This window comes from Jeongeupia naejangsanensis (assembly GCF_016865585.1).
Taxonomy (GTDB): domain Bacteria; phylum Pseudomonadota; class Gammaproteobacteria; order Burkholderiales; family Chitinibacteraceae; genus Jeongeupia; species Jeongeupia naejangsanensis.
Genome location: NZ_JAESND010000003.1, coordinates 53,387 through 164,383 on the forward strand (window position 1 = coordinate 53,387; position 110,997 = coordinate 164,383).

Genomic DNA, 110,997 nt, shown 5'->3' on the forward strand with positions numbered 1-110,997 from the left:
CCGAGTTCGAGAGCATCCAGCTGCGCAAGGAAAAAGTGCTTGGCCCCGGCGTGACGTCCTTTGTCGTCGTCAATGCCACCAGCCCGGGCGAATACGTGTACTTCGACGACTTCCACCCGCAGGCGCGCGGCACCGTCGTCGTCAAATAAGGTTTTCCGTCGTGGCCTCCGGCCGCGACCGTGACGCCGCCGCATTCGCGACGGCCAAGGATTCAGCATGGATCAGGTACTGTTCATCGTCTGGCGCGAAAGTGTCGAGGCGCTTCTCGTCGTCGGCATCCTTTACGCCTGGCTCAAGGCCAGCCCGGCTGCTGGCCAGCGCGGCCTGCGCTTCCTCTGGGGCGGCGTTGCAGCCGGCCTGGCGCTTTCGGGCCTGCTGGCACTCGGCATTCTCGGCATTTCGCAGTTCCTGTCCGACGATGGCCAGGAATACTTTCAGGCCGGCATGGCGCTGGTGGCTGCGGCGCTGATCGTGCAGATGGTCTACTGGATGAAGAAGCACGGCCGCACGCTCAAGCGCGAGCTGGAAAGCGGCATGAGCGAGCGGGTGCAGCAGCAGAACTGGTGGGGTTTGCTGGTGCTGGTGATGATTGCCGTCGGCCGCGAAGGCAGTGAAACGGTTGTTTTTCTCTACGGTACCGTGGCCGGTGCCGACGGCAGCCAGATGCTCGGCTATGCCGCAGCCGGTCTGGCCGGCTTGCTGCTGGCGTTCGCGACGTTCTGGCTGCTGCAGCTCGGCGGCAGGATCTTCACCTGGCGGCGTTTCTTCCAGTTCACCGAAATCCTGCTGCTGCTGCTTGCCGGCGCGCTGCTGGTCAGCGGGCTCGAGCGCCTCGTGTCGATCGGCGCGCTGCCAGGGCTGGTCGATCCGCTCTGGGACAGCTCGCACCTGCTCGACGACTCGGCCGGCGTCGGCAAGCTGTTCGCCGACTTTGCCGGTTACCGCTCGCACCCGGCGCTGCTGGTGCTGGGAGTGTGGCTGGCGTACTGGATTGCCGCAGTCGGCTTCCTGCGCCGCGTCGGCCGCAAGGCGTAAACCATGAGTGCGATGCCGCTCCGCGTCGCCCGTTTCGGCGACTTCCTGCGTGACCACAAGGCGGCGCTGCGAATGCTGCAGTGGGGCGTCGTCGCCGTCTACGTGTTCCTGATCGTCGTGCCGGTGTTCCTGCCGCTGCCCGACGAAACCGCGCACGTGTTCAACAACCTGACCGTGGCCGCCCAGTTTGCCTTCTGGGGCATCTGGTGGCCCTTCGTGCTGGTGTCGATGCCGCTGATGGGGCGCGCGTGGTGCGGCTGGTTCTGTCCCGAGGGCATGCTGGCCGAGTGGATGAGCGAACGCGGCCGCAACCGGCCGATTCCGAAATGGATACGCTGGGGCGGCTGGCCCTTCGTGGCCTTCGCCTGTACCACCATCTACGGCCAGCTCGTCAGCGTCTACCAGTACCCGCTGGCGGTGCTGCTGGTGCTCGGCGGTTCGACCGTCGCGGCGATCGGCATCGGCTTCTGGTACGGCCGCAGCAAGCGGATCTGGTGCCGCTACCTGTGCCCGGTCAACGGCGTGTTCCAGCTGCTGTCCAAACTCGCGCCGTGGCGTTACAAGGTCGACGAGCAGAAGTGGCGCGATTTCGCCGGTTCGGGCAAAAAGGTCATTCCGATCAACTGTGCGCCGCTGGTGCCGCTGCGCCACATGCAGGGCGCGGCCGAATGCCACATGTGCGGGCGCTGTGCCGGCCACCGCGACGCGATCGCGCTCACCGCGCGCTCTCCCGAGGAAGAGATCGTCGATGTCGCCCACGGCGACGGCTGGCAGACCGCGCTGCTGGTGTTCGGCATGATGGGCATCGCGCTCGGTGCCTTCCTGTGGAGCGCCAGCCCGTGGCTGGTTGCCGCCAAGCAGTGGGTCGCCGAATGGCTGATCGACCGCGACATCCTCTGGCCGCTGAACGATACGGCGCCGTGGTGGCTGCTGACGCACTACCCGGAAGTGAACGACAGTTTCAGCTGGCTCGACGGTGCGGCCATCCTCGGCTTCATCGCCGCGACGGCCGCGGTCGTCGGCGGCCTGCTGTATCTGGCGTTGCAGATCGCCGACGGTTTGTTGCCGCAGCGCAACAAGGACAGTGTGCACCGATTGGCGCAGGCGCTGATCCCGACTGCCGGCTGTGGCGTTTTCCTCGGCCTGTCTGCGACGACGGTCACGCTGCTCAAGCACGAAGGCATGGGCACCGGTTGGGTCAACGACGCGCGCTTCACCCTGCTGGCGCTCGGTCTGGCGTGGACCCTGAGGCTGGCGTGGCGCGTTGCCGGCCGGCGGGGCGCCGGCGTGCTGGCACGGCTGCCGGCGATGGCGGTGTATGCGGCCGGCCTCGCACCATTCGTGTATGCATGGTGGCTGTTCTTCATCGGCTGGTGAGGCCGTAAGAAAACCGCTGCATCCCGACGGGGTGTTGCCCCGAGCGCGCCGTACATCCGTATAATCCGCAGGTTTGAAGCTCAAGTACTCTCGGGATACAGCCATGCAGGACGCCGTCAACAAAACCTGGTCCGGCCGATTCAACGAACCGGTCTCGGAACTCGTGAAGCGCTACACCGCCTCGGTGACCTTCGATAACCGCATGGCCGAGGTCGACATCCAGGGCTCGCTGGCGCACGCGACGATGCTGAACAAGGTCGGCGTACTCTCCGGCGACGACCTCGCGGCAATCCAGCGCGGCATGGCCGAGATCCTCGACGAAATCCGCAACGGCACGTTCGAATGGTCGGTCGACCTCGAAGACGTGCACATGAACATCGAGCGCCGCTTGACCGACAAGATCGGCGACGCCGGCAAGCGCCTGCACACCGGCCGTTCGCGCAACGACCAGGTCGCCACCGACATCCGCCTCTACCTGCGCGGCGCGATCGACGCCATCGTCGGTCTGGTACGCGAACTGCAGCGCTCGCTCGTCGATCTGGCCGATGCACATGCGTCGACGGTGCTGCCGGGCTTCACCCACCTGCAGGTGGCGCAGCCGGTGACCTTCGGCCACCACATGCTCGCCTACGTCGAGATGCTCGGCCGCGATGCCGACCGTTTCACCGATGCCCGCAAGCGCGTCAACCTGCTGCCGCTCGGCTCGGCCGCGCTCGCCGGCACTACCTACCCGATCGACCGCGTCTACACTGCCGAGCTGCTCGGTTTCGACGGCGTGACGCAGAACTCGCTCGACTCGGTGTCCGACCGCGACTTCGCGATCGAATTCACGTCCGCGGCCGCGCTGACGATGACCCATCTGTCGCGCCTGTCGGAAGAACTGATCCTGTGGATGAGCCCGCGCTTCGGCTTCATCGACATCGCCGACCGCTTCTGTACCGGCAGCTCGATCATGCCGCAGAAGAAGAATCCGGACGTGCCCGAGCTGGTCCGCGGCAAGACCGGCCGCGTCAACGGCAGCCTGATCGGCCTGCTGACGCTGATGAAGTCGCAGCCGCTGGCGTACAACAAGGACAATCAGGAAGACAAGGAACCGCTGTTCGACACCGTCGACACGCTGAGCGACACGCTGCGGATCTACGCCGATATGATGCGCGGCATCACCGTGAAGCCCGAGGCGATGAAGGACGCGGTCAAGCAGGGCTTCGCAACCGCGACCGATCTGGCCGACTATCTGGTGAAGAAGGGCCTGCCGTTCCGCGATGCGCACGAAGCCGTTGCGCTGGCGGTGCGTTACGCAGAGGAAAAGAAACGCGACCTGTCCGAGCTGGCCATCGTCGAACTCAAGACCTTCTCGCCGCTGATCGGCGACGACGTTGCCGAAGTGCTGACCGCCGAGGGCAGCCTCGCTGCGCGCAACCACGTTGGCGGTACTGCGCCGGTGCAGGTGAGGGCGCAGGTCGCCCGCTGGCGCGCGCTGCTGGCCTGAGCGGTCCATTCGGCGGCGGTGCCTGCGCAGCTTGCACCCGTCCGGTGCTCGGCATCCTCATGGACCACATGTCCATTCCGGTGCCTGTGCTTCGGGCGAGCACAATCTGCTTTGGCTTGTCTGCCGACTGCACCACCCAGCAGTATCAATCACGGGCCGCTTTGCGGCCCGTTTGCATTTGGATCCCACTATGACGATCAACTGGCGCTGGTACCGTTTTGACGAGTTCGATGCCGCAACGCTGTACGCCTATCTGAAGCTGCGCGTCGACGTGTTCGTCGTCGAGCAGACCTGCCCGTATCCGGAACTCGACGACCACGATCAGGCTGCACAGCACCTGCTCGGCACCGACGAAAGCGGGTCCATCGTCGCCTGCCTGCGGCTGCTGCCGCCCGGCGCCAAGTACGCGGAACCGTCGATCGGTCGTGTCATCGTCACCCCGGCCGCGCGCGGTACCGGAGCAGGGCATCAGCTGGTCGCCGAGGCGCTGGCGCACTCGACCGCGCTGTACCCGGGGGCCGGCAACCGGATCGGGGCGCAGGAAAGGCTGCAGCGCTTCTATGCCATGCACGGCTTCGAACCGGTCGGCGAGCCCTATCTCGAAGACGACATCCTGCACATCGACATGATCCGGGCCTGATCGCGCTCAGGCCTTGTCGCGCCGGTCCTGCTGGCGCCGTTCGTGATCGAGGTCGGCATCGTCCTCGCGCCAGCGGCGCAGCCGGCGCTCGGCCAGCCGTTCGAGGCTGCCGCCGAAGTTGATCACCACCAGCGCGAGCAGCATGACCCCGAGCGCCAGTCCCCCCATGCCCGCACCGCAGGCCATGCCCAGGATCGCCGTGACCCAGATCGACGCGGCGGTCGTCAGTCCCTGAACACGGTACTTCTGCGGATGGTGCAGGATCACGCCGGCGCCGAGGAAGCCGATGCCGGTGATCAGCCCCTGCGCGACGCGCGAATACGCCTGCGCATCGGCGCCGGGCAGCCGGAACACCAGCAGTACCGCCAGTGCCGAGCCGAGCGAGACCAGCGCATGCGTGCGCACACCGGCCGGTTTGCGGTGCAGGTAGCGGTTGATGCCGATCAGCCCGCCGATCAGCACCGCAGTGCACAGCCGGACAAACAGTTCGGTTTCCAGCGTCCAGTTCATGGGATGGCTACCCTGACGAAGGTGGGTGCCGGCCTCGGGTCGGCACCTTAGCGGCTTCCCCTGATGGGCGGCGGCGGCGGAATCGCCGACATTGAAGGTCTGAATACATGCTACGCCGAAACGGCGTGCTGGCGAGGGTCTGGAATGAAGGTGATAGTGGTCGGGGCGGGCGTGATCGGTGTGAGCAGCGCGCATTACCTGAATGGGGCCGGCTGTACGGTGACGCTGCTCGACGCGCTGCCGGGGCCGGCACTCGGCACCAGCTTTGCCAATGCCGGTCAGGTCTCGCCGGGGTACGCCGCGCCGTGGGCGGCACCGGGCATTCCGTTCAAGGCGCTGCGCTGGCTGTTCGATCGCGATGCGCCGCTGAAGATCCGTCCCGACGGCTCGTGGTTCCAGCTGGTCTGGATGGCGCGGATGCTCGCCAACTGCAGCCACGCCGCTTACGATCGCAACAAGGCGCGCATGGTGCCGCTGGCCGAGTACAGTCGCGACTGCCTGCGCAGCCTGCGCGCCGAACTCGGCCTGCATTACGACGAGCGGAGCCTCGGCACGCTGCAGCTGCTGCGCGATCCGGCCCAGCTGGTCGCGGCGCGGCGCGATGCCGCCATTCTCGAGCGCATCGGCGTACCGCACCAGTTGCTCGACGTCGCCGGCGTGCTCGAACACGAACCGGCGCTGGCGCGCGTGGCCCACCGTGTTGCCGGCGGCCTGCGGCTGCCGAACGACGAAACCGGCGATTGCCGCCGCTTTACCGAACGGCTGGCCGAGCACGCGGCCCGTGCAGGCGTGCAGACGCGCTACGGCAGCGACATTGCCGCGCTGCTGTACCGCAACGGCCGGGTCGCCGGTGTCCGGCTCGCCAATGGCGAGGAGCTGGTCGCCGATGCCGTGGTGCTGGCCGCCGGTTGCGCAAGCCGTGCGCTGGCGCAACCGCTGAAGCTGGCGCTGCCGGTCTACCCGGTCAAGGGTTACTCGATCACGCTGCCGCTGACCGATCCGGACGCGGCACCGCGTTCGACCGTGCTCGACGAAACCAACAAGGTGGCGCTGACGCGCTTCGACACCCGCTTGCGTGTCGGCGGCATGGCCGAAGTGGCCGGTTTCGACCTGCGCATCCGGCCCGAACGTGTCGCCGTGCTCAAGCGCGTGACGACCGAGCTGTTCCCGGATGCCGGCGATCTGGCCGAGGTCGAAGCCTGGACCGGCCTGCGGCCGATGACGCCGGACGGTACGCCGCTGGTCGGGGCCTCGGGCGTGCCGGGTCTGTGGCTCAATACCGGTCACGGCACGCTGGGCTGGACCATGGCCTGCGGCTCGGCGCAGCTGCTGGCCGACCTGATGCTCGACCGGCCGGCGGCCCTGCCGGCGCGCGACTACACGCCGGCCCGGTACAGCCGGGCGGAGAAATCGTAGACCGTTGTATCCGGAGCTTCGCGGCGGGCTCGGGTAAAATCGGCGTATCGAAGACATTCCGCTCCCGAGGCTGACATGACCGCTTTCCGCGCCTTTCCCGCCACCCGCATGCGCCGGATGCGCCGCGACGATTTCTCGCGCCGGCTGATGCGTGAAACAACGCTGAGCAGCGCCGACCTGATCCTGCCGGTGTTCGTGCTCGACGGCGAGGGGCGCGAAGAGATCGTCGCGTCGATGCCGGGGGTCAAGCGCCAGAGCATCGATCTGCTGCTGCAGACCGCGGCCGAAGCGGTGGCACTCGGCATTCCGGCGCTGGCGCTGTTTCCGGTCATCGACGCCAGCCTCAAGACGCTCGACGCGGCCGAAGCGTGGAACCCGCACGGACTGGTGCCGCGCACCGTACGAGCGCTGAAGGAAGCGTTCCCCGAACTCGGCGTCATCACCGACGTGGCGCTTGATCCGTACACGATCCACGGTCAGGACGGCATCCTCGGCACCGAAGGAGATGACGAGGGCTATGTGCTCAACGACGTGACCGTGGCCGCGCTGGTCAGGCAGGCGCAGTGTCACGCCGCCGCCGGGGCCGACATGGTCGCGCCGAGCGACATGATGGACGGTCGTGTCGGCGCGATCCGGCATGCGCTCGATGTCGACGGTCACATCCATACGCGCATCCTCGCGTATTCGGCCAAGTACGCCAGCGCCTTCTACGGCCCGTTCCGCGATGCGGTCGGTTCGAGCGGCAACCTCGGCAAGGCCGACAAGTCGACCTACCAGATGGACCCGGCCAACAGTGACGAAGCGCTGCACGAGATCGCGCTCGATCTGGCCGAAGGCGCCGACATGGTGATGGTCAAGCCGGGCATGCCCTACCTCGACATCGTCCGGCGCGTGAAGGACGAGTTCAAGGTGCCGACCTTCGTCTACCAGGTCTCGGGCGAATACGCGATGCTGCAGGCGGCGATCCAGAACGGCTGGCTGGCCGGCGACAAGGTGATTCTCGAATCGCTGCTTGCGTTCAAGCGCGCCGGCGCCGACGCGATCCTGACCTATTACGCGCTCGACGCCGCGCGTTTGCTGCGCGGCTGAACGGCATTCGCACAACGAAAAAGGGAGGCCCGAGCCTCCCTTTTCATTTCCGGACGGTTACTGGATGACCACCGACAGCGTCGTGTGGGCCGGGACGATATAGGTCTCGTTGAGCATCACCGGCAGGTTGGGACGTACGAACGGAAAGTGGCCGTAACCGTACAGCGTGCTCGGCAGCGACGTCGGCAGGCGGCGTTTGCCGATGTAGTCGAGCCCGCTGATCGGTACCAGCGTGAAGCCGGCCTCGTTGCGTGCCGGATAGCCGAAGCCGGCCGGTGACGCTTCCGCAGGCAGCAGCGCGATATTGGTGCCCCAGCGCTGGAACGCGACATTCATGCCGGCGCCGCCGCTGCGGCGGATCGCGTCGTCGAGCTGCACGATCGAATCGGTCGAAACCTGGTCGCGCAGCAGCGTTTTGTAGAAACCGATGCCGTACTGCCGCAGCAGGAAACCGCCGAAACTGCCGGACGTGTCGTAACCGAAGCAGCTGGGCGTCGTCTGCCAGACCGTCAGCGGGCAGTTGTACTCGGCATTGGCCAGCCAGCCCGGGAAGCGTTCGTCACGCACCGTGTTGTAGCCCGGCGTGACCTGGGTCGAGACGACGTCCTCCATCATGATCGCGGTCATTTCCTCCAGCCAGGTTGCGAAGGCGTAGTTGCTGCCGATCTGTACCGCGCGCTGGTAGAAATTGGTCATGTGCGTCAGCTCGTGCGCGAGCGTGCTCTTCGAGAACGTCAGGCCGGCACTGCCGTCGAGATAGAGCGTTTCCGAATCGGCGAAAATCGCCAGCGCCTCGTTGCTGCTGGGCGTGGCGCTGCTGCGGAAGAAGTTGTTGCCGCTGTAGAAATAGGCGACCACGCCGTAGGGCTGACCGTTGTTGTCCTGATTGACGATGACAAGGTCGATCGCCTGATCGGGGCCGATCAGCGAGCCGGCCGATGCCGCCGGGACGCTGCCCCAGGGCTCGCCGGCGACGCCGGTCACCAGCGGATAGATGGCCGAGCTGCCGCTGGCGAAGGTGGTGATCAGCGTGTCGAGGATGGCATCGGTGACCTTGCCGGTGGCGTACTCGCTGTTCTCGACCCAGACGTTGACCTGCCGGCCGCTGGTGGTGCTTTGCTGGCGACGCAGCGTCGTCGTCCGCTGGCTGACGCCGCCGTTGTCGTCCTGGTTGTACCAGACGCGGGTGGTGCCCACGCCGAATTCGTTGGTCCGGCTGGCGAGGATGCCGGCCGTTTTAAGCTGGCGCCCCAGCAGCCCGGCGAAGCCGCCGGCGTTGAACGCATCGACCTGCGGCGGGGTGTGACGGTCGCGTGCAGGCGCCTCGGCCTTGCGGCTGCCGTTCTGTACGGTGGCGTTCCCCAGCGTCACCGCCGGCAGCGCGATATCACTGGTCGATTCGTTGCTGTAGACCAGCGTCGCCGTCTTGCCGTTGACGTTGTCGATGCGGACCTGGACGCTGACCGGGCCGGTACCGACATTGCGGAAGCGCCAGAGGCCGACGCCACTGCCACTGTAGCGGTTGACGTTGTCGGCGCCGCAGAAGCTCCCGGCGCAATCGACCGAAAAAGGCTCTTGCGGCAATGGCGTCGGGGTAGGCGTGGTGCCTCCGCCGCCGTCGATGATGACGCTTCCGCCGCTACCTCCTCCACCGCCGCCACAGGCGGCGAGCAGGGCGGACGCGATGACGGCGGGGACAAGGGCGCGCAGGAGTCGATTCATGATCGTGGCGGCAAGGGCGGGGATTTCAATTTAGAGCGACGCGCGACATCCTGCTGGCGGTATTGTGCTCACCCGTATTGCACCGGTCCCGGTGGAGCAATGAACCGCACCAAAGAAGATGGCATGGCCGGGTACGGCTGCGATGCGTTCAGCCCGGCACTTCCGGTTCGCTCAGCGGCGCCGCGACCGCGCATCCGCGCCCTGCAGCCTTGGCGGCGTACAACGCGCGATCGGCGCGCGGGTAGGCGACCTGCAGTTTTTCGTACGGCATCAGCGGGGTGTAGCCGATGCTGACCGAAACCGGTGTGCCATCCGGCTTGCGGACCTGGCTCGCGACCGATTCGGTCAGCCGGCGGCTGATGGCGCCGCCGGCCTCGGGCGAGCAGTCGTGCAGCAGCAGCACGAATTCGTCGCCACCGAACCGGGCGTACAGGTCGCCGTTGCGGCCGATCTGGCGCAAGGTGTCGGCCAGCGCAACCAGCACGTTGTCGCCTGCCTGATGTCCGAACCGGTCGTTGATCGCCTTGAAGTGGTCGATGTCGATCAGCAGCAGGGTCTGCGGCAGGTGCTGGCGCCGTGCCTGCGCCTGCATCACAGGCAGCGTGTCCTCGAAATGGCGCCGGCTGCCGAGGCCGGTGAGCACGTCCTCGTTGGCACGGCGCTGCAGCTCGGCCTGCGCGTCGCGCAGCTCGGACTCGATGCGCGCATGGGTAAAGCACAGGAAGCCCATGTCGCGGGCGATCATCAGCAGCGCGGCGACCAGCAGGCTGGCGTTCAGCCACGGATCGTGGCTGAGGTACTGGATGCTTTCGAGTGATAGCAGTCGTGCACCGCGCGCCAGATGCAGCGCGGCGAACAGCAGATAGATCGTCGCGACGATCTGCAGCGGCAGCGAGCTGCGTCCGTGACGCAGCAACAGGACCACGACGCGAAGGTTGAGGGCAATCATGCAGCCGGCAATGATCACGCTGCGATATTGCAAGGGCAGGCCGGCGACGAATGCCACCAGCCAGACCAGGAAGCAGCCGGCCCAGCTGGCCAGCATCGCCCGGCGTGCTTCGGGGGTATCGCAGTCGAGCGCCTTGCGCAGCGCCCATTCGCTCAGCGGCGGCATCGCCAGCAGCAGGGCGCTGCCGACGGCGGCCGTGGGGAAGGGGGGCAGCCACTCGCGGGCCAGCAGGACCAGCAGCGCGGCGCCGAGGATCAGGTCGGAGCCGGCCCACAGCCCGAAGCCGGCCTGGACGCGGCGGGTGCGCCAGATCAGCAGCAGGAAAGCGCCGAGCGTCAGGTAGATGGCGACGGACAGTAGCAGCAGGCTGCGGCTGTCGCTGATCAGGCTGGTGAACATGACGCGGCTCGCGCGGCGGAATGCTACAGCCTAGCCGACGCTTACGTTGTCTGCTGCCTGTCAGCGAATCACTTACGGCTTCAGTGCAGCTTCAGTGTCGGCCGCGCGGCCTTCTTCAGCTTGTCGCCGGCCCACAGCAGCATCGCCATCGGCCAGCCGTGGATCGCCGCCTGATGCATCCGGTACAGCGAGACGTACATCATCTTCGCGCTGCGGCCTTCGACGTGATAGTCGCGCTTCGGGCCGACGATGGCGGCGAGGCTGCCGACGGCGCGGTACTTACCCAGCGAGACCAGCATGCCTTGCGGCTTGAACACGAAGGGCTCCGGCGTGCGGCCGTTGACGGTATCGGTCAGCGCGTCGGCAAGCCATTCGGCTTCCTGCCGCGCCGCCTGCGCGGTCGCCGACAGCGTCTTGCCGCTGTCGCCGTCGGGTGCGGCGGCGCAGTCGCCGATCACGCGGATTGCCGGATCGTCGACACAGCGCAGATCCTTGTCGACGACGATCTGGTTGGCGCGGTTGGTCGTCAGCCCCAGCGTTGCCAGCCAGTTCGGCGCCTTGACCCCGGCGGCCCAGATGCGCAGTGCGGCGTCGATGCGGCGGCCGTCGGACAGCGCGAAGCCGCGGGCGTCGGCCGACGCGACCCGTACGCCGGTGACGACATCGATATGGCGCTTGCCGAGCTCTTCGGTCGCGTACTGGCTCATCGCTTCCGGCGCACCGGCGAGGATGCGCGGCGCACCTTCGATGATGTAGATCTGCAGCTGCTCGGGGCGGAATTGCGCGCCATAGGCGTGCAGCTCGGTGACCGTGTGGTGGATTTCGGCCGCCAGCTCGACCCCGGTGGCGCCGCCGCCGACGATGCCGATGCGCAGCTCCCCGGCCGGATCGTCGCCGCTGGTGACCGAGAAGGCTTCGGAGAGGATGCGCTTGCGCAGCCGTTCGGCGTCGTCCTGGGTATTGAGGAACAGGCAGTGTTCGGCGACGCCGGGCGTGCCGAAATCGTTCGGCACCGCCCCGACGGCGAGCACCAGCGTGTCGTAGGCGAGTTCGCGCGCGGCGGCGATCTGGTGGCCGTATTCGTCGGTGACCGGCGAAATCCGGATCACCTTGCGCTCGCGATCGAGGCCGTCCATCCAGCCGTATTCGAATTCGTAGCCGTGGTGGTGGGCGTGGGCGAAGTAGTTGACCTCGTCCTCGCCGGTGTTCAGCGCACCGGTGGCGACTTCGTGCAGCAGCGGTTTCCAGATGTGCGTCGGCGAGCCGTCGACGAGGATGATGCGGGCGCGCTTGCTGCGGCCGAGCCGCTTGCCCAGCCGGGTGGCAAGCTCCAGTCCGCCGGCGCCCCCGCCGACAATGACGATGCGCTGCTTAATCGTGTCGCTCATATGCACGCTCTCCGGAAGGACGGGCCGCCATCGCTGGCTGCCGCGAATGGGAATGGCTTCATCGTAACGGCGCAGGCGTTTGTAGGCCATGCGCCGTTCACTTCATGCCCGGTGAATAGTGCCGGACCGGTGACGGCTCAATCGGAGCGGGCTGCGTAGCGCCGGGCAATGATCGAGCAGACGAAGAGCTGGATCTGGTGATAGAACATGATCGGCAGCACGATCAGCCCCAGCGCCGGGTGGGCGCCGAAGATCAGCTTGGCCATCGGGATGCCGGCGGCGAGGCTTTTCTTCGAGCCGCAGAACACCGCGGTGATCTCGTCTTCGGTATTGAAGCCGAAGCGGCGCGCGGCAAAGCGCGTCGCCTGCAGCGCGACGAACAGCACCACGCTGACAAGTGCCGCCACTGCCAGCAGCATGCCGGCGCTGTAGTTCGACCAGACGTGCGCCATCGCCGAATCGCAGAACGAGTTGTAGACGATGAGCACGATCACGCCGCGGTCGACATAGTTGACCAGTTGGCGGTGCTTGAGCAGCGCGTCCTTGAGCCAAGGACGTGCCAGCTGGCCGACGACGAAGGGCAGGAACAGCTGGATCGCGATCGAGCGCAGCTGATCGAGCAAGGAGAGCCCCTCGCCGCTGTGACTGAACAGCAGGCCGACGAGCAGCGGCGTGATCAGCATCCCCAGGAGGCTGGACAGCGTGGCGTTGAACACCGCGCCGGCGACGTTGCCGCGCGCCATCGACGTCATCGCCACCGACGACGACACCGTCGACGGCAGTGCGCACAGGTAGAACACGCCGAGCAACAGCGCCGCCGGCAGCCAGTGGCCGAGGCCGAAATACAGCGCGGTACCGATCAGCGGGAAGATCACGAAGGTGCTGGTCGTCACCAAGAGGTGCAGCCGCCAGTTGGCGGCGCCGGCCTTGAGCCGCTCGGGGGCGAGCGAGGCGCCGTTGAGGAAGAACACCACGCTGATGCCGACCGCGGTGACCCAGTCCATGTGCAGCACGCCGCCACTGGCGCCGAGCGACGGCGCGAGGTTGGCGAGCACGATGGCGATCAGCAGTGACAGCAGGAAGCCGTCGACGAATTTGCGCAGGCGGTTCATCGGAGATCCTCGGGTGAGCCGCCCATTGTGGCCGAGCATGACAAACTTGTCACAGGCGAAACTATTGTCGTCTCAAGCAGCGTGCGCCGGCTTGCGCTGCGTCATTGACCGCCTTGTGCTCCGCGCCGGACAATCGAAGCCTGACTCGGGGCGCCGCCTGCATGTGCAGCCGGCTGAGATGTACCCGTACCACCTGATCCGGATCATGCCGGCGTAGGGAAGTCGTCTGGCTTCCCCGTTCGGCCGGGAGCCTCCATGCCTAGCAAATCCCCAAGCAAGTCGCCGCGCAAGTCGTCCGCCAGGACCACCCCGCCATCCGCCGGCACGGTCACGCCGGTGCCGCTGTCGCTGGTCGGCAGCGAACTCGCCCGGCTGCGCGCCACCGCGCCGCTGACGCACTGCCTGACCAACGAAGTGGTGCAGGGCATCACCGCCAACGTGCTGCTCGCGCTCGGCGCCAGCCCGGCGATGATCGTCGCCGAGGAAGAAGTCACCGCCTTTGCCGGCATCGCCGGCGCGGTGCTGGTCAACGTCGGCACGCTGTATCCGGAGCGCTTTGCGGCGATGCGCCGTGCCGCACAGGCCGCGCAACAGGCCGGCACGCCGTGGGTGCTCGACCCGGTTGCCGTCGGCGTGCTCGACTACCGTACCGGCGCTGCGCGCGAGCTGATGGCGTTTGCGCCGGCGGCGATCCGCGGCAATGCGTCGGAGATCCTTGCGCTGGCCGGCTTCACAGGCGGCGGCAAGGGCGTCGACAGCACCGCCAGCGCCGATGCCGCGCGCGAGGCCGCCGAACAGCTGGCGCGCGATACCGGCGCCATCGTCGCGGTCACCGGCGAAACCGACTACATCACCGACGGCGAGAGAACCTGGGCCGTGCCCTGGGGCAACCCGCTGATGACCCGCGTCGTCGGCACCGGTTGCGCGCTGTCGGCCGTCGTCGCGGCGTTCTGCGCCGGCGCGACGAACCGGCTCGACGCCGTCGCGGCCGCGTGTGCGGTGATGGCGATCTGCGGCGAGGTCGCCACCGGCGAATCGCACGGCCCGGGTTCGTTCACACCGGCCTTCCTCGACGCGCTGTACCTGATCCAGCCCGAACAGCTGGCGGGGACCGTGAACGCATGAACGCGATCGACCTCTCGCTTTATCTGGTGCTCGACCCCGGGCTGTGCGGCGGCCTCGACGGCATGGTCGCGACGACGCGAACGGCGGTTGCCAACGGCGTGACCGTGGTGCAGCTGCGCGCGCCGCAATGGAAGAAACGCCAGTGGTTCGACGCCGCCGTTGCGCTGAAGGCCGCGCTGGCCGGCAGCGGCGTACCGCTGATCATCAACGACCATGTCGACATCGCGCTGGCGGTCGATGCCGACGGCGTCCATGTCGGACAAGGGGACCTGCCGGTGGCCGAGGTTCGCCGCCTGGTCGGTCCGGACAAAATCGTCGGGCTGTCGACCAGCAACGCCGCGCAGCTGGCGGCGGTGCCGCTGGCGCTGATCGATGGCGGGGTCGACTACATCGGCGTCGGTCCGGCCTACCCGACCGGCACCAAGAAGGACGCTTCGCCGGTGATTGCGCCAGCCGACTTCGCCGCAATGATGCTGGCGAAGCGTTGCCCGGCAGTCGCGATCGGCGGCATCTCGCTTGGCAAGGCTGCATCGCTGATCCGCGCCGGTGCCGACGGCGTTGCCGTGGTATCGGCGATCTGCGGCCAGCCCGACGTCGCGGCGGCGACGCAAGCATTGTTCAACGAAATCACGGAGGCCCGCGCATGAGCCGCGTCCACGCACTGACGATCGCCGGTTCGGATTCGGGCGGCGGCGCCGGCATCCAGGCCGATCTGAAAACCTTTTCGGCGCTTGGCGCCTACGGCATGAGCGTGCTGACCGCACTGACCGCACAAAGCACGCAGGGCGTGTTTGCCGTCCACCCGGTGCCGCCGGACTTTGTCGCTGCGCAGCTCGACACCGTGCTCGCCGACATTCGCGTCGACGCCGCCAAGCTCGGCATGCTCGCCAACGCCGAGATCGTCCACGCCGTCGCCGACGGCCTGCGCCGGCACGCCATCGAACACGTCGTGCTCGACACGGTGATGATCGCCAAGGGCGGCCATCCGCTGCTGGCTTTGGATGCGGTTGAAGCAATCCGCACGCAGCTGCTGCCGCTGGCGTCCTTGATCACGCCGAACCTGCCCGAAGCCGCCGCGCTGCTCGATTGCGACGTGGCGACGGACGAAGCCGAGATGCGCCGGCAGGGCCGGGCACTGTGCGAGGCCGGTGCGCGCGCAGTGCTGATGAAGGGCGGGCATCTGGACGGCGATATCTGCCCGGACTGGCTGATCACTGCCGACGGCGAGCACCGCTTTGCCGATGCGCGGATTCAGACGAAAAACACCCACGGCACCGGCTGCACCCTGTCGGCCGCGCTGGCGGCGCTGCGCCCCCGCCATGCGGACTGGACCAGGACCGTCGATGCCGCCCGTGCCTATCTGCGCGCGGCGATCAGCGAGGCCGATGCACTGCAGATCGGCAAGGGCATCGGCCCGGTCCACCATTTCCATGCGTGGTGGCCGGCCGGGATTTAAGGGTACTTGCGGCCCAGCACCATGAAGACCCGGTGCGGCACGATCAGCGGGTTGGCCGGGAAGTGCCCGGCAAGCAGCGCGGCGTGTTCGGCATCGAACGCGGCGACGGCCTCGGGCGGGAGGCTGGCGGCGATGCCGGCGCTGGCGCGAATCCGGCCGCGCCATGCGTTGTGGCTGTAAACGACCGGATGGTCGAAAGCGAACGATTCGATGCCGACGAAGCCGGCGGTGGCGAGATCGGTGAACGCTTGCGGATGGATGCCGTTGCCGCCGGCGCCGCGCCAGTCCGGATTGTGTTTCAGGATCAGTGCCTCGGTTGCCGCGACGACGTTGCCCGCCAGCGGCAGCCAGTCGAAATGCGCGATCGCCAGCATGCCGCCCCGGCGCAGCAGGCGCCATGCCTCGCGCGCCGCCTTGTCGCGGTCGAACCAGTGCCAGCACTGGCCGGCGGTGACGACGTCGAATTCACCGTCGGGCAGACCGGTGCCTTCGGCTTTGGCGACACGGTAGTCGACACGCACACCGGCTTCGCCGTCGAGCTGCCGTGCCTGCGCCAGCATCGTTTCGGCCGGATCGATCCCCGCCACACGCGCGCCGCGCAGCGCAAAGCCGCGTGCCAGCGTGCCCGTCCCGGTACCGACATCGACGATGGCCTGACCGGGCACACCGACGCCAAGGCCGGCGGCACGGACGAAAAAGGCCTCGGGAAAACCGGCGCGGTGGGTGCGGTAATCGCTGGCGGTCTTGCCGAAATCGACGGGTTTCATGCGCGTGCTCCGTGAAGGCGGATTGGCACGATGCCAATCCTGATCCCTGATTCAAACGGATTGGCAATCAATTCGTCAATTTTTTGTAAGTATTTGGCGACAACACGCAGCCCGGATGGACGCAGTGCCGGTCACACCGGCGCGTCGCCGCAGGGCGGACAGGCATCGGCAACGCTGATTTCGATCCGCTCCTTGCCACGGCCGAGGTTCCTGCGCCGGAGCGAAATCGCGCCGATCTCGCCGGTGCGCTTCACGTGCGTGCCGCCGCAAGGCACGCGGGCGAAACCGTCGATCTGCCAGTAGCGGCGCTCGGCCGCTTCGTCCGAAAAGCCGGTCCCGATCGCGAGGTCGGCGGCGACGATGGCGTTGGCCTGTGCGGCAAGCGCGGCCAGCAACGGCGTGACCGGCTCGGGCCATTCGAAGTCGATCCGCGCCTTGTCCGCAGCGATGTGGGCGCCGATCTTGGCGACGCCGGGCAGTCGCGCGCAAACGAGTTCGAGGACGATCTCGGCGGCGAAATGCAGCCGCATCAGGGCGTGGCGGCGCGGCCAGTCGATTTCCACCCGGACCGGCTCACCGGGCCGCAGGCCGTGGCCGGGCGTCAGCGTGTAGACGATGTCGAGGCCGCGCTTTTCGGCACTCAGTACCGGCCTGCCGCCGATGCTGCCGGTATCGCTTTCCTGCCCGCCCGAAAACGCGAAGAAGATCGTCGAGGCGAGCGTGAGCGTATCGCCGTCGACACCAGTGACGGTGGTGTCGAGTCCGGTCTGGTAGGGGTCGACCCAGAACTGCTTGAGGCTCATGTCGTGCGGTCGCCTGGATGAAAAAACCGGTGCACGGGCACCGGTTTTCGAGTGTACAAGCTTGTACGGATTCAGAGTACGAAGCGCGCCAGATCCTCGTTGCCGGCGACTTCGCCGAGCTTGGCTTCGACCGCGGCGGCGTCCATCACGACCTTGCCGGTCTTGGCCTCGAAGGAGATTTCCTCCAGCAGTTTTTCCATCACCGTGTACAGCCGGCGCGCGCCGATGTTCTCGGTCGCTTCGTTCACTTGGTACGCGATTTCGGACAGGCGCCGCACGCCGTCCTCGGTGAATTCGACGTCGACGCCTTCGGTGGCCAGCAGGGCCTGATACTGACGGGTCAGGCAGGCGTCGGTTTCGGTGAGGATGCGGCTGAAGTCGTCGACGGTCAGCGAGGTCAGTTCGACCCGGATCGGGAAGCGGCCCTGCAGCTCGGGAATCAGGTCGCTCGGCTTGGTTAGCGCGAACGCGCCCGAAGCGACGAAGAGGATGTGGTCGGTGTTGACCATGCCGTACTTGGTGCTGACCGTCGTGCCCTCGACCAGCGGCAGCAGGTCGCGCTGTACGCCCTGACGGCTGACTTCGCCGCCGCTGGTGTCGGCGCGGCTGGTGACCTTGTCGATTTCGTCGATGAAGACGATGCCGTTCTGTTCGACGGCCTTCAGTGCATCGGCCTTGATGTCGTCGTCGTTGACGAGTTTGGCGGCTTCCTCGTCGGTGATCAGCTTGATCGCATCGATGACCTTGAGCTTCTGCGGTTTTTTCTTGTCGCTGAAGGCGCCCTTGAACATCTGCGAGAGCTGGCCAGACAGATCGTCCATGCCGGGCATGCCCGGTGCGAAGACGTTCATTTCGGGGATGGCCTGCGCGACTTCGATCTCGACTTCCTTGTCGTCGAATTTGCCCTCGCGCAGCATCTTGCGGAATTTCTGCCGGGTTTCCTTGCCCTGTTCGTTGTCGTTGGCGCTGGCGTAGGCCTTGTTCGGCGGCGGTAGCAGCACGTCGAGGATGCGTTCCTCGGCGGCGTCTTCGGCGCGGACGCGGTTTTTCCTGATCGCGGTGTCGCGCACCTGCTTGAAGGCGATTTCCATCAGGTCGCGGATGATGCTGTCGACGTCCTTGCCGACGTAACCGACCTCGGTGAACTTGGTCGCTTCGACCTTGATGAACGGCGCGTCGGCCAGCTTGGCGAGACGGCGGGCGATTTCGGTCTTGCCGACCCCGGTCGGGCCGATCATCAGGATGTTTTTCGGCGTGATCTCGTGCCGCAGCGGCTCGGCCACCTGCTGGCGGCGCCAGCGGTTGCGCATCGCGATCGCCACGGCCTTCTTGGCGGCGGCCTGACCGACGATGTGCTTGTCGAGTTCGTGGACGATTTCCTGCGGGGTCATCTGGCTCATGGGGCAATCCTTGCGGCGTCAATCGACGAGATCAATATCCGGTTAAGTGGGGCTGTGACGGCATATTTAAAGCGTTGCTGTGACGTGTGGATTACCGACGGCCCCGGTAATCTGTTGAAAATGAAATCATTCGACAGCCGCCTGATCGTTTCCCTGCTCCTGATGTACATCGTCTGGGGCTCGACCTACCTCGGCATCCGCTACGCGGTCGAGGACCTGCCGCCGCTGATGATGGCGGCGATGCGTTTCGTCACTGCCGGGCTGGTGATGCTCGGCTGGCTGAAATGGCGCGGCACACCGTGGCCGAGCTGGCAGCAGGCGCGTTCGGCGATGCTGATCGGCACGATGATGCTGGCCTTCGGCAACGGCATGGTTTGCGTCGTCGAGACGGAGGTGCCGTCCGGGCTGGCGGCGCTGCTGCTGGCGGTATCGCCGCTGTTCGCGGTGCTGTTCGACTGGGCCTTCGGCAACCGGCCGCACCGGCTCGAGTGGCTGGGTGTCGCGCTCGGCCTTGGCGGCGTGGTGCTGCTGCAGCAGGACACCCATTTCGACGGCAGCAGCTGGGGCTTCCTGGCCTTGCTGGCGGTGGCGCTGGTGTGGTCGTTCGCCGCGGTCTGGCAACGCCGCTTGCCGCTGCCGCCCGGGCCGATGTCCGCCGGCATCCAGATGCTGACCGCCGGTTGCGTGCTCGCTGTGGTGTCGCAGCTGAGGGGCGAGGCGATCCCGACCCACGTCGGCTGGCAAAGCTGGGCGGCGCTGGCCTACCTCACCGTGTTCGGCTCGCTGGTCGCATTCAATGCCTTCGTCTACGTGCTGACGCACGCCAAGCCGGTGCTGGCGTCGAGCTATGCCTACGTGAATCCGCCGGTCGCGGTGCTGCTGGGCTGGCTCATCGCCGGCGAGCGTGTGTCGGGCGTGATGCTGACCGGCATGGGGGTGGTGCTGGCCGGTGTGGTACTGCTGATGCTGGCCAGCCGCAAGCACTGACACCTCGTGCACAACGATGTTGCAGTGCGATTGGCGCTGGCCTGATCCGCCCATCCCCGCTACAGTAGTTTCCCGTATTCAACGTCGCCCGATAAGAAGTGAATCCGCCATGACCCAGCCGCAGAATCATTACCTTGAACGCATCCTCACCGCCCGCGTCTACGACGCGGCGATTGAAACCCCGCTGGAACTCGCGCCCAACCTGAGCCGCCGTATCGGCAACCAGGTATTGCTGAAGCGCGAAGACATGCAGCCGGTGTTCTCGTTCAAGATTCGCGGCGCGTACAACAAGATGGTCAAGCTGTCGCGCAGCGAGCTCGACCGTGGCGTGATCGCCGCGTCGGCCGGCAACCACGCGCAGGGCGTGGCGCTGTCGGCGCAGAAGCTCGGCTGTCGCGCGACCATCGTCATGCCGGCGACGACGCCGCGCATCAAGGTCGACGCGGTCACCCGCCGTGGCGCCGAGGCGGTGCTGGTCGGCGATTCGTATTCCGACTGCTACCTGCACGCGATGAAGCTGGTCGAGGAAAGCGGCGCGACCTTCATCCACCCGTTCGATGATCCGGACGTGATCGCCGGCCAGGGTACGTGCGGGATGGAAATCATGATGCAGCACCCGGATCCGCTCGACGCGGTGTTCATCCCGGTCGGCGGTGGCGGCCTGATCGCCGGGGTCGCAGCCTACATCAAGCGGCTGCGCCCGGAAGTGAAGATCATCGGTGTCGAACCGACCGATGCCAATGCGATGTACCTGTCGCTGAAACTGGGCGAGCGCGTCAACCTGCCGCAGGTCGGCATCTTTGCCGACGGCGTTGCGGTCAAGCAGGTCGGCGAGGAAACCTTCCGGCTGTGCCAGGAACTCGTCGACGATGTGATCCTCGTCGATACCGATGCGATGTGTGCGGCGATCAAGGACGTGTTCGAAGACACCCGCTCGATTCTCGAACCGGCCGGTGCGCTGGCCGTTGCCGGCGCCAAGGCCTGGGCGGCACGCGAGAAGGTCGAGGGCCAGACGCTGGTCGCGATCACCTCGGGCGCGAACATGAATTTCGACCGCTTGCGCTATGTGGCCGAACAGGCCGAGCTGGGCGAAGGCCGCGAAGCCGTACTGGCCGTGACCGTGCCGGAAAAACCGGGCGCATTCCGCCAGTTCTGCGGTCTGGTCGGCGCGCGCAACGTCACCGAGTTCAACTATCGCTACAGCGCCGACGACAAGGCCCATGTCTTTGTCGGCCTGTCGATCCAGAACCGCTCGGAAGTCACCGAGCTGATCGAGAAACTGGCCGCCAACGGCCTGCCTGCAACCGACCTGACCGACAACGAACTCGCCAAGCTGCACGTGCGCCATCTGGTCGGCGGCCACGCACCGCAAGTGACCAACGAGCGGCTGCTGCGCTTCGAGTTCCCGGAGCGTCCGGGCGCGCTGCTCAACTTCCTCGAAAACATGAGCGTCGGCTGGAACATCAGCCTGTTCCACTACCGCAACCACGGCGCCGACTACGGTCGCATCCTCGTCGGCATCCAGGTGCCGCCGCAGGACGATGCCGAATTCGCCGCCTTCCTCGACAAGCTGGGTTACCCGTACTGGATCGAGACCGACAACGAAGCGTACAAGCTGTTCCTCGGTTCGTGAGCTGGGGACACACCCAAAAAAAACCGGCCTGTGGGCCGGTTTTTTTACAGCTTGCTGTTCATGCAACCCGAGCTGCGGCACTCGCGGATGCGATCGGTGAGGAAGGTGTTGCGGTCGATCGTGGTACGCGCGGCACAGTCGAGGTTGACGTAGAAGCCCTTGGCGTCCTTGTAGCTGCAATCGGTGTTGCGCTGGGCAATCCAGGCGAGCTGGCCACGCTTCAAGGCGCTTTTGCCGGCAGCATCCAGCTGCTTGCTGAGCGTACCGTAACTGGCGTTGAGGTCCTGATCGGCTTGTTGATAGACCTTGTTCAGGCAGTACAGGTCGTCAAAGTCGTTCTTGGGCTTGTCGCAGCTTGAATTGGCCCAGACAGGTACCGAAACGAAGGCGGCAACGGCGGCCAGAAGGCGGATGTTCATGAGCTTGGCTCCAGAAAATGGTGCGCTAATCTAATTTTTCTTACTTTGTTAGTCAATGTATGTGAGGAATAGAAAAAGCCGGCTAAGCCGGCTTTTGTCGTTTACGGACATGCAGTCCGTTCAGGACACGATGTTGATCCCGCCGTCGACGTAGAACACCGAGCCGGTGATGCGCTTGGCGCCGTCTTCGCACAGGAAGGCCGTGGCTTCGCCGACGTCGTCGATGTCGATCAGCTCGCGCAGTGGCGCGTGCTGGATGGAGTTCTCGATCAGCAGGCCGAACTCGCGGATGCCGCTGGCGGCGCGCGTCTGCACCGGGCCCGGCGACACCGCGTGGACACGGATCTTCTTCGGTCCCAGTTCGTTGGCGAGATAACGCGTGGTGCTCTCGAGCGCGGCCTTCACCGGGCCCATCACGCCGTAGTTCGGCACGACCTTTTCGGCACCGTAGTAGCTCATCGTGATCAGCGTGCCGCCGTCCTTCATCAGCGGTTCGGCGCGGTGGGCGATGCGCACGAAGGAATGGCACGAGATGTCCATCGCCTGCATGAAGCCTTCGCGGCTGGTGTCGACGACACGACCGTGCAGATCGTCCTTCTGCGCGAACGCGATCGAGTGCAGCGCGATGTCGAGCTTGCCGAACTTGTCGGTAATCGCCGCGAAGGTGGCGTCGAGCGACGCGTCGTCGGCGACGTCGCACTTGAGCAGCAGCGCCGGGTCCAGATCCGGCAGCAGCGGCTTGATGAAGTCGAGCGTGCGGTCGTTGACGTAGGTGACGACCAGTTGGGCGCCGCGTGCTTTCAGCGATCGCGCGACGCCATAGGCGATCGAGTTTTCGTTGGCGATACCCGTGATCAGGGCAATGCGGCCTTCAAGCGTTTTCATTCCTTGTCCTCTTTGGTGGCCGTCTTGCCGGCGCTCGGCTTGCGGCGCGCCGGTTTGGCCGTGGTCGTGGCTGTACTGGTCGGCGTGGCTGCCGGTTTGGACGCAGCGGGCTTGCGCCGGGTGACGGTACGGGCCGGTTTTTCATCGGCCGGTGGCGCGGCCGTCGGGGTTTTTGCTGCCGGCCACTCGGTCACGGTTCGTGTCGGCAAGACTTCGGCACGCAGTTCGGCCAGATTGTGCAGTGCCTCGGTCGAGTCGGGAATCACATGGACCAGCGCGTCGAAATGCTCGAATGCGCTGGCCAGCGCATCGCGGCTGTCGAACAGCTGCGGTAGCGTCTTGCGGGCTTCGGCCGGGAAACGCCAGGCCAGCAGGGCTTGCTCGCGGATCTTGGCATGACGCGTTTCCGGCGCCAGCGCCGCCAGCGCGGGTTCCTGCAGCAGCCATTCATACGCCGCGCTGCGGCGTTCGACCTTGATCGACGACAGGCCTTGGGTAATCAGGATGGCCAGACGGATCAGCCCGTCGGCGTTGTCGCCCTTGGGCAAGCGTGCCAGGAGGGCGGCGTCGTCGAACTGGGGCTCGGCCTGGCCCTGCTTCTTCAGATAGTCCGGGATGTTCTCGACACCGATGCCGGCGAGGCCGAGCAGGCCGTAGGTGTGGAAGAACTGCAGTTCGCTGGTTGCGTCGCGCAGATCGCGATACAGATCGAGCGACGTGGCCAGCTGCTGCGTGGCCCAGCGTTCGAGCGAACGCAGCTCGGGTTCGCGCGGCTGGCGGTGTTCGCGCACGACTTCGGCAACGCCGGCGTTGAGTTTGGCCAGCGGGTTGTAGCTGGACCAGCCCCAGTGCTGCACGCGCAGCGGATGCAGCTGGCGGCCGATCTCGGCGGCGTCTTCGGTCACCAGCGGTGCAAGCCACGGCCGGACCAGCGTCGAATAGATCGACGTACCGAGGGTCGAAATCGCTTCGACCGCGGCAAACGGCGCTTCGTCGTGACGTTCGAATTTTTGCAGGCCGCGCAGTTCCTCGACTTCGCGCTCGATCAGTTCGGCCTCGTACCGCGGCTGGCCGTCGTCACCGGTGACGGTGTCGATCTTCAGCTGGTACAGGCCCGGTTCGAGTGTTTCGATCACTTGCAGCAGTTCGACGATCTTGGCGTGTTCCTTCTGGGCGATCTTGGCCGAGACGAAAATGCCGAGGTGGCCGGTGGTCTTGTGTTCGAGACCGACAATGACCTGACCCGAATGCTTCAGTGCAGCGGTGTTCGGATAAAGATCGAGGATCCAGTTGAATGCCTGTTGCGGTGGCGTAATGTTGTCGCCCATCGACGCGAACACGACGACCGGCGCGCGCAGCTGGCGCAGATCGAAGGCGCCGGCCTGGCTCACGGCCTTGCCCTCGGTCAGGTTGTTGCCGATGAACAGGTTCTCGACGATCCAGCGGATTTCTTCCTCGTTCATCAGGAAGTAGCCGCCCCACCAGCGCTCGAACTCGAGGAAGCGCGGTGGTTCGGTGTCGATCTGGTCGTACAGGTGGTAGTTTTTTTTCACCAGCGTGTTGGCCGGATCGAGTCCTTCGAAGTTGTCGACCAGATAGGCGCCGTCGAACTTGCCCTTGCCGAGATCCGAGGCCAGCAGCGCGGTCCACGCGCCGCCGAGGTTGCCGCCGGCGTAGCGCATCGGGTTGCCGCCGTCGTTGCCGGCCCAGTACGACACCGGTGCGCCGTTCATGACCAGTGCACCGACGAGTTCGGGGTTCTGTGCGGCAACCAGCATCGCGGCCCAGCCACCCTGGCAGTTGCCGACCAGCGCCGGCTTGGGCGAATCGGGGTGACGGCGGATCACTTCGCGCAGGAAGTCGGCCTCGGCCGCAGTCACGTCGGCTAGCGTCTGGCCGGCTTCGGGCTCGGGGAAGAACAGGCAGAAGTACACCGGGCTGCCGGCGCGCAGCGCCATGCCGACTTCCGAGTCGTCCTTGAAGCCGCCGATACCGGGCCCGTGGCCGGCGCGCGGGTCGATGATCACATAGGGGCGGGCTTCCGGATCGATCACGACGCCTTCGGGCGGGGTGATTGCCGCCAGTGCGTAGTTGACCGGGCGCTTGAACTGCCGGCCGTCGACGATGATGTCGTAGCTGAAATGCAGCAGCGGCGGCTTGCCGGCCTTGGCGTGCTCGAGATAGTTGTCGCCGCGCTGGCGGAAGGTGTCCCAGAACAAGGTCTGGCGCTCGAACGAATCGGCGAGATAGTCGAATGCGGCGAAGAACGGGTTGGCCGTGAACGGTACTTGCGGCAGTGTCTGCGCGTGGGCAAAGCGGGTCAGTGCATCGCGGATGCGTCGCTGCCACAGCAGTCCGAGGCGGACCGGGAGTGTGGACGCGGTGGCGAGGCGCTCGGAAGAACTCAACATGCTGGTGTGTCTCCTTGGTCGCAAATACCGTTATGGCAAGGCCTTTCTCAGGCTGCAAGGGACGATTGTTGCACTGCAATGTGACATCGGGATAGATGCACGTGCGGAATGGCTTTGGAGCGATGTGGTAAAATTGCCGGTTTTCGTCGTCGAATCAACCGGATAAGCCATGAGCATCGTCGCCACTCGTACCCAGATCCTGCAATCTCTGTTGCGGGAACGCATCCTGATGCTCGATGGCGGCATGGGCACGATGATCCAGCAGTACAAGCTGACCGAGGCGCAATACCGCGGCGAGCGCTTTGCCGACTGGCCGTCCGACCTCAAGGGCAACAACGACCTGCTGGTGCTGACGCAGCCGCAGATCATCGCGGAAATCCACCAGCAGTACCTCGATGCCGGCGCCGACATCATCGAGACGAACAGCTTCAATGCCACGTCGATGGCGATGGCTGATTACGAGATGCAAAGCCTAGTGTGGGAGCTGAACCACGCCGCCGCCAAACTCGTCAAAGACCTGTGCGTCGCCGAAACGGCGAAGAACCCGGCCAAGCCGCGCTTCTGTGCCGGCATTCTCGGCCCGACCAGCCGTACCGCGTCGATTTCGCCGGACGTCAACGACCCGGGCTTCCGCAATGTGACCTTTGACGAACTGGTCGAGGCCTACCTTGAATCGATCGACGGCCTCGTCACCGGCGGCGCCGACATCCTGATGGTCGAAACCATTTTCGATACGCTGAACGCCAAGGCCGCGGTGTTCGCGATCAAGAAATACTTTGCCGACCGGCCGGACATCGAAGAACTGCCGGTGATGATTTCCGGCACGATCACCGACCAGTCCGGCCGTACGCTCACCGGTCAGACGACCGAGGCGTTCTACAACTCGCTGCACCATGCCGACGCGATCTCGTTCGGCCTGAACTGCGCGCTCGGCCCGGACCTGCTGCGCCCCTACGTCGAAGAAATGAGCCGGATTTCGGACACCTTCGTTTCGGTGCACGCCAACGCCGGCCTGCCGAACCCGCTGGCGCCGACCGGCTACGACCTCTTGCCCGAGGACATGGCGCCGCAGGTGCGCGAGTGGGCCGAATCGGGCCTCGTCAACATCATCGGCGGCTGCTGCGGCACCACACCGGCGCACATCAAGGCGATCTACGACGCGGTGAAGGACCTGCCGCCGCGCAAGCTGCCCGAGATCGAGCCCAAGTGCCGGCTTTCGGGCCTCGAGCCGTTCAACATCGGCGACAGCGACCTGTTCGTGAACGTCGGCGAGCGGACCAACGTCACCGGCTCGAAGGCGTTCGCGCGGCTGATCCTCAACGGCGACTACCCGGCCGCGCTCGAAGTGGCGCGCCAGCAGGTCGAGAACGGCGCGCAGGTGATCGACATCAACATGGACGAGGGCATGCTCGATGCCCACAAGGCCATGGTCACCTTCCTGAACCTGATCGCTGCCGAGCCGGACATCAGCCGCGTGCCGATCATGATCGACTCGTCGAAGTGGGACGTGATCGAGGCCGGCCTGAAGTGCGTGCAGGGCAAGTGCATCGTCAATTCGATCTCGATGAAGGAAGGTGTCGAGAAGTTCATCGAGCAGGCGAAGCTGCTGAAGATGTACGGCGCGGCCGTGATCGTGATGGCGTTCGACGAGGTCGGCCAGGCCGACACCTATGCGCGCAAGGTCGAGATCTGCGGGAAGAGCTACCGCATCCTCGTCGACGAGGTCGGTTTCGATCCGGCCGACATCATCTTCGACCCGAACATCTTCGCCGTTGCGACCGGCATCGAGGAGCACGCGCGCTACGGCCTCGACTTCATCGAAGCCACCGGCTGGATCAGGCAGAACCTGCCGTACGCCAAGATTTCCGGCGGTGTGTCGAACGTGTCGTTCTCGTTCCGCGGCAACAACAAGGTGCGCGAGGCGATCCACGCGGTCTTTCTCTACCACGCGATCAAGCAGGGCATGACGATGGGCATCGTCAACGCCGGCGCGCTGGAAAACTACGACGAAGTGCCGGCCGCGCTGCGCGATGCGATCGAGGACGTGGTGCTCGATCGTGGCGAGGACAGCCTGGCGACGACCGAGGCGCTGATCGCGCTGGCCGAAGCCTTCAAGGGCGATGCGACGCAGAAGAACATCGAGGATCTGGCGTGGCGCGAATGGCCGCTGCAGGAGCGCATCACCCATTCGCTGGTCAAGGGCATCACCACCTACATCGTCGAGGATGCCGAAGCCGCGCGCCTCTCCGTCGAGCGGCCGATCCACGTGATCGAAGGCCATTTGATGAACGGCATGAACGTCGTCGGCGACCTGTTCGGCGCCGGCAAGATGTTCCTGCCGCAGGTGGTCAAATCCGCCCGCGTGATGAAGGCCGCCGTCGCCCACCTCGAGCCGTTCATCGAGGAAGAAAAAATCCGCATGGGCCTTGCCGACGCACCGGCCAAGGGCAAGATCGTCATGGCGACGGTGAAGGGTGACGTCCACGACATCGGCAAGAACATCGTCGGCGTGGTACTGCGCTGCAACAACTATCAGGTGACCGACCTCGGCGTGATGGTGCCGGCACAGAAGATCCTCGATACCGCCAAGGAAGTCGGCGCCGACATCATCGGCCTCTCCGGCCTGATCACGCCATCGCTCGAGGAAATGGCGCACGTCGCCAAGGAAATGCAGCGCCAGGGCTTCGATCTGCCGCTGCTGATCGGTGGTGCGACCACGTCCAAGGTGCATACGGCAGTGAAGATCGAGCCGGGCTACGCCAACGGCCAGGTCATCTATGTGCCCGACGCGTCGCGTGCCGTCGGCGTGTGCTCCAGCCTGCTGAGCGACGAGCTGAAGCCCGACTTCGTCGCCAAGGTGAAGGACGAGTACCAGAACATCCGCACCATCCACGCCAACAAGGACCGCACCAAGTTCCTCAAGATCGAGGATGCGCGCGCCAACGGTTTCGCCCCGGCGACCGGCTTCGACTGGGCCGGCTACACGCCGCCGAAGCCGAAGCAGCTGGGCGTACTGAAGTTCGAGAACGTGCCACTGGAAGAGATCGAGCCCTACATCGACTGGAGCCCGTTCTTCAACGCGTGGGAGCTGTTCGGCAAGTACCCGAAGATCCTGCAGGACGAGGTCGTCGGCGAATCGGCACGTGCGCTGTTTGCCGATGCGCAGGCCATGCTCAAGGATCTGGTCGCGCAGAAGTGGATTTCCGCCAATGGCGTCGTCGGCCTGTTCCCGGCGAGCTCGATTGATGAAGACATCGAAATCTATTCGCCCGAGACCGGTGAAACACTGATGACCTGGCACAACCTGCGCCAGCAGAACATCAAGGCCGCCGGCAAGCCGAACTGGTGTCTGGCCGACTTCATCGCGCCGAAGGGCTCGGGCGTGCAGGACTACATCGGCGCGTTCGCCGTCACCGGCGGCATCGGCATCGACCCGCACGTGAAGGCATTCGAAGACGCCAACGACGACTACAGCGCCATCATGGTCAAGGCCCTGGCCGACCGCTTCGCCGAAGGCTTTGCCGAATACATGCACGAAAAGGTGCGCAAGGAGCTGTGGGGCTACGCCGCCGACGAAGCGCTGAGTGTCGACGACCTGACCGACGAGAAATACACCGGCATCCGCCCGGCCCCCGGCTACCCGGCCTGCCCGGACCACACCGCCAAGACCGGGCTGTTCGAACTGCTCAACGCCCCCGGCATCGGCATGACGTTGACCGAAGGCTACGCCATGCTGCCGACCGCAGCGGTGAGTGGCTTCTACTTCAGCCACCCGCAGTCGCAATACTTCGCCGTCGGCAAGATTAACAAGGATCAGGTCGAGGAGTATGCGACGCGGCGCGGGGTGAGTGTCGAGCAGGCGGAGCGGGATTTGGCGCCGAATTTGGGATATGCGGCTTAAAGTAACTTCAAAAAAGGAGCATAGAGATATGCTCCTTTTTTGTTGTTTTGAGTGTGACTACAGTACTCGTCGGCGAGTAATGTCGAAATCCGTATCCACCATGAATTGGCCAGAGGTGAATTTTTTGGAAAAATGGCCTCGCAATTTATTTGTGATGTTGATTTATTTGGATTTATTGTGTTGGCTATTATTCGCGTTTATCTTTTTTAATAAAGTAATAAGTGTTTTGGCAATTTAAGTGAAAGTGATGTTTGGGACGTAAATCAACCTGGAGGCGATGAGTGAAATTTTGCGTGCCATGAAACATTTCATATTGTTTTTTCTGTTGCTGACGACATCCAAGATGTGCTGGGCCGATATGGCGGGCCTAGGCGTGTTTGTGATCCACGTGCTGATGGTTGTGTTGGCAATATGGATAATTGTTGGCGTTTCCATTTATTTTGTTTTGCACAAATTGCCTTTTCGTAAGCGGTTAGGGTTTTCGGGGCTATTTTTGGTGGGTCCACTGATTCTCTTTGGTGGAAACATGGCGCTTGAGGCTGCAGTTGGTTATCCCGGTAAGCCGTCAATTGAATTGTCGACGCCTCGCCCTGTTCAATTTTTTGGGGCCGTTTTTCCTGCGGGAAGTCGCCTTGACTATGAACAGGATGGCCGCTTTTTCTGGATGAAGAAATTAGTAAAGGCGGAAGGTTCCTCCCCGGTGATGCTAGGGAATCTGCAAATCAAAACGCTTTCAGTAAAGGCCGGTTTACCTGAAATTACGCTAAGTAACTCTCAGCGGGTTGGTGGCTGGTTTTGCAGTGGCGATGGATGGGCTGACACGACCGTCGAGATAAAAGCCTCTGAAGTCATTTTGGTCTCCTGCCGAACGGCTATTAAATACCAATTGGGCGGTGTTGAGTGGCCCGCCAATACAGAAGTAACAAGGGATGATAAAGGAGGGTGGTCCTTGTTCTGGCAAGGGCAGGGGAGCGTTGACAATCTGGGGGTTAGAGTTGATTCGATGAATGCCAATTATGACCGTGGATTGAAATTAACAAAATGGAGTGGGTCTGTTTTTGGCGAAAATATCGAGGTTGGAGGCTATGTTTTCGACGGAAAAAACTCACCGGTTTCGTTCGAATTATTGATTGATGGGCGCATTAAAATACAGGGGGCAGGTAGGGGCTCTAAGACCAGTGAAGCAATTTCGTGTTTAAATTGGTTAAGGAAAACAGGGGCGATTGAATCGTGTACGGGATGATGGAGCATTAGTTAATGCGATCCAGTTGTGCAGACTTGGTGAGTATACGGATGTTTTTTTTGTCAGGCCGGGTGTGAGTGTTTGCTCATTTTGACTTGCTTCAACGACATTCTTGAATACGAATAACGGATTGAAATAGTAGCTGCTGTCGGTTTTTATATTTGGTTTTTCCGAATCAATCAGACCCTGCCGTAGTCCTAAAGAACAGGTGGTTTACTACCGTGATTTTTCCTCCACTCGGGGCACTAACGTTATTTTTGATGGCTTTTTACCTTCCATTGTTGACGGTGCCAATATCGATTGGCATGGCGCTGGGGTATAGGCGGAAATGGGCGATCAGTTTGAAGTTGCAAAAAAAGCGCTGGCTTTATCGGATACTGATTGGCGTGCAGATGCTGATCTATCTGTTTCCAATCGTGCTAATTGCGGCAACCCCTTTTCTGGACGCGCAGGTTAGACGCGAAGATGCCGAGCGTGAAGCCCGAGACCACAAGGTACTCAGCGAGCCGATGATGATTTACGGCATTGAGGCACCTGCAGGTAGCCGGGTTTCGCTTAGTTACTGGTCGGATGACTGGCATTACCCGCTGCGGGTGCGTTACAGCCGACCTGTTGTCTGGCAAGGGCTGCACCTTACAGAGTTCCATTGGAATGACCGTGAGCTGGAAGGTTTTTTTGGGCTCGATGCCATTGCCTTGGCAAAAGATGGTGAAATTGATGGGTGGTTGTGCCGGCACGACACGCCTGTCGGTCTGGTCAGGCAGGCCCGGCCCGATGATGTGGTCGTTACTGTCGAAGAAGCATGGATTCCGTATTTCGATGCCAGTCTGCAGCCGGAATTGGACAATTGCATCTTGGCGATTGCCTACGATATTGGCGGAGAGTCGCTACCGGCCGGAACAAGGATTCGTCGATCCCCGATCTCCGCATGCCGTGAGTCGAACTGTGGTGATTCGAAGCCGCAGCCGAGCTGGCTCGCTGAGCTTCCTGTATCGGATGCTGGCGTAATCTGGCAGGGCGAACGGTGGGCGCAGCTCACGCTCCAGATCGGAGCCGATCGTCATTCATATTTTCTTTATCGCGGACAACGCTAGGCGTGTGACGTTGCTTTTATGGTCTCGGGGTTTCGCGTTAACCTATTACTTGACCGGCGCATGCAATGTAGCGAAAGCCCCTGAAAAGGGGCTTTTTCCTTTTTCGCTGTGTTTGGGCCGCTAGCTAGAACAACGTCGCCAGCTGCCGCTGCACACTCGCCGTACTCAACCCCGCATGCGGCACGCTGACCACGCGGTAGCTGTCGCCGCGATGGCGTCGGTCGATCTCGATGACCAGATGGGTAGCGTGGCTGTCATAGAGGAAGGAGATTTCGACTTCGGCGATGCCGCCGTAGCCCTGCGGGCGGAATTCGAGTTCCTGATAGCAGCCGCTCTGGCTGTTGGCGACGTGGGTGCGCAGGTAGCCGGCTTCGACGTCGGCGCGGATCAGCGCGTAGCCCATTGCGCCCATCGCGGCGATCACGCATTGCATCGCCTCGGTCGGCTCGACCTGCAGCGGGTCGCGGTCGGAGGCGTCGATGGCGCTGGCGATGGCCAGCCGGGTTTCGATCCACACCCTGGTGCGGTTGTCGCGGCACGGCAGCGCGGTCACCGGGGTTTCATCGGGCAGCTTGCTGTTGAGCGGAATCGTCATGGATTCGCCGGCGCGCAGCACGAAGCGCTCGTTCAGTGGCCAGTGCGCCAGGACTTGGGCCCTGGTGTATTCGCCGTTGTCGCTCTCGACTTCGGCCTCGGTACACAGCACCAGCTGCAGGCCTTCGATGGTCTGGTCGACCGCGCCGCCCTTGAGCACGACTTCGCCGATCAGCATGCCGCCTGGGACGAGCCGGGAGCGAACGATGCGGGTATCGACCTGGGCGCCGCCAATGCCGGCGGCGGCTAACAGACTGCGAAACATGGACTACTCCTGCGTGAATGGGTGAGGGCCGGCGGTCCGGCCGCATCGGGGCGAGGGGGCCGGTGAGGTGATGCCATCGCCGGCTCGCCCGCATCAGAGTGCGGCGGTGTCCGACAGTTCCGGGAGGACTTGAAGTCGGTGCCGGTAACGCCAATTCCGGCCAAACGTCGTCGGTGAACGAGGACCTGCCGGGCCGTGGGGCGAAGGGCAAGCGGCGACGGAGTCTGTGCTTGCGCAGGCCGCGCGCGGACGAGGCCAGCCGGCCGCTGTCGAACGGGGGCGCGCAAAAAAACCCGCCAGAGCGGGTTTTTTTTCATCACGGTCCGGCCTGCGATCAGGCCAGTGCATCGCTTGGCTGATGCTCGGTTGCGCGTAGCGCTTCGTTTGGCTGGGTGGCGAAGCTGCGGGCCAGTTGCTGCAGCTGCAGGTACATCGTCCAGCTTTCACGATTGCGTTTGGTGATGAAGTAGCCATCGCCACCGATCTGGGTAAATGCCCATTTGCCGTCGCGCTGGCGCAGGTGGAAGAACTGGTTGTCCAGATCACCGTCGGTGTTGCTGCCGTAGCTGTTGTCACGTTGCCAGTCGGCCGACATGACCAGCATGTCGTTGGCGCAGGCCTGAACGCTGTTGATGCCGCGAATCGCCATGCCGCCGTCTTCGCGCGGCGTGCCGAAGGCCAGCGAGCCGGGCAGCGGCAGGTCGGTCCATTGTGCGGATTGCGCCCGGTTCAGCAGGTCGGCATGGCGGATGTAATGGAGTGCGGACAGCTTTTTCTTTGCATCCGGCTGGGTGATCACCAGCCGTTGCTGGAAATGCACGAAGCAAAAGTCGTCACTGACGGCGATGCCGACATAGGCCTTGTCGTTGTTGTGCAGATTGTGCGAGCCGTCCCATTGCCCTTGGGTAAGCGTCTGGAAGGCATGCAGCGTCGTCGGCGTTGCTGCCGCGTTCGCGCTGGCCAGCAGAGCCGCCACGCTCAGATACTGCAGTTCAACCGTTGCGCTTGCATCCTCGTGCCAGTCCGTCGCCGCGTTGACGCGCACGATGTAAATCAGGTCCTGATAAGTCAGACCAACGGGCGCACGGAAGAAACGCGCCGAAACGATCCGGCCCTGCCCGGCAATCTGCGCGTGGAGGGTCGGCGCCACCAGCTTTTGTTGTGCTTCGTTCCATTGGTCGAGGTAGACACCGCCATCCGGCGAGACGCTCAGCACCAGATCGTTGCCGTTCTTGACGGGGGCGGGCAGCAGCGAGACATCGATGCGGCCCGTATCGCTCGGCAGTTGCTGCATTTGGCCGCTGAAGCCGCAGTGCAGCCCTTGGCTGTTGACGGCCCAGACCCGCCGGGTTTGCGCATTGATGGCCAGCGGATAGCCTTCCACGCCCGGTACAAACGAGCCGAGATCGGCATCCTGCCAGTTTTCGGTCAGCGCCTGCGGTGCCTGACCGTTTTTCAGCGGATGGAGATCCTGCAGCTGCTGCAGCGAATAGCCGTAGAAACGCACGCCGGTGATCGTGTCGTGCCTGCTGGTTGCGTAGTAATCGCCGTACTTGGCCAGATGCTCGGCCATCGCATCGAGCTTTTCGGCCAGCTGCGCCGCGCGTTCGGCCAGGGCGGCCTGATAAACCGCCTTGGGAATGGGCAGCGAAGGGTCCTCTTTCTCGTGCCGGGCCGATGCCCGATCCACCATGAGCAGCATCAGGTAGAAGTCCTTCAGCACGACATAGGCCCAGCCGACGAACAGGTTTTCCCAATGCTCGTTGCTGAAGCTGCCGGGCAAGGCCAGCCACTGGCCCGCCTTGTCGAGCGCATACTGCGCGACGGTGTTGTTGCCATCACTCAGATCGGTGATCTGGCCGGTGCTCAGCGAACCGGACTTGACCGATTCGGCGGTCAGTTTGCTCAGAATCACGTCGATGGTGTTGCAGACGGCCCTGATGTCCGATTTCACTTCGTCGGCCTTCAGGTCCTGCAAAAGCTTGGTCAGCTGCGCCATCAGGTCGGGCGAAGGCGTCGGATTGAACAGGCCGAGAATCTTGGTCAGCAGACCGACCACCATCACGACGCCTTCGGCCAGCGGGCCGCCGCCGAACGCGACCGCAACGCTGGCCATATTGCCGATGCAGTTGAGCGCATTGCCGGCGAGCTTGGCCGGATCGGTTTCGCCGCTTTCGAACAGCTTGATCAGCTGGTACGCCTCGTTCGCTGATTTCAGCATCAGCGCGCGGGTTGCGTCGTCCTTGAGCTTGGCTTGCTCCAGAAAACTGTCCAGTTCGAGTCGCAATGCGTTCATGTCGGCCACGGTCACTTCCTCATTCATCAGGGAGTGGGCAATTTACCTTATGCAATTTGCATGTATGTAATTTTTGGATTGGCGGTGCGTAAGTGATGCGTGATGCCGTACCGGGCGATCGTCGGGATGCGCGCAGTGCATCGCCCTGACCGGCTCGAATCGCTGCGGCCGGTATCGGCGGCATCGATGGCCGGCCGGATTTCGGCCCGCATCCCGGTGCGGTGGTCGCGTCACGGCGGTCACTGGGGGGACTGGTATCGAGCCCGGCCGGATGGTGCAATCCGCGCGGGTTTCCTGCCGCTGATCGCCGCCAAATGGCGACTGAATGGCCGGATTTGACCGAGGTTGTCGATCATTGACCGGAATTTGCTCCGGCTTGCCCTGTCTCGCGCAGTTTGCAGTCCCTCAATAAATAATGGCTATGTCATTTTTGTTTTGCATTTGCGAAATAAATGGCGTGTGGGCGGACATCGTCCGCCTCCATCACCCCCGGAGGAGTCAAAAACAATGCAGATTCGCAAACTGGTGCTCGGCTGGCTGATCGGCGCCACCGCTGTCCTTCCCGCGCTGGCAGGCGCACACGATCGCGACGACGAGGACGAGCGAGACCGTGACCGGTCGCGGCTGGAAGTCGCCGCCTACATCCGCACCTGGCCGATGCCGGACGGCCGCCACTGGCGTGCCGACGACATCGACGGCAAGGCGATCACCCAGCTCAACATCGCCTTCGGCGCGCTGCGCAACGGTGGCGAAGTCTACGTGCCCGCCACCGAACCGGGCACAGGCCCCGACGGCAAGCCGGCGCCGGTGTTCAGAAACCTGTGGCAGGAGGTTGCCAAGCTGCAGCGTCGCCACCCGCGGCTGAAGGTCAACCTGTCGATCGGCGGCTACGGCGCGGACGGTTTCTCGCAGATGGCGATGACGGCCGAGGGGCGCAAGCGCTTTGTCGACAGTGCCGTGGCGCTGGTCGAGCGGCACAAGCTGTCCGGTCTCGGCATCGAATGGCAGTATCCGGTCGGCCCGGACTGGGGGCAGGCGATCGGCAGCGACCCGAAGGACCGCGACAACTACCCGCTGCTGATCGAGGAAACCCGTGCCGCGCTGGATGCGCTGGCGGCGAAAACGCACCGGCGCTACCAGCTGACCAGCGCGGTACCGGCCGGCCCGTGGTTCGCGCAGAAGAACGATCTGCCTCGCGTCGCCCGCAGCGTCGACTACTTCACCGTGACCGCCTATGGTGCGTACGGCAGCTGGAGCGCGACCACCGGCCACTTCTCCAACCTGTTCCAGCGCCCCGACGATCCGGCCTACGGCGGCTGGAGTTCGGATCAGGCAATGCGCACCTACACGGCTGCCGGCATTGCGCCGTCCAAACTGCTGATGGGCGTGCCGTTCTACGGCCCGCTCTGGACCGGTGTCGGCAGCGCCGAGAACGGCCTGTTCCAGAAGTTCAAGGCCGCCGGTGCCGACGTGTCGTGGAGCGAGATCAAGGCGAACTACCTGAACCAGCCCGGCTATGTGCGCCACTGGGACAATGTCGCCCGCTCACCGTGGCTGTACAACGGCGACACTGTCATCAGCTACGAAGATCCGCAAAGCCTGCGCGAGAAGGTGCGTTACCTGAAGGCACAACGGCTGGCCGGGCTGACGGTGTGGGAGTACGCGCATGATCCGCAGCGCGAGCTGTTCGGGGCGATCAACGACGAGATTCGAGACTGAGCGGCAAGGCTCAGGCCGGGAGTGGCGGGGCCAGTGCTTTCAGCTGGTTCCGCCCGGCGCCCTTGGCCGCGTACAGCGCCATGTCCGCCCGCTGGTAAGCGCTGGTGAAACGCTCGCCCGGTTGCAGCAGCGTCAGCCCGCCGCTCAGGCCGACGGCCTTGCCGGGGGTAGGCAGCAGCTTGACCTGTTCGCGCAGCCGGTCGGCAACGGCTTCGGCGGCGGACAGGTCGCAGTTGTAGAACAGCACGGCAAATTCGTCGCCACCCAGCCGGCCTACCAGATCGCCGTCACGCACCGCGTCGCGGGTCAACTGGCCGATACGCTGCAGCAGCAAGTCACCGGCCTGATGGCCGTGGCTGTCGTTGATGCTTTTGAAGTGGTCGATGTCGAACAGCAGCAGCGTGACCGGGCAGCCGGCCCGTGCGGCGTTGGCCTGCAGCAGCGCGACGCTGGTCTCGAAATGGTCCCGGCTGGCCACGCCGGTCAGCCAGTCGGTGTTGGCGCGTTCCTCCAGCCTTGCCTGCGTACGGCGCAGCTCGGCTTCGATCCGCGTGTGCACCAGCATCAGCGCCGCGCAGGTACGGCAGAAGCCCGAGAAGATCGAGCTGATGTTCAGTAGCGCCAGTGCGGTGTCGTGCTGGATGTTGTACGTGCCGCCCAGTTGCGGCGCGAGGACGAACAGCCGCGCGAGCAGGGCGCCCGCCACCATCAGCACGCTGGTCAGCATCAGGTTGATCGGCAACCGCATTGCACCGCTGCGCGGGATGCGCAGCACGTAGTTCACCGCGAAGCCGGCCTGAAGCAGCAGGCCGCCGGAGAACCACATTGCGCGGGTGGCGGTTTCCCAGCCTGCAAGCAGCCCGAGCAGCCAGCCCAGATACACGATGCCGGCCAGCCCCCAGATGCGCAGCATGGCAACGCGCGTCTGCTGACCCAGAAAGGTGCGCAGCCCGGTTTCGACCATCGGCACACTGAAGATCAGGCAGGTGTTGGCGATGAGCACCATGGCGATGCCGGGCGACCAGGCGCGACCCAGTGCAAGGAGCTGGCCGGTGGCGACCAGTGCTTCGCACGCCACCCACCAGCCGAAGCCGACCCCGGTACGGCGATTCCGCCAGAACAGCAACAGCACGCCGGCCATCATTGCGTGGCAGAAGCCCGCGAACAGCAGCGTGGTGGCGACGTCGATGGTGGCGTTGAACAAGATATAAAAGACAGCAGTGTGTAATTTAAATGCAAAAGATACGCGCAGTTTGTTCCTGTGTCTTTACGTCAACAGTTTGATTCTCTGCAAAGAACGGGCGGGGCAAGCCGCTTGAATCGATTATCTATTTTGCATGTTTCCGGCCGATGATTGGCCGGGTCAAGGCAGGCCGCCATCCATCCGGAATGCCTTGTCCGGAAGGACGCGGAGTAAGACCGGTGATGACAGGGGGCTGGCGCAACGAACGACATTGCCGGGTGCGGGTTTTTACTTAGCCTCGGCGTTGCGCTGCTGACACGCGTGCTTCGGGGGGCGTGACGCTTGCCGGCATTGCGGTATGCATCCGGGGCCGCGCGGTCGGCCGGGTGATGGCTGCTGCGCGAAGGCCCAAAATGAAAAACCCCGCAGTTGCGGGGTTCGGTTCGCGGTGCCCGGGTCACGCCCTGTTGTGCTTGATCGAGGCGACGGCCGAGAAGGTGTTGATCACGTCGACGACCTGCCGGCTGCTTTCGCGGATCTTGTTGATCGCCACGCCGGCATGGTTGGCGTGCTCGACGCCTTGTTCGGCCTGTTTCAGCATCTGGTTGACGCCGGTAATCGCGGAGGTGGTGCCGTTGCGGATGATCTCGATCATTGCCGAAATCTCGCTCGTCGACGCCGACGTGCGCTCGGCGAGCTTGCGCACCTCATCGGCGACGACCGCAAAGCCGCGGCCCTGTTCGCCGGCGCGCGCGGCTTCGATGGCAGCGTTCAGCGCCAGCAGATTGGTCTGGTCGGCGATTTCCTTGATCGTGTTGACGATGGACGAGATGCTGGCCGACTGTGCGCCCAGGTCCTCGATCAATTGGGCCGAGTTGCGTGCGCTGTCGGCAATGTGGCGCATTTCGACCGCCGCCGTTTCGATCACGCCGGCACCTTGCTGGGAGACGACGTCGGTCTGCTCCGACAGCCGGTAGGCTTCCTTGACGTGTTCGACGTCGCTGCGGATGCCCTGTTCGCGTGCGGTCGAATCGGTAGCGAACTTGATGACCTTGTAGAGTTTGCCGTCGTCGTCGAACATCGGGTTGTACGAGGCTTCGAGCCAGAGCACCTTGCCCTGCGCGCCGCGACGTTCGAACTGGCCGGCGATGTACTCGCCCTGATTGAGCCGGCGCCAGAACTGCGCGTATTCGCCGCTGTTGGCGTAGTTTTCCTCGCACAGCACGCGATGGTGCTTGCCTTTGAGCCAGTCGAGCGAGTAGCCGACGGTCCGGACGAAATTCTCGTTGGCGGTGAGGATGAGGCCGTCGGGCGAAAACTCGATCACCGCCATCGACCGGTTGATCGCGTTGATCTCGTTTTCCCGTTCCTGTGACTGGCCTACCCGCTGGCTGATGTCCTGGGCGAACTTGACGACCTTGAGCAGCCGGCCGTCGGTGCCGAACACCGGGTTGTACGACGCTTCGAGCCACACCGGCTGGCCGTTGTTGCGTAGGCGTTTGAACTGGCCGGACACGAACTCGCCGCGCTGCAATTTCTGCCAGAACGCCGCGTACTCCGGGCTGCCGGCGTGCTGCGCGGTGCAGAAAATCCGGTGGTGCTTGCCGACGATGTCTTCAAGCCGGTAGCCGACGGTGGCCAGGAAGTTGGCGTTGGCATCGATGATCATGCCATCGGGGTTGAATTCGATCGTTGCCATCGCCTTGCCGATGGCGTCGAGGACCGCACGCTGGGTCGCTGCGGTACGTTGCTGTTCGGCCAGTTGCCGTTTGATCGATTGATTGAACATCGTGCACCTCTCCACTGCGCCATTGTGTGATTTGAAGCCGGGCATGCCTGGGCGGCGGGAAGCGCGTAAGGTGTTGGCGCATCGATCTACGCATCCCTTAATCAAGGTAGATCAGAGACTTGCAAGCGCCAAAGCGACATTCATTTCATTGTCGGTAAGTTCCCTTTGTGCCGACGAGCGGCTGGCTTTGGGATGCGAACGCAAGGGTTCGGGGGCTTTCGAAGCACCGTGCCTCGCCGCTGACCGGATCGGTGAAGGCGATCGAGCGAGCCAGCAATTGCAGCGGCCGGCTGAAATCGTCGCCCTTGTCGGCCAGGGCCAGCGGATACCACGGGTCGTCGCGAATCGGGATGCCGAGCGCGTTCAGGTGCGCGCGCAGCTGGTGTTTCTTGCCGGTATGAGGCTCCAGCCGGTAACGGCCCCAGCCGTCCTGGTGTTCGAGCAGGGCAATCCGCGTTTCGCTGTTCGGCTCGCCGTCGACTTCGTGCATGGTGAAGTTGTCCGGCCGCTCGGCCAGCCGGCTTCGGTGCAATCGTGGCAGCACCAGATCGGTGCGGTATGGCGCGATGGCTTCATAAACCTTACAGATCCGGCGCTCGGCAAACAGCTTCTGGTAGACCCCGCGGTGCGTCGGCGTGGCGCAGAACAGCATGACGCCGGCTGTTTCGCGGTCAAGCCGGTGCACAGGTGCGAGGTCGGGCAGGTTCAGGCTGGCGCGCAGCCGGGTCAGCAGCGTTTCCTTCAGGTGCCGGCCGGCCGGAATGCAGGCGAGGAAGTGCGGCTTGTCGGCCACGACGAGGTGCTCGTCGCGATACAGCACCGGCGCGTCGAACGGCACCTGCGTCTCGGCCGACACCTCGCGGTAGTACCAGACGCGGGTATACGGCCGGTACGGGCTGGTCAGCGTATAGGCCTGGCCGTCCGGGGCGACCAGCGCACCGCGATCGAGCCGTTCGACCCATTGCGCCTCGGCAACGTGCGGAAACCGTGCGATCAGGTAGGACAGCAGGTCGGGCCAATCGCCCAGCGGCAGTTCGAGAAAGCTTGGGGCGATGCCGTCGCGGATCGGCAAGGGAGAGGCGGGGCGGGGCATGACGGCTGGGCTGGGACGGGAGCGCCAGTTTAGCCGGCCTCAGCGCAGCGTGCAGCGTGGTGTTTGCACTGCCTGAACGATTTGCGCCTTGCGCGGATCCTGCACGAAAGCGACGACCTGCAACTGCGCACGGGCGTCGTCGGGCAGCGGCAGCATCGTCGTGACCGTACCGCCGCCGGCCGGCAGGGACAGCGGCGGCGAGAGCACGCGCAGTACGTGGTCGTGCACGAGCGTGGCGCCACGGTTTTCGCCGGCACCGACACGCGAGCGCAGGCCGTCCTCGGTCACGCCGACGAGCAGCTGCAGTCCGGCCTGCCCAGGCGCGGTGCTGTCGATGCGGGCATGCACGTTCCCCCTGCCGTCGGCCATTGCCTGTACCTGAAGCCGCAGCGGTGCGGCCGGCCGGTTCTGCAATTGCCCGGCCAGCTGGTCGCGCCAGCCGAACAGGGCCTGGCCGTCGACAAAGAAGTGCGGTGTGTACACGGTCTGTCCGCCGCCCTGCGCCACCAGCCAGCGCTGGCGTTCGCCGAACTCGCGCCGGGCAAAGCGGTCGCGCCAGCCCAGACCGTCCCAGTAATCGACATGCAGCGCCAGCGGCACGACGCCGGGCGCGTCGAGTGCATTCAGCCGGGCATCGGCCGGCGGGCAGCTTGAACAGCCTTCGGAGGTGTACAGCTCGACCAGATGCACTTTTTGCGGGCCGCTGTCGCCCTTGCACGATGGTGTTGCTGTGCGGGTGCCCAGCGTCAGGGTGCTGAGCGCCAAAGCCCCGAGCGACAGGCCGATCGCGCCCACGATCCTCAATTGCATCCGTTTCTCCCTTGTGGATACCGCTTGGTCGTACCGGGCGCGCCGGCATGACACCGTCCGTCGGCGGGCGGCTGATCCGGTGTGGCTTGATTCGCTGCATTCCGGCCGCACCTTGGACGGATCGAATGCCGCCCGAGGACCCTGCGATGACCACCACCCTGAAGATCGACTTCGTTTCCGACATCTCGTGCCCCTGGTGCGCGATCGGACTGCAATCGCTGCTGCGTGCCGCCGAGTCGGTCAAGGACGAGGTGACGCTGGACCTGCAGTTCCATCCGTACGAGCTGAACCCGCAGCTCGGCCCGGAAGGCCACGATGTGGCGACTTATCTGATGGACAAGTACGGCATGGATGCGGCGCAGCTGGCGCAGAACCAGGCGGCGATCCGCGATCGCGGCGCCGGGGTGGGCATCCGTTTCAACATGGCGGGCCGACGCGCCTACAACACCTTCGACGCGCACCGGCTGCTGGCATGGGCCGGCGAGCAGGGCCCCGCGCTGCAGCTGGCGCTGAAACAGGCGCTGTTCGTCGCCTATTTCACCGACGGTGACAATCTGGCCGACCCCGATACGCTGGTCCGGCTGGCCGGCGCGGTCGGACTCGATGGCGACGCGGCGCGCGAGATCCTCGCCGGCGACCGCTACGCCGATACCGTGCGCAACGAGGAGGCCTTCTATCAGCAGCAAGGCATCACCGCAGTGCCGGCGGTGATCGTCAACGAGCAGTACCTGATTTCCGGCGGGCAGCCCGCCGAGGTCTTCGCCAACGCCCTGCAGCAGATTGCCCGCGGCGAGGCAGGCTGAGCTGCGGCCGCGCGGCGGTACAATCGGGGTTTGCCGATCTGCTGCCGTTCGCCATGACCGATCTACCCTCGCCACCCGGCCTGCCTTCACCGTGCGTCGGGCGCTGCGCGCTCGATGCCAGCGGCCAGACCTGCAGCGGCTGTCGTCGCACCATTGCCGAAATCACCGCCTGGTCGACGCTCGACGACGCCGGCAAGGCGGCGGTGTGGGCGCGGTTGCGTGGTCTGCAGGCGCCGGCCGCGCGCGCCAAGACCTGTTCGCGCTGCGGCAGCGGTTTCGGCTGCGGCACCGGCGGCAAGGACGGCGGCTGCTGGTGTGCCGATCTGCCGCCGGCCATGCCGTGGCCGCCGGCGGACGACTGCCTGTGCCCGGACTGCCTGCGTGCGGCCATCGTCGATCGCGCCGCGCAGCTGGGCCGGACCGGCGATCTGCCCTGAACCACTGGGGCTGTGGCCGGATTGCCGATACGGGCGGGCCGCAATGTCATCGGGATGGCGTCCTCGGGTAGAATGCGCGCCTTACTCAAAACGCAAGCGCGCTTGCCGATCGATGGATGACCCGATGAAGAAACTGCTGGTACTCGGCCTGCTGGCCGCTGCGACAAACGCGCCCGCCGCCAACAAAGCCGTGCTGCTCGAAGTGCCGGTCACCTATCACGCCGACGCCGGCGTCGTGGCCAAGGTGAAGGAGGAGTGCAAGCCCGAGGAGCAACTGGCGACGCGGGTCGGTGAAGTGATGAAGAAGCTGAGCCGGGAAGGCACCGGCACCGTGGCGTCGGCCGCTGAAGCCGCCGAGGCTGGCGATGCGGCCGTGTTGCGGCTGCAGATCACTCATGTGCTCGGTGTCGGCGGTGGTGCCTTCAGCGGGCCGAAGGCGATTACCGTGAACGCCGAGCTGCTCGAAGGCGGCAAGGTGGTGCGCCAGACCAAGATCAACCGCTGGTCGATCGGTGGCGTGTTCGGCGCCTTCAAGGGAACGTGCTCGATTCTCGACCGCAGCGCCGCGGCGATCGGCAAGGATCTGGGGCGCTGGGTGCGCGATCCGTCGTACCAGATCAAGGAAGAAGCGGCGCCGAAGGATGCGGAGCCGGAGAAGCAGGCCGCCGCGCAGTAAGGCGTCTGCCCGCAAAAGAAAAACGGCGCGTCCTGGAACGCGCCGTTCTTGCGTCTGCGGTGGCGTTACTGGACCACCGCCTCGCCGTCCTCGGCTTCCTCGCCGAGGAATCCGCCGCTCTGGTGCGCCCACAGCCGCGCGTACAGGCCGCGCTGCGCCAGCAGTTCGGCGTGCGTGCCTTCCTCGACCACGCGGCCCTTGTCGAGCACGATCAAGCGGTCCATTGCCGCGATCGTCGACAGCCGGTGGGCGATGGCGACGACGGTCTTGCCTTCCATCAGCCGGTACAGGCTGGACTGGATCGCGGCTTCGACTTCCGAGTCGAGCGCGCTCGTCGCCTCGTCGAGCAGCAGGATCGGCGCGTCCTTGAGCATGACCCGCGCGATCGCGACGCGCTGGCGCTGGCCGCCCGAGAGCTTGACGCCGCGCTCGCCGACGTGGGCATCGTAGCCCTGCCGGCCCTTGGGGTCGGACAGCGTCTGGATGAACTCGTGCGCTTCGGCGCGGCGCGCGGCGGCGATCATCGCCGCATCGTCGGCGTCGGGGCGGCCGTAGAGCAGGTTGTCGCGCACCGAGCGGTGCAGGAGCGAGGTGTCCTGCGTCACCATGCCGATCCGCGCGCGCAGGCTGTCCTGCGTCACCGTACGGATGTCCTGGCCGTCGATCAGGATGCGGCCGTGCTCGAGGTCGTAGAAGCGCAGCAGCAGGTTGACCAGCGTGCTCTTGCCGGCGCCCGAGCGGCCGACAAGGCCGACCTTTTCGCCGGGCCGGATCGTCAGGTTCAGCTGGTCGACGACCTTGTTCTTGCCGCCGTAGGCAAAGCTGACGTCGTCGAAGCGCACTTCGCCGTGCGGCACGCTCAGCGGTTTGGCATCGCTGGCGTCGGTGATCGCAATCGGCCGGGAGAGCGTGGTGATGCCGTCCTGCACGGTGCCGATCTGTTCGAACAGATTGGCCATTTCCCACATGATCCAGTGCGAGATGCCGTTGAGCCGCAGCGCCATCGCCGTGGCCGCGGCCACCGCGCCGATGCCGACCTGGCCCTTGGTCCACAGCCACAGCGTCATGCCGGCGGTGGCGGCAATCAGCGCCATGTTCAGCGTGTGATTGACGATCTCGAAGCCGCTGACGAGGCGCATCTGCCGGTAGGCGGTCTGCATGAATTCCTGCATCGCGCTTTTGACAAAGCCGGCCTCGCGCTGCGCGTGGCTGAACAGCTTGACCGTGGCGATGTTGGCGTAGGCGTCGGTGACGCGGCCGGTCATCAGGCTGCGCGCGTCGGCCTGCGCCTTGGCGGCCTTGCCCAGACGCGGCACGAAGTAATACACGGCACAGAGATACAGCCCCAGCCAGCCGAGGAAGGGCAGCACCAGCAGCCAGTCGAAGGTGCCGACGACGGCGAGCATGGTGACGAAGTAGATCACCACGAAAACGAGGATGTCGGTGACGATCATCACCGTCTCGCGCACGGCCAGCGCCGTCTGCATCACCTTGGCTGCGACGCGGCCGGCAAACTCGTCCTGATAGAAGCTCATGCTCTGGTCGAGCAGGTGGCGGTGGAAGTTCCAGCGCAGGCGCATCGGGAAATTGCCGGCCAGTGCCTGGTATTTGCACAGTGCCTGCAGCGCGATCAGCAGCGGGCTGGCGAGCAGGATGCCGGCGAGCAGCCACAGCTTGCCGCCATGCTGCGACCACAGTTCGGCGGGCGGCACCTTGCCGAGCCAGTCGACGATGGTGCCCATCATCGAGAACAGCAGTGCTTCGAACGCGCCGATCGCCGCGGTCAGGAGGATGACCAGCGCAATCAGCCCGCGCATGCCGGCGGTGCCCGCCCAGACGAAGGCGAAAAAGCCCTGCGGTGGCTGGACCGGGGGCGCGTCGGGATAGGGCTGGACCCGTTTTTCGAACCAGTTGAACAAGATGACTCCTTCGATCTTGGCGGCGGGACGACCGGCTTGTGGCCGGCCGTCCCGGTGACTCGCCCCGCGCGCGCCGGGGATGGCGGTGGCGTGCCGGGCGACCGTACAAAATACAACAAACAGATTACGGCAAGCCAGAGGCCAGCTTGCATTTGCCTGGGTATTTGAGCAATTAACCGTCGTAATGTTCAGCAATCGGGCAAGCCGGGCACAGCCGGGTGTCGCCGCAACCGCGCAAATAGTGAGTTTCCTCAGTGAAACCGGCGACGACAGCAACGTACACTTGATGGTTCCATACACCTTTTCATGTTAAGTGGGATACCAATCTTGGCTGACGCAACCCAACACGACGGTCTGAAGCGCGGGCTGAAGAACCGTCACATCCAGCTGATTGCGCTCGGCGGCGCCATCGGCACCGGGCTCTTCCTCGGCTCGGCCAGCGTGCTCAAGGCCGCCGGCCCGTCGATGATCCTCGGCTATGCCATCGGCGGCATCATCGCCTTCATGATCATGCGCCAGCTCGGCGAGATGGTCGCGCAGGAGCCGGTTGCCGGCTCGTTCAGCCACTTCGCCTACAAGTACTGGGGCGACTTCCCGGGCTTCTTCTCGGGCTGGAACTACTGGGTGCTGTACGTGCTGGTGAGCATGGCCGAGCTGACCGCGGTCGGTGTCTACGTGCAGTACTGGTGGCCCGGGGTGCCGACCTGGGTGTCGGCGATGGTGTTCTTCGTCGTGGTCAACGCGATCAACCTTGCCAACGTGAAGTTCTACGGCGAAACCGAGTTCTGGTTCGCGATCATCAAGGTCGCCGCCATCATCGGCATGATCGCTTTCGGTGGCTGGCTGCTCGCGTCTGGCAACGGCGGCCCGCAGGCGTCGATCACCAATCTGTGGAACGACGGCGGCTTCTTCCCGCACGGCTTCTCGGGCCTGTTCTGGATGCTCGCGATCATCATGTTCTCGTTCGGCGGGCTGGAGCTGATCGGCATCACCGCAGCCGAGGCCGACGATCCGCAGAAGAGCATTCCGAAGGCGGTGAACCAGGTCATCTACCGGATCCTGATTTTCTACATCGGCGCGCTGACCATCCTGCTGTCGCTGTTCCCGTGGAACCAGGTCGCCCAGGGCGGCAGCCCCTTCGTGATGATCTTCGAGCAGATCGGCTCGGGCTGGGTCGCCACCGCGCTGAACATCGTCGTGCTGACCGCTGCGCTGTCGGTCTACAACAGCGGCGTCTATGCCAACAGCCGCATGCTTTACGGTCTGGCCGAACAGGGCAACGCACCAAAGGCATTGCTGAAGGTCGACCGTCGTGGCGTGCCGGTCGCGGCAATCGGGCTGTCGGCGCTGGCGACCTTCGCCTGTGTGATCATCAACTACGTGATTCCGGCCGAAGCCCTCGGCGTGCTGATGGCGCTGGTCGTCGCTGCGCTGGTGCTCAACTGGGGGCTGATCAGCCTGACGCACCTGAAATTCCGCAAGGCGATGGACGCCAAGGGCGAAAAGCTGGTGTTCAAGTCGTTCTGGTTCCCGCTCAGCAACTGGGTCTGTCTGGCCTTCATGGCGATGATCATCGTCATTCTGGCGCTGACGCCGGGGATGAATGTCTCGGTCTGGCTGATGCCGGTGTGGCTGCTCGCGATGTGGGGTGGTTACGTGATCAAGCAGCGCCGGGTTGCCGCGCGGCAGCACTGATAGTCCGGTAGGCATGCAAAAAAGGGGAAGCCTCGCTTCCCCTTTTTTTTGTGCCCACCAAACGGGTGAGTGCGGGAACGCCCTTGGCGTCCGGCAGCGGACGCGCCGCAATAATGGCGTTTTCGAGCATCACACCGGGCCCGCCATGCTGCAGCTGATCGACCATCCCGATGCCATCCGCGAAATCCGGCTGGCGCGCGCGCCGGTCAATGCGCTCGATCCGGCACTGATCCGGGCGATCCGCCTTGCGGTCGAGACCGCGCCGGCCGAGGGCGTGGCCGGGCTGGTGCTGTCGGGTGCGCCGGGGATGTTCAGTGCCGGCCTCGACGTGCCGGCCTTGCTGGCGCTCGACCGCGATGCGCTGATGCCGGTCTGGGCCGATTTCTTCGGCATCTTCGCCGCGATCGCCTGCTCGCCGATTCCGGTGGTTGCGGCGATCACCGGCCACAGCCCGGCCGGTGGTGCGGTGATGGCGATCCATTGCGATTACCGGGTGATGGCGGCCGGCGATTTCCGCATCGGCCTGAACGAGGTTCAGGTCGGCCTGGTCGTGCCCGAATGCCTGCAGCTGGCGCTGCGGCGGCTGACCGGCCCGCGTCATGCCGAACAGCTGGTGGTGGCCGGGGCGATGATTCCGGCTACGCGGGCGTTCGAGGTCGGCATGGTCGACGAACTGGCCGACACCGACGCGGTGGTGCCGCAGGCGCTTGCGTGGCTGCGGCAGCGGCTGGCCCTGCCGCGGCAGGCAATGCTGGCGACGCGGGCCATTACCCGGGCCGACCTGCATGCCGCCTACGCCGATCCGGCGGCGATGCCGCTGGCCGACGTGCAGGCGCGCTGGTGGTCCGACGAGACGCAGGCGACGATGCGGGCGCTGGTTGCCCGGCTGAAACAGCGCTGACCACCCGCAACACCTCAAAAGAAACCGGCACCCCCTTTGCCGGGTGCCGGTCCTCCAGGGTGCGCTAGCCGCCGCGCAGGCGCAGCACCAGATGCAATGTCGCTTCTTTCTGGATGTTGTAGTCCGAGATCGTTCGGCCGTCCTCGAGCTGCTTGCCCACGTAGATCAGCCGCTGCTGGTCGGGTGGGATTCCTTCCTTGTCCTGGATCTTGGCCTTGACGTTCTCGATGCTGTCGCTCGGCTCTACCTCGAGCGGGATGGTCTCGCCGCCGGTCAGCGTTTTGACGCTGATCGGAAAGGCATGGGCCTGTGCGCCGATGACTATCGCTGCCACGGCCAGCAGTGCACTCATGCGGAAATGGCCTTTTTGCAGAAGCGTGTTCATGTGCTTACTCCTTGTCGCATTCGGGGGTCGAAGCCGGGTCACGGAACGATGGTCAGGCCGGCCGGCAGGTTGCCGAGGGCGCCCGAGGCCGTGTTGCCGAAATCGCTGAGTAGCGTGCGCAGGCCGGAAACCGGGTCCACCGAATACAGCGCGCCGAGATTGCTGGTGCCGGCGTTGCCGTCCTGCACCAGCACCCGGTCGTTGCCCGGGCTGCCCCAGCTCAGCGAACCCGGCTGCAGGCCGTTGCTTGCCGGGCCGTAGGCGGTGTTGCCGAAGTCGGAAACCACCGTGCGCTGGCCGCTGATCGGGTTGACCCTGACCAGCAGTCCCTTCTTTTGCGTGCCTGCCTGGGCAACGACGACATAGATCGCCCCTGACTGTGCCGACCACGCCGGCGAGACGGCCACACCGACCGGGCCGCTCAATGGATTCGCGTCGACAGTGCCCTGGCTGGCGTTGCCGAAATCGCTCAGCAGGGTACGGGTGCCGGTGACGGCGCTGACGATGAAGACCGCGCCGCGCGTGCCGGTGCCAGCCGAGGCATCGGCGACGACGAGTTCGTGGCCGAGCAGGTCGTCGAGCAGTGCCGGACGCAGCGCGATGCTGTCGGGGTAGACGCCCAGCGGTCCCTGCGCCGGATCACCGAAATCGGACAGCAGCGTGCGCTGGCCGTTGTCGCTGCGGACCTTGAACAGCCCGCCGGCGGCATCGGTGCCGGCGAACGGGTCGACGACGTAGATGGTGGCCCACAGGTCCAGCAGGCCGCCTACGGCGAGTACGCCGCTTGGAAACAGCCCGAGCGGACCGGAGGCCGGGTTGCCGAAGTCGCTGAGCAGGGTCCGTGTACCGGTGTTCGGGTTCACCTTGAGCACGGCGCCGCGCTGGCCGGAGCCGCCGTTGCCGTCGCTCAGCAGGATGGCACCGGGCGCGAGCAGCGTTTGCGGCAGCCAGCTGATGGCATTCGGATCCCGGCCAAGCACGCCCAGGCCGGACTGGCCGAGGTCGGACAGCACGGTACGTGTGCCGGTTTGCCTGTCGACGGCGAACAGCTTGCCGTTCGATCCGGCGCCGGCCATCTGGTCGATGCTCAGGATCGTGCCCGAGCTGGGCTGGGCGAAGGCCGGCGCGGCCGTGACGGCAGCCACGACGACACCGGCGAGCGCCAGCCGGCGCAACAGACCAATAAGGGTTTTCTGCACAGCAACCTCCATGAAGAGTGGACGTGTCCTCGGCGTACTGGCGCCGTCTTCAAGGATTGAAGCCGAAATCTAAATTATCAAGTAAATATCAAGTAATTTACTGTTTTGATGTTTGCGCTATTTTTGATGATTTTTGTAAGCTATTGCGTCATCAAACAGCGCCAGCCGCCGGTGTTTACAGTCCGAGTGCCGCGCGCAGCTCGGCGCGGGCGGGGCCGTAACCGGCCTGGAAGTCGGCGTCGAGGAACAGACGCTGCGCGATCAGCGCGCCGGCGGTACGGCCCATCACCGTGTCGGAGCGATAGTGGATGCCGCCGACGATGCGGTTTTCGGCATAGGCCGCCGCGCGGGCGAACAGTGCGTCGCGCTGCTCGGGCACCATGCTCGCCAGTACCGTGGCCATCAGGTAGCCGACGGTCGAATGCCCGGACGGCCAAGCGCCCGAGGTCGAGAGCTTCACCACCGGCTTGATGTCCTTGTTCAGCATGTGCGGGCGCGGCCGCTTCCAGTAGTCCTTGGCCGGATCGACGACGGCGCCTTCGGTTTCGACCACGCGGGCGAAAAAGTCCGAGAACGCCGGCAGTGCGGCTTCGTTGAACCTGGGGCCCAGTACGTCGGCAAAACGCCAGACGTTCTCGACCACATCGGCCTTGGCCGCGGCTTCCATCGCCGGCGTGCGCGAGGACTGTATCGTCAGCAGCTCGGCGATTTCCGCCTTGGTCTGCGCCGAATCGTTCGCCGGCGGCGCCGGCAGGAAACGGGTCAGGTCGACGTCTTTGGCGGTGATGAAGGGCTGGGCGTCGGCGGCATGGACCGGGGTGAAGCCCAGCGAGGCGAGCAGGGCGAGGGCGGCGAAGGTGAGGCGCATGCGGGGTTTCCGGCAGGACGAAAACCCCGCAGCCTAGGCCTGCGAGATTGCAGACCGATGACCGCGTCAGGCGGCCTTGGGCTTGAACGCGCCGGCGATCTTGCCGAAGACCGACACGGCGGCCAGCACGACGGCACCGGCGACGATGCCGAACAGGCCGTTCAGCACGGTCGGAACGATGAAACCGGCCGGGCCGCTGGCGGCGGCTGCGGCTTCGATCGCGTGGTGCACTACCGGCAGGCCGTGGGCGAGGATGCCGCCGCCGACGAGGAACATTGCCGCTGTGCCGACCACGGTCAGCGCCTTCATCAGCCACGGAGCGAAGCCGAGCAGGCCGCGGCCGAAGGCGCGCAGCGCGGCGCTCTTGCTGGTGCGGTCCAGATGCAGGCCGATGTCGTCGAGTTTGACGATGGCGGCGACGAAACCGTAAACGCCGACGGTCATGATCGCGGCAATGCCGGCAAGCACGGCGAACTGGGTGCCGAGGCTTTTCTCGGCCACGGTGCCGAGTGCGATGACGATGATTTCGGCCGACAGCACGAAGTCGGTGCGGATCGCGCCCTTGATCTTGTCTTTCTCGTAGGCGACGAGGTCGACGGCCGGATCGGCCAGCGCTTCGATCAGCTCGGCATGTGCCGCTTCGTCCTTGCCGTGGAACAGCTTGTGCGCCAGTTTCTCGACGCCTTCGAAGCACAGGTAGGCACCGCCGACCATCAGCAGCGGGATCACCGCCCACGGCGCGAAGGCGCTGATGGCCAGCGCCGCCGGTACCAGAATCAGCTTGTTGCGCACCGAACCCATCGCCACCGCCCAGATCACCGGCAGCTCGCGCTCGGCGCGCACGCCGGAGACCTGCTCGGCGTTCAGCGCCAGATCGTCGCCCAGTACGCCGGCGGTTTTCTTGGCGGCGACCTTGGTCATCACGGCGACGTCATCGAGGACGGTGGCGATATCGTCGATCAAGGCCAGTAGGCTGGTTCCTGCCATTGCGGTGTTCCTGTCGGTAAGGGAAAGCGTTCGGGATGCGTATTATGCGCGATCGGCCTGTGGCTGGCAGTGCCATGCTGCGGCGGCAGTCGGGCGGACGATGGCCGGGTGCTAGAATCGGGGTTTACGAATCTGCCGCCGGACCCGCCATGCAAACGCTTGAAGTCGAAATCTACGACGAATACATCGCGCTGAACGATCTCCTGAAACTGTGCGGTGTCGTCGACAGCGGTGCGGCCGGCAAGGCGCTGGTTGCCAGCGGCGTGGTGATGGTCAACGGCGTTCAGGAACTCAGGAAGACCAACAAGATCCGCCCGGGCATGCAGGTGCAGGTCGAAGACGCGGTGCTGATCAAGGTGGTCGCGGGCACCGACGCTGTCGCCGACGAATGAACGCAGGACGCAAACAAAACGGCGTGCCCGAGGGCACGCCGTTTTTACATGCAGCAACCGGTGCTCAGTTCTTCGGCATCAGGTTGTTGTCGACGTAGCGCACGCCCTTGACCTTCTCGGCGATCATGCCGGCTTGCGCCATGTCCTGGCCGGTGGCGACGCTGCCGTCGAGCTTCACGTCTTCGCCCTTGCCGGTGACGGCGATGTCAAAGCCCTTCAGCGTCGGGTCGGCGTCGAGCGCGGTCTTCACTGCAGCGGCGAGTGCGGCGTCCTTCAGCGCGGCCGGTTTTTCGGCGACGGCCGGCGCAGCGGTTTTTTCCGGCGCAGTGCTGCAGGCGGCAAGCGACAGGCCGAGGACAGCGGCAAGGCCGAGGGTAAGAGCGGTCTTCATGGGCACATCTCCTGAGGGTCATTGTTTTCAGGCGCGGAGCGCCCGGTGCCCGCGATTGTGTTGCCGTTGTGTTTCACGCAGATGAAAAGTCGCCTCGACTTGCCGGCTGTTGCTAGCGCAGCAGCATTGGTGTTGAAAAATCAGCATCCTGCTGGGAAATCAACAGACCGAAAGGCCGGATGGCGCGGTTTGTGCGGGTTTTCGTCTGGCATGGCGTTTGCTGATTTGAACGTCCGACCTCACAGGACTGCATTCATGGGCCACCCCAGCGTTTACCCGACCGGCGTCACCGTTTACAACCCCGACAAGGCGTGGCCGGGCTATACGGTGCTGCATGCGCCCGATGTCGGCGTCGTGCTGCTCGACCTGAACGGCCGCGAAGTGCAGGTGTGGAAAGACCTGCAGGGTTTTCCGCCCAAGCTGCTCCCCGGCGGCTTCCTGCTGGCGAGCACAGCCAACCGTGATCCGAAGCACGCGTTCCAGGACCAGGTCGATCTGGTCCTGGTCGACTGGGATGGCCAGATTGCCTGGCGCTTCAGCCAGCTCGAACAGGTGAGCGATCCGGGCAGCGAAACCCGCTGGGTCGCGCGCCAGCACCACGACTACCAGCGCGCCGGCAACCCGGTCGGCTACTACGCGCCGGGGCAGACGCCGCAAGTCGACGGCGGCAACACCCTGCTGCTGGTGCACGAGGAAGTGCACAACCCGGCGATCTCGGAGCATCTGCTGCTCGACGACCGCATCGTTGAAGTCGACTGGGACGGCAAGCTGTTGTGGTCATGGCGCGCCAGCGATCACATCGACGAGCTGGGTTTTTCCGACGCGGCCCGCACGGCGCTGTTCCAGAACCCCAATCTGCGCCAGCTGGCCGACCGGCAGGTCGGCGACTGGCTGCACATCAATTCGCTCTCGGCACTCGGCCCGAACCGCCATTACGACGCCGGTGACGTCCGCTTCCACCCGGACAACCTGATCTGGGATGCGCGCGAGGCCAACATCATCGCCATCGTCGACAAGCAGAGCGGCGCCATCGCATGGCGGCTTGGCCCCGATTACGACGGCAACGACGCCGAGAAAAAGCTCGGCTGGATCATCGGCCAGCACCACGCGCACCTGATCCCGCGCGGCCTGCCCGGCGAGGGCAACCTGCTGGTGTTCGACAACGGCGGCTGGGCCGGCTACGGCGCGCCGCACCCGGCGTCGCCGGACGGACTGCAGCACGTGCGCCGTGACTACTCGCGCGTGCTCGAAATCGATCCGGTGACACTGGACATCGTCTGGCAATACACGCCGGCCGAAGCGGGCTTCGTGATTCCGCTCGACGCCCAGCGCTTCTACAGCCCCTTCGTCAGCAGCGCCCAGCGCCTGCCCAACGGCAACACGCTGGTTACCGAGGGCAGCAACGGCCGGATTTTCGAAGTCACCGCCGACCACGAGCTGGTGTGGGAATACCTCAGCCCCTATCAGGGCAAGACTTACCCGCTGCATCTGGTCTACCGCGCCTACCGTGCACCGTACGACTGGGTGCCGCAGCTGGCCAAACCGGTGGAAACGGCCGTCGAACGGCTGGTCCCGGCCTCGTTCCGCGTCCCCGGCGCCGCAAACGAGCGGCGGCGCGAAGTGACGGTACAGGGCGTGCAGGCCGGCGTGCCGGATTCGGCGTTTTGCGTTGCCACGCGCGAGGAGGCGGGCGGGCGCTGAGGGTTAAGGCAGAGATCATCGGCATGCATGGCGGGCGCCCGACTTAGGCCGGGCGCCTTTTGCTTCGTGGCATATATTTGTTGAACATCCAGTTCGCACGAGATGCCGATGATTCGAATGATCGGTTTGGCCGTTTTCGGGCTTACCTTTGCCAATGCTGGCGCTATAGGTGAAGCCGATGTCGGGACTTATGAGTCGCTGGGGCACGGGCGGGCCCCCGGTGAGATTTACTTTTTGGCTCAGGCGCAAGGCGGTTGGTCTATTGAGCAAAAAAGCGCCGATGGCTCGTGGCGAAAGTTGTGCGGGGGCGATTGTATTTTTCGTCAAGCAGACTCAAAAGAATTAGAGCCGCTTTTTGCAAAAAATTGCGCTCGCGGGGTCGCTCCGGTGCATTAGCAATGAGGTGCTGGCGTTCTGCGCTTACCGGTTTGAGCAAATGCCCAATTACGAAGGCCGTGCTTTGCTTGATCTGCGTGAGTCCACGCGCGCACCGGTTACCTTGAAAAAAGGCTGGACCTATCTCGCTTCGCCGATGCCGGCGGGCTATGCAGCCATGGGTAAGCCGCCGGCCTACGGGCCCAAGTTAGGGGCTTGGGATTTCGTGGTCACCATTGAAAGGGCTGGTTCGGCCAGTTCGCCGCTTACAAGGCGCAGCTATTGTATGCCGATGGAAGTTGCGCAATCGCGTTACTGGTTGAACCCATCGCTGGCGGATGACGGTGGGTTATCGAGTCGACCTCCGTCGGTTTGCACCGTATCTGACATCAAGCAGGCGATCATCGATACGAGTGCGAGCGCCTCTTGGCGTCAAAAGTGTCAGGCCGATGGGATCAATATGGAGGTCTCGACAGAGAACACGGTTGCGTCTGAGCGAATCGTATCGGTACAACGCATGGTCATGATGAAGGGGGGCCGGGTTAGCGAGCGCACAACAACGACCAGTGTCGCCGAGTATGTTGGTCCCTGTACTGACAAGACCCCCTCTTGGCAATAGCTCGTTCGGGCTCGAACGCTTGTCGCGTAGTTATCCCACCGCCTCCCGCCACGTCAGCCAAACCCGCAAATCGAATTCCAGCTGGTGATAATCCGGCTCCATATGGCAGCAGAGCTGGTAGAAGGCCTTGTTGTGGTCCTTCTCCTTCAGATGCGCCAGTTCGTGCGAGACGATCATCGACAGGAATTCGCCCGGCGCGTCGCGAAACAGCGTGGCGACGCGGATTTCGTTCTTGCGCTTGAGCTTGCCGCCCTGCACCCGGCTGGCAAAGGTGTTGGTGCCCAGCGTGCCGGCCAGTAGCCCCAGCGCGTTGTCGTACTGGATCTTGGCCAGAGGCGGGGCGTTCTTCAGGTAGCGCTGTTTGCGCTCGGTCACGTAGTCGTACAGCGCGCGGTCGGTCTGCACCGGGTTGCGTTGCGGGTATTTGCGTTCGAGCTTGAGGCCGAGCTCGCCCGAGTCGAGCAGGGCGCCGACCTGGTCGACGAGCTGGGCCGGGTAGCCGGCGAGGTAGGGGAAGTCCATGCGCCGATTAAACCACGACCGGGTGGCGTCCGGCCGTGGTGAACATGTAGCCGCGTTCAGCGGGCGAGCTGCAGCAGCAGACCGGTGACGGCGCACGCGGCGATCACGTGGATGACGTTGCGCTTGAAGCGGAACAGCGCGATCGCCGCTGCAAGTGCAATCAGCGCCGAGATCCAGTCGAAACGGCCTTCGAACCCGGCCGGCCACAGCACGTGATAACCGAAGAACAGCGCCAGATTGACGATGACGCCGACGACGGCGGCAGTGATCGCCGTCAGCGGTGCGGTGAACTTCAGGTCGTCGTGCGTCGATTCGATCAGCGGCCCGCCGGCAAGGATGAACACGAAGGACGGCAGGAAGGTGAACCAGGTGACCAGCGTCGCGGCAAACGCGCCGGCGACAAAGGCCAGATCGGCGCCGAAGTGCGCCTGTACATAGCCGCCGACAAAACCGACAAAGGCGACGACCATGATCAGCGGCCCCGGCGTGGTTTCGCCGAGCGCCAGGCCGTCGATCATCTGTGCCGGCGTCAGCCAGCCGTAGTGGCTCACCGCGCCCTGGTACACATACGGCAGCACCGCGTAGGCGCCGCCGAAGGTCAGCAGCGCGGCTTTGGTGAAGAACCAGCCCATCTGCGTGTACGCGTGCGCCCAGCCGAAGCCGGCGGTCAGCAGCGCCATCGGCAGTGCCCACAGCAGGCCGCCGACGAGGGCGACGCGGATCAGCCCGGCCCAGCGGAAGCGGGCATGCGCGGGTGTCGGGGTGTCGTCGTCGATCAGCGCCGGGCCGTAGGACTTGCTGCCCGGGCCATGGCCGCCACCGGCACGGAAGGTGGAAGGCGAAATCCGCCCGCCGACGTAGCCGATCAGCGCCGCCGCGGCGACGATCGCAGGAAACGGCAGCTTGAGCGCGAAGATCGCCACAAAGGCCAGTGCGGCGATGATCCACAGCGTCCGGTTCTTCAGCGCCCGGCCGCCGATCCGGTGCGCGGCGTGCAGCACGATGGCGGTCACCGCCGGCTTGATGCCGTAGAACAGCCCGGCGACCAGCGGCACCTTGCCGAAGGCGATGTAGACCCAGGACAGCGCGATCAGGATCAGCAATGATGGCAGCACGAACAGCGCGCCGGCGACGATGCCGCCACGCGTCCTGTGCATCAGCCAGCCGATGTAGGTCGCCAGCTGCTGGGCTTCGGGGCCCGGCAGCACCATGCAGTAGTTCAGCGCGTGCAGGAAGCGCCGCTCGGAAATCCACCGCCGGCACTCGACCAGTTCCTGATGCATGATCGCGATTTGCCCGGCCGGGCCGCCGAAGCTGATGAAACCGAGCTTGAGCCAGAACAGCAGCGCCTGCCAGAAGCTGACGTCGGCGGGACGGTCGGTGACCGGCGGGGCGGCGGGGGGATCGGTGATCGTCGGATCGGCGCGGTGCATCGGTTTCTCGGCTGGTCGGCGGGCGCCGAAGTATAGATGGCAAGCTGTTGCATCGCACAACGGCTTCATCCGCCCGGACGTGAATCGTTGCGCGGATGTCGCCGGGCGGCGCTGCCAGCCCCTGCGGGGCATCCGGTACAATGACCGGTTTTACGCCGTCCCTGCGCCCTGCCATGTTGCGACTCACCGAAATCAAGCTGCCCCTGAACCATGCCGAGGATGAACTGCGCGCTGCCGTGCTCGCCAAGCTCGGCATCAAGCCGGCCGAGCTGATCGATTTCAGCGTGTTCCAGCGGGCGTACGACGCGCGCAAGAAGGCCAACATCCTGCAGGTCTACTCGCTCGATTGCGAAGTGCGCAACGAGGCCGCGCTGCTCAAGCGCTTTGCCAATGATCGCAATGTTCAGCCGACGCCGGACATGGCCTACCGCTTCGTCGCGCAGGCACCGGCCAATATCCCGAAGCGGCCGCTTGTGGTCGGCTTCGGCCCTTGCGGCCTGTTCGCGGCGCTGGTGCTGGCGCAGATGGGCTTCAGGCCCATCGTGCTCGAACGCGGCAAGGCGGTGCGCGAGCGCACCAAGGACACCTGGGGACTGTGGCGCAAGCGCGAGCTGAACCCGGATTCGAACGTGCAGTTCGGCGAAGGCGGTGCCGGTACGTTCTCGGACGGCAAGCTCTACAGCCAGATTCGCGATCCGCGCTTCCTCGGCCGCAAGGTGATCAAGGAGTTCGTCGAGGCCGGTGCGCCGGAGGAGATCGCCTACGTCAGCAAGCCGCACATCGGCACGTTCCGGCTGGTGAGCATGATCGAACAGATGCGCGAGAAGATCATCGCGCTCGGCGGCGAGATCCGCTTCAACAGCCGGGTTCAGGACCTGATCCTCGAACCGGCAGGGGACGATCCGCGGCAGATCCGCGGCGTCGTACTTGCCGACGGTTCGACCATCGAGTCGGACCACGTGGTGCTGGCGCTCGGCCACAGCGCGCGCGATACCTTCGAGATGCTGCACGGTCACGGCGTGTTCATGGAGGCCAAGCCGTTCTCGGTCGGCTTCCGGATCGAACACCCGCAATCGGTGATCGACGCCGCGCGCTTCGGTCCGTCCGCCGGCCACCCGATACTCGGCGCCGCCGACTACAAGCTGGTGCATCACGCCAGCAACGGCCGCACCGTCTACAGCTTCTGCATGTGCCCGGGCGGTACCGTCGTCGCGGCGACCAGCGAGGAAGGCCGTGTCGTCACCAACGGCATGAGCCAGTACTCCCGCAATGAGCGCAATGCCAACTCGGGCTTTGTCGTCGGCATCGATCCGAAGGACTACCCGGGCGGCGTGCTGGCCGGGATCGAATTCCAGCGCCAGCTCGAAGCCAGAGCCTTCGTTGTCGGCGGCAGCAACTACAACGCGCCGGCGCAGCTGGTGGGGGACTTCCTTGAAGGCCGCGCATCGACCGACGCCGGTTCGGTTACGCCGTCGTATACCCCGGGTGTGACGTGGACCGATCTGGCGCAAACGCTGCCGGCGTACGCGATCGAGGCGATGCGCGAGGCGATTCCGGCGTTCGACCGGCAGATCAAGGGTTACTCGATGGCCGATGCGGTGCTGACCGGTGTCGAGACGCGCACCAGCGCGCCGCTGCGCATCACCCGCGGCAAAGAAAACTACCAGAGCCTGAACGTGCGCGGTCTGTTCCCGGCCGGCGAAGGCGCCGGTTACGCCGGCGGCATCCTGTCGGCCGGCGTCGACGGCATCGAGGTTGCCGAAGCGGTGGCGCTGGCGATGACCGGAGCACAGGCATGAGCGCGCCGGTCGAAGTGCCACTGAAGGATGCCTACAAGCTGCTCACCCACGGCCCGACCGTGCTGGTCAGCAGCGCCCACGGCGACGCCCGCAACGTGATGACCGCGGCGTGGAACACCGTGCTCGATTTCGATCCACCCAAGCTCGTCGTTGTCATCGACAAGCACACGTATACGCGCGGGCTGATCGAAGCCAGCGGCGAACTGGTGGTGCAGGTCCCGACGCGCGATCAGGCGGCGCTGGCCTACGCGCTTGGCAACGAATCGGGCCGTGACGGCGACAAGTTCGCCCGCCACGGCATCAAGACCTTTGCCGGCAGCAAGGTTGGCGCGCCGCTGCTCGAAGGCTGCCATGCGTGGCTCGAGTGCCGGGTGATCCCGGAGCCGCACAACCAGCAGACCTACGACCTGTTCATCGTCGAAGTCGTTGCCGCGTGGGCCAATCCGGCGGTGTACCGCGACGGCCGCTGGCTGGATGCGCCCGAGCAACCGGGCAGCATCCACCACGTGGCCGGCGGCGCGTTCTTCGAGGCCGGCGGCATGTTCAGCGTCGCCGGCGAAACGCTGGGCTGACCGTTCCGGCTGTCATTGCGCACAGTCGCGCTGCGGATCGGTTCTACCGGCCCGGCGCGCGGCTGCCTATCGTTGGCACACACCAACGACAAGGAGACGACGATGACATCATGCACACTGTGGATCGCCCTGATGCTGGCGCTCGGCGCTGGCGGCCCGGTGCTGGCCAGGGCACCCAAGCAGAAAGCGCCGGCACAGGCCGAGGCGCCCAAACCGGCATTCACCGCCGTGTCGTTCACCACCGATGACGGCATCAAGCTCGACGGCCGGCGCTATGGCAAGGGCGGGTCGTGGATTATCCTCTCGCACCAGTCCAACCGTGATCAGGCCGCCTGGGAGGATTTCGCCGCCGCGCTCGCCAAGGACGGTTATACGGTGCTGAGCTACGATTTCCGCGGTTATGGCGCGTCGCAGGGCAAGCAGGGGCCGGCAGGCAATGTCAGCGACCTGAACGCGGCCATCGCCTATGCGCGTACGCAAGGCGCACAGCGCTTCGGTCTGGTCGGTGCCAGCATGGGTGCAATGGCAACGGTGCCGGTGGCGGTCGCGGCCTCGCCGCAGGCGGTGGTGCTGCTGTCGATCGCACCGTCCTACGGCAGTCTGGTGGTCAGGGACGATGACCTGAAGGCGCTGGCGGCGCCGAGGCTGTTCGTCAGCGCGAAGTACGACGGCTCGCATGCCGATACCGAACGCATGGCCGCAACGGCCGGTGTTGCAGACACGCTGATCGTGTCGAAAGGCGGTGGCCACGGTGTCGACATTTTCGGCAGCGCCGATGGCGCAGCAATCCAGCAGAAAGTGGTCGCTTTCCTCGAAACCAACGTGCCGCCGGCGAAGTAGTCTGGTCGAAACCACAGAAAAAAAGCCGCCCCTGTGGGCGGCTTTTTCTATCGAAGCGGCTGGGAAAGCCCAGCGCAGCGTTGCTGACAAGGCAAGCGTGTACGTAGCCAGTAGGGCTTTGCCAGTCGCGCCTCAGACGCGCAGCAGCGCGATCTTCAGCGGCGGCTTGCCGTCCGGGCTCGGGAAGTCGGCCTCCGGGGCAATCCACTCGACATCGCGAATGACCCGGTCGACCTTCTTGGCGCTGCGCTGCATCTGGTCGAGCCAGGCGTCGCGGTCGACCGAGGCGACGTTGTTGCAGCAGACCAGCGTCCCGCCCTCGGCCGTCGACAGCAGCGCCGGCTTGAACAGCGCCGAGTAATCGTTGACGAGATCGACGACGCCGAAAATGCCCTTCGAGTAGCGCGGCGGGTCGAGGAAGACCAGATCGAACGCGGTCTTTTCCAGCTTCGGAAACGGCGGCAGGCGCTTGCCCCGCACCACGCGCGGCTGGCCCAAGCCCGAGTACTGGCGCAGCGCGGCAAAGGCGTCGCACTGCACGTAGCGCAAGGTATGGCCGAGGCCGTTGAGGCGCGAGTTTTCCTTGCCGACCAGCAGGCTCGATTCGGCGAAATCGACGTTGGTGACCAGCGAGGCGCCGGCCTTGGCCGCGGCGATGCCGATGCCGCAGGTGTAGGCGAACAGGTTGAGCACGTTCTTGCCCTTGGCTTCCTGCAGCACGCGGCGGCGGCCGGCGCGCAGGTCGAGGAACAGCCACGGGTCCTGCCCGGCATGACGCGCCTGGAAGCGGTAGTTGACGCCGATTTCCTGCACGATGCGCGGCTCGGTGGCGATCTCCAGCTGCTCGGTCGACAGCTTGTTGGCGACGCGCGAGTTGGGTTGGCTGCGGTCGTTCCAGATCAGCGGCAGGCCCGGGTAACGGCGGTCGTAGAAGGTCTCGATCGCCTTGAGTTCGTCGGCTTCGAGCGGCTCGTGGAAGCTTTGCGCGAGGATCAGGTCGCCGTAGCGGTCGACGGTCAGCCCCGGCTCGCCTTCGACGCTGCCGTGGAACAGCCGGTAGGCGTCGGTTTTCTCGCTGTGGAGCTTGGAAATCAGATCGCCGCGGGCGTCGAGCGCGGCGGCGAGCAGGTCGGTCAGGGCTGAGGACATGGGGTGATCCGGAAAGAGTGGGGCGGACGGGGCTTGCGCCGCCGATTCACGCGTCAAACCCGGATGTTAGCAGGCTTGGCGTCCGATACCGCCACGCAGATTCACGACTGCGCTAGCATGGCCGGTTCCGTTCTGAGCAGATGCCATGAACCACCGCCGTACGCCGCGCGGCTTCGACCTTGTCGATGCCCTTGTTTTGCTGCTGCTGTGCGCGCTGGCGCCGCTGCTGTGGCGGCACGTCGTGGTGGCTGCCGTGATGCTTGCCGCCAGTACCGTGGCCTTCGTCTGCTACGGCTACGACAAGTGGCGCGCGCGTGCCGGCGGCTGGCGGGTGAGCGAAGCGATGCTGCAGATGCTTGCACTGGCCGGCGGCTGGCCCGGCGCATGGCTGGGCCAGCGGGCGTTTCGCCACAAGACGGGCAAGCCCGGCTTCCGCCGCATCTTTCTGCTGGCGGCGCTGCTCAACCTGCTGGTGCTCTGGGGGCTGGCCAGCGTCGCTCAGGCCTTGCGATAGCGCTGTGCAAACCGGAGCGTTTGCGGGTACGGGAAGAAGTCCTCGAGGATGCCGGCCTGGATGCGCGCCTTGGTCTGTTGCCAGAACGCCGGCTGCAGCAGGTCGGCGTGGTGCTTCATGAACGCCTCGCGCACCGGTTTCTGGTTCAAGAGGAAGGTGCCGAACTCCTCCGGGTAGACCTCGCCCTTGTGGCCGGTGTACCAGGCCTCGCCGCTCATCTCGAATTCGGGCGTCGGCGGCGGCGGAATCCGGCGGAAGTCGCAGTCGGTCATGTATTCGATTTCGTCGTAGTCGTAGAACACGACCCGGCCCATCCGGGTAACGCCGAAATTCTTGAACAGCATGTCGCCCGGGAAGATGTTGGCAATCGCCAGCTCGCGCAGCGCGTTGCCGTAGTCGCGGACCTTGGCTTCGAGCTCGGCCCCGCCGTGAGTGTCGAGCCAGACGTTCAGCGGGGTCATCCGGCATTCGATGTAGAGATGGCGGATGACGATGGTGTCGCCGTCCTCCTCGATCATCGACGGCGCCAGCGTGCGCAATTCGTCGATCAGCGCCGGATCGAAGCGGTCGCGCGGTAACGCGACGTCCGAGAATTCGAGCGAGTCGGCCATCCGCCCGACCCGGTCATGGCGTTTCACCATCAGGTATTTGGCGCGGACGATCTCTCGGTTCACCTCCTTCGGCGGCGGAATCACGTCCTTGATCAGCTTGAACACGAAGGGGAAGGACGGCAGCGTGAACACGATCATCACCATGCCGCGGATGCCCGGCGCGATCTCGAAGCGGTCGCTGGTGTGGCGCAGGTGGTGGAACAGCTCGCGGTAGAACATCGTCTTGCCCTGCTTGCCGAGGCCGACCATCGTGTACAGCTCGGCGCGGCTCTTGTCGGGGATCAGCTCGTGCAGGAAGCCGACGTAGGCCGACGGGACTTCCATGTCGACAAGGAAATAGGCGCGCGACAGCGAGAACAGCGAGCGGATCTGGTCGTGGGCGAACAGCGCCGCGTCGACGAACAGCCGGCCGTCGCGGTTGCGACAGAGCGGCAGCGCGAACGGCGTTTCGGTATCGCCGTGGACGAAGCGGCCGATGATGTAGGCGGCCTTGTTGCGGAAGAACGGCGAGCCGAGCACCTGGATCTGTGCGTTGTAGCCGAGTTCGGGCCAATGGCCGAGGTGGCGGTACAGCGCGCGGGCGATGCGGCGGATGTCGCGGTCGAGATCGACGAAGGGCAACTGCCAGCCGAAATCGCTCAGGATGGTCGCCAGCGTGGCGAACAGGTCGGCGCGCTTCGGGTAGTAGGTCCGGTAGGTCGGCGTATCGGTGGTTTCGATGTATTCGGTCGATACCGCCGGCCGGTAGAAGATGAAATCGTTGTGGAAGTAGGTCCGGTGCAGGATGCGGCAGCTGACCGAGTTGAAGAAGGTTTCGGCCAGTTCGGGCTGCTTGTGGTTGACCAGCAGGCCGATGAAGTAGGCCTTGACGCTGGCCCAGACGTCGTCGGGAAGGTGCTCCGCGTCGAACTCGCGTTTCAGCTGCTCGGACGTTTCGAACACGCGGCTGTCGTAAAAGGCGATCCGGTCGCGCACCGCATCGCGCAATGCCCGGACGTCGCCCGCCTCGAACTGTGCCCGTGCGGCGCGGCTGGCAGTGCGGAAGCGCTGATAGTGGGCGTTGAAGCCGGCCAGGATGGCGCGGGCCAGCTCGGCGATCTGACGGAATTCCGGAACCGGATCGCCGTCGTCGGGCTGCGTTGACGGCGGTTCGACGGCTTGCAGGTGGGCGGCATTGCTGGCGGACATGGTGGCACACTCGTCAGGGGCACACTTCACTTTACCGCCAGCGACGCTGCGCTGCGGCACTTTGTGGCAGTGCAGCAGCCACACAGTGACATTAGCCGTGTCGGCGCGTGCCGGTGATCGGGGCCATCCCTGCCGGGGGCATTTCCATCAGGCGTGAAAAAGGCCGGATTGTTGTCCGGCCCTGGCGCGAAGCAGCAGGGGCTGCTGCCTGCGTGCCTTATTCGACGATCGACACGAGGCTGCTCAGGCTTTCCTCGGTCTTCACGCCCTTCGGCCAGCACACGCTGGCGCGATCGCCGCTGATCTTCAGCACGCGACCGTCGATGCGTTCGACACCGCCCAGATCGGCCATCCGGTTGACGCGACCGTTGACGACGATATCGCTGTTCTTGCCGGCAAAGAATGCAAACAGGCTGGATACGATCATGATGGCTGCTCCTTGTTTATGTAGTGTTACTACGTAATTTACGCTCGAATTTAGGAAATTTCAAATCAGAAACGAGTGTGAATATGTGCATGACATGCCCGGATGCGGCGGTGCGGGTCGCTTGACGCGGCAGGTAGAATGGAAGGATTAGATGGAATGATCGAAGCAAGGGAGGGCGCGATGGCGTCTGCAGCGAACGTTGCCGTGATCGGCGGCGGCCCGGCCGGGCTGATGGCCGCCGAACAACTGGCAGCAAACGGCCACCGCGTTGCCGTCTACGACGCGATGCCGTCGTTCGGCCGCAAATTCCTGCTGGCCGGGATCGGCGGGATGAACATCACCCATTCGGAACCGCTGCCGGCACTGCTCGATCGCTACGCCGAACGCCGCGATACGCTGGCGCCGCTGATCGAGGCATTCGGCCCCGATGCGCTGCGCGCGTGGATTGCCGGGCTGGGGATCGATACCTTCGTCGGTTCGAGCGGCAAGGTGTTTCCGACCGAAATGAAGGCCGCACCGCTGCTGCGCGCTTGGCTGGCGCGGCTGCGCGCGGCCGGCGTGGTCTTCCATACCCGCCACCGCTGGACCGGCTGGAACGACGCCGGCGCACTGGCTTTCGATACGCCGCATGGCGCGATCACGGTCGATGCCGACGCGACGGTGCTGGCGCTCGGCGGCGGCAGCTGGGCACGGCTCGGCTCGGACGGCGCATGGGCGCCGTGGCTGCAAGAGATCGGCGCCGAGATTGCGCCGCTGGCGCCAGCCAACTGCGGCTTCGATGCCGGCTGGAGCACCGTGCTGGCGGAGAAGTTCGCCGGCACGCCGATCAAGAGCGTTGCACTGACCTTCACCGACGCAGCCGGAAAAACCGAAACCCGTCGTGGCGAGTTCGTGCTGACGCAGACCGGGATCGAGGGCAACCTCGTCTATGCCTTTTCGGCGCGTATCCGCGACGCGATCGCCGCACACGGCGAGGCGACCATCCATCTTGATCTGCTACCCGATTTCACGCAGGCCAAGGTCGAGGGTGAGGTCGCGCACCCGCGCGGATCACGCTCGATGGCCAGCCATCTGCAAAGCCGGCTGAACCTGAAGGGCGCCAAGGCATCCTTGCTGCGCGAATGCACCAGCAAGGACGATTTCGCCGATCCGGCCCGGCTGGCGGCCAAGATCAAGGCGCTGCCGGTCACGCTGCTGGCGGCAAGGCCGCTGGACGAGGCGATCAGCAGCGCCGGCGGCGTGCGCTTCGAATCGCTCGACGGCCGGCTGATGCTCAAGGCCAAACCCGGCGTGTTCTGCGCCGGCGAAATGCTCGACTGGGAAGCGCCGACCGGCGGTTACCTGCTGACCGCGTGCTTTGCCACTGGCCGCACCGCCGGGCTCGGTGCTGCCGACTGGCTGGCCGCGCAGGGGAAAAAAGCATGAACCGGCTGGCACTGATCACCGGCGGCTCGTACGGCCTTGGCGCCGCACTGGTGGCGCATTACCTGGCCGAAGGCTGGACCGTGCACGAGTTCTCCCGGTCCGGCCAGGGTTATGCGCACGTGTACGCGGACTTTGCCGATCCGGACGCCACGCTGGCGACGCTCGACACCTGCTTCGCCGAACTTGCCGGTCAGCCGTGGGGCGAGATCGTGCTGATCAACAACGCCGCGATGCTGACACCGTTGCTGCCGCTGGCGCAGCAGACCGACGCCCAGATCGCAGCCAACCTCAACGTCAACGTGATGACGGCGGCGCGGGTCATTGCAGCGTTTCTGCGGCACTTCCAGCAGGTAGCGGCGGTGAAGACCGTGGTGCAGATCTCGTCGGGCGCCGCGCTGCGTGGCTACGGCAGCTGGTCGCTGTACTGTGCCGGTAAGGCGGCGATCGATCATCTGCTCCGCGCCGTTGCGGTCGAACAGGTCAGCACCGAACACCCGGTCACCTGCATCAGTATCGACCCGGACGTGATGGATACGCAGATGCAGGCCGACATCCGCGACACGAGCGAAGCCGATTTCGCCGACGTGGCGCGCTTCATCGCCCGCAAGGAAGACGGCAAGCTGCGCACGCCGGTGTCGGTGGCGGCCTATGTCGCCGGTGTGATTGCCGGCGGGCCGGAAGGCGGGGCGCGCTATGACATTGAAGTCATCAGCTGAGAATGTTTGCGTTGCTTATGGCAACGCTTGAACATGTTGTCGCATTGCGCGATCTAGCCTGATCATGGCATCGACCATACATTTGTGAATGTCCGGCCATTGGCTTTGCGGCGAGCGATAGCCCCCCTCTGTTTTCAAGCAAATACGGCAGCTCTCACGTTCAGGTAATTCTTGCCAATCGAGCGGTTCGCCAAAAACACGTTCGATGGTCGCCTGATTTTCCTTGAGCGCATGGAACGCAGCTTTGTTCTTTGCTGCCAGACCCGCGCCATAGGCAATATCCAGCTCCACTCGGCCCTGATGTTGTGTCACCGAGTAGGTCAATGCAAAGCCCGTTCTACCGATGCCACTGTTGATCCAGTTATCCGTGCTCGGCTTTCGCCCTGTATGCAGCGCCGTTTTCTGTTTGGCATGGTCGAGTAGCTCTTCCCAGAATCGATAGCGCAAATCATGTCGTTCGCTGTGCGCTTGGCGTTCTGCACGTTTTTTCACGCCAATCTGTGTCTGAAACGCACTTGCTTCTGGTAACGGAATGATTTGCTGCACATCCAGCAGCAGCATCTCGTCCAGTTTGTAGGGTTTCAGCCGGACGCAGCGGATATCGAGTCCGTAATTGTCATTGAGCCACATCACCGTGGTAGTCAGTTCCTTGCTGAAGTCGGCTGATGCCAGCACGATTCGCGTGGTCTGGGCGAACAGGTCTTCGGCTACATCGTCCCAAGCCAGAAAGTCGAGAATGCGTGCCCTGCCGTCCTCCAGACTCAGTGGAGGGAGGCTCCGAGCAACATAAGTTTCCAGTAGTTGCTCGAAAGTCATTGCCGAGATCATCGCGGCATAGCGTAGGGCTTGCAGTTCCATATGCCCACCGTCGTCGGTGCGTTTGAGCTCGACCACGACCAGATTGGCTTCACGATCAAGGCAGAGCAGGTCGATTCGCCGTGCGCTGTCGAGCCAGTCCCCAAATTCTTCGGCTACGACCAGTAGATCCTCGCCCAACACACCGATATTGCGTTTCAGCTGCTGCTGAATGTGCTGACGCTCGTAAAGGCCTTCATTGCCAAATTGGGTTTCCATCGCTGGACGTAACGTGTCCTTGGTCAGCTCATAAATCGGCATGGTATTCCTTGTGTGGGGTAGTGACCGACAACGCCAGCTTGGCGTTCGCTGTCACTCGGGCAAGGCCCCTAAAGCAATGGCCAAAAAAGTCTTGCCGATTTTGCCGGAAAAATCGGTCAACTAGGCGTTAGCGATGGCGCGTTGTGGGGGCTTCAGCGCTGCGGGACGCGCCAGCCCGGATCTGGCTGGGCATCGAGGCCGCGGTCGATCAGGCCGGTCCAGCCAAGGTAGAGCGAGTAGATGTCGGCGCGGTTGGCGATCTTGCCGTGCAGCACCACGCCGTGGCCTTCGGCCCAGGCGAGCGCTTCGAGTTCGTCGTCGCCTTCGAACAGCACGACGTAGCGGTCGCCGTGGAAATCGATCAGCGGCCGGTCGGGGCCGAACAGGTCGGCGCGCAGCTGTTTGAGCGTTTGCAGCATGTCGTCGCCGCGCAGGTCGCCGCCTTCGAGGCTGGTCGAGCCGATCAGTGTGACGATGTGAAAGCGGGCCATGATTCGCCTCCGGCGTAAAAGCCCAGTCTAAGCCGCAGCAAAGGCCGGACCTTGCGCGCAGTCAAATCCGCGCGTTGCGGCGAACCCGGCGCGAAGGCGGGGCGATCGGACCGGATCAGTAATGCGGCGGGATCTCGTCGAGCAGGCTGGCTTGCGAGACCGGGTCGCCGGTCCGCAACTGTGCCTGCACGCGGCGCAGCTCCTGCGCCAGCAGTTCCAGATCCTGCTGCTGGCGGGCGACGACGCGGTTCAGCTCGTCCAGCAGGTCGTCCTGCAGGGCAAGGCGGATTTCCAGTTCGGTGATGCGGTCTTCCATGGCTTTGTTCCGTATAGTCGGCCGCAAGCATAGCGCGTTGCGCGCCACCCATCCGGCCTGTTTGACGCTGCGGGCTGACCGGCGTACTGTCGCGGGCCTTTTTTCGCGAGCCACTCCCATGACCTACGCCTGTGGCATCGACTTCGGTACGTCCAATTCCACCGCGTCGGTTTATACCGGCGCGGGCGCACGGCTGCTGCCGCTCGAGGACGGCAAGGTGACGCTGCCGTCGGCGGTGTTCTTCAATCTCGAGGACGACACGCTGGCCTTCGGCCGCGCGGCGCTGGCCGAGTATCTCGAAGGCTACGACGGCCGGCTGATGCGGGCGATGAAGAGCCTGCTCGGTTCGAGCCTGATCGATGCCGGTACCGAGGTTGGCGGCCGTACGCTGGCGTTCCGCGAGTTGATCGGCCGCTTCATCGGTGAGGTGAAGACGCGGGCACAGGCCGGTGCCGGGCACGAGTTCGATGCGGTGGTGCTGGGCCGGCCGGTGCGGTTCGTCGACGACAACGATGCCGCCGATGCGCAGGCGGAGACGACGCTGGCGCAGATCGCCCGCGATCTGGGTTTCAAGGACGTGAGCTTCCAGTTCGAGCCGATCGCCGCCGCGCACGACTACGAACAGCGGATCGAGCGCGAAGAGCTGGTGCTGGTCGTCGATATCGGCGGCGGTACGTCGGACTTCTCGCTGATCCGGCTTTCGCCCGAACGGCGCGGTAAGGATGACCGCAGCGACGACCTGCTCGGCAGCGGCGGCGTGCACATCGGTGGTACCGATTTCGACAAGCGCCTGTCGCTGGCGACGGTGATGCCGGAGCTGGGCCTCGGCAGCCTGCTGAAGCGCGGTGCGGCGTTCCCGAGCAGCGTGTTCTTCCACCTGGCGACGTGGCACACGATCAACTTCGCCTACACGCGCAAGATGCGCCAGACCCTGCACGCGCTGGGCCCGGACGTGACCGACATGACGCGCTACGACCGGCTGTTCCACGTGATCAACCAGCAATCGGCCCACCATCTGGCGATGCGGGTCGAGGACACCAAGATCGCGCTGTCCGATGCCGAAACCGTGGCCCTGCATCTGGCCGAAGTCGACGAGGCGCTGGTGCGCGACGTGTCGCGCCAGACCTTCGCCGACGCGATCGCCGACGAGATCGACCGCGTCGGCCAGTCGGCAATGCAGACGCTGAACCAGGCCGGCGTTGCGGTCGGCGATGTCGACACGCTGTTCTTCACCGGCGGCGCGTCGGCCGTGCCGGCCTTGCGTGCGGCGATGGCGGCGCTGTTCCCGGCGGCCCGCACTGTCGAGGGCGATGCCTACGGCAGCGTCGGCGCCGGCCTGGCGGTGGTGGCGCAACAGCGCTACGGCTGAGTTCCCGCCAGCAGGTGTAAAAATCTGCGCGCGGCAAGCGGTTGACGGCTGATCTGGCGCAAGCCGTTATGCCGCCGGGCGGTTTAGGGTAGTTGCATACTCAACCACCCGAGGGTCGCGCCATGATCACCACCGCCATCTTTCCTTCCCGTTACGTTCAGGGCGCCGGTGCGCTCGATGCGCTCGGCGACGAGCTGGCCCGCCTTGGCGGCAAGGCGCTGGTGCTGCTGGCGCCGTTTGCCGCGCGCGAGCTGGGCGAGCGCATTGATGCCACGCTGGCCGCGGCCGGCGTCGAGGCCAGGCTCGAAGTGTTCAACGGCGAATGCTCGGACGAGGAAGTCGAACGGCTGGTGGCGATTGCCGGGCCGCTCGGCGTCAATGTCGTCGCCGGCATCGGCGGCGGCAAGATGCTCGATACCGCCAAAGCCGTCGCGTTCGCGATGAAGGCGCGCGTCGCCATCGTGCCGACGATCGCCTCGACCGATGCACCGTGCAGCGCGCTGTCGGTGATCTACACGCCGCAGGGCGAATTCAAGCGTTACCTCGTGCTGCCGACCAACCCGGATCTGGTGCTGGTCGATACCGCCATCGTCGCCAAGGCGCCGGTGCGGCTGCTGGTCGCCGGCATGGGCGACGCGCTGGCAACGTGGTTCGAGGCCGAATCGTGCCGGATCAGGGGCGCCGGCAACATGACCGGCCGACCGGGGCCGATGACCGCGCACGGGCTGGCGCGGCTGTGCTTCGACACGCTGTTCGAATACGGCCCGCTGGCGCGTGCCGCGTGCGAAGGCGGTGTGGTGACGCCGGCGCTGGAAAAGGTTGTCGAAGCCAATACGCTGCTGTCCGGGCTGGGCTTCGAAAGCGGTGGTCTCGCCGCCGCGCATGCGATCCACAACGGCCTGACCGTGCTCGAACAGACGCACGAATACTGGCACGGCGAGAAGGTCGCCTTCGGCACGCTGGCAACGCTGATGCTGACCGGTGCCGATCCGGCGCTGGTCGACCGGGTTTACGACTTCTGCGACGCCGTCGGCCTGCCGACGACGCTGGCCGAAATCGGTCTCGACGGCGTCTCCGAAACCGAGCTGCGGCGTGCCGCTGAAGCCGCATGTGCGCCGGGCGAAACCATCCACAACGAGCCGCATGCAATCACGGCCGATGCGGTACTCGCCGCGATGATCGCCGCCGATGCCTACGGCCGGTCGCGGCAGGCGTGCTGTTGCTGAGGATCCGGCAGGCCGGTCGCCACCGGTCGTGGCAGCAATGCCACGCGGGTAGCGGCGGGCCACGGGTATAATCGCCGGCTGGATTGCCTGAGAGATTTGCCCATGTCCCGCACGATTTACCTGCTCCGCCACGGCCAGACCGAATTCAACACGGTACGCCGGCTGCAAGGCCGCTGCGATTCGCCGCTGACCGCGCTCGGCCAGGAACAGGCCAGTGCGATGGGCGAGGCGCTGCGGGCGGAACTCGGCTCGGCCGAAGGCTGGGCGATGCGGGTGAGCCCGTTGCCACGGGCGCAGGCCAGTGCCGCACGCGTTGCTGCGGCGCTCGGTTTGCCAGCGACGGCAATGACGACCGACGAGCGCATCATCGAAGTCGGTTTCGGCGACTGGGAACAGCAGTTGCGCGCCGATCTGGTGGCGCAGCATCCGGTGCTGGAAACCGCGCCGGACTGGCACTTCCATTCACCGAACGGTGAAAAGCTCGATGAAGTGCTCGCACGCATCGATGCTTTCCTCTGCGATGCATCGCTGCCGCAAAAGCTGATCGTCGTGTCGCACGGCCTGTTCGGCCGGCTGCTGCGCGCACGCTACCTCGGCCTGCAGGGCGACGCGCTGTTTACCGGCGAAATGCCGCAGGATGCGTTCTACCGGCTGCACGGCGGCGACGTGGCGCGGATCGATTGCGCCGGGGTGACGGCATGAAGCCCGTCAAACAGGCGGCCGCCGCCGCGTCGGGTGGCGACAAGTACGACATCCGCCCCGAGCAATCGGTCGAGCTGCTGAAGGAGCTGCACATCCTGACGCGCGACGGCAAGCTCAACCAGGACAGCCGCCGCAAGCTCAAGCAGGTCTACCACCTGTTCAACTTCATCGAGCCGCTGCTGAAAGACGTGCAGGCCGACCACCCGGACGTGTCGCTGGTCGACCACGGCGCCGGCAAATCGTATCTGGGCTTCATCCTTTACGACCTGTTCTTCAAGGCCAACGCGCCGCAGGGCACGATCTACGGGATCGAGACCCGACAGGAGCTGGTCGAGCGCTCGACCGAGCTGGCGGCGCGCTGCGGCTTCCCCGGCATGCGCTTCTTGAATCTCTCGGTGGCCGATTCGATCACCTCGAATGCGCTGCCTGCGCAGATCGACATCGTCACCGCGCTGCATGCGTGCAATACCGCGACCGACGACGCGATCCGCTTCGCGCTGGAGAAAAAGGCCAAGCACATCGTGCTGGTGCCATGCTGCCAGGCCGAAGTCGCCAGCGTGCTGCGCAAGAACAAGCAGCAGGCGCTGAAGAGCCCGCTGGCCGAAATCTGGCGCCACCCGATCCACACGCGCGAATTCGGCAGCCAGATCACCAACGTGCTGCGCTGCCTGCAGCTCGAGGCGCACGGCTACCACGTGACGGTAACCGAACTCGTCGGCTGGGAACATTCGATGAAGAACGAGCTGATCGTCGCCAGCTACAAGAACCTGCCGCGCAAGAAGCCGGCGGAAAGGCTGAACGCCGTACTGGCCGAGCTGGGGCTCGAGGAAATGCACGAGCGCTTCTACACGGCCTGAACGGCCTTGCCCCGACAAAACCGGCCGCTGGCCGGTTTTTCTTTTCCTGCCGTTCGTCTGCTTTCGGCCGCATCGCGGTTCATGCTGCACTGCAAAAATCAATGACGATGTACTATCGCCACTCTTACGTTGATTGACAATTTCGGCGATCAGGCCCGGTCCGGACCGCCATTTTCGAACGTATCAGGAGGAAGGGAAGTGGTCGCCACCGATTCCAAGGTAGTCAAGCTCGGGCGTTACAACGTGCAACAGGGACAGAGTTCGGTCTCCGGCCTGTCGTCGGGTGCCTTCATGACCGTGCAGCTGCATCTGGCGCATTCGGCCAGCTTTGTCGGCGCCGGCATCATTGCCGGCGGGCCGTTCCGCTGCGCCGAATCCTTCCCCGGCGCCGCGCCGGTGGCCGAGGATGCCTACATCCAGAACTCGCTCTACATCTGCCTGAATCCGCTGGTGCCGCACACGGCGCCGAACGCCGAGCATCTGGCCCAGCTGGCACGCCAGACCGCCGCCGCCGGCGAAATCGACCCGGTCGAGCATCTGGGCGACGACAAGGTCTACATCTTCACCGGCAGCAAGGACGAGGTGGTCTTCTCGGATACCGTGGCGCGGACCAAGCGCTTTTACGAGCTGCTGGGCATCAAGGCCGAACACATCGATTACGACGACACCGTGCCGGCCGGCCATTCGATCATCACGCAGAACCCCGAGGATTCGCCGCTCGGCACCAACCAGCCGCCTTATATCAACCAGGGCGATTTCGTACAGTCGCACCGCATCCTCGAGCATATCCACGGCAAGCTGAAGCCCGCGGTCGAGCGTCCGACCGGCAGGCTGGTGCGTTTCGACCAGCGCGAATTCCTCGACTTCCTCGCCGACGACGACAAGAAGGCAAGGCGCGACAGCATGAGCGACTTCGGCTACGCCTACATTCCGAAGGCGGTCGAGGATGGCGAGCCGGCGCGCGTGCATATCGCGCTGCACGGTTGCAAGCAGGGCTACAACTACGTCGAGTACACCAACGGCCGCCGCGACACGCAAAGTTCGCCGCCCTACGGCAACCGCTACGTCACCACCACCGGCTACAACGAGCTGGCCGACGCCAACAACTTCATCATCCTGTACCCGCAGGCCGAAGGGACCGACAACGGCTACACCCAGAACCCGGAAGGTTGCTGGGACTGGTGGGGCTACTCGAGCGCCAATGCGCAGCGCCCCGACTACTACTCGCGCAGCGCGATCCAGATCCGCGCCATCCACGACATGCTCAAGCGCCTCGGCGGCTGAGTCAGGGAGATAAGACAATGTCCTTCTACGATGCGATTTCAGCGGCCATTCCGCAGGCTTTGCAGCCGGCGGGCGCGCAGCGCCTGAACGGCCTGACCCAGCTGTATGCCCAGTCGGCCAGCCGCCAATGGCAGAACGGCCTCAACACCGTGGCCGTCCTGCCGGCGTACGCCAACCCGGAAACGCTGTTCGAAGCCTGGGCGTTGCAGCAGGCGGTGTGGCAGCGGCTGCAGAAACAGGGCGAGCAGTGGTGGAACGGTCTGGCGACGATCTACGCCGAGCGCGACGAATTGCGCCGGGCCAACACGGTGAGCAAGTTTTTCGAGCAGGAATACAACCTGTACGCGCAATTCGGCGAACTCGTCGGTGACCAGTTCACCAGCCTGCTCGAGCTGGCTGACAACATCCAGGTCGACTACGGCTACTGGATTGCACAAAAGCAGGCCGCCGCAGTCCAGCAGTCGAAGGTGCCGGCTTCGGCCGATGGCGTAGCCAGCACACGGCGCAAGCAGGCCAACGCGGCCTGAGCCAATCCCGCCGGGGCGCAATGCCCCGGCGCAGTCCGGTTCCGTCGGCCGGGCGGCGCCCCCTCGGGGCGCCGTCATCACTGAAGCCTCCGATCCCCGATCCGCAATCCACCGTCGCCCGGCGTCGTCCGGTGCGTCGCTGTCCAACAGCGTTGTGCCCATTCCGGCCTTGTCCCTACCGTCGGCGATGCCGTTTCACGGGTGCCGGATGTGCGCCGTTATTGCCGTAAGCAAATGCGCCTCCGCGCGATGTATAGCAGGTATACCAATCGTTCATTTTCCAGTTTGCGCGGGCTGGAATATATTTTCATCAACCCGGGACGCACAGGGCGGAGCGAAAAGGAAACCGCACCGTTTTGAATGAATCGGGGATTCGGCGGGGAGGAGATGAAACAGCAATGACCCTGCAATTTTTCAAGCAACGACGTAGAGGTTGGGATGTTGAGGAATATCTGTCTTGCGGGCGTATTGGCGACGGTGTCGGCAATGTCGTTCGCAGCTGAACCGGATCAACCCAAGATCGTACTCGAGCAGAAATTCGATGTCAGCGCCGAAAAGGCCTGGGGAAAACTCGGCACGTTCTGCAGCATTGCACACTGGCAATCCCTGGTGCGCGATTGTCTGGTGGAAGAACGGAGCGACGGCATTTATCGGGTGGTGGTGATGAAGAACGACACCGCTTATACCGAACGCCTGGAAACGTTCTCGCAATCCGATCGCAGTTTCAGTTACTCGATCTTGAGTGGTCCGCTGCCGGTCAATCAATACCGGTCCGAATTGAAGGTCGAATCACGGGGTAGTGAATCGAAGCTGGTTTGGCGGGCGTGGTACACCGTTCCGGAAAAAGGCGATAGCCAGAAAATAAAAAGCGATCTTGAATCGCTGTTCCGGAATGGAATCAACGGAATGACGGCACTGCTGCATTCCTGAGTTGTTCAAATCAAATACAAAGGAGAAATCATGATTCTGGTTACTGGTGCCACAGGCAATGTAGGTAGTGAAGTCGTTCGTCGTCTCGCCGAGCAGAACGTCGCAGTGCGGGCGCTGACCCGCAATGCGGACAAGGTCGGTCAGTCGGGTTCGGTCGAATGGGTGCAGGGCGAGTTCACCGATGCGCAGAGCCTAAACAGCGCGCTGCGCGGTGTCGACAAGGTGGTGCTGATCACCCCGGCGCATGCCGACATGGTGGCGCATCAGCTGGCCGTGGTCGAGGCTGCCAAGGCGGCTGGCGTGAAGCACATCGTCAAGCTGTCGGGTCTGGGTGCCGGTCCGGAGGCGCCGATCCGCCTGCCGCGCAACCACTTCCTGATCGAGAGCAGCATCAAGGAAAGCGGCCTCGCCTACACCTTCGTCCGTCCGAACCTGTTCATGCAGGTGCTGATCGGCTCGGCCGGCAGCATCGCGTCGGATGGCGCGATCTACGCCCCGGCCGGCGACGGCGCGATCAGCTTCACCGACGTGCGTGACGTGGCGGCGACGATCGTGACTGCGCTGCTCGAGCCGGGCCACGAAAACCAGGCGTACGAGATCACCGGTCCTGCTGCGCTGACCTATGCGCAAGCCGCCGACGTGCTGAGCACGGCGATCGGCAAGCCGGCGAAGTACGTGGCGGTCGACGAGGCAACCGCACGTGACGCGATGACGTCGGGCGGACTCGACCAGTGGCTGGTCGAAGCCTTCCTCGAGCTGTTCCAGATCTACCGCGCAGGTTACGGCGCTGCCGTGCTGAGCGATACCGTGGCCAAGGTCACCGGTCGCCCGGCGCACGATCTGAACAACTTCGCCAACACCTATCGTCCGCAGTTCGTGGCGGCCTAAGCGCAGCCTGGGTGCGGTGGGCGGTTTGTCCAGCGCACCCGGAGCCCAATTACAAAGAGAAATCCGATGAATCCAGATCAAATTGTCGTGGTCGGTGACAAGTTCGCCCACTTCGCAAACCTGCCAGGCGTGATGACCGTTTCGCAACTGGCGCACAAGCTCGACGGTGCGGCACAGGACGAGGACCTGCCGACGTCGGTGGTGATCGGCCAGGGCGTGTCCGAAGGCTGGTACACCTACCTGAAGGGCCGTTTCAACGCGCGCGGTGTGCCGGTGGCATTCCGTGGCGAGGAACAGATTACCGGGCGCACCGGTCGCCGCTTCAGCCACAAATGGCAGCGCCGCAACATCCTGATCACCGATCCGCAGCAGACCGGCCTCAACCAGTACCACATGCTGCTGTCGCTGGACGATGACTGCGAAATCATTTCCGACCACACCACCGGCCATCACATCCAGGGCATGGTGCTGACCGAAGCGGCACGCCAGGCGTTCCTGGCGGTGAGCGAGTGGTTCCTGCTACCGAAAAACGAGAAGTACTACTTCGTGATCAACAAGTTCAACGTCGATTACACCAAGTTCACCTTCCCGTTGCAGGTCGGCATCGACTTCCACATCGAATCGCTGGACCAGAGCCGCGCCGACCGGATGTCCGCCAAGACGAAGATCCGCTTCGTCCAGCAGAACGAGACGGTCTGCACCGCCGAAGTGGAGTACACGGCCATCCTGGAAAGCAGGCTGAACCCGAAGGAAGAGCAGATGGCCATCACCGCACTGAACAACGTGCTGGATGTCCAGGCTTCGCAGCCGCGACAAGTGGCCTGATGGCCGGACACCGGGTCATCGGGGCTCAGACCAGCTCCTGGCAGGTCTCGATGACCTGATCGCGAATCCAGTTGGAAATCGGGTTCTTGGTCAGGTGGTTCAGGCGGATGAAGTGGAACAGGTGGTTTTCGCTGGGCAGCGGCAGTTCGTTGATGCGCAGCGGGTAGGCCTTGGCGAAATGCTGTGCCAGTCGGCGCGGCAGGACGCAGAGATAAGGTTGCTGGCACAGCAGTTCCGGAATGGCATTGAAACTGTGTACCGAACCGACGACGCGGCGTTTGCTGCCCATTTCGGCCAGACGTTCGTCTACCCAGCCGGACAGGTGGCCTTTATAGGAAACCAGCAAATGCTCGGCGGCAAGGAATTGTGTCATGGTCAATCCGTCCGAAATGGCCGGATGCAGATTGGAGCAGACCGCGACGTAATCCTCGCGGAATAGCGGGTCGGTGGCAAGGCGGCCGCAAGGCGGTAATGAAGAAACAATGGCGCAGTCGATTTCGGAACGCTCGATCAATTCATGGGCGTCCTGATAGGTGGCCGGCATGGTGGTGAGAAAGACCGAAGGCGCTTGCTGGCTGACGCGTTGCAGTAATTTGGGCAGAACAATGGCGATGCCGTAATCGTTGAGCCCGAGTTTCAATGAAGTGGAAATGTGTTTTGGATCGAAGCCGGAAGCCATGTTGACGGCGGCCTCGAGCAGGGCCATGCCCTCGAACAGCAGCGGGGCAATCATTTCGGTGGTACGGGTCGGGCGCATTTCGCCGTCGATTCGGACAAAAAGGCGCTCGTTGAAAATGTAATTCAATCGCTCCAGTGCGCGGCTGACTGCGGGTTGCGTCATTGCGAGCTGCTTTCCGGCATGCGTGAGATTGCGCTGGTTGTAAATGGAAAGCAGGACCTTGAAGAGATTGAGGTCAATCGGTCTCAGGCTGTTGTTCATGGCTGATTTGAAGATATGAAAGTGCGGGTTCGGGGCAATGGCAGCCGATAGGGGCGGCCGCTCGGAACGAATTGAAAATTTTTTATGGTCGGGCTGAAAAGTGCATAAAAGTTTCGTTCCTGTTTTAGTGATCGGTGCCGGTCCGGTCGGGATGGCGACGGCAGCATTGCTGCGCCAACAGGGGATTGCGGTTCGGGTCATCGAAAAGAACGATGCACCCACGCCGTTTTCGAAAGCGGTAGGCGTCCATGCGCGGACGCTGGAAAGCATGCATGCGTTGGGGGTGACCGAGCAGTTGCTCAGCCAGGGGCATCCGATGCATTCCTTTCGTTTGGTTGACAATGGCCAAACGATTATGCAGGCAAAGTTTACAAATATTTCATCGGCATATTCGTTTGTTGTAGGTTTGCCGCAAAGTTGCACCGAGCGCACCTTGCTGGCGCGCCTGATCAGCCTCGGCGGCCGCGTCGAGTGGAATACCCGGCTCGTCAGCATTGCCCAGCTGGGCGATCGCAACGACGCGAGCCAAGCGGCGCAGGTGAAGCTGCAGCATGCCGACGGCAGCGAGGAAATCGTCAGCTGCAACTGGCTGATCGGTGCGGACGGCAGCCGCAGCGCGGTGCGCGAGCTGGCCGGGATCGGCTTTCCGGGCGGCGATTACGGCAAGTCCTTCATCCTTGGCGACGTCAAGGTCGACTGGGCCGGCCCCAAGTACGAGCTGCAGTTCTTCCTCTCGAAGCACGGCTACCTGCTGCTGGTGCCGATGCCGAACGGCCTGCACCGGATCATTGCGCAGACCGACAAGCTGTACGAGGACTTCCAGGGCGACGAAAAGCCCAAGGCGACGCTGGCCGAGCTGCAGGCGATTGTCGATCGGCAGGGGCCGGGCAATATGCGCGTGCATTCGCCGGAATGGCTGACGTGCGCGCCGTTCTACCACCGCCGTGCCGACACCTGCCTGCAGGGCCGGACACTGCTGGTCGGTGATGCCTTCCACCTGTTCAGCCCGCTGGGCGCACAGGGACTGAATACCGGTTTCCAGGATGCCTTCAATCTGGCGTGGAAGCTGGCGTACGTCGAGAAGGGCTGGGCACCGGTCGGTCTGGTCGACAGCTATCGCGACGAGCGCGAAGCCATCGCCAAGCTGATTGCCACCATCACGTCCAAGACCACCGACTACATCACCGCGACGGCGTGGCACCGCCGGATGATGCGCCGGCTGGTGACGCGCTGGTTCAACCCGACGCCGAAGGTGCAGGAGCAGTTGCCGCGGCTGCTGGCCGGGCTGATGCAGGCGTACGACGGCGCGCAGGCGTCGCCGAAGGGGCTGCCGCAGGCCGGTACCCGCGTGCCGCACGCGTGGATTCCCGAAGGCCTCGGCTACAAGCCGCTGGCCAGCCTGATCCACGGCAACGCGTTCACGCTGCTACTGATCGCCAATCGTGTCGACACGCGAACGCTGCAGCAACTGCAGGCCTTCTGCAGCCAGCATCTGCCGCTCATGCCCTTCCTGAAGGTGAAGCTGGTGACGCGCGAGGTCGAGGCGATCGACGTGTCGATGCCGGCCGGCGTCGAGGTGATCGAGGACAGGCTGAGCAGCATCTTCGAAGCCTTCGACGTGACCGAACGGGCGCAGGTCCTGGTCCGGCCCGACGGCTTCACCGCCCAGTCGAGCCACGGCTGGTCGCTGGACGCGGTCACCGCCCATTTCAACAAAGCGCAATTTGCAGCGCGTCCGGCCAGGACCGCGACGCGAGAGGAGCTGGTTAGCCATGAAGCGTAAGGCCGCTTTCTTCGATGTCGACAACACGCTGCTGAACCTGAAGTCGATGTTCTCGTTCCAGCAGTACTACTACGCACGCACCGGCTCGGGCGATGCCTATCCGGCCTTCGTCCAGATGCTGCAGGACCATCCGCAACGCCACGACCGCCAGGCGCTGAACCGCCTGTTCTACCAGAGCTTTTCGGGGCGGAGCCAGTCAGTGCTGCGGGCGATTGCCGAGGCCTGGTTCGCCCACCAGCTGGGCGAGTACGGCGACGCGCTGTGGATCCGTTCGGCGCTGACGCTGGCCGGGCGCCTGCGTGCCGAGGGCTACCAGCTGGTGGCGGTATCGGGCTCGAGCCACGAAATCCTTGCACCGCTGATGCGCCACCTCGGCTTCGACGCGTGCCTGGCGACGACGCTGGAAGTCCGCGACGGTTTCTATACCGGGCAGATCGACGGGCTGCAGATGATCGGCGACGGCAAGGGCGTGGCGGTCCGCCAGTACGCGGCGGAGCAGGGCATCGATCTGGCCGATTGCGTCGCCTGCGGCGATCACATCACCGATCTGCCGATGCTGTTCCAGACCGGCCTCGCTTTCGTGGTCGAGGGCGACCCGGCACTCGAGGAAGTGGCCCGCCAGCGCGACTGGCCGGTCCTGGCGCTGAACGAGCAGGCGCAGGTGGCCGAAGCCATGCACGTCTGACAACCCGGCTGCTTCGCAGGCCCAACCCGATACCGCTGCGCCGGCCCCGGCAGGCGCAGCGTCCTTGCCCGATTTCCTTCAACAAGTGAGTAAGACATGAACAATGTATCCCGCTGGGCCGCCATGCTGGCCCTCCTGTTTGCCACCGCCGCGTGGGGCGGCCTGTTCCACGCCGGCAAGCTGGTGCTGAACAACGTCGACCCGTTCTGGTTCACCGTGGTCCGCTATACCGGTGCGGCGCTGCTGCTGTGCTGCATCCTGCTGCTGCAGGGCAATGTCCGCTGGACGCTGCTGCGCGAGCACTGGCTGCGTCTGGCCAGCCTCGGCCTGATGGGCTACGGCATGTTCGGCATCCTGGTCTTCATCGGCCTGTCGCACTCGGTACCGTCGCACGGTGCGGTGATCATGGCGACGATGCCGATCACCACGCTGCTGATGCGCTGGGTGTTCGAACGCCAGCGGCCGCAGCTGTGGGCCTGGTGCGTCGTCGCGCTGGCGATCTTCGGCGTCTCGCTGGTCTCCGGCGTCTGGCACGGCAATACCGCCGAGGGCCAGAGCACCGTGGTCGGCGACCTGATCGCCTTCGTCGGCACCGTCGGCTGGATCATGTACACCCGTGGCCAGGCCAGCGTGTCCAGGCTGTCGGTGATCGAGTACACGACCTTCACGGCGATTCTGGCGCTGCCGGGGCTGTTCGCCTTCGCACTGGTCGCAACCTTCCTCGGTTATGCGCACCGTCCGGCGCCGGCCGACCTGATCGCCGCGATTCCGCCGATCCTCTACATCGTCGTCATCGGTACCGTGCTGGCCGCACTGGCCTTCAACAAGGGCGTCCGGACCCTCGGTGCGGTCCACGGCATCGTGTTCATCAATCTGGTGCCGGTGTCGGCCCTGCTGATCAGCGTTGCCAAGGGGGCTTTGCCCAACGGCAGCGAGGTCGTCGGGACGCTGCTGATCATCGTTGCCCTGACCGTGCAGGCCCGAAAGATGGGTCTGGCGGTCAAGGCCAGCCAATAGCGGGTGACGCACCGGGGCGCCGGCAGACGCCGCCCCGGTGACGAAGCACGCAACACCCAGGAAACGCAGTCATGAAGATGGTCATCGGCAACTGGAAAATGAACGGCAACATCGATCTGTTGCATTCGATTGTTCCGACGCTCTTACACGAAGGTCTCGGCTCGGCGGTGGCGCTGTGCCTGCCCTACCCCTACCTGAGTGCCGCGCACTCGCTGCTGAAGGCGGCGCGCTCGCAGATCAAGCTCGGCGCTCAGAACGTCAGCGAGCATCCGTTCGGCGGCTACACCGGCGAAATCTCCGCCGCGATGCTCAAGGAGTTCGGTTGCCGGCTGGTGCTGGTCGGTCACCCGGAGCGGCGCAGCCTGTTCGGCGAAACCCGCGAAGTGACGGCCGGCAAGCTGCACGCCGCGCTCGGTGCCGGGCTGTACCCGGTGTACTGCGTCGGCGAGACGCTGGCGCAGCGCGAGGGCGGGCTGGCACGGCAGGCCATGGTCGACGAGCTGGCGCTGCTGGCCGGCGTGCCGACCGACCGCTACGCCGTGGCTTACGAGCCGTCGTGGGCGATCGGTGGCGGCGTGACTGCAACCAGTGCCGACATCAACGACATGCACCTGTTCATCAAGGACGTCCTCGGCCCCGGCACCCGGGTGCTGTACGGCGGCAGCGTCAAGAGCCACAACGCCGGGCAGGTGCTCGGCCTCGACAGTGTCGATGGGGTGCTGGTCGGCAACGCGGCGCTGTCGGCCAGCGAGTTCCTCAGCATCTGCCACACCGCGAACCGCTGCGCGCACGGCGAACCGATCGAGCTGCTGAAAAAGCCGCGGGCCGGGCTGATCGACACCGACGGACCATCACATCACCTGCCGGGCATGCCGTCGATCGACAGCCCGTTCTGGCGCGAGTTTTAAGCGCGGCCGCGATTCGTCACGGCAGCGCGTTTTTTACACACCACCAATAAAAACGCAGTCCAACACAGCTAGGAGCAACCATGAAATTTCCGTTCAAATCCGTCATCGGCGGCGCACTGGCCGTCATGAGCCAACTCGCACTGGCAGGTCAGCTGGGCGTGTTCACCTCCGACGCCAACGGCTTCGACACGCACACCTTCTACTACGATGACGGCAAGGAGGTGACCATCATCGATACCCAGTTCGTGCCGGCGCTGACCGAGGCGATGGTCAAGCAGATCCGCAGCGAAACCAAGTCGCCGATCACCCGCGTCGTGGTCACCCACCCGAATCCGGACAAGTTCAACGGCCTGCCTTACCTGCACAAGCAGGGCGTCGAATCGATCACCAGCGCGGCGGTGTCGGCCGAGATGCCCAAGGTGCATGCCTACAAGGAAAATTTCTGGGTCAATACCGCCAAGGCCTTCAAGCCCGGCACCTACCCGGCGTTCGAGAACGTCAAGACGACGTTCACCGGCAAGAGCGTGGTCAAGCTGAAGTCCGGTGAAACGCTGAGCCTGATCGAGCTGCAGCACCCAGGCGTCGCGACCAAGCAGGTGGTCGTGCGCATCGACCAGAGCGGCGACCTGATCGTCGGCGACCTGCTGCACAACAAGGCCCACCTGTGGCTGGAAGGCGGCCTGGTCAACGGCAAGCCGCGCGCGGACCTGAAGGCGTGGTCGGCCGCGGTAGGCGAGCTGACGGCGCTGTCCCAGGGCAAGCCGAATGCCAAGGTCTACGGCGGCCGCGGCGAATTCGTCACGGTGGGCACGGCTGTCAAGGAGCAGCAGCGTTACCTGACGCAGGCCGATACGCTGGTCCGTACCTATATCGAGCAACTGGGCGACCGCAAGGGCGAGCTGAAGGATCCGAAGCTGGCGGCCAGCCACTACAAGGAACTGGAACGCCGCTTCAGCGAACGCTTCCCGGACTACAAACTCAGCTACATGATCGGCTACAGCGTGTACGGTCTGGTCAACACCGATATCGACGCCGGCAAAGCGCTGTAATCCCGGCACCGCGCGCCACAGGGCGCGCCTGAGGCGCAGTGGGCAACGCTCACTGCGCCAGTTGCGTTGCCAGATAGTCGATCAGTACCCGCACCTTCGGCGCCAGATGGCGCTTTGGCGGATACAGCAGCCACGCGGTGCCACGATACGCCGGCGCGCGGAAATCCCAATCCGGCAGCACCTGAAGCAGGCGGCCTTCGGCAATCGCGGCACGTGCGGTAAACAGCGGCAGGCAGGCGATGCCCAGATGCGCGAGAGCGCCTTCCAGCCGCACCCCGCTGTGGTTGGCGACGTAGCGCCCCCGCACGCTGACGGTGGCTACCTCGGCATCGCGCTTGAACTGCCAGCGTGCGTCGTCGGGCGTTTCGCCGAGATAGATGCAGCTGTGCCGGGCCAGTTCGCGCGGATGGGCCGGCGTACCGTGTTCGGCCAGATAGGCCGGCGTGGCGGCCAGCACATGCTGGATCCGCAGCAGCGGTCTTGCCGCCAGCCCCGGTGGCGGCGTTTCGGTCAGCCGCAGCACCAGATCGACATCGTCGTCGAACGGATCGACGTCGCGGTCGGTGAGGACGAGCTGGATGTCGACCTCCGGATAGCGCGCCAGAAAGGCCGGCAGCGTCGGATGGACCACCTGACGGCCGAACGCGTTGGGGATGCTGATGCGCACCAGCCCGCGCGGCGCTTCCATGAATTCGTTCGGGACTGCCATCACCGCCCTGGCCGCCGACACCATGTCCTGCGCGCGGGTCAGCACGGCGCGTCCCGGCTCGCTCAGCCGCAGCTTGCGCGTGGTGCGCTCGAGCAGGCGCGCCCCCAGCGCGTTCTCGAGCCGGCCGATCTGCCGGCTGACCGCCGACGGCGTCGTGCCGAGCTGCCGGGCCGCGGCGGAGAAACTGCCGGCCTCGACCACGCGGACGAACACCGCCATATCGGGCAGCAGGCCGAGATAGTCATCGTGCATGCCGCATCCTCCCGCTCGTTGATTTGTGCTTGAAATACACAAGTATTGTGTTTGCAAGGCTGATTATCGCACTTTAGCGCAAGGACTAAGATCGCTCCATTCCCCGCTTCCGAGCCTGCCATGTCCGCCATCCTCTCCCGTACTCCCTGGCTGGCCGAAGCCATGCTGCTGCTGGTCGCCCTGCTGTGGGGAACGAGTTACGGCGTCGCCAAGGGCGCGCTGGTGTACTACCCGGTGCTCGGTTTTCTGGCGGTGCGTTTCGGCCTGACCTTCCTGCTGCTGCTGCCGTCGCTGCGGCAGCTGGCAACGCCGGCAGGGCGCGCCGCGCTGGGGGCGGGCCTGCCGCTCGGCGCCATCCTGCTGGGGATCTTCATTTGCGAAACCTTCGGCATCGCGCTGACCACCGCGGCCAACGCGGCTTTCCTGATCAGCCTGTGCGTGGTGTTCACGCCGTTTGCCGAGTGGATCATGCTGGGTCGCCGGCCGGACCGCACCGCAATGCTGGCCGCCGGCGTTTCGCTGGCCGGCGCGGCCATGCTCAGCTCCGGTGCCACATTGCGCTTCAATCTCGGGGATGCGCTGATGCTGGTGGCCGCGGTCCTGCGGGCGATCAACGTCTGCATGATCAAGCGGCTGACGCAGGACCGGGCGATGCCGATGCTCACGCTCACGGCGGTGCAGGCGGGGGTGGTGTGCAGCGGCAGCGTGGCGGTGGCCCTGCTGGTGTCGGGCACCGGCCTGCCGGCGCTACCGACCGCACCGGCGTTCTGGATCGCCTCACTGTATCTGGTGCTGTTCTGCACGATTTTCGCCTTCTTCGCGCAGAACTGGGCGGTGCGCCGCGGCAGCCCGAGCCGGGTGGCGCTGCTGATGGGCAGCGAGCCGGTGTTCGGCGCGCTGTTCGCGGCGGTCTGGCTGGGCGAGCGGCTGACGCCGCTGGCCTGGTGCGGCGCCGTGCTGATCGTCGGCGCCTGCCTGTGGGCGACGCTGCCGCGGCAGACGGCAGCCGTCGCGTAAGGCCTCAGTGCACCGGATAGACGCGCCCGGTCTGCAGGCCCTCGACACTCTTGCTGTACGCCAGCGCGACGCGGGCCGCCGGCACCGCTTCGAAGCCGCGGAAGTAGGGGCCGTAGCCGTCCAGCGATTCGACCAGCACGTTCGGGCTGACCACGTTGATGCGCAGGCCGCGCGGCAGCTCGATCGCCGCGCCGCGGACGAAGCCCTCGATCGCCGCGTTGACCATGCTGGCGCTGCTGCCGTAGCGGATCGGTTCGTCGCTGACGATGCCGCTGGTCAGCGTGAAGCTGCCGCCGTCGTTCAGCACGTGCTGGCCGGCGATGACCAGATTCACCTGGCCCATCAGCTTGTCGTTCAGGCCGATCGCGTACTGCTCGGGAGTGAACTCGCCCAGCGGACCGAAGTGCAGGCTGCCGGTCGTGGCGATCACGGCGTCGAGCGGGCCGGTTTCGCGGAACAGGCGCTGGACACTGGCCAGATCAGTCACGTCGACACGGAAGTCGCCGCTGCTGCGGCCGGCGGTGACGATGGTATGACGCGGGGCGAGTTCGGCGGCGACGGCACGGCCGATGGTGCCGCTGGCACCGATGACGAGCACTTTCATGGTGAGCTCCTTGCTGTTTGATTGTTGACGAAATTCATCATATACAAGGCTGTATCGATGATAATCAGCATTGAAATCAATTCACTATTGCATCCATGAATGGAATCGACCCGGCTCACGCCAAGACACTGTCCTTGCAGTGGGCCATGACCTTCGCCGCCGTGGTCGAGCATGGCAGCTTTACCCGCGCGGCCGACGCGCTCGGCGTCTCGACCGCACGGGTCAGCCGTCAGGTCGGCCAGCTCGAAGCCCTGCTCGGCACGCCGCTGCTGTACCGGACGACGCGGCGGCTCAACCTGACCGAAGCCGGGCAGGTGTACTTCGCGCATTGCCGCAACTGGTCGCAATGGGCCGGTGCGGCGGCACAGGCCGTGCGCGAGCTGCGCGACGAGGTGGCCGGCACGGTGCGGATGACGGTGCCGACGAGCTTCGGCAGCGCCTTCATGGCGCAGGCGCTGCTGGCGTTCCGGGCACGCTATCCGCAGGTGAGCGTCGAGCTCGACCTGAGCCGCGAGCCGCGCGATCTCGAAGCCGACGGCTTCGATCTGGCGATCCGCTCGAACCTCGCCGCGCCGGAGCGGCTGGTGTCGCGCCCGCTGAGTCTGGTGCGCGACTGGGTGGTGGCCAGCCCGGCACTGCTCGGCGACAAGGCGCCGCAGACACCGGCCGAACTGACGGACTGGCCGTGTCTCGCCAACCAGTTTTTCCGCGAGGCAACGCACTGGGTGTTCAGCCGTGACGAACTGCCGTACGCGGTCGACATCGCGCCGGTCATGCAGAGCAACAATTTCGACATGCTGCGCAATCTGGCGCTGGCGGGCGGCGGCATCGCCCGGCTGCCGAGCTATCTGGCGATCGCCGACGTCGAAGCGGGGCGGCTCGTGCGCCTCCTGCCCGACTACCGGTTGCCGGCGTTGCCGTTCTATCTCGTCTACCCGCAACGGTTGCCGCAACCGGCCAAGGTGCGCGCGGTGATCGACTTCCTGCTCGAGTGGTTCGCCCAAGCGCCGCAGCGCGACCGCTTGCCGCCAGCCGCCTAGCCGGCCGGTGCGGCGGCGGGCCGCGCGCTACTTCTCCTGCATGGCCTTGCCCGCGGGACGCACGCGATCGTCGCCCCGGCCCTGGTGGATGACGGTCGGCTCGGCAGCTCTGGCCGCAAACGCGGCATCGTCGAGCACGACGCCGTGGGCGATGTAGAGCTCGACATCGGTTCGCTGCAGGCCGATACGCTGTTCGGTGCCTACGATGACGACGCCGGTCTTGCGGTCCGAGTAGATCCGGTACTCGGTACGCGGGCCGATCAGGTTGAGCCGCAGCTCGCTGTTCAGGTTGCTCTGCATCAGCCCGAAGTAGGCGCGCAGCCGGCGCGGGCCCGGGCCTTCGCCGCGCTGGCAGCCGGCGTCGCAGCGGTAGGCATGCACGAGCTGGTAGCCGTTGCGGACGAGAATCTCGCCGTAATAGTCGTTGAGCCATTGCGCGCTGTCGTCGAGCGTATAGCTGTAAAACCAGGTATTGCCGGCGACCGGGACCAGCTGGTCGGCGCGGATGCCTTTGCCCGGGGTGAAGTACGGCGTAGATACCGGCACGTCGACGCGCAGATGTTCGAGGTATTTGCCCTGCTCGAACGGCGGGTTGCCGGGCAGGATGTCGAGGTCGAACGGTGCGCGGCTCAGCGGCACCGGTTTCTCGCGCACCGGCCAGACCGGTTCGGGTCGGCCCTTGTCGCTGGCCGGACAGTCGGCGCTGTTGAGGCCGGGCTCGGTCGGGCTGGCTTTCAGCTTGCGGGTGATCGGCTTCAGGTCGCGGATCGGCCCCTGCGCGATCGCCAGCGTTACGTCGACAAGCGCCGGGTCGGCGTCCGAATGACCGGTGCCGAGCAGCACCACGCCGGCGCGCGGATTGGTGTAGACGGTGTAATCGATGCCGTAGCCGGCGGCCGGGCGCGGCCGGACATTGCGCATGGCGTTGCCGGCGACGCGGCGCAGCTCGACGCCGTCGGTATCTCGCAGGCAGCGTTCGTCGCACTGCTGCATCTCGACCCGGGTGAAGCCGTCGCGTGACAGCGCGCACTCGTAATGTTTGCGGACTGCGGCGGCGGTGACTTCGCCTTTGCGGTAGCGGTATTCGGCATACCAGCCGGTGCCGGTGACCGGGACCGCGTACTCGTCCCAGCGTTCGGGGACGCCGCGCTTGTCGCGGATCCAGCCGGACACCGGCACATCAAGCTCGACGTTCTCGCGCACGAAGGGCGGGAAGGTCGAGACATAGCCGGGCAAGGGAGTCAGGCCGAAGGGCAACGGTGCCGCACCGGTCGAGGTCGGGTCGGCGCCGGCAACGGGCAGCGAGAGTGCGAACAGCAGGGTCCACGGCTTCATCGTTTTTCCCCAGCGACGGCGCTAACTTCACCATACAGGCGGCGTGGGGATCCTGCCGTGCCGGTGGTCGGCCGTTTCCGGGGCGCTGTTACGGATGCCGGCCGCTGCGACTGTGCCTTTGCCGGAATTGCGGACGGCGCATACTGGATGCTCCCTTTCCGGAGCATCACCATGGCGTTGAAAGACTGGCTGGCCGCACTGCTGGTGATCGTGGCCTGGGGCGTCAATTTCGTCGTCATCAAGGTCGGCCTGCACGGCGTGCCGCCGATGCTGCTCGGTGCCTTGCGCTTCATCCTGGTCGCGTTTCCGGCCGTGCTGTTCGTGCCCCGCCCGCAGGTGCCGTGGACACGGCTGCTGGCCTATGGCGCGACGATCAGTCTCGGGCAGTTCGTCTTCCTGTTTTCCGCCATCGACGCCGGCATGCCCGCCGGTCTGGCGTCACTGGTACTGCAGGCGCAGGCCTTCTTCACCGTGCTGCTGGCTGCGGCGCTGTTCGGCGAGCGCATGCACTGGTACAGCCTGGCCGGGCTGGCCGTGGCGGCGGCCGGACTGGCGATGATCGGGCTGAGCGGCGGTGCCGGACGCGTCTCCACCCTCGGCTTCGGGCTGACCTTGTGCGCCGCCCTGTGCTGGGCGGGTGGCAATCTGGTGATCAAGGGCATCGGCAAGGTCGACCCGCTGGGTCTGGTGGTCTGGGGCGCGCTGGTGCCGCCGTTGCCGTTTCTGGCGCTGTCGCTCTGGCTGGAAGGCGCGCCGCGCATCACGGCCAGCCTCGCCAGTCCCGGCGTGGACAGCGTACTGGCGGTGTTCTACCTGGCCTACGTCGCCACCTGCCTGGGCTACGGGCTGTGGGGCCGTCTGCTGGCACACCATCCGGTGCGGCAGATCGCACCGCTGACCTTGCTGGTGCCGGTGGTCGGACTGGTTTCGGCGCGGCTGCTGCTGGGCGAACAGCTGACGCCGGTCCAGTGGGCGGGCGGGCTGGTGGTGATGCTCGGGCTGCTGGTCAACGTGTTCGGTCCGCGCTGGCGGGCAGCGCCGCAGACCGCCTGATATGCCGACGTTTCAGCCGCCGGCGCGTTTGACGCGGTGGCCCAGCTCAGTGAGCAGGGCCATCACCGGTTCGCAGTGGTCGCCCTGGATTTCGATCACGCCGTCCTTGACCGTGCCGCCCGACCCGCACCGGGTCCGCAACTGTTTGGCCAGCAGCGCGATCGCGGTGGCGTCCAGCGTCAGGCCCTTGACCAGCGTGACGCCTTTGCCTTTGCGCGTTTCCCGCGAGACCCGCAGCGCGCCGTCGGCGAAGCCCGCCGGCGCGGCGGCCTTGCAGCTGCAGGCCGCCAGCGGCTGGCGGCAGGCCGGGCACATGCTGCCGTGTTCGGTCGAGTAGACCAGACCGCCTGACGATGGCGCTTTCAACGGCTGGCTCCGCGTCCGGGCCGGAAGATCCGTGTATCCATCAGCGGCCGCTGCGCGCCTTGCCGTGGGTTTTCTTGCCCTTGCCCTGACCCGGCAGCACGACCTTGCGTGCCCCGGCCGGGGCGCGCGGTTTGGCGGCCTGCGGTACCGGCTGGGCGCCACGCGGTGCGGCATGGCTGCGTTTTTCTCCGGCCGCTTCACGCGGAATCAGGTGATGCGGCGCGTTGCCGATCAGGTCGGCGCGACCCATATTGATCAGCGCTTCGCGCAGGATCGGCCAGTTTTCCGGATCGTGGAAACGCAGGAAGGCCTTGTGCAGCTTGCGGCGATAGCCGTCGCGGATCACGTCGACCTTTTCCGAGCTGCGGCCGAGTTTCTTCAGCGGGTTGCGGCGGGTGTGCCACATCGTCGTCGCCAGCGCCATCGGCGTCGGCGTGAACGCCTGCACCTGGTCGGGCTTGAAGTTGTTCTTCTTCAGCCACAGTGCCAGATTCAGCATGTCCTCGTCGGCCGTGCCCGGGTGGGCGGCGATGAAGTACGGGATCAGATACTGCTGCTTGCCGGCTTCCTTGCTGTACTTCTCGAACAGGCGCTTGAAGTTCTCGAACGCGCCGATGCCCGGCTTCATCATCTTGCTGAGCGGCGCGTCCTCGGTGTGCTCGGGCGCGATCTTCAGGTAGCCGCTGACATGGTGGGTCACCAGTTCCTTGATGTACTCGGGCGATTCGACCGCGATGTCGTAACGCAGGCCCGAGCCGATGGTGATCTTCTTCACGCCTGGAATCGCCCGCGCCTTGCGGTACAGCTGGATCAGGTGGCTGTGATCCGTGTTGAGGTTCTCGCAGATGCCCGGGTAGACGCAGCTCAAACGTCGGCAGCTGTGCTCGATCTTTTCGTCCTTGCACGCCAGCCGGTACATGTTCGCGGTCGGGCCGCCGAGGTCGGAAATGTGGCCCTTGAAGCCGTCGGTCTTGTCGCGGATTTCCTCGATCTCGGTCAGGATCGATTGCTCCGAACGGCTCTGGATGATGCGGCCTTCGTGCTCGGTGATCGAGCAGAAGGTACAGCCGCCGAAACAGCCGCGCATGATGTTGATCGAGAAGCGGATCATCTCCCACGCCGGGATGTGCGCCTTGCCGTAGCTCGGGTGCGGATTGCGTGCGTACGGCAGGCCGTAGACGTAGTCCATCTCCGGCGTGGTCAAAGGCACCGGCGGCGCGTTCATCCACACATCGCGTTCGCCGTGCTGCTGCACCAGCGCGCGGGCGTTGCCGGGGTTGGATTCCAGATGCAGCGTACGGCTGGCGTGCGCGTACAGCACCGGGTCGTGCGCGACGGCCTCGTAGGCCGGAATCCGCACCACGGTTTTCTGCCGTTCGGCCTGCTTGGCGGCGATGCGCTCGGCCTTGCTGACGAGGCGGATGGGTTTGGGCGCATCGGCGTCGCCGCCGGTTTCACAGGCTGCGCTGGCCTGTTTTTCTTCTTCCATCGCGTACGGATCGGGATGCGGATCGACGCGGCCCGGGGTGTCGACGGTGGTCGAGTCGAGCACGTGCCAGTCGCGCGCCGGCATCCAGCCGTGGCCGGTCATGAAGGCCGTGCCGCGGATGTCGCGCATGTCCTTGAGCTTTTCGCCGGCGGCGGCGCGGTGGGTGACTTCGACCAGCGCGCGTTCGGCGTTGCCGTACAGCAGGATGTCGGCCTTGGCGTAGACGATCGCCGACTGGCGAACCTTGTCGCTCCAGTAGTCGTACTGGGCGATCCGGCGCAGGCTGGCCTCGATCGAGCCGACCATGATCTGCACGCCCGGGAAGGCCTCGCGGCAGCGCTGCGAATACACCGTCACCGCGCGGTCGGGCCGGCGGCCGGCGACTGCGTCGGGCGTGTATGCGTCGTCCGAACGCGGGCGCTTGTCGGCGGTGTAGCGGTTGATCATCGAATCCATGTTGCCGGCGGTGATGCCGAAGAACAGCCTCGGCTTGCCCAGCGCCTTGAACGGCTCGGCGCTGTCCCACTCGGGCTGGCTGATGATGCCGACCTTGTAACCCTGCGATTCGAGCAGCCGGCCGACCAGCGCCATGCCGAAGCTCGGGTGGTCGATGTAGCAGTCGCCGGTCACCAGGATCACGTCGCACTCGTCCCAGCCGAGCGCAGCCATTTCGGCGCGGCTCATCGGCAGGAACGGCGCCGGCTTGGTGCGGCGCTGGGGGGCGTAATCGAAAATCGGCGTTGGAACGGAATTCATGATGACCGGCAATCTGGCTAATCGGCCATTTTCGCAGATTTCGCCGTGATTAATCCGGAATTTTTCTTGTTTTTCATCGGGATAGCGCTGGACGGCAGGGTAAAATGACCGGCTTTCCACCCACGATCCGTCAAGGATGCCGTCATGCAAATCTGGGTCGACGCCGACGCCTGCCCCAAGGTCATCCGCGAAATCCTCTGCCGTGCCGCCGAGCGTGCGCAGATTCGTACCGTTTTCGTCGCCAACCAGTTGCTGAGCGTGCCGCCGTCGAAGTGGATCGCCGCACTGCAGGTACCCAAGGGTTTCGACGTGGCCGACAACGAGATCGTCGCGCGTGTCGCGGCCGGCGATCTGGTCATCACCGCCGACATTCCGCTGGCCGCCGACGTGATCGCCAAGGGCGCGCAGGTGCTCGACCCGCGTGGCGAACGGATGACGCTGGAGAACATCCGCGAGCGGCTGTCGCTGCGCGACTTCATGCAGGGGCTGCGCGATTCGGGCGTCGAGACCGGCGGGCATTCGGCGCTGAACCAGGGTGACCGGCAGGCTTTCGGCCGGGCGCTCGACACCTGGCTGGCGAAACGCCGCTGACAAAACGCTGCTGACAAAACGCTGCTGGCTGCGTTGTGCTCGCTTGCCGTACCTGTGTGTACTGTCTGCGCTTCGCACGCCTTGCCAGCACCGCTGCGCTGCGTTTTGTCAGCGGCGCTGCTTTGAACGGGAATTCAAGATGCCAAATCTGTTTGCGGACATTCCCCGCGACCTGCCCGACGAGCTGTTCGAAACACTGGCCGGCGCCGGCCCGGTGCGGATCGAGCGGATCGTGTCGAACGGCCAGACCTCGCCCGAAGGCTTCTGGTACGACCAGACCGAGTCCGAGTGGGTCGTCGTGCTGCAAGGCAGCGCACGGTTGCGTTTCGAGGACGAGAATGCGGACACCGAACTCGGCGTCGGCGATCACGTGCTGATCGCACCGCACCGTCGCCACCGGGTCACGTACACGGCGGCGGCGACGGTGTGGCTGGCGGTGTTTTTCTGAACGCAACTAGTGTGCCGGGCGGGGCACCGGTGCTGCCGGCCGGCCCGATGCCAGTGCGACGCCGCCGATGACCAGCACGGCGCCGGCCAGCTGGGCGCCGCTGAGCGGCTGGCCGAGGGCGACGCCGATCAGCGCGGCGAAGATCGGCACCAGATTCATGAACATTGCCGTCCTGGCCGCGCCGAGCTTTGCCACGCCGTCGTTCCACCACATATAGGCCAGTACCGAGCCGAAGACGCTCATCACTGCGATCGCCGCAACCACGCCGGCTGGCGGCACCGTGTAGAAATCCGGGCTGGCGAACTGGGCGATGGCGCCCATCAGCAGGCCGCCGAGGCCGACCGTGGCCGCCGACACCTGCAGCGGCGCCAGACCGCGAACGAAGCGGCGGGGAATCGTCGAGTAGATGGCCATCGCCAGCGCGCCGCCGAATACCAGCACGTCACCCGGCGTGAACAACAGCGCCAGCAGCGCCGCCAGCGAGCCGTGGCTGACGACGGTTGCGACGCCCGCCAGCCCGAGCGCGAGGCCGCCCAGCTGGCGCGCGCTGACTGCATCGCGGTTCAGCAGCGCCGACAGCATCACGGTCAGTGCCGGGCTCAGTGCGATGATCAGCGCACCGTTGACCGGTGACGTCCAGTGCAGGCCGTAAAACAGCGCGATATTAAAGCCGCAGATGCCGACCGCCGCCATCGCCAGCAACGGCAGCGCATTGCGGCGCAGCCCGGCCCAGTCCAGCCCTTCGCGCCAGTACACCAGCGGCACCAGCAGCACGCCGGCGGAGAGGAAGCGCCAGCTGGCGATCGCCAGCGGCGACAGGTGGCCGACCGCGTACTTGGCCAGATGGAAAACCGCCCCCCAGAAGAAGGCAGTCAGCGCCAGTTTGAGATAGGTGGTGCGCATGGCGGGACTCCGGGCAACGTCATGTGATCGATGCTTTGAGTATAATTTTCCGTAATCGCAACGATTTTTGAGAGTTTGGAAAACAGTTTTCCGGATATGGAAAATGATCTCGACTGGAACGACCTGAAGTTCTTTCTTGCCGTCGCGCGTGGTGGCGGGCTGACGCCGGCCGCGCAGGCGCTGGGCACCAGTGCGTCGACGGTGTCACGCCATGTCGATGCGCTCGAGGCAAGGCTCGGCGTGCGGCTGTTCATGCGTCAGCAGCGCGGTTACCTGCTGACCGACGAGGGCAGTGCGCTGTTCGGGCAGGTGGCCGAGGTCGAGCGCGCGACGCAGGCGGTCGAGCGCAGCCGCGGCCGGCTCGACGGTGGAGAGGTCTCGGGGCTGATCAAGGTCGCGACATCGGAGACGCTGGGCAACCACCTGCTCGCACCGAATCTTGCCGGCTTTGTCGCGCAGCACCCCCGGGCGCAGGTCGAGCTGGTCGTCAGCCGCCACCTCGCCGACCTGAACCGGCGCGAGGCCGATCTGGCGCTGCGGATGATGGAGCCCGGCTCGGCCATCGTCGGCGCCGACTACATCGCGCATCCGCTCGGCAAGGTGCGCTTCGGCCTGTACGCCACGCCGGTGCTGGTGGCCGCACATCCGGACTGGCGCACCATGCCCTACCTGAGCTGGGACGAATCCTGGGGGGATTACTCGATGGGCAACTGGCTGATCGCGCAATACGGCGGCCGCGAGCCGCTGCTGCGCGCCAACAACCTGCAGGCACAGTACGCCGCAGCCTGCTCGGGGCTCGGGCTGGTGATGCTGCCGCATTTTCTCGGCGGTGCCGATCCGCTGCTGGAAGCGCTGCCCGGCACGCCCGAACCGGCCGGGCGCGACCTGTGGATCGTCTACCACCGCGACCTCAAGGCCAGCCGCAGGGTGCAGGCGATGCGCCGCTACATCGAGGAACTGGTGGTGCGGCTGAACGACGCCACGCATTAGGCGCGGTGGTCATCGCTGCGCCGGGACGGCCGGCGGACATTGCCAAAACGCACAGCATGATTGTCATCGGCGCATCGCGGTGACGGCGCCCGGCGCCTAGAGTCACAGCGTGTCTGCGAGGAGGTGACGATGAACATCTTGCTGTCCGTACTGGGTTTGACGCTGGCCGCTTCCGTTGGCGCCGCGCCTATACCGGCCGACGAAAAGCCGGTGCAGAAGGTGCGCACCGGTTTCATCGAGGGCTGGAATCAGGTGCCGCTGAAACGGCTGGAAGATCAGGCTGCGCGCTATCGCGGCACGTATTATCTCGAAGGCCTGCACAACACCAGGCGCATTGCGCTGACCTTCGACGACGGCCCGAGCAGTTACACGACGGCCTTGCTGAAGGTGCTCGACAAGCATCAGGTCAAGGCAACGTTCTTCTTTCTCGGCAATCAGGTGGAGGCGTCCCCCGAGCCGGCGCGCGCGGCGCTGAAGGCGGGGCACACCATCGCCAATCACAGCTACGACCACCCGTACCTGACCGGGCTGACCCCGGCGCAGCTGTGGGGCGCGCAGTTCGGCCGCACCCAGCGCATTTTCAAGGACAAGCTCGGCGTCGTTCCGGCGCTGCTGCGTCCGCCCTACGGTTTCATCGACGACAACCAGATTGCGCAGCTCACCGCCCAGCGACAGAAGCTGATCCTGTGGTCGATCGATACGCAGGACTGGTATGTCGCGCGGCAGCTCGGTGCGGCGAATGCGCTGTACAACACGGTGCTCAACCATGTGCACCCGGAAGCGATCGTGCTGATGCATGACGGCGGCGGCAACCGGGCCGGCACGGTCGAGGCGGTCGACATGCTGATTCCGGTGCTGAAAAAGCAGGGCTACGAATTCGTCACCGTCGACCGGCTGATCGGCACGCCGGCGTATCTGGACCAGCCGGGCTGAGGTTGCGGTAGCGCGCTTACTTCAGCGTGTCGAACTCGACCAGCAGTGTGGTCTTTTCGTCGTTGAGCCAGAGCTGGCCGTCCTGGATCGTCACCTGCAGGCGCATCGTCCGCTCGGCCATCGCGCCGAGTGCGGTCAGCGTGTCGTTGTCGATCGCCAGCACGTGCAGATTGTCGAAACGGCTGAAGCCGCCGGCCATCGGCGCCCACCAGGTATCGGCAAAACGCGGGCCGCCGTAGGCGTAGACCCAGGCTTCGCCGGCACGTTGCGCGGCGCGGCGGATGCGCTTTTCGTCGGGCTGGCCCAGCTCGATCATCACCTCGATCTCGTCGACGAGGTTCTTCTGCCACAGCGCCGGTTCCTCGTCATCGCTGATGCCCTTGCCGAAGGCCATGGTATCGCTGGCGTGGCGTGCAAACGCCACCAGACGCAGCATCAGCCGTTCCGGCGTTTCCGACGGATGCTGGGCGACGGTGAGGGCATGCGTCTCGTAATAACCGCGATCCATATCGGCGATATTGAGTTCGGCTTTGTAGATCGTGGCCTTGAGCGCCATGGCGGTTCCGTGTGGTGGAATGAGGGAAAAGGCGCAACAGTTTAGTCCAGCGCAAACGAATCGGCGAGAAAAGGGCCGCCGGGGAGCCAGCCGGCGGATGCGGTTCCCCGGAAATCGGCATAAAATCGTGTTTTTTCACGGACGACGGTTGTCCGGTATCTCAACCCGTGGGGCAAGCAATGAATCTGGCGGATGTGCAGGCGAAGTATCAGGCGTTCAAGGAACTCGGTCTCAAACTCGACATGTCGCGCGGCAAGCCGGCACCGGAGCAGCTCGATCTGTCGCTGCCGCTGCTCGACGCGCTCGACGGTTTCAAGACCGCCGACGGCACCGACACCCGCAACTACGGCGGTGGCGTCGCCGAAGCGCGCGCGCTGTTCGCCAGCCTGCTCGACGTGCCGGCCGGCCAGGTCGTCGTCGAAGGCAGCGCCAGCCTGTCGCTGATGCACGACGTACTGATCTACAGCATGGTCTACGGCCAGCCGGGCCACGCGCCGTGGGCAGGCCAGTCGCCGGCCTTCATCTGCCCGGTACCGGGCTACGACCGCCACTTCGGCATCTGCGAAGCGCTGGGCATCCGCATGATCAATGTCGCGATGACCGACAACGGCCCGGACATGGACGAAGTCGAGCGCCTCGTCGCGTCGGACGCCAGCATCAAGGGCATGTGGAACGTGCCGAAGTACAGCAACCCGGGTGGCGTGGTGTACTCGGATGAAACCATCCGCCGTCTGGCCGCAATGAAGACCGCTGCGCCGGACTTCATCCTGATGTGGGACGACGCTTACCGCTTCCACCACCTGACCGAAGAAAACATCGTCAGCGCCGGCGTCATCGATGCCTGCGCCGCCGCCGGCAACCCGAACCGCGCCTGGGTGTTCGCGTCGACCTCGAAGGTCACGTTCGCCGGTGCCGGTCTGGCCGCGCTGGCCAGCTCGACCGACAACGTCGCGTGGTGGACCAAGAAGTCGGGCATCCGCAGCATCGGTCCGGACAAGGTCAACCAGCTCCGTCACGTGCGCTTCCTCAAGGACCGCGCCGGCGTCGAGGCGCTGATGGTCAAGCATCGCGACATCCTCGCGCCGAAGTTCGACGCGGTACTGGCACAGTTCGAAGCCGTGCTCGGCGGTGTCGAGGGCGTGAGCTGGACCTACCCGAAGGGCGGCTACTTCATCGATCTGGTGACGCCGAACGGTTTTGCCAAGCAGACCATCGAACTCGCCAAGGCCGCCGGCATCACGCTGACCCCGGCCGGCGCGGCGTTCCCGTACGGCAAGGACCCGAAGGACGCGCACATCCGCATCGCGCCGAGCTTCCCGTCGCTGAAGGAAATCGCCCAGGCGGCCGAAGGCATTGCGCTGGCGTTGCGCCTCGCGATCGGCCGCTAAAAAATCCACGCAGTCCGGCGGCTGCGCCTGCGCATCCCACGCCCGTCCGATGCTCGAAATCCTCATGGACTCCACGTCCATTCCGGTTTCTGCGCTTCGGGCGAACGTGACCTGCTCGGGCTCGCTCACCGACCTGTGCGGATTTTGCGCTAAATAACGAAACCGCCGCCCGGCTCACCCGGCGGCGGTTTTTCTTTGCGCGTACGAACCGGCTGGGCCCGGCGCATCGGGTTTGCCGGTGTTGCGCTGCGCGCCAAGCGGCGACGGACGCGGTCGCGGCGACCGGGAAGGCGGATTATGCTTCCGGCATGGATACTTCCCCGCTCTGGACTGCCGGCATCCGGCATTATCTCGGCCCGCGTCTGATGGCGATGGCGGTGCATGACGGCCCGCCGCCGCCGCCCGGCGATGTCGACCGTTTCGCGTTCTGCTTCGTCTCGGCCGGCTCGGCCCGTGTCGATATCGGCGGCGCCAGTCAGCTCGTCGCCGCACCGACCGTCCTGCTGCTCGACGAAGCCTTGCGGCCGACGTTCGATGCGGCACGCGGCCTGCGCTGCGAAAGCGTCGTCTTCCATCCGGGTGTCGTCAACGATGCCTTCGAACCGGCAGCACTGCGCGCGGGCAGCTATGTCGGCACGGCGATGCAGGATGCCGACGTGCTCGATCCCTTCATCAGTACCTCGCCATTGCGCCGCTGCGTTGCCCTGTCGCCGGCGCTGGCCGGCCAGACTGCCGCGACACTGACGCAGATGCGAACGCTGCTGACGCATCAGGACGATGTCCGCTGGCCGTGCCGGGCGCGCGCGGCGTGGATCGCGCTGCTGTTCGGCCTGCGTGCCGCGTGGGAGGCGAGCGATCCGGCGCCCTTGCTGCCCGCCGACGCGCGCATCGCCCGGGCACTGCAGTGGGTGCACGACCATTACGCCGAGTCGTTTACCGTCGACGCGCTGGCACGGATCACCGGTTGCAACCGGACGACGCTCAACGAGGGCTTCCGCGCCCATACCGGCAACAGCGTGCGCGCCTACGTGGTCGCGCTGCGGATGCGCGCGGCATCGCAGCTGCTGCGCGACACGCTGATCCCGGTCGGCGACGTGATGGCCAAGGTCGGTTACGACAACCCCAGCCATTTCAGTCGCACTTTCCGTACCGTGACCGGCCTCTCGCCCGGCGCGTACCGGCAGCGCGAGTGCTGGATGAACTGAACGGCTAATCCGGAAGCTGCGCCCGGTCGACGATGCGCTGACCGAGCGCGCGGGCGCGGATCGCCGCGGCCGGATCGCCCTGCAGTGCCGCGGCACGATACCAGTGCCAGGCTTGCGCCAGATCGCGGGGTACGCCGTCACCGCGTTCGTACAGCGTTGCGACGATGTACTGGGCGCCGATGTCGCCGCCCTTCGCGGCGCGTTCGTACCAGCGCGCCGCGCGGCGCATGTCTAGCGGTGCGCCGCGGCCGAGGAAGTACTGGGTCGCCAGATTGACCTGTGCCTCGATATGGCCCTGACGTGCAGCGAGTTCGAACCAGCGCGTAGCCTCGCTCAGCGAGCGCGGGACGCCACGGCCGAGTTCGTACAAACGCCCCAGTGCGAACTGTGCCGGCGCCGAGCCCGATTCGGCGGCAAAGCGCAGCCAGCGCGCAGCCACCGCATCGTCGCGGGCGATGCCCTCGCCGTTGAGCAGCAGCATGGCGGTGTTGTACTGGGCGTGGACATCACCGGCTCGGGCGGCGGCCTGGAACTGACGCGCCGCTTCCGCAACATCGCCGCGACGGTAGGCTTCCATGCCGGCGCCGCTTGCTGCGGCGATGGCTGAACAGAATGACAGCATGAGTAAAAGACGCATCTCGACCCCCAAGCGGCGTGGTGCCGCGGCTGCCTGCAGGTCGCTAAGCGACGGCAGGGGCGGTGAGGCAGCAATCTTGTGACTGACGGGCGGTGTCGGCCCTGCGCGGCATCGCAAACACATGCGGACCGGTCTGATCGGGGCGGGAGCGTACGTGCTTGATCCAGTCTATGCAGCCCGCCGAGGGCGCCGCAGCCCGGTTTGGTGGCGGCGGGGCCCGGCAAGACCGGCGGTCGGCAGGGGCGCATTTCGCTTCATTCTGTCTGTCGTGCCGGCGGGGCAAGGCTGACCATTTGCTGGCAGCGAACCGCCGAGCGCTGCAGGCCGCCACGCGCGCCTTGTCAAAAGCACGGGCACGTTGGCGAATGACTGCGGCATTGCGCCCGACGCAATAGGGGAATCACCGTTTGCTGCGTTGCACCAGCGTCATCCCGTCGGCGTTATGATCGCCGGATAGCCAGAACGAAGGGTGATCATGCACATCAAGCTCAACGAGTATCCGCAGCGCAGGCTGTTGAACGACGAGGCACACGCCCGGCCGTTCGAACCGGCGGCCACGCCGGGGCAGCTCAGCTACATCGCCTTTCTGAACCGCAACGTCTCGGCCGAGCAGGAGCGCTGGCTCATCGGCGAGCTGTGCGCATGGTTCGAGGTCGACGCGCCCGAGGCGAGCCAGGTGAATTTCTCGGTTGATCTTGGCCCGCTGCGCTTCAAGTGGGCGCGGCACACCGAATTCTCGTCGTTCACGTTTTCGCGCTTTGGCGCCGCCGGTGAAGCGTTCTCCGGCAACGCGCTGGAACTGCTGCCGCCCGACTGGCTGGCCCAGCTGCCGGGTAATGTGCTGCTGGCAACGCATGCCGTGCTGCTGGCCGACGTCGACCTGCCGGTGCCGCTGGAGGAGATCAGCGCGCGCTACTTCGACGGTCACGACCTGATCGGCGCGCAGATCGGCGAGGGCAGCGGGACTGCCTGCACCGATTTCCGCATCCATGCTGACGGTTTTTCGCGTTATCTGGTCATCGACCACAGCATGGGCCGGCGTCAGGCCGGACGGATGCTGCAGCGGCTGTTCGAGATCGACACCTACCGGATGCTGGCGTTTCTGGCGCTGCCGGTTGCCAAAAGCATTTCGCCCGAACTGACCGACGCCGACCGCGAACTTGCGGAACTGACCACGGCGATGTCGAGCGCGCGGCAGGACGACGAGCCGGCCCTGCTCGACCGGCTGACTAAACTGGCTGCACGGATCGAGAGCGCGCTGTCGCTGACCGACTACCGCTTCTCGGCTGCGCATGCGTACTACGAACTGGTGCGCCGGCGTGTCGGCGAACTGCGCGAACTGCGCATCCAGGGTGTGCAGCCCTTCCACGAGTTCGTCGAACGCCGCCTCGGCCCGGCAATGGAAACCTGCGAATCGGTCGCCCGACGCCAGCGGGTACTCGCGGCACGGGTGGCGCGTGCGTCGTCATTACTGCGTACCCGCGTCGACATCACCCACGAGAAGCAGAATCAGGCGCTGCTCGAGTCGATGGACAAACGCGCCCACCTGCAACTGCGGTTGCAGGAAACGGTGGAAGGGTTGTCGGTTGCGGCGATCACCTATTACACCGTCGGCCTCGTCGGCTATGCGGCCAAGGGACTGAAAACCATCGGCGTCCACGTCAACCCGGAGCTGGCGACCGGCATCGCGATTCCGGTTGTTGCGTTGATGGTGGCGCTGGGGCTGCGACGGATGCGCAAGGCGCTGATGCACGAGGGATGATCAGAAAGTGATGTTGGCGACGGTATTGGCGCATTTGGCGCTGATGAGCTTGACCTCGGCGATGCCGAGCTTGACGCCCAAGGCTTCGAGCAGCCCCAGCAAGATCGCATCGACGCCAGGCAGCGGAATACCCAGCAACTGACTGGCGCCGACCTTGGCGGGATTGGGGGCTGCGATGCTGCCGTCTTGGGCGACCGTGAAATCGACGGTGCCCGCGCCAGCAGCGATCGGTGTACAGACCGGCAAGCCAAGCAACCAGGTGCACACCTGCGCGCCGGAGGTGGTAACGGCAAGCTCTACGTCGGTTTTGTTTCCGTTGCAACGAACCTTGGTCAGTGTCGCAGTAGCCGGGGCGACTGCAACACTGATGTTGAGTACGGTGATGCCGAGCAAAGACAACGCCTGAACCTGCAGCGTTGACTGGTTGCCTACCGCCTTTGTATAGGGGGTGCCATCGGGCTTGTAACCCGGCCTGCCGGCTGCATAGACGGCGGGCTTGACCAGCGTGGCGTTGATGCTGGCGAGCTTGATGATGCCGACGCCGATATTGACGCCCAGCACCGCTACTCCCTTGTTCTTTTGCGCCAGTTGCAGACCGGACATCAGCAGGTCGCCGGCACGCAACTGGACGGCGGAGCTGGCGTCGAGCAGCGCCAGATTGAGCAGGTCTCCGATCTTGACCGCAGTCGAACCCAGCGAGGCGCTGATCAGCTTGTTGGCTGCGTTAAGCGTTGCGCCGGACTGGCCGTCCATGGTCATCGCGTTGACCACTGCGGTCTGGAACTGGTTATAGGTCAGCGTGGTTGCCAGCAGTTGATCCATGCTGGCAGCGCCGACTTGCGTCATCAGGCTGCCGATCTTGAGCTGTGATGCAACCAGCGCGTTGTTGTCAGCCAGCGTCAAAGGAATGGTGACTCCAAGACCAGTAAGTACGCTGTTCAGATTCGCCAGTGCTGCAGCGCTGGTATCGAGTTCAAGCAGCGCGCTGCCGAGCATGAACGATGCATAAGGCTGCGCCGGCATGGCGATTGCCTCAGCCTGCACAGCCTGTGTGCCGGGCAGGAACAGCATGGTGAACGCGGGGTTGCTGGCAACGATACGCACGGCGTTGCTGCCGCTGGCTGCCGGACTGGCGGTACAGGCGGCAGGGCTGCTGAGCGTGTTGGGCGAAGTCGATGCCCAGCGGCCGGTAAAGCAACTCAACGTTCTGGGCGCCACCAGACCGTTCTGGGCTGCGCTGCTTTGCGCAGCGGTCAGTGGCGCGACCGACATGTACTGTGCCGCCGAGGTGGCTGCAAAGTCGGCGATGCTCTGCAACTGGCGGCGCTCGACGTAAAGCCGGCCGATGTCCAGCGCACCGAGGGCAACGATGCCCAGCAACAGGATGCCGCCCATTGCGATGGCGATGCTGCCCCGTTGCCGTTTCATGCTTACTGTCTTCCGGAGGTTTTGACCGATTCGACGTCGACGCCCGGCATCGGTGTTTCGAAGCTTTTCTGGTAGCGCTGGTAGGCCTTGACCGCTTCTTCGGAGCGCGCCGGCAGTGGCGATGCCGATTCGCCGCTGACTTGCAGGGCCAGCCAGGCGCGGGTGGCATCGCCAATGTGGTACTCGGCCTCGGCTGCCAGCGTGCTTGCCGAGGCAAGCAGAACGAACAGTGTCCAGTATTTCATCGGTGTCTCCTAGGGCGTGGGGCTGAGCGTCTGTGCAAGTTGCAGGCCGCCACCCGGTTGTTGCCATTGGCGTGCTTCGCCCTGGATGCGCTGAGCTACATCGGCGGGAATGTCGGGGTCGGCCGAGCCGGTGCTGAGCTGGCGGTAGAGTGCGAGATTGGCGCGGAAACGCGGTTCGCTGGGGGACAGTTCGACTGCGCGCGACAGCGCCTGGGCGGCGGTATCCCAATCCCCGCGCATCAGCGCCAGATAGCCCAGATCGTTCCAGATGAAGGGATTGGTCGGGGCATCACGGCTGGCCGCATCGAAGTAGCGACGGGCCTGATCCCACTGTTGCCGGCCGGCATAGATCAGCGCCAGACCGTGCTCGGCGGCCGAACGTTGCGGCCCTTGCAACAGCTGTTCGTAGTTGCGCTGGGCAGCATCGGTCTTGCCGGTTGCGCGTTCGGCGCGGGCACGCAGCAATTGGGTCTGCGCATCCGAGCCATACTTGCCTTCCAGTGCATCCAGATGCGAGAGCGCGGCGTAGTTCGAGTTCTGGTCGAGCAGCGTCGAGACCAGCGCCACATAGGTGCCACGGGCATCGGCGTTTTTGCCGGGCGCGGGGGTGGTGGCGAGCTTGGCCTGCTCGTCGAGCATCTGCCGTTGCGCCTGTTGCGGGTTCTGCGCGCAGGCGGCCAGGGTGAGGGCGGCAAGTGCAAGGGTGGGACGGATCATCAGCGGCCTCCCGCGTGTTGTAGGGTCTGGACCAGCGACAGCATGCCGGGGCCGGCCAGCAGGATGAACAGTGCCGGGAACATGAACAGCACCATGACCCCGGTCATCTTGACGGTCAGCTGGCCGATCAGCGTTTTCAGCTGCATGCGCTGCTGTTCGAGCAGGCGCTCACCGAACTTGGCCAGCGGTTCTTCGGCCGCGCCGCCATAGCGCTCCAGCCGGTCCATCAGTTGGGCCAGTGCCGAAAAATCGGGCGACTCGAACAGCGTGGCGAGTGGCTCCAGCGATTCGCGCCGATCCCGTCCGCCCTGATAGCGCTGATTGGCGAGTGCGATCTCCGGCGCAAGGACCGGCAGTACCAGCCGGAACTCTTCGGCGACGACAAGCAGCGATTGGCCGACACCCATGCCCGATCCTTGCAGCATGCGCAGCAGGTCGATCAGCAGCAGGAGTTCCTTGCCGGCGGCAGCGACGCGCTGGCGCACACGAATGCGCAGCAGCCGCTCCGGCAACAGAATGCCGACGATCGTTGCGGCTGCGGTGCCGATCAGGGCGAAGCTGTGCTGCAAGCCAAGGACTGCCACCGTGAGTGCACCGAGCAGGACCGGCAGGGCGATGCGGAACACGAGGTAGTTGTAGTAGTCGGCCTCGTTGCGGAAACCTGCAGCCGACAACAGCTTGCGCGTTGGCTGCGTGTGACGCAGCGCATGCGGGTCCTGCACCAGACGGCGCGCCAGCCGGCTGAGCCGGGAGCGGCGCTCGGATTGCGCTGGCGCGGGGCCGATGGGCAAGCGCAGGAACAACTGGCGTTCGGTGCGCAGATCACGAACCAGTACGAAACCGGTCAGTACAACGGCCAGTACGATGAAAACCCAGGCGAGCAGGAAAATGACGCTGAGCATGTCCGGTCTCCTAAACGCGCTTGGCCAGCCTGTAGAGGAAAAAGGCGCCGGCAAGCTGCAGGGCCAGCACGACCATCAACATGCGTTGTCCGGTCGGGTCTCGGAACAGCACGCTCATGTAATCCTGATTCAGTGTTCCCATCACCAGGCCGATGGCCATGGGGGCGATGCCCAGCACCCAGGCCGACAGCCGGACCTCCGACGTCAGTGCCAGCAGTTCTTCGTGCGCGGCCTGCCGTGCCTGCAGCACCGTGGCAATGCGGTTGACGAGCTTTTCCGGTTGCCCGCCGTAGTGCATGGCGACCTTCATGGCCGCGGCCAGCAGATCGAATTCGGAAATCTTGTACAGTGCAGCCACTTGCCGCAGCGCCGCGTCGAGCTCGATCCCGGCCGAATGCAGCGCTTGTGCGCGTTGCAGCATCGCGACCAGCGGCTGGGGGGTGTCGTCCAGTACCTTGCCAAAGGCCAGCGGCAGGCTGTGGCCGACCGAGGCGAGCCGTGCCAGACCGTCGAGCAGCGCCGGCAGTTGCAGGACGGCGCGCTGCCGCTGCCGGGCTGCCCGGTAGGCTTGCAGCCCGGCCAGCAGGGCCAGCATCGCTGCTGCCGCGATTGCGCCGGCCGGTCCGCCCAACAGGCGCAGTGCGACCAGACTGGCCACCAGGGGCAACAGCAACCAGATGCCCCAGTAGCGTGGCAGCTCGTCTCGCCGGGCCAACAGCCAGAGTTGCCAGCGTGCCAGGGCACTCGGGTGGGACAGCGAAGGATCATCCTGTCTGGCGTGGCGTGCGAGCCGCATTTGCAGCTCGCGTTCGCGGCGCGCGATGATCCAGAGACAGATTCCCGCGCCAATCAGGCAGAGTACGGCGGCAAGGACGAGCAGGCTAAGCATGAATGCGCTCCCACGGCGCCAGCTTGCTGTTGCTGATGCGGGCGTCGGTGCGTATCCATCGGGGCGTCGGCGATGACGAGAACCGGAACAGCTCCTGCATGGCGACCATGTCCTGGTTCATGCCGGTCAGCTCGGTGACGCTGAGCATGCGCCGGCTGCCGTCGGCCAGACGGCCGACCTGGACGATCAGGTCGACGGCGCTGGCGACCTGCCGGCGCAGACTCAGGTCGCTGCCGGCAAAGCCGGCAAAGCCGGCGAGCATTTCCAGCCGGTACAGCGCATCGAGCGCCGAGCTGGCATGCAGCGTACCCATCGAACCGTCGTGACCGGTACTCATCGCCTGCAGCATTTCGAGTACTTCGGCACCGCGTACCTCGCCGACGACGATGCGGTCGGGACGCATGCGCAGACTGTTGCGGACGAGATCACGAATGGTGATCTGCCCCGCGCCTTCGTAGCCGCCGGGACGGCTCTCCAGCTTGACGACGTGCGGATGCTGCAGATCGAGTTCGGCGGTGTCTTCGATGGTGATGACGCGCTCGCCGCTCGGAATGTAGTTCGACAGCACGTTCAGCATCGACGTCTTGCCGCTGCTGGTGGCGCCGATCACCAGCAGATTGCAGCGCTGGCGAACGGCATAGGCCAGAAAGTCGAGCAGTTCCGGTGAAAGGGCGCCGACCTCGACCATGCGGTCACCGGTGTAGAAGCCGCTGTGGAACTTGCGGATCGATACGGCGGCGCCATCGACGGCAAGCGGCGGAATGATGGCGTTGAGGCGGCCGCCACCGGGCAGGCGGGCGTCGACCATCGGGCTGGATTCGTCGAGCCGGCGTCCGAGGGGGGCAAGCAGCCGGCGCAGGAAGCCGACCAGATGTTCGTTGTCGCGGAAACGGACCGGTTCGTTCGTCAGTACGCCACGACGCGAGACCACGATCGAGTGCGGCCCGTTGATCAGGATGTCTTCGACCGCAGCATCGTTCAGCAGGTCCTCGATCGGCCCGTAGCCGACCAGTTCCTTGATCAGCGCATCGGCGATGGCGGTGACTTCGCGCTCGTTGATCGCGATCTGGCGGCTGGCGACAAACAGGCCGACTTCCTGGCGGACGACGCGAATCAGCCGGTCGCGTGGCCAGTCTGCAAAGCTGCTGCCCAGTTCGGTGATCCGGTCGATCAGGAAGTCGTGCGCCGCGTACTGGATGCGCTCGAACTCCGGGCTGCCGAGAAAGCCGCCAGTCGGTGCGCTCATGCGGTTTCCGGCTTCACGAAGAGGCGAGACAGCCGCAGACCCAGCGTTTCGCCATGTTTGTCGGTGCTACCCAGACCCAGTTCACTCAGCAGCTGGCTGGCCAGATGATCGAGTTCGCGGCCGAGTTTGCCTTGCGTCGACAGCGGCTTGCCGAAGCTTTGGGCATCGTTGAGGGCGGCGGCATCGTGTGGCAGCACGGCGGCCAGCGGCAGGCCGAAACGGTGCGCCAGATGTTCCGCATTGACGACGCGATCACCGGCATAGCGGTTGACCACGACCCGCCAGTTCGACGTGCCGAATCCGGCGGCCTCGCACTGGCTCAGGTAGTCAAGGCTGGCCTTCAGGCCGCTGATGCCTTGCTCGCACACCAGCAGCACCGTGTCGGCGCTGCGGACAAGGTGCTGCGACAGCAGTGGGTCAGGGCTGAAGCCCAGGTCGACGACCACGACCTTGAAGTAGGACCGCAGGATGCGGAACAGCCGTAGTGCATCGGCAGCGCCGATTTCGCCACGTTCTTCCGCGCTGACCGGCAGAGGCAGCACGGCCAGACCTTGCGCGTGACGTGAAAACGCCGTTTGCAGCATCATCCGGTCGAACCGGGCCAGGTTGTGGATGGCCCCGAGCATGTCGAGTTCGGGTTCAAGCCCGAGATACAGGCTGCAATCGCGGACCGGCGAGCCGCAATCGAGCAGCAGGACTTCACCGTCGCCGAGCTTGGCCTTGACGCGCAGTGCCAGTTCGGTGGCCACGCTGCTGGTCCCCATGCCCTGGCGGGCGCCGACGAGGGCGATCATCGGGCAGCCGTTCTGCTGTGGCTGGCCGTCGTCGTGCTGGCACAGCGTGTCGTAAACGATGCTGCTGGCCAGCGCGAGGTTGCCGACGTCGATGAATTCCTCGACGCCGGCCTTGAGTGCGGCGTGCATTGCCGCTTCGGTCGGCGTGCCGACGCCGATCAGTGCCAATGCAGGATAGAACTCGGCCAGCTGCTTGGCGGCGTCGTGCGATTGCGGGCTGTGCTCGTCGAATACCAGCAGCACTGCATCGGGCCCGAGCAGGCTGATTTCGCGAATCAGGTCGCCGACGTCGCCGTGCCGTGACAGCACCACGCCGAGCGCGACCAGCGCGCGATCGAGCCGGTCGGCCAGCAGCGTGTCGCTGGAATAAAGCAGGAAGGTGTGCGCGCCGTTGCCGATGGGCGAACCGAGTGGTGATTGGGCCATGTTCATTGCGAGAACCCCGTGAGCTGACGATCCTTGCCGAGGCCGAGCAGCCAGAGCTTCCAGATCGAGGTGTTGATGCCGCTGTTGTCGCCGGGGAGCGGCGGCTTGTTCGCATCGTGGGCAATCGGCGACACCAGATGCGGCGTGACGACGATCAGCAGTTCGCGGTCTTCGCGTTCGTCTTCGAGCCGCTTGAAGAATGCGCCGAGAATCGGGATGTCGCCGAGTCCGGGGACCTTGTCGACGTTCTTGCGCAGATTGCGCGACACCAGGCCGCCGATGACGAAGCTCTCGCCATCGCCGAGCTCGACCGTGGTGTCGGCACGTCGCGTGACCACCGACGGTACGGCGGTGCCGTTGAGCAGGATGGCGCGCGAGTAATCGAGTTCGCTGGCTTCGGGGGCCACCTTCAACGCGATGCGTTGCTTGTTGATCACTGTCGGCGAAAACGCCAGACCGATACCGAACTTCTTCCATTCGATCGACACGGTGCCGAGCGTTTGCGCGACCGGGATCGGCAACTCGCCGCCTGCGAGAAAGGTGGCGGTCTGACCGGAGAGTGCGACGAGGCTCGGTTCGGCCAGCACCTGCACGTAGCCGTTCGATTCGAGCAGGCTCAGCGCACCGGTGATGTCCCAGTTGCCGGTCACCTTGCGGGCGATCAGGTTGAACGCCGAGGAGATCGGCGTGCTGCTGTCGAAGTTCAGCAAGTCGCCGTTGGAGGTCACCTTGTTGAGCGTGCCCGGTGTGAACGAGCCGAAGGAAAAGCCCGAGCTGGTTTTCAGTACGCTGAGGTTGAGGCCCACCGCAGCAAGGGTGTGGCGCGAGAACTCGACCACGCGAATGTCGACCTGTACCGCACCGCCGGAAGGCAGGACCGTCCGGTCGTCGACGCCTTTGCCGAGTCCGCCGACAAACTGGCTGTGCCGGGCCACGTCGTCGATTTCGCCATCGAGTGTTTGCCGGGCGCCTTCGCTGTGCCAGTTGATGCCGGGGCTGGCGTCGACCGGCGCACGGGCGGCCACCTTGACGCTGATGCGCTGCGGCTGTGACTGGCCTTGCTGCCAGAGCAGAATCGTCGTCTCGCCCGGCTTGCGGCCGTCGACCAGCAGGCTGTCCCGTTGCTTGGGGATCTGCACATCGGCAATCGACGGGTCGGCGACGGCGACACGCTGCAGCTTCTGGATGGGCACGACCTGCATGTCGCCCACGTGTATGCGCAATGTGCCGCTCGTGTTCTCTGCTTGTGCCACGGTGGCGATCAGGCCGAGCCCGGCGCAGGCGATCATCAGTCCCTTACTGTTGTCCCTTGCCACGGATCACCTCCACGCCGGATTCGTTGTTGGCTGCTTGTTGCGTGACCTTGGGCGGTGCGATTCGCTCGGCAGTCGCAACCTGCCTCACCGGAGGCGGAGCGACCGTGCGTAGCGGTACTGCGCCGGCGGGCGTGCCGGCCAGTTCGGAGACGGTGCGCACGGCAACGTCGTCGGTATTGGCGCCCGGTGCGCGCAGAACGAGTGTCAGTTGGCCGTGCTGCTGGCCAAGGATCAGGTCACCGACGGCGGTCGCAGGAATGGCGAGGACCGCCGAGCGCGCCTTGTCGTTCTGGCCGCCATCGCTGCTGCCCGGTATGGCAGGGTCGTTTTTTGCGCCGATGGCCTTGGGGCCGAATGCCAGTACGCGAATGTCGGTCAACAGACGGTTGGCTGCGCTGTGCAGCACCTCCTGGTCGTCGCGGCGAAGTGCAAGGTAGACGTCGACCCGGTCGCCCGGCTGTAGCCGGTTGCCAACGGCCTTCACCTCGTCGACAGCCAGGGCAAGCGCCCGCTCGTCGGGGGCCAGCATTTCCGCGAAGCCCGGGACCGAAAAGTCGGCTTCCGTGAGTACGGTGCCTGCACTGATGCTGTGTGCCGGTAGCCGACCAGCCACGGCTTCTGCCGTGGTCAAAGCACCGGAGACGGGAACGCTTTGGCGGCTGGCGCGGACCTGCTCTACCGCGACGGGTTGTCCTGGGGTCAGGTTGACGCTCGCCTGGACGACGGTATACAGCGGCGCCGGGCCGGCTTGGGGCTTGTTGTTCGAAGACCAGCGGGCGCCCAGCGCAAAACCCATCAGTGCGAGGCCGGCTGCACCAAGGCCGTAGGCGGTGCGTTTGAGTCGGGTCGACATGCGCGCACTTCCTCTCAGTTGAGCACAAGCTGGTCAAGTTGGACCGCTGCCTGACTGCTGATCGTTGTCGGGTACGGCAAACCCAGCATCGAGGGCAGGATGGGCTGCGCAGCGTAGGGGTAGTTCACGACGATGGCGAGGCAGGTCAGATTGGCCGGGCAGGTGCCGCTTGCTGTCTGGATCTGGATGTTCAGGAAAGATTGGCGCGCAGTCGGCCAGCCCCTGACGGCTTGCTGGACGGCCGCAGTAATGGCGGTATTGCGCGCAGCAGGATTGGCCGCATAGCGCATCGCTGCTCGGCCTCCCTCGGCGGCTGCGAGTGTCAGTTGCTGTTGCAAAACGAACAGCAACGAGTACGCGACCATGCCATAGAGCAGTAGCAAAAGCAGCGGTAGTGTCAGCGCGAATTCAAGCGCGGCAGCACCGCGCTGATTGAAAGCGGGAATCGGCATGGTGTGTCCCCTGCCTGATGAAATTTGATTTAGCGTGGACTGGAAACAGGGTTTGTCGATATCGATTTGTATTGCGGGGCAGAACGAAAGTCCCTGGGGGCAGGCAGAACCGCAGCCATGTTCTGCCTGTGTGTTTCTTGTGATGCCATCAAGTGCACGCACCACCGCTCAGGCAGGTGGTAATTCGGCCAAAGACTGCAGTAATTTCAGTGCCAAGTGTCGTCGCAGCAACTGCGATGACAATGGCAATTAAAGCTGCGACCAGCGCGTATTCGATGGCGGTTGCGCCTTTTTGCCGGCGGAGGCGTGAGATCGAGATATTCATGACATTTCTCCTTGCCAAACATGACTACATCTCTGACCAGATTTTTCCGTTGGTGGTCAGGTTCAGTTGCAGCTTAGGAAGGAGCGCAGGTGCGATCAGGGTTTGCTGACGAACGGCTGGCTTATTTTCGACTGTTATTTATTTTTTACTGCCTTTGGCTGTAATTATTGTAGAGCGTGCGGGCGCATTGACTTCACGTCGTTCAGTCGGCCGGTGTGGTGTAGCCAGCAGAAAGCGCGTCAAGATCGGCCCTGATCTGACGTGCTTCCAGATGAACGGCGCGGGCGACGGCCTGATGGAAGCCGGGGTGGCGCAACCAGTGTGCGGACTGCGTGAGGACTGGTGCAAAGCCACGGGCGAGCTTGTGCTCGCCCTGTGCGCCACCTTCGAATACCGGCAGGCCATGCTCGAGTGCGAATTCGATGCCCTGGTAGTAGCACAGCTCGAAGTGCAGCGCGGGGATGAAGCCGGCGTCGTCCCATTGCGCGCCCCAGTAGCGGCCGTAGAGGCGGTCACTGTCGACCAGATCGAGCGCTGCGGCGACGGGGTGGCCATTCCGGTAGGCAAGGATCAGCAGGCAGGCATCGGGCAGCGATTGCCAGAGACGCAGGAAGAAGTCGAGCGTCAGGTACGGGTTGCTACGGTGTTCGTCGTAGGTATTGGTGTAGCAGGCCGTGAAGAAACGCCAGTCCGCTTCGGTGATCGCTGCACCGCGCTTGCGAACGATCTCGATGCCGGCGTCCAGGACCTTGCGTCGCTCCTGGCGGAGCTTTTTGCGTTTGTCACGCTTGAGCGCGTCGAGAAAGTCGTCGAAGTCGCGCCAGTCCGGCTGTCGTTGCCAGTGGAACTGGATCTGGCTACGCAGGAAGAAGCCGGCTGCTTCGAGTGCGGTGGCGTCGGCATCGTCGTGAAAC

Annotated in this window: 108 protein-coding genes and 1 riboswitch (2 of these 109 only partly in view); of the genes, 56 read left to right on the forward strand and 52 right to left on the reverse strand. The window is 64.9% G+C overall.

Annotated elements, in window-relative coordinates; genetic code table 11:
- The 5 genes from JMJ54_RS07965 to JMJ54_RS07985 form a co-directional block, all read left to right on the forward strand.
- Nucleotides 1-149 carry the 3' portion of a cupredoxin domain-containing protein gene (locus JMJ54_RS07965; RefSeq protein WP_203537618.1) on the forward strand. It extends 175 nt beyond the left edge of the window, so only the last 149 of its 324 coding nucleotides appear in the window; its start codon lies off the left edge, out of view; it ends in the stop codon at nt 147-149.
- Nucleotides 150-216: 67 nt separating this feature from the next.
- The gene (locus JMJ54_RS07970; protein ID WP_203537620.1) at nt 217-1,035 is read left to right on the forward strand and encodes an FTR1 family iron permease; all 819 of its coding nucleotides are present in this window, start codon (nt 217-219) and stop codon (nt 1,033-1,035) included.
- Nucleotides 1,036-1,038: 3 nt separating this feature from the next.
- Nucleotides 1,039-2,412: a 4Fe-4S binding protein gene (locus JMJ54_RS07975; RefSeq protein WP_238999980.1), complete on the forward strand. Its 1,374-nt coding sequence runs from the start codon at nt 1,039-1,041 to the stop codon at nt 2,410-2,412.
- 103 nt (nt 2,413-2,515) lie between these two features.
- Nucleotides 2,516-3,901: an argininosuccinate lyase gene (gene argH, locus JMJ54_RS07980; protein WP_203537621.1), complete on the forward strand. Its 1,386-nt coding sequence runs from the start codon at nt 2,516-2,518 to the stop codon at nt 3,899-3,901.
- 190 nt (nt 3,902-4,091) lie between these two features.
- On the forward strand, nt 4,092-4,541 hold the full coding sequence (locus tag JMJ54_RS07985) for a GNAT family N-acetyltransferase (RefSeq protein WP_203537622.1): 450 nt from the start codon (nt 4,092-4,094) through the stop codon (nt 4,539-4,541).
- Nucleotides 4,542-4,547: 6 nt separating this feature from the next.
- Here the strand turns inward: JMJ54_RS07985 and JMJ54_RS07990 are convergent, their stop codons facing one another.
- Nucleotides 4,548-5,051 (reverse strand): MgtC/SapB family protein, encoded by a 504-nt coding sequence (locus tag JMJ54_RS07990; protein ID WP_203537623.1) that lies wholly within the window; start codon nt 5,049-5,051, stop codon nt 4,548-4,550.
- Nucleotides 5,052-5,195: 144 nt separating this feature from the next.
- Here JMJ54_RS07990 and JMJ54_RS07995 point away from each other — a divergent pair, with 144 nt between their 5' ends.
- Both JMJ54_RS07995 and hemB read left to right on the forward strand, forming a co-directional pair.
- Nucleotides 5,196-6,467: a D-amino acid dehydrogenase gene (locus JMJ54_RS07995; RefSeq protein ID WP_203537624.1), complete on the forward strand. Its 1,272-nt coding sequence runs from the start codon at nt 5,196-5,198 to the stop codon at nt 6,465-6,467.
- 75 nt (nt 6,468-6,542) lie between these two features.
- On the forward strand, nt 6,543-7,556 hold the full coding sequence (gene hemB / locus JMJ54_RS08000) for a porphobilinogen synthase (protein WP_203537625.1): 1,014 nt from the start codon (nt 6,543-6,545) through the stop codon (nt 7,554-7,556).
- Between the two features lie 57 nt (nt 7,557-7,613).
- Here the strand turns inward: hemB and JMJ54_RS08005 are convergent, their stop codons facing one another.
- The 4 genes from JMJ54_RS08005 to JMJ54_RS08020 form a co-directional block, all read right to left on the reverse strand.
- Nucleotides 7,614-9,278 carry a M30 family zinc metallopeptidase gene (locus tag JMJ54_RS08005; RefSeq protein WP_203537626.1) on the reverse strand — a complete coding sequence of 555 codons (1,665 nt, stop codon included), beginning with the start codon at nt 9,276-9,278 and terminating at the stop codon, nt 7,614-7,616.
- A gap of 148 nt (nt 9,279-9,426) precedes the next feature.
- Complete coding sequence (locus JMJ54_RS08010) at nt 9,427-10,626, reverse strand: GGDEF domain-containing protein (RefSeq protein WP_203537628.1); 1,200 nt, start codon at nt 10,624-10,626, stop codon at nt 9,427-9,429.
- 80 nt (nt 10,627-10,706) lie between these two features.
- Nucleotides 10,707-12,014 carry an NAD(P)/FAD-dependent oxidoreductase gene (locus tag JMJ54_RS08015; RefSeq protein WP_203537629.1) on the reverse strand — a complete coding sequence of 436 codons (1,308 nt, stop codon included), beginning with the start codon at nt 12,012-12,014 and terminating at the stop codon, nt 10,707-10,709.
- A gap of 137 nt (nt 12,015-12,151) precedes the next feature.
- Entirely contained in the window at nt 12,152-13,126 is a 975-nt protein-coding gene (locus JMJ54_RS08020) for a bile acid:sodium symporter family protein (protein WP_203537630.1), read from the reverse strand.
- Between the two features lie 136 nt (nt 13,127-13,262).
- Nucleotides 13,263-13,363: riboswitch (TPP riboswitch) on the forward strand.
- Between the two features lie 18 nt (nt 13,364-13,381).
- On the opposite strand from JMJ54_RS08020, the gene thiM reads away from it, so the two are divergent.
- The 3 genes from thiM to thiD are packed head-to-tail and all read left to right on the forward strand — an operon-like array spanning nt 13,382 to nt 15,707.
- Complete coding sequence (gene thiM / locus JMJ54_RS08025) at nt 13,382-14,251, forward strand: hydroxyethylthiazole kinase (protein WP_203537631.1); 870 nt, start codon at nt 13,382-13,384, stop codon at nt 14,249-14,251.
- Nucleotides 14,248-14,898 (forward strand): thiamine phosphate synthase, encoded by a 651-nt coding sequence (gene thiE, locus JMJ54_RS08030; RefSeq protein ID WP_203537632.1) that lies wholly within the window; start codon nt 14,248-14,250, stop codon nt 14,896-14,898. The genes thiM and thiE overlap by 4 nt, the downstream gene beginning before the upstream one ends.
- Nucleotides 14,895-15,707, forward strand: a complete 813-nt coding sequence (thiD, locus tag JMJ54_RS08035; RefSeq protein ID WP_203537633.1) for a bifunctional hydroxymethylpyrimidine kinase/phosphomethylpyrimidine kinase — start codon at nt 14,895-14,897, stop codon at nt 15,705-15,707. The genes thiE and thiD overlap by 4 nt, the downstream gene beginning before the upstream one ends.
- On the opposite strand, the gene JMJ54_RS08040 is transcribed toward thiD, so the two are convergent.
- From JMJ54_RS08040 to hslU, 3 genes are all read right to left on the reverse strand, one after another.
- A complete protein-coding gene (locus tag JMJ54_RS08040; RefSeq protein WP_203537634.1) occupies nt 15,704-16,474 on the reverse strand; it encodes a class I SAM-dependent methyltransferase in 771 nt (256 codons plus the stop codon). The two genes, thiD and JMJ54_RS08040, sit on opposite strands and share 4 nt — an antisense overlap.
- A 131-nt stretch (nt 16,475-16,605) precedes the next feature.
- Nucleotides 16,606-17,277, reverse strand: a complete 672-nt coding sequence (locus JMJ54_RS08045; RefSeq protein WP_203537636.1) for an alanyl-tRNA editing protein — start codon at nt 17,275-17,277, stop codon at nt 16,606-16,608.
- Between the two features lie 71 nt (nt 17,278-17,348).
- A complete protein-coding gene (gene hslU / locus JMJ54_RS08050; protein ID WP_238999981.1) occupies nt 17,349-18,677 on the reverse strand; it encodes an ATP-dependent protease ATPase subunit HslU in 1,329 nt (442 codons plus the stop codon).
- Nucleotides 18,678-18,797: 120 nt separating this feature from the next.
- On the opposite strand from hslU, the gene yedA reads away from it, so the two are divergent.
- Both yedA and ilvA read left to right on the forward strand, forming a co-directional pair.
- Nucleotides 18,798-19,664 (forward strand): drug/metabolite exporter YedA, encoded by an 867-nt coding sequence (yedA, locus tag JMJ54_RS08055; RefSeq protein WP_203537637.1) that lies wholly within the window; start codon nt 18,798-18,800, stop codon nt 19,662-19,664.
- A 109-nt stretch (nt 19,665-19,773) separates the two neighbouring features.
- The gene (ilvA, locus tag JMJ54_RS08060) at nt 19,774-21,297 is read left to right on the forward strand and encodes a threonine ammonia-lyase, biosynthetic (protein ID WP_203537638.1); all 1,524 of its coding nucleotides are present in this window, start codon (nt 19,774-19,776) and stop codon (nt 21,295-21,297) included.
- Between the two features lie 44 nt (nt 21,298-21,341).
- Here ilvA and JMJ54_RS08065 read toward each other — a convergent pair whose 3' ends face one another.
- The 3 genes from JMJ54_RS08065 to JMJ54_RS08075 form a co-directional block, all read right to left on the reverse strand.
- Nucleotides 21,342-21,716, reverse strand: coding sequence for a lysozyme inhibitor LprI family protein (locus tag JMJ54_RS08065; protein WP_189460021.1), 375 nt, complete (start codon nt 21,714-21,716; stop codon nt 21,342-21,344).
- Nucleotides 21,717-21,836: 120 nt separating this feature from the next.
- Complete coding sequence (gene fabI, locus JMJ54_RS08070; RefSeq protein WP_203537639.1) at nt 21,837-22,601, reverse strand: enoyl-ACP reductase FabI; 765 nt, start codon at nt 22,599-22,601, stop codon at nt 21,837-21,839.
- Nucleotides 22,598-25,012, reverse strand: coding sequence for a DUF3141 domain-containing protein (locus JMJ54_RS08075; RefSeq protein WP_203537640.1), 2,415 nt, complete (start codon nt 25,010-25,012; stop codon nt 22,598-22,600). The genes fabI and JMJ54_RS08075 overlap by 4 nt, the downstream gene beginning before the upstream one ends.
- Nucleotides 25,013-25,181: 169 nt before the next feature.
- Between JMJ54_RS08075 and metH the strand changes: the two genes are divergently transcribed.
- The 3 genes from metH (at nt 25,182) to JMJ54_RS08090 (ending at nt 31,250) form a co-directional block, all read left to right on the forward strand.
- Nucleotides 25,182-28,913 (forward strand): methionine synthase, encoded by a 3,732-nt coding sequence (gene metH, locus JMJ54_RS08080; RefSeq protein ID WP_203537641.1) that lies wholly within the window; start codon nt 25,182-25,184, stop codon nt 28,911-28,913.
- Nucleotides 28,914-29,190: 277 nt separating this feature from the next.
- The gene (locus JMJ54_RS08085; protein WP_203537642.1) at nt 29,191-30,156 is read left to right on the forward strand and encodes a hypothetical protein; all 966 of its coding nucleotides are present in this window, start codon (nt 29,191-29,193) and stop codon (nt 30,154-30,156) included.
- Nucleotides 30,157-30,416: 260 nt separating this feature from the next.
- On the forward strand, nt 30,417-31,250 hold the full coding sequence (locus tag JMJ54_RS08090) for a hypothetical protein (RefSeq protein ID WP_203537645.1): 834 nt from the start codon (nt 30,417-30,419) through the stop codon (nt 31,248-31,250).
- 124 nt (nt 31,251-31,374) lie between these two features.
- Here the strand turns inward: JMJ54_RS08090 and JMJ54_RS08095 are convergent, their stop codons facing one another.
- Both JMJ54_RS08095 and JMJ54_RS08100 read right to left on the reverse strand, forming a co-directional pair.
- Complete coding sequence (locus tag JMJ54_RS08095) at nt 31,375-32,109, reverse strand: sporulation protein (RefSeq protein ID WP_203537647.1); 735 nt, start codon at nt 32,107-32,109, stop codon at nt 31,375-31,377.
- Between the two features lie 334 nt (nt 32,110-32,443).
- Complete coding sequence (locus tag JMJ54_RS08100) at nt 32,444-34,414, reverse strand: hypothetical protein (RefSeq protein ID WP_203537649.1); 1,971 nt, start codon at nt 34,412-34,414, stop codon at nt 32,444-32,446.
- A gap of 126 nt (nt 34,415-34,540) precedes the next feature.
- Here JMJ54_RS08100 and JMJ54_RS08105 point away from each other — a divergent pair, with 126 nt between their 5' ends.
- On the forward strand, nt 34,541-34,744 hold the full coding sequence (locus JMJ54_RS08105; RefSeq protein WP_203537651.1) for a hypothetical protein: 204 nt from the start codon (nt 34,541-34,543) through the stop codon (nt 34,742-34,744).
- A gap of 168 nt (nt 34,745-34,912) precedes the next feature.
- Nucleotides 34,913-36,124 carry a glycoside hydrolase family 18 protein gene (locus JMJ54_RS08110; RefSeq protein WP_203537653.1) on the forward strand — a complete coding sequence of 404 codons (1,212 nt, stop codon included), beginning with the start codon at nt 34,913-34,915 and terminating at the stop codon, nt 36,122-36,124.
- A gap of 10 nt (nt 36,125-36,134) precedes the next feature.
- On the opposite strand, the gene JMJ54_RS08115 is transcribed toward JMJ54_RS08110, so the two are convergent.
- From JMJ54_RS08115 to JMJ54_RS08130, 4 genes are all read right to left on the reverse strand, one after another.
- Nucleotides 36,135-37,328, reverse strand: coding sequence for a GGDEF domain-containing protein (locus tag JMJ54_RS08115; RefSeq protein ID WP_203537654.1), 1,194 nt, complete (start codon nt 37,326-37,328; stop codon nt 36,135-36,137).
- A 436-nt stretch (nt 37,329-37,764) separates the two neighbouring features.
- Nucleotides 37,765-39,096, reverse strand: coding sequence for a methyl-accepting chemotaxis protein (locus JMJ54_RS19435; RefSeq protein ID WP_203537656.1), 1,332 nt, complete (start codon nt 39,094-39,096; stop codon nt 37,765-37,767).
- A gap of 145 nt (nt 39,097-39,241) precedes the next feature.
- Nucleotides 39,242-40,189: a pseudouridine synthase gene (locus JMJ54_RS08125; RefSeq protein WP_203537658.1), complete on the reverse strand. Its 948-nt coding sequence runs from the start codon at nt 40,187-40,189 to the stop codon at nt 39,242-39,244.
- A 39-nt stretch (nt 40,190-40,228) separates the two neighbouring features.
- Nucleotides 40,229-40,999, reverse strand: coding sequence for a DUF1223 domain-containing protein (locus JMJ54_RS08130; RefSeq protein ID WP_203537660.1), 771 nt, complete (start codon nt 40,997-40,999; stop codon nt 40,229-40,231).
- 146 nt (nt 41,000-41,145) lie between these two features.
- Between JMJ54_RS08130 and JMJ54_RS08135 the strand changes: the two genes are divergently transcribed.
- From JMJ54_RS08135 to JMJ54_RS08145, 3 genes are all read left to right on the forward strand, one after another.
- Nucleotides 41,146-41,802, forward strand: coding sequence for a DsbA family oxidoreductase (locus JMJ54_RS08135; RefSeq protein ID WP_203537662.1), 657 nt, complete (start codon nt 41,146-41,148; stop codon nt 41,800-41,802).
- A gap of 53 nt (nt 41,803-41,855) precedes the next feature.
- The gene (locus JMJ54_RS08140; RefSeq protein WP_203537663.1) at nt 41,856-42,239 is read left to right on the forward strand and encodes a DUF1289 domain-containing protein; all 384 of its coding nucleotides are present in this window, start codon (nt 41,856-41,858) and stop codon (nt 42,237-42,239) included.
- A gap of 124 nt (nt 42,240-42,363) precedes the next feature.
- Nucleotides 42,364-42,915 (forward strand): hypothetical protein, encoded by a 552-nt coding sequence (locus JMJ54_RS08145; protein WP_203537664.1) that lies wholly within the window; start codon nt 42,364-42,366, stop codon nt 42,913-42,915.
- A gap of 65 nt (nt 42,916-42,980) precedes the next feature.
- Here JMJ54_RS08145 and JMJ54_RS08150 read toward each other — a convergent pair whose 3' ends face one another.
- Nucleotides 42,981-44,834: an ABC transporter ATP-binding protein gene (locus tag JMJ54_RS08150; protein WP_203537665.1), complete on the reverse strand. Its 1,854-nt coding sequence runs from the start codon at nt 44,832-44,834 to the stop codon at nt 42,981-42,983.
- 327 nt (nt 44,835-45,161) lie between these two features.
- Here JMJ54_RS08150 and JMJ54_RS08155 point away from each other — a divergent pair, with 327 nt between their 5' ends.
- Nucleotides 45,162-46,529, forward strand: coding sequence for an amino acid permease (locus tag JMJ54_RS08155; protein WP_238999982.1), 1,368 nt, complete (start codon nt 45,162-45,164; stop codon nt 46,527-46,529).
- Between the two features lie 145 nt (nt 46,530-46,674).
- Nucleotides 46,675-47,430, forward strand: a complete 756-nt coding sequence (locus tag JMJ54_RS08160) for an enoyl-CoA hydratase/isomerase family protein (RefSeq protein ID WP_203537667.1) — start codon at nt 46,675-46,677, stop codon at nt 47,428-47,430.
- A gap of 64 nt (nt 47,431-47,494) precedes the next feature.
- Here the strand turns inward: JMJ54_RS08160 and JMJ54_RS08165 are convergent, their stop codons facing one another.
- The 4 genes from JMJ54_RS08165 to JMJ54_RS08180 all read right to left on the reverse strand — a co-directional run bounded on the left by JMJ54_RS08165 (nt 47,495) and on the right by JMJ54_RS08180 (nt 50,869).
- Nucleotides 47,495-47,815, reverse strand: a complete 321-nt coding sequence (locus JMJ54_RS08165) for a ubiquitin-like protein (protein WP_203537668.1) — start codon at nt 47,813-47,815, stop codon at nt 47,495-47,497.
- A 38-nt stretch (nt 47,816-47,853) separates the two neighbouring features.
- On the reverse strand, nt 47,854-49,014 hold the full coding sequence (locus JMJ54_RS08170; RefSeq protein WP_203537669.1) for a hypothetical protein: 1,161 nt from the start codon (nt 49,012-49,014) through the stop codon (nt 47,854-47,856).
- Between the two features lie 175 nt (nt 49,015-49,189).
- Nucleotides 49,190-49,882, reverse strand: coding sequence for an acid phosphatase (locus JMJ54_RS08175; RefSeq protein ID WP_203537670.1), 693 nt, complete (start codon nt 49,880-49,882; stop codon nt 49,190-49,192).
- Between the two features lie 66 nt (nt 49,883-49,948).
- Nucleotides 49,949-50,869 carry a DUF808 domain-containing protein gene (locus JMJ54_RS08180; protein WP_203537673.1) on the reverse strand — a complete coding sequence of 307 codons (921 nt, stop codon included), beginning with the start codon at nt 50,867-50,869 and terminating at the stop codon, nt 49,949-49,951.
- Nucleotides 50,870-51,018: 149 nt separating this feature from the next.
- Between JMJ54_RS08180 and JMJ54_RS08185 the strand changes: the two genes are divergently transcribed.
- Nucleotides 51,019-51,261 carry an RNA-binding S4 domain-containing protein gene (locus JMJ54_RS08185; protein ID WP_203537675.1) on the forward strand — a complete coding sequence of 81 codons (243 nt, stop codon included), beginning with the start codon at nt 51,019-51,021 and terminating at the stop codon, nt 51,259-51,261.
- Between the two features lie 64 nt (nt 51,262-51,325).
- Here JMJ54_RS08185 and JMJ54_RS08190 read toward each other — a convergent pair whose 3' ends face one another.
- The gene (locus JMJ54_RS08190; protein WP_203537677.1) at nt 51,326-51,652 is read right to left on the reverse strand and encodes a BON domain-containing protein; all 327 of its coding nucleotides are present in this window, start codon (nt 51,650-51,652) and stop codon (nt 51,326-51,328) included.
- A gap of 255 nt (nt 51,653-51,907) precedes the next feature.
- On the opposite strand from JMJ54_RS08190, the gene JMJ54_RS08195 reads away from it, so the two are divergent.
- The 3 genes from JMJ54_RS08195 to JMJ54_RS08205 all read left to right on the forward strand — a co-directional run bounded on the left by JMJ54_RS08195 (nt 51,908) and on the right by JMJ54_RS08205 (nt 54,347).
- The gene (locus tag JMJ54_RS08195; protein WP_203537678.1) at nt 51,908-53,353 is read left to right on the forward strand and encodes an aryl-sulfate sulfotransferase; all 1,446 of its coding nucleotides are present in this window, start codon (nt 51,908-51,910) and stop codon (nt 53,351-53,353) included.
- Between the two features lie 108 nt (nt 53,354-53,461).
- Nucleotides 53,462-53,749 (forward strand): hypothetical protein, encoded by a 288-nt coding sequence (locus tag JMJ54_RS08200; RefSeq protein WP_203537680.1) that lies wholly within the window; start codon nt 53,462-53,464, stop codon nt 53,747-53,749.
- 40 nt (nt 53,750-53,789) lie between these two features.
- The gene (locus JMJ54_RS08205) at nt 53,790-54,347 is read left to right on the forward strand and encodes a hypothetical protein (RefSeq protein ID WP_203537682.1); all 558 of its coding nucleotides are present in this window, start codon (nt 53,790-53,792) and stop codon (nt 54,345-54,347) included.
- Between the two features lie 30 nt (nt 54,348-54,377).
- Here JMJ54_RS08205 and JMJ54_RS08210 read toward each other — a convergent pair whose 3' ends face one another.
- The gene (locus tag JMJ54_RS08210; protein WP_203537683.1) at nt 54,378-54,869 is read right to left on the reverse strand and encodes a M48 metallopeptidase family protein; all 492 of its coding nucleotides are present in this window, start codon (nt 54,867-54,869) and stop codon (nt 54,378-54,380) included.
- 56 nt (nt 54,870-54,925) lie between these two features.
- Nucleotides 54,926-56,302 (reverse strand): chromate efflux transporter, encoded by a 1,377-nt coding sequence (gene chrA, locus JMJ54_RS08215; RefSeq protein ID WP_203537685.1) that lies wholly within the window; start codon nt 56,300-56,302, stop codon nt 54,926-54,928.
- Nucleotides 56,303-56,475: 173 nt separating this feature from the next.
- Between chrA and JMJ54_RS08220 the strand changes: the two genes are divergently transcribed.
- From JMJ54_RS08220 to JMJ54_RS08230, 3 genes are all read left to right on the forward strand, one after another.
- The gene (locus JMJ54_RS08220) at nt 56,476-58,101 is read left to right on the forward strand and encodes an NAD(P)/FAD-dependent oxidoreductase (protein WP_203537686.1); all 1,626 of its coding nucleotides are present in this window, start codon (nt 56,476-56,478) and stop codon (nt 58,099-58,101) included.
- Entirely contained in the window at nt 58,098-58,673 is a 576-nt protein-coding gene (locus tag JMJ54_RS08225; RefSeq protein WP_203537687.1) for a flavin reductase family protein, read from the forward strand. The genes JMJ54_RS08220 and JMJ54_RS08225 overlap by 4 nt, the downstream gene beginning before the upstream one ends.
- A gap of 102 nt (nt 58,674-58,775) precedes the next feature.
- Entirely contained in the window at nt 58,776-59,513 is a 738-nt protein-coding gene (locus tag JMJ54_RS08230; protein WP_203537688.1) for an alpha/beta hydrolase, read from the forward strand.
- Between the two features lie 132 nt (nt 59,514-59,645).
- On the opposite strand, the gene JMJ54_RS08235 is transcribed toward JMJ54_RS08230, so the two are convergent.
- A complete protein-coding gene (locus JMJ54_RS08235) occupies nt 59,646-60,662 on the reverse strand; it encodes a class I SAM-dependent rRNA methyltransferase (protein ID WP_203537689.1) in 1,017 nt (338 codons plus the stop codon).
- A gap of 145 nt (nt 60,663-60,807) precedes the next feature.
- Here JMJ54_RS08235 and JMJ54_RS08240 point away from each other — a divergent pair, with 145 nt between their 5' ends.
- On the forward strand, nt 60,808-61,176 hold the full coding sequence (locus JMJ54_RS08240) for a DUF1294 domain-containing protein (RefSeq protein ID WP_238999983.1): 369 nt from the start codon (nt 60,808-60,810) through the stop codon (nt 61,174-61,176).
- Here the strand turns inward: JMJ54_RS08240 and aceK are convergent.
- Together aceK and JMJ54_RS08250 are read right to left on the reverse strand one after the other, a co-directional pair.
- Nucleotides 61,161-62,975 carry a bifunctional isocitrate dehydrogenase kinase/phosphatase gene (aceK, locus tag JMJ54_RS08245; RefSeq protein WP_203537690.1) on the reverse strand — a complete coding sequence of 605 codons (1,815 nt, stop codon included), beginning with the start codon at nt 62,973-62,975 and terminating at the stop codon, nt 61,161-61,163. The two genes, JMJ54_RS08240 and aceK, sit on opposite strands and share 16 nt — an antisense overlap.
- Nucleotides 62,976-63,192: 217 nt before the next feature.
- The gene (locus JMJ54_RS08250; protein WP_203537692.1) at nt 63,193-63,402 is read right to left on the reverse strand and encodes a hypothetical protein; all 210 of its coding nucleotides are present in this window, start codon (nt 63,400-63,402) and stop codon (nt 63,193-63,195) included.
- Nucleotides 63,403-63,558: 156 nt separating this feature from the next.
- On the opposite strand from JMJ54_RS08250, the gene JMJ54_RS08255 reads away from it, so the two are divergent.
- Both JMJ54_RS08255 and JMJ54_RS08260 read left to right on the forward strand, forming a co-directional pair.
- Nucleotides 63,559-64,827, forward strand: a complete 1,269-nt coding sequence (locus JMJ54_RS08255) for a TIGR03862 family flavoprotein (RefSeq protein WP_238999984.1) — start codon at nt 63,559-63,561, stop codon at nt 64,825-64,827.
- Entirely contained in the window at nt 64,824-65,543 is a 720-nt protein-coding gene (locus JMJ54_RS08260) for an SDR family NAD(P)-dependent oxidoreductase (RefSeq protein ID WP_203537694.1), read from the forward strand. Before JMJ54_RS08255 ends, JMJ54_RS08260 begins: the two co-directional genes overlap by 4 nt.
- A 15-nt stretch (nt 65,544-65,558) precedes the next feature.
- On the opposite strand, the gene JMJ54_RS08265 is transcribed toward JMJ54_RS08260, so the two are convergent.
- From JMJ54_RS08265 to JMJ54_RS08275, 3 genes are all read right to left on the reverse strand, one after another.
- Nucleotides 65,559-66,659 (reverse strand): DUF4268 domain-containing protein, encoded by a 1,101-nt coding sequence (locus tag JMJ54_RS08265; protein WP_203537696.1) that lies wholly within the window; start codon nt 66,657-66,659, stop codon nt 65,559-65,561.
- Between the two features lie 152 nt (nt 66,660-66,811).
- On the reverse strand, nt 66,812-67,150 hold the full coding sequence (locus JMJ54_RS08270; protein WP_203537698.1) for a hypothetical protein: 339 nt from the start codon (nt 67,148-67,150) through the stop codon (nt 66,812-66,814).
- A 115-nt stretch (nt 67,151-67,265) separates the two neighbouring features.
- Entirely contained in the window at nt 67,266-67,466 is a 201-nt protein-coding gene (locus tag JMJ54_RS08275; RefSeq protein WP_203537700.1) for a SlyX family protein, read from the reverse strand.
- A 118-nt stretch (nt 67,467-67,584) separates the two neighbouring features.
- On the opposite strand from JMJ54_RS08275, the gene JMJ54_RS08280 reads away from it, so the two are divergent.
- The 9 genes from JMJ54_RS08280 to JMJ54_RS08320 all read left to right on the forward strand — a co-directional run bounded on the left by JMJ54_RS08280 (nt 67,585) and on the right by JMJ54_RS08320 (nt 76,074).
- On the forward strand, nt 67,585-68,835 hold the full coding sequence (locus tag JMJ54_RS08280; protein ID WP_203537701.1) for an Hsp70 family protein: 1,251 nt from the start codon (nt 67,585-67,587) through the stop codon (nt 68,833-68,835).
- Between the two features lie 122 nt (nt 68,836-68,957).
- Nucleotides 68,958-70,061, forward strand: a complete 1,104-nt coding sequence (locus JMJ54_RS08285) for a glycerol dehydrogenase (RefSeq protein WP_203537702.1) — start codon at nt 68,958-68,960, stop codon at nt 70,059-70,061.
- 102 nt (nt 70,062-70,163) lie between these two features.
- Nucleotides 70,164-70,763, forward strand: coding sequence for a histidine phosphatase family protein (locus JMJ54_RS08290; RefSeq protein ID WP_203537703.1), 600 nt, complete (start codon nt 70,164-70,166; stop codon nt 70,761-70,763).
- The gene (locus tag JMJ54_RS08295) at nt 70,760-71,620 is read left to right on the forward strand and encodes a class I SAM-dependent methyltransferase (protein WP_203537704.1); all 861 of its coding nucleotides are present in this window, start codon (nt 70,760-70,762) and stop codon (nt 71,618-71,620) included. Before JMJ54_RS08290 ends, JMJ54_RS08295 begins: the two co-directional genes overlap by 4 nt.
- A gap of 198 nt (nt 71,621-71,818) precedes the next feature.
- Nucleotides 71,819-72,904, forward strand: coding sequence for an extracellular catalytic domain type 2 short-chain-length polyhydroxyalkanoate depolymerase (locus tag JMJ54_RS08300; protein ID WP_203537705.1), 1,086 nt, complete (start codon nt 71,819-71,821; stop codon nt 72,902-72,904).
- Nucleotides 72,905-72,921: 17 nt separating this feature from the next.
- The gene (locus JMJ54_RS08305; RefSeq protein WP_203537706.1) at nt 72,922-73,431 is read left to right on the forward strand and encodes a hypothetical protein; all 510 of its coding nucleotides are present in this window, start codon (nt 72,922-72,924) and stop codon (nt 73,429-73,431) included.
- Between the two features lie 486 nt (nt 73,432-73,917).
- On the forward strand, nt 73,918-74,361 hold the full coding sequence (locus tag JMJ54_RS08310; RefSeq protein ID WP_203537707.1) for an SRPBCC family protein: 444 nt from the start codon (nt 73,918-73,920) through the stop codon (nt 74,359-74,361).
- A gap of 30 nt (nt 74,362-74,391) precedes the next feature.
- Entirely contained in the window at nt 74,392-75,249 is an 858-nt protein-coding gene (locus JMJ54_RS08315; RefSeq protein ID WP_203537709.1) for an SDR family oxidoreductase, read from the forward strand.
- Between the two features lie 66 nt (nt 75,250-75,315).
- Complete coding sequence (locus JMJ54_RS08320; RefSeq protein WP_203537711.1) at nt 75,316-76,074, forward strand: AfsA-related hotdog domain-containing protein; 759 nt, start codon at nt 75,316-75,318, stop codon at nt 76,072-76,074.
- A gap of 25 nt (nt 76,075-76,099) precedes the next feature.
- Here JMJ54_RS08320 and JMJ54_RS08325 read toward each other — a convergent pair whose 3' ends face one another.
- Nucleotides 76,100-77,284 (reverse strand): LysR family transcriptional regulator, encoded by a 1,185-nt coding sequence (locus JMJ54_RS08325; RefSeq protein WP_238999985.1) that lies wholly within the window; start codon nt 77,282-77,284, stop codon nt 76,100-76,102.
- On the opposite strand from JMJ54_RS08325, the gene JMJ54_RS08330 reads away from it, so the two are divergent.
- From JMJ54_RS08330 to JMJ54_RS08350, 5 genes are all read left to right on the forward strand, one after another.
- The gene (locus JMJ54_RS08330; RefSeq protein ID WP_203537715.1) at nt 77,166-78,797 is read left to right on the forward strand and encodes an FAD-dependent monooxygenase; all 1,632 of its coding nucleotides are present in this window, start codon (nt 77,166-77,168) and stop codon (nt 78,795-78,797) included. The genes JMJ54_RS08325 and JMJ54_RS08330 overlap by 119 nt on opposite strands.
- Nucleotides 78,787-79,482 (forward strand): HAD family hydrolase, encoded by a 696-nt coding sequence (locus JMJ54_RS08335; RefSeq protein WP_203537717.1) that lies wholly within the window; start codon nt 78,787-78,789, stop codon nt 79,480-79,482. The genes JMJ54_RS08330 and JMJ54_RS08335 overlap by 11 nt, the downstream gene beginning before the upstream one ends.
- 96 nt (nt 79,483-79,578) lie before the next feature.
- Complete coding sequence (locus JMJ54_RS08340; protein WP_203537719.1) at nt 79,579-80,499, forward strand: DMT family transporter; 921 nt, start codon at nt 79,579-79,581, stop codon at nt 80,497-80,499.
- Nucleotides 80,500-80,570: 71 nt separating this feature from the next.
- On the forward strand, nt 80,571-81,407 hold the full coding sequence (tpiA, locus tag JMJ54_RS08345; RefSeq protein WP_203537721.1) for a triose-phosphate isomerase: 837 nt from the start codon (nt 80,571-80,573) through the stop codon (nt 81,405-81,407).
- Nucleotides 81,408-81,487: 80 nt separating this feature from the next.
- Nucleotides 81,488-82,456: an MBL fold metallo-hydrolase gene (locus JMJ54_RS08350; protein ID WP_203537723.1), complete on the forward strand. Its 969-nt coding sequence runs from the start codon at nt 81,488-81,490 to the stop codon at nt 82,454-82,456.
- A gap of 49 nt (nt 82,457-82,505) precedes the next feature.
- Here the strand turns inward: JMJ54_RS08350 and JMJ54_RS08355 are convergent, their stop codons facing one another.
- Nucleotides 82,506-83,417 (reverse strand): LysR family transcriptional regulator, encoded by a 912-nt coding sequence (locus JMJ54_RS08355; RefSeq protein ID WP_203537725.1) that lies wholly within the window; start codon nt 83,415-83,417, stop codon nt 82,506-82,508.
- A 120-nt stretch (nt 83,418-83,537) separates the two neighbouring features.
- Between JMJ54_RS08355 and JMJ54_RS08360 the strand changes: the two genes are divergently transcribed.
- The gene (locus JMJ54_RS08360; RefSeq protein ID WP_203537727.1) at nt 83,538-84,434 is read left to right on the forward strand and encodes a DMT family transporter; all 897 of its coding nucleotides are present in this window, start codon (nt 83,538-83,540) and stop codon (nt 84,432-84,434) included.
- A 4-nt stretch (nt 84,435-84,438) separates the two neighbouring features.
- On the opposite strand, the gene JMJ54_RS08365 is transcribed toward JMJ54_RS08360, so the two are convergent.
- Complete coding sequence (locus JMJ54_RS08365) at nt 84,439-85,038, reverse strand: short chain dehydrogenase (protein ID WP_203537729.1); 600 nt, start codon at nt 85,036-85,038, stop codon at nt 84,439-84,441.
- Between the two features lie 95 nt (nt 85,039-85,133).
- Between JMJ54_RS08365 and JMJ54_RS08370 the strand changes: the two genes are divergently transcribed.
- Entirely contained in the window at nt 85,134-86,078 is a 945-nt protein-coding gene (locus tag JMJ54_RS08370; protein ID WP_203537731.1) for a LysR family transcriptional regulator, read from the forward strand.
- A gap of 27 nt (nt 86,079-86,105) precedes the next feature.
- On the opposite strand, the gene JMJ54_RS08375 is transcribed toward JMJ54_RS08370, so the two are convergent.
- Nucleotides 86,106-87,413 (reverse strand): hypothetical protein, encoded by a 1,308-nt coding sequence (locus JMJ54_RS08375; RefSeq protein WP_203537734.1) that lies wholly within the window; start codon nt 87,411-87,413, stop codon nt 86,106-86,108.
- A gap of 171 nt (nt 87,414-87,584) precedes the next feature.
- Between JMJ54_RS08375 and JMJ54_RS08380 the strand changes: the two genes are divergently transcribed.
- Nucleotides 87,585-88,466: an EamA family transporter gene (locus tag JMJ54_RS08380; RefSeq protein ID WP_203537736.1), complete on the forward strand. Its 882-nt coding sequence runs from the start codon at nt 87,585-87,587 to the stop codon at nt 88,464-88,466.
- 12 nt (nt 88,467-88,478) lie between these two features.
- Here JMJ54_RS08380 and JMJ54_RS08385 read toward each other — a convergent pair whose 3' ends face one another.
- On the reverse strand, nt 88,479-88,832 hold the full coding sequence (locus tag JMJ54_RS08385; protein ID WP_238999986.1) for a translation initiation factor Sui1: 354 nt from the start codon (nt 88,830-88,832) through the stop codon (nt 88,479-88,481).
- A 40-nt stretch (nt 88,833-88,872) separates the two neighbouring features.
- Nucleotides 88,873-91,077: a YgiQ family radical SAM protein gene (locus JMJ54_RS08390; protein WP_203537738.1), complete on the reverse strand. Its 2,205-nt coding sequence runs from the start codon at nt 91,075-91,077 to the stop codon at nt 88,873-88,875.
- A gap of 144 nt (nt 91,078-91,221) precedes the next feature.
- On the opposite strand from JMJ54_RS08390, the gene JMJ54_RS08395 reads away from it, so the two are divergent.
- Together JMJ54_RS08395 and JMJ54_RS08400 are read left to right on the forward strand one after the other, a co-directional pair.
- On the forward strand, nt 91,222-91,668 hold the full coding sequence (locus JMJ54_RS08395; RefSeq protein WP_203537740.1) for a YaiI/YqxD family protein: 447 nt from the start codon (nt 91,222-91,224) through the stop codon (nt 91,666-91,668).
- 139 nt (nt 91,669-91,807) lie between these two features.
- Entirely contained in the window at nt 91,808-92,116 is a 309-nt protein-coding gene (locus JMJ54_RS08400) for a cupin domain-containing protein (RefSeq protein ID WP_203537742.1), read from the forward strand.
- Nucleotides 92,117-92,122: 6 nt separating this feature from the next.
- On the opposite strand, the gene JMJ54_RS08405 is transcribed toward JMJ54_RS08400, so the two are convergent.
- Nucleotides 92,123-93,019, reverse strand: a complete 897-nt coding sequence (locus JMJ54_RS08405) for a DMT family transporter (protein WP_203537744.1) — start codon at nt 93,017-93,019, stop codon at nt 92,123-92,125.
- 96 nt (nt 93,020-93,115) lie between these two features.
- Between JMJ54_RS08405 and JMJ54_RS08410 the strand changes: the two genes are divergently transcribed.
- The gene (locus JMJ54_RS08410; RefSeq protein ID WP_203537746.1) at nt 93,116-94,009 is read left to right on the forward strand and encodes a LysR family transcriptional regulator; all 894 of its coding nucleotides are present in this window, start codon (nt 93,116-93,118) and stop codon (nt 94,007-94,009) included.
- A 129-nt stretch (nt 94,010-94,138) separates the two neighbouring features.
- Nucleotides 94,139-94,942, forward strand: a complete 804-nt coding sequence (locus tag JMJ54_RS08415) for a polysaccharide deacetylase family protein (protein ID WP_203537748.1) — start codon at nt 94,139-94,141, stop codon at nt 94,940-94,942.
- A 16-nt stretch (nt 94,943-94,958) separates the two neighbouring features.
- Here the strand turns inward: JMJ54_RS08415 and JMJ54_RS08420 are convergent, their stop codons facing one another.
- The gene (locus tag JMJ54_RS08420) at nt 94,959-95,498 is read right to left on the reverse strand and encodes a YaeQ family protein (RefSeq protein WP_203537750.1); all 540 of its coding nucleotides are present in this window, start codon (nt 95,496-95,498) and stop codon (nt 94,959-94,961) included.
- Nucleotides 95,499-95,677: 179 nt separating this feature from the next.
- On the opposite strand from JMJ54_RS08420, the gene JMJ54_RS08425 reads away from it, so the two are divergent.
- Nucleotides 95,678-96,886 (forward strand): aspartate aminotransferase type Ic, encoded by a 1,209-nt coding sequence (locus JMJ54_RS08425; protein ID WP_203537752.1) that lies wholly within the window; start codon nt 95,678-95,680, stop codon nt 96,884-96,886.
- A 308-nt stretch (nt 96,887-97,194) separates the two neighbouring features.
- On the forward strand, nt 97,195-98,091 hold the full coding sequence (locus JMJ54_RS08430; protein ID WP_203537754.1) for a helix-turn-helix domain-containing protein: 897 nt from the start codon (nt 97,195-97,197) through the stop codon (nt 98,089-98,091).
- A 4-nt stretch (nt 98,092-98,095) separates the two neighbouring features.
- Here JMJ54_RS08430 and JMJ54_RS08435 read toward each other — a convergent pair whose 3' ends face one another.
- Nucleotides 98,096-98,728, reverse strand: coding sequence for a tetratricopeptide repeat protein (locus JMJ54_RS08435; protein WP_203537756.1), 633 nt, complete (start codon nt 98,726-98,728; stop codon nt 98,096-98,098).
- 475 nt (nt 98,729-99,203) lie between these two features.
- On the opposite strand from JMJ54_RS08435, the gene JMJ54_RS08440 reads away from it, so the two are divergent.
- The gene (locus JMJ54_RS08440; protein ID WP_203537758.1) at nt 99,204-100,490 is read left to right on the forward strand and encodes a DUF3422 family protein; all 1,287 of its coding nucleotides are present in this window, start codon (nt 99,204-99,206) and stop codon (nt 100,488-100,490) included.
- Here the strand turns inward: JMJ54_RS08440 and JMJ54_RS08445 are convergent, their stop codons facing one another.
- The 12 genes from JMJ54_RS08445 to JMJ54_RS08500 form a co-directional block, all read right to left on the reverse strand.
- Nucleotides 100,491-101,918 carry a pilus assembly protein TadG-related protein gene (locus JMJ54_RS08445; protein WP_203537760.1) on the reverse strand — a complete coding sequence of 476 codons (1,428 nt, stop codon included), beginning with the start codon at nt 101,916-101,918 and terminating at the stop codon, nt 100,491-100,493.
- Nucleotides 101,919-101,920: 2 nt separating this feature from the next.
- Complete coding sequence (locus tag JMJ54_RS08450; RefSeq protein ID WP_203537762.1) at nt 101,921-102,163, reverse strand: DUF3613 domain-containing protein; 243 nt, start codon at nt 102,161-102,163, stop codon at nt 101,921-101,923.
- A gap of 9 nt (nt 102,164-102,172) precedes the next feature.
- The gene (locus JMJ54_RS08455; RefSeq protein ID WP_203537764.1) at nt 102,173-102,880 is read right to left on the reverse strand and encodes a tetratricopeptide repeat protein; all 708 of its coding nucleotides are present in this window, start codon (nt 102,878-102,880) and stop codon (nt 102,173-102,175) included.
- The gene (locus tag JMJ54_RS08460; RefSeq protein WP_203537766.1) at nt 102,880-103,782 is read right to left on the reverse strand and encodes a type II secretion system F family protein; all 903 of its coding nucleotides are present in this window, start codon (nt 103,780-103,782) and stop codon (nt 102,880-102,882) included. The genes JMJ54_RS08455 and JMJ54_RS08460 overlap by 1 nt, the downstream gene beginning before the upstream one ends.
- 10 nt (nt 103,783-103,792) lie before the next feature.
- Nucleotides 103,793-104,671 carry a type II secretion system F family protein gene (locus JMJ54_RS08465; RefSeq protein WP_203537768.1) on the reverse strand — a complete coding sequence of 293 codons (879 nt, stop codon included), beginning with the start codon at nt 104,669-104,671 and terminating at the stop codon, nt 103,793-103,795.
- Nucleotides 104,664-105,917, reverse strand: coding sequence for a TadA family conjugal transfer-associated ATPase (locus JMJ54_RS08470; protein ID WP_203537770.1), 1,254 nt, complete (start codon nt 105,915-105,917; stop codon nt 104,664-104,666). The genes JMJ54_RS08465 and JMJ54_RS08470 overlap by 8 nt, the downstream gene beginning before the upstream one ends.
- Entirely contained in the window at nt 105,914-107,143 is a 1,230-nt protein-coding gene (locus JMJ54_RS08475; protein WP_203537772.1) for a CpaE/TadZ family protein, read from the reverse strand. Before JMJ54_RS08475 ends, JMJ54_RS08470 begins: the two co-directional genes overlap by 4 nt.
- Nucleotides 107,140-108,453: a type II and III secretion system protein family protein gene (locus tag JMJ54_RS08480; protein ID WP_203537773.1), complete on the reverse strand. Its 1,314-nt coding sequence runs from the start codon at nt 108,451-108,453 to the stop codon at nt 107,140-107,142. Before JMJ54_RS08480 ends, JMJ54_RS08475 begins: the two co-directional genes overlap by 4 nt.
- Nucleotides 108,434-109,306, reverse strand: a complete 873-nt coding sequence (gene cpaB, locus JMJ54_RS08485; RefSeq protein WP_203537775.1) for a Flp pilus assembly protein CpaB — start codon at nt 109,304-109,306, stop codon at nt 108,434-108,436. Before cpaB ends, JMJ54_RS08480 begins: the two co-directional genes overlap by 20 nt.
- 14 nt (nt 109,307-109,320) lie before the next feature.
- The gene (locus JMJ54_RS08490; RefSeq protein WP_203537777.1) at nt 109,321-109,758 is read right to left on the reverse strand and encodes a TadE/TadG family type IV pilus assembly protein; all 438 of its coding nucleotides are present in this window, start codon (nt 109,756-109,758) and stop codon (nt 109,321-109,323) included.
- 148 nt (nt 109,759-109,906) lie between these two features.
- On the reverse strand, nt 109,907-110,083 hold the full coding sequence (locus tag JMJ54_RS08495; RefSeq protein ID WP_203537779.1) for a Flp family type IVb pilin: 177 nt from the start codon (nt 110,081-110,083) through the stop codon (nt 109,907-109,909).
- Nucleotides 110,084-110,285: 202 nt separating this feature from the next.
- On the reverse strand, nt 110,286-110,997 hold the 3' portion of the coding sequence (locus JMJ54_RS08500; RefSeq protein WP_203537781.1) for a GNAT family N-acetyltransferase. The gene runs 413 nt beyond the window's last position; only the last 712 of its 1,125 coding nucleotides appear in the window; the start codon falls outside the window, past its right edge; it ends in the stop codon at nt 110,286-110,288.

Excerpts from the sequence above, each read along its gene's own strand:
- JMJ54_RS07970 (WP_203537620.1), top strand. The coding sequence starts at position 217 with ATGGATCAGGTACTGTTCATCGTCTGGCGCGAAAGTGTCGAGGCGCTT.
- JMJ54_RS07975 (WP_238999980.1), top strand. The coding sequence starts at position 1,039 with ATGAGTGCGATGCCGCTCCGCGTCGCCCGTTTCGGCGACTTCCTGCGT.
- argH (WP_203537621.1), top strand. The coding sequence starts at position 2,516 with ATGCAGGACGCCGTCAACAAAACCTGGTCCGGCCGATTCAACGAACCG.
- JMJ54_RS07985 (WP_203537622.1), top strand. The coding sequence starts at position 4,092 with ATGACGATCAACTGGCGCTGGTACCGTTTTGACGAGTTCGATGCCGCA.
- JMJ54_RS07990 (WP_203537623.1), bottom strand. The coding sequence starts at position 5,051 with ATGAACTGGACGCTGGAAACCGAACTGTTTGTCCGGCTGTGCACTGCG.
- JMJ54_RS07995 (WP_203537624.1), top strand. The coding sequence starts at position 5,196 with ATGAAGGTGATAGTGGTCGGGGCGGGCGTGATCGGTGTGAGCAGCGCG.
- hemB (WP_203537625.1), top strand. The coding sequence starts at position 6,543 with ATGACCGCTTTCCGCGCCTTTCCCGCCACCCGCATGCGCCGGATGCGC.
- JMJ54_RS08005 (WP_203537626.1), bottom strand. The coding sequence starts at position 9,278 with ATGAATCGACTCCTGCGCGCCCTTGTCCCCGCCGTCATCGCGTCCGCC.
- JMJ54_RS08010 (WP_203537628.1), bottom strand. The coding sequence starts at position 10,626 with ATGTTCACCAGCCTGATCAGCGACAGCCGCAGCCTGCTGCTACTGTCC.
- JMJ54_RS08015 (WP_203537629.1), bottom strand. The coding sequence starts at position 12,014 with ATGAGCGACACGATTAAGCAGCGCATCGTCATTGTCGGCGGGGGCGCC.
- JMJ54_RS08020 (WP_203537630.1), bottom strand. The coding sequence starts at position 13,126 with ATGAACCGCCTGCGCAAATTCGTCGACGGCTTCCTGCTGTCACTGCTG.
- thiM (WP_203537631.1), top strand. The coding sequence starts at position 13,382 with ATGCCTAGCAAATCCCCAAGCAAGTCGCCGCGCAAGTCGTCCGCCAGG.
- thiE (WP_203537632.1), top strand. The coding sequence starts at position 14,248 with ATGAACGCGATCGACCTCTCGCTTTATCTGGTGCTCGACCCCGGGCTG.
- thiD (WP_203537633.1), top strand. The coding sequence starts at position 14,895 with ATGAGCCGCGTCCACGCACTGACGATCGCCGGTTCGGATTCGGGCGGC.
- JMJ54_RS08040 (WP_203537634.1), bottom strand. The coding sequence starts at position 16,474 with ATGAAACCCGTCGATTTCGGCAAGACCGCCAGCGATTACCGCACCCAC.
- JMJ54_RS08045 (WP_203537636.1), bottom strand. The coding sequence starts at position 17,277 with ATGAGCCTCAAGCAGTTCTGGGTCGACCCCTACCAGACCGGACTCGAC.
- hslU (WP_238999981.1), bottom strand. The coding sequence starts at position 18,677 with ATGAGCCAGATGACCCCGCAGGAAATCGTCCACGAACTCGACAAGCAC.
- yedA (WP_203537637.1), top strand. The coding sequence starts at position 18,798 with ATGAAATCATTCGACAGCCGCCTGATCGTTTCCCTGCTCCTGATGTAC.
- ilvA (WP_203537638.1), top strand. The coding sequence starts at position 19,774 with ATGACCCAGCCGCAGAATCATTACCTTGAACGCATCCTCACCGCCCGC.
- JMJ54_RS08065 (WP_189460021.1), bottom strand. The coding sequence starts at position 21,716 with ATGAACATCCGCCTTCTGGCCGCCGTTGCCGCCTTCGTTTCGGTACCT.
- fabI (WP_203537639.1), bottom strand. The coding sequence starts at position 22,601 with ATGAAAACGCTTGAAGGCCGCATTGCCCTGATCACGGGTATCGCCAAC.
- JMJ54_RS08075 (WP_203537640.1), bottom strand. The coding sequence starts at position 25,012 with ATGTTGAGTTCTTCCGAGCGCCTCGCCACCGCGTCCACACTCCCGGTC.
- metH (WP_203537641.1), top strand. The coding sequence starts at position 25,182 with ATGAGCATCGTCGCCACTCGTACCCAGATCCTGCAATCTCTGTTGCGG.
- JMJ54_RS08085 (WP_203537642.1), top strand. The coding sequence starts at position 29,191 with ATGAGTGAAATTTTGCGTGCCATGAAACATTTCATATTGTTTTTTCTG.
- JMJ54_RS08090 (WP_203537645.1), top strand. The coding sequence starts at position 30,417 with ATGGCTTTTTACCTTCCATTGTTGACGGTGCCAATATCGATTGGCATG.
- JMJ54_RS08095 (WP_203537647.1), bottom strand. The coding sequence starts at position 32,109 with ATGTTTCGCAGTCTGTTAGCCGCCGCCGGCATTGGCGGCGCCCAGGTC.
- JMJ54_RS08110 (WP_203537653.1), top strand. The coding sequence starts at position 34,913 with ATGCAGATTCGCAAACTGGTGCTCGGCTGGCTGATCGGCGCCACCGCT.
- JMJ54_RS19435 (WP_203537656.1), bottom strand. The coding sequence starts at position 39,096 with ATGTTCAATCAATCGATCAAACGGCAACTGGCCGAACAGCAACGTACC.
- JMJ54_RS08125 (WP_203537658.1), bottom strand. The coding sequence starts at position 40,189 with ATGCCCCGCCCCGCCTCTCCCTTGCCGATCCGCGACGGCATCGCCCCA.
- JMJ54_RS08130 (WP_203537660.1), bottom strand. The coding sequence starts at position 40,999 with ATGCAATTGAGGATCGTGGGCGCGATCGGCCTGTCGCTCGGGGCTTTG.
- JMJ54_RS08135 (WP_203537662.1), top strand. The coding sequence starts at position 41,146 with ATGACCACCACCCTGAAGATCGACTTCGTTTCCGACATCTCGTGCCCC.
- JMJ54_RS08140 (WP_203537663.1), top strand. The coding sequence starts at position 41,856 with ATGACCGATCTACCCTCGCCACCCGGCCTGCCTTCACCGTGCGTCGGG.
- JMJ54_RS08145 (WP_203537664.1), top strand. The coding sequence starts at position 42,364 with ATGAAGAAACTGCTGGTACTCGGCCTGCTGGCCGCTGCGACAAACGCG.
- JMJ54_RS08160 (WP_203537667.1), top strand. The coding sequence starts at position 46,675 with ATGCTGCAGCTGATCGACCATCCCGATGCCATCCGCGAAATCCGGCTG.
- JMJ54_RS08165 (WP_203537668.1), bottom strand. The coding sequence starts at position 47,815 with ATGAACACGCTTCTGCAAAAAGGCCATTTCCGCATGAGTGCACTGCTG.
- JMJ54_RS08175 (WP_203537670.1), bottom strand. The coding sequence starts at position 49,882 with ATGCGCCTCACCTTCGCCGCCCTCGCCCTGCTCGCCTCGCTGGGCTTC.
- JMJ54_RS08180 (WP_203537673.1), bottom strand. The coding sequence starts at position 50,869 with ATGGCAGGAACCAGCCTACTGGCCTTGATCGACGATATCGCCACCGTC.
- JMJ54_RS08185 (WP_203537675.1), top strand. The coding sequence starts at position 51,019 with ATGCAAACGCTTGAAGTCGAAATCTACGACGAATACATCGCGCTGAAC.
- JMJ54_RS08190 (WP_203537677.1), bottom strand. The coding sequence starts at position 51,652 with ATGAAGACCGCTCTTACCCTCGGCCTTGCCGCTGTCCTCGGCCTGTCG.
- JMJ54_RS08195 (WP_203537678.1), top strand. The coding sequence starts at position 51,908 with ATGGGCCACCCCAGCGTTTACCCGACCGGCGTCACCGTTTACAACCCC.
- JMJ54_RS08200 (WP_203537680.1), top strand. The coding sequence starts at position 53,462 with ATGATTCGAATGATCGGTTTGGCCGTTTTCGGGCTTACCTTTGCCAAT.
- JMJ54_RS08205 (WP_203537682.1), top strand. The coding sequence starts at position 53,790 with ATGCCCAATTACGAAGGCCGTGCTTTGCTTGATCTGCGTGAGTCCACG.
- JMJ54_RS08210 (WP_203537683.1), bottom strand. The coding sequence starts at position 54,869 with ATGGACTTCCCCTACCTCGCCGGCTACCCGGCCCAGCTCGTCGACCAG.
- chrA (WP_203537685.1), bottom strand. The coding sequence starts at position 56,302 with ATGCACCGCGCCGATCCGACGATCACCGATCCCCCCGCCGCCCCGCCG.
- JMJ54_RS08220 (WP_203537686.1), top strand. The coding sequence starts at position 56,476 with ATGTTGCGACTCACCGAAATCAAGCTGCCCCTGAACCATGCCGAGGAT.
- JMJ54_RS08225 (WP_203537687.1), top strand. The coding sequence starts at position 58,098 with ATGAGCGCGCCGGTCGAAGTGCCACTGAAGGATGCCTACAAGCTGCTC.
- JMJ54_RS08230 (WP_203537688.1), top strand. The coding sequence starts at position 58,776 with ATGACATCATGCACACTGTGGATCGCCCTGATGCTGGCGCTCGGCGCT.
- JMJ54_RS08235 (WP_203537689.1), bottom strand. The coding sequence starts at position 60,662 with ATGTCCTCAGCCCTGACCGACCTGCTCGCCGCCGCGCTCGACGCCCGC.
- JMJ54_RS08240 (WP_238999983.1), top strand. The coding sequence starts at position 60,808 with ATGAACCACCGCCGTACGCCGCGCGGCTTCGACCTTGTCGATGCCCTT.
- aceK (WP_203537690.1), bottom strand. The coding sequence starts at position 62,975 with ATGTCCGCCAGCAATGCCGCCCACCTGCAAGCCGTCGAACCGCCGTCA.
- JMJ54_RS08250 (WP_203537692.1), bottom strand. The coding sequence starts at position 63,402 with ATGATCGTATCCAGCCTGTTTGCATTCTTTGCCGGCAAGAACAGCGAT.
- JMJ54_RS08255 (WP_238999984.1), top strand. The coding sequence starts at position 63,559 with ATGATCGAAGCAAGGGAGGGCGCGATGGCGTCTGCAGCGAACGTTGCC.
- JMJ54_RS08260 (WP_203537694.1), top strand. The coding sequence starts at position 64,824 with ATGAACCGGCTGGCACTGATCACCGGCGGCTCGTACGGCCTTGGCGCC.
- JMJ54_RS08265 (WP_203537696.1), bottom strand. The coding sequence starts at position 66,659 with ATGCCGATTTATGAGCTGACCAAGGACACGTTACGTCCAGCGATGGAA.
- JMJ54_RS08270 (WP_203537698.1), bottom strand. The coding sequence starts at position 67,150 with ATGGCCCGCTTTCACATCGTCACACTGATCGGCTCGACCAGCCTCGAA.
- JMJ54_RS08275 (WP_203537700.1), bottom strand. The coding sequence starts at position 67,466 with ATGGAAGACCGCATCACCGAACTGGAAATCCGCCTTGCCCTGCAGGAC.
- JMJ54_RS08280 (WP_203537701.1), top strand. The coding sequence starts at position 67,585 with ATGACCTACGCCTGTGGCATCGACTTCGGTACGTCCAATTCCACCGCG.
- JMJ54_RS08285 (WP_203537702.1), top strand. The coding sequence starts at position 68,958 with ATGATCACCACCGCCATCTTTCCTTCCCGTTACGTTCAGGGCGCCGGT.
- JMJ54_RS08290 (WP_203537703.1), top strand. The coding sequence starts at position 70,164 with ATGTCCCGCACGATTTACCTGCTCCGCCACGGCCAGACCGAATTCAAC.
- JMJ54_RS08295 (WP_203537704.1), top strand. The coding sequence starts at position 70,760 with ATGAAGCCCGTCAAACAGGCGGCCGCCGCCGCGTCGGGTGGCGACAAG.
- JMJ54_RS08305 (WP_203537706.1), top strand. The coding sequence starts at position 72,922 with ATGTCCTTCTACGATGCGATTTCAGCGGCCATTCCGCAGGCTTTGCAG.
- JMJ54_RS08310 (WP_203537707.1), top strand. The coding sequence starts at position 73,918 with ATGTCGTTCGCAGCTGAACCGGATCAACCCAAGATCGTACTCGAGCAG.
- JMJ54_RS08315 (WP_203537709.1), top strand. The coding sequence starts at position 74,392 with ATGATTCTGGTTACTGGTGCCACAGGCAATGTAGGTAGTGAAGTCGTT.
- JMJ54_RS08320 (WP_203537711.1), top strand. The coding sequence starts at position 75,316 with ATGAATCCAGATCAAATTGTCGTGGTCGGTGACAAGTTCGCCCACTTC.
- JMJ54_RS08330 (WP_203537715.1), top strand. The coding sequence starts at position 77,166 with ATGGCGACGGCAGCATTGCTGCGCCAACAGGGGATTGCGGTTCGGGTC.
- JMJ54_RS08325 (WP_238999985.1), bottom strand. The coding sequence starts at position 77,284 with ATGCTTTCCAGCGTCCGCGCATGGACGCCTACCGCTTTCGAAAACGGC.
- JMJ54_RS08335 (WP_203537717.1), top strand. The coding sequence starts at position 78,787 with ATGAAGCGTAAGGCCGCTTTCTTCGATGTCGACAACACGCTGCTGAAC.
- JMJ54_RS08340 (WP_203537719.1), top strand. The coding sequence starts at position 79,579 with ATGAACAATGTATCCCGCTGGGCCGCCATGCTGGCCCTCCTGTTTGCC.
- tpiA (WP_203537721.1), top strand. The coding sequence starts at position 80,571 with ATGAAGATGGTCATCGGCAACTGGAAAATGAACGGCAACATCGATCTG.
- JMJ54_RS08350 (WP_203537723.1), top strand. The coding sequence starts at position 81,488 with ATGAAATTTCCGTTCAAATCCGTCATCGGCGGCGCACTGGCCGTCATG.
- JMJ54_RS08355 (WP_203537725.1), bottom strand. The coding sequence starts at position 83,417 with ATGCACGATGACTATCTCGGCCTGCTGCCCGATATGGCGGTGTTCGTC.
- JMJ54_RS08360 (WP_203537727.1), top strand. The coding sequence starts at position 83,538 with ATGTCCGCCATCCTCTCCCGTACTCCCTGGCTGGCCGAAGCCATGCTG.
- JMJ54_RS08365 (WP_203537729.1), bottom strand. The coding sequence starts at position 85,038 with ATGAAAGTGCTCGTCATCGGTGCCAGCGGCACCATCGGCCGTGCCGTC.
- JMJ54_RS08370 (WP_203537731.1), top strand. The coding sequence starts at position 85,134 with ATGAATGGAATCGACCCGGCTCACGCCAAGACACTGTCCTTGCAGTGG.
- JMJ54_RS08375 (WP_203537734.1), bottom strand. The coding sequence starts at position 87,413 with ATGAAGCCGTGGACCCTGCTGTTCGCACTCTCGCTGCCCGTTGCCGGC.
- JMJ54_RS08380 (WP_203537736.1), top strand. The coding sequence starts at position 87,585 with ATGGCGTTGAAAGACTGGCTGGCCGCACTGCTGGTGATCGTGGCCTGG.
- JMJ54_RS08390 (WP_203537738.1), bottom strand. The coding sequence starts at position 91,077 with ATGAATTCCGTTCCAACGCCGATTTTCGATTACGCCCCCCAGCGCCGC.
- JMJ54_RS08395 (WP_203537740.1), top strand. The coding sequence starts at position 91,222 with ATGCAAATCTGGGTCGACGCCGACGCCTGCCCCAAGGTCATCCGCGAA.
- JMJ54_RS08400 (WP_203537742.1), top strand. The coding sequence starts at position 91,808 with ATGCCAAATCTGTTTGCGGACATTCCCCGCGACCTGCCCGACGAGCTG.
- JMJ54_RS08405 (WP_203537744.1), bottom strand. The coding sequence starts at position 93,019 with ATGCGCACCACCTATCTCAAACTGGCGCTGACTGCCTTCTTCTGGGGG.
- JMJ54_RS08410 (WP_203537746.1), top strand. The coding sequence starts at position 93,116 with ATGGAAAATGATCTCGACTGGAACGACCTGAAGTTCTTTCTTGCCGTC.
- JMJ54_RS08415 (WP_203537748.1), top strand. The coding sequence starts at position 94,139 with ATGAACATCTTGCTGTCCGTACTGGGTTTGACGCTGGCCGCTTCCGTT.
- JMJ54_RS08420 (WP_203537750.1), bottom strand. The coding sequence starts at position 95,498 with ATGGCGCTCAAGGCCACGATCTACAAAGCCGAACTCAATATCGCCGAT.
- JMJ54_RS08425 (WP_203537752.1), top strand. The coding sequence starts at position 95,678 with ATGAATCTGGCGGATGTGCAGGCGAAGTATCAGGCGTTCAAGGAACTC.
- JMJ54_RS08430 (WP_203537754.1), top strand. The coding sequence starts at position 97,195 with ATGGATACTTCCCCGCTCTGGACTGCCGGCATCCGGCATTATCTCGGC.
- JMJ54_RS08435 (WP_203537756.1), bottom strand. The coding sequence starts at position 98,728 with ATGCGTCTTTTACTCATGCTGTCATTCTGTTCAGCCATCGCCGCAGCA.
- JMJ54_RS08440 (WP_203537758.1), top strand. The coding sequence starts at position 99,204 with ATGCACATCAAGCTCAACGAGTATCCGCAGCGCAGGCTGTTGAACGAC.
- JMJ54_RS08445 (WP_203537760.1), bottom strand. The coding sequence starts at position 101,918 with ATGAAACGGCAACGGGGCAGCATCGCCATCGCAATGGGCGGCATCCTG.
- JMJ54_RS08450 (WP_203537762.1), bottom strand. The coding sequence starts at position 102,163 with ATGAAATACTGGACACTGTTCGTTCTGCTTGCCTCGGCAAGCACGCTG.
- JMJ54_RS08455 (WP_203537764.1), bottom strand. The coding sequence starts at position 102,880 with ATGATCCGTCCCACCCTTGCACTTGCCGCCCTCACCCTGGCCGCCTGC.
- JMJ54_RS08460 (WP_203537766.1), bottom strand. The coding sequence starts at position 103,782 with ATGCTCAGCGTCATTTTCCTGCTCGCCTGGGTTTTCATCGTACTGGCC.
- JMJ54_RS08465 (WP_203537768.1), bottom strand. The coding sequence starts at position 104,671 with ATGCTTAGCCTGCTCGTCCTTGCCGCCGTACTCTGCCTGATTGGCGCG.
- JMJ54_RS08470 (WP_203537770.1), bottom strand. The coding sequence starts at position 105,917 with ATGAGCGCACCGACTGGCGGCTTTCTCGGCAGCCCGGAGTTCGAGCGC.
- JMJ54_RS08475 (WP_203537772.1), bottom strand. The coding sequence starts at position 107,143 with ATGAACATGGCCCAATCACCACTCGGTTCGCCCATCGGCAACGGCGCG.
- cpaB (WP_203537775.1), bottom strand. The coding sequence starts at position 109,306 with ATGTCGACCCGACTCAAACGCACCGCCTACGGCCTTGGTGCAGCCGGC.
- JMJ54_RS08490 (WP_203537777.1), bottom strand. The coding sequence starts at position 109,758 with ATGCCGATTCCCGCTTTCAATCAGCGCGGTGCTGCCGCGCTTGAATTC.
- JMJ54_RS08495 (WP_203537779.1), bottom strand. The coding sequence starts at position 110,083 with ATGAATATCTCGATCTCACGCCTCCGCCGGCAAAAAGGCGCAACCGCC.